This window comes from Rhodococcus jostii NBRC 16295 (assembly GCF_001894825.1).
In the GTDB taxonomy this organism is placed as follows: domain Bacteria; phylum Actinomycetota; class Actinomycetes; order Mycobacteriales; family Mycobacteriaceae; genus Rhodococcus_F; species Rhodococcus_F jostii.
Genome location: NZ_BCWY01000010.1, coordinates 1 through 115343, shown reverse-complemented (window position 1 = coordinate 115343; position 115343 = coordinate 1). Strand labels below are relative to the sequence as shown.

The 115343-nt window shown below is 67.8% G+C and carries 60 protein-coding genes and 2 pseudogenes (1 of these 62 running past the window's edge); 28 read left to right on the top strand and 34 right to left on the bottom strand.

What is annotated here, in order from left to right:
• Nucleotides 1-341, bottom strand: partial view of a nitroreductase/quinone reductase family protein gene (locus RJ1_RS09505; protein WP_240320096.1) — the 5' portion only. It extends 202 nt beyond the left edge of the window; 341 of the gene's 543 nt are visible here — the first part of the coding sequence; its start codon is at nucleotides 339-341; its stop codon lies off the left edge, out of view.
• 249 nt (nucleotides 342-590) lie between these two features.
• On the opposite strand from RJ1_RS09505, the gene RJ1_RS09500 reads away from it, so the two are divergent.
• Entirely contained in the window at nucleotides 591-917 is a 327-nt protein-coding gene (locus tag RJ1_RS09500; protein ID WP_240320098.1) for a MerR family transcriptional regulator, read from the top strand.
• 6 nt (nucleotides 918-923) lie between these two features.
• Here the strand turns inward: RJ1_RS09500 and RJ1_RS09495 are convergent, their stop codons facing one another.
• The 12 genes from RJ1_RS09495 to RJ1_RS09440 all read right to left on the bottom strand — a co-directional run bounded on the left by RJ1_RS09495 (nucleotide 924) and on the right by RJ1_RS09440 (nucleotide 11500).
• Nucleotides 924-1568, bottom strand: coding sequence for a dihydrofolate reductase family protein (locus tag RJ1_RS09495; RefSeq protein ID WP_073359703.1), 645 nt, complete (start codon nucleotides 1566-1568; stop codon nucleotides 924-926).
• 276 nt (nucleotides 1569-1844) lie between these two features.
• Nucleotides 1845-2186, bottom strand: a complete 342-nt coding sequence (locus tag RJ1_RS09490; RefSeq protein ID WP_073359702.1) for a YciI family protein — start codon at nucleotides 2184-2186, stop codon at nucleotides 1845-1847.
• A gap of 343 nt (nucleotides 2187-2529) precedes the next feature.
• Entirely contained in the window at nucleotides 2530-4032 is a 1503-nt protein-coding gene (locus tag RJ1_RS09485) for a carboxylesterase/lipase family protein (RefSeq protein ID WP_073359701.1), read from the bottom strand.
• Nucleotides 4033-4400: 368 nt separating this feature from the next.
• A complete protein-coding gene (locus RJ1_RS09480) occupies nucleotides 4401-4955 on the bottom strand; it encodes a TIGR03086 family metal-binding protein (RefSeq protein ID WP_073359700.1) in 555 nt (184 codons plus the stop codon).
• A gap of 300 nt (nucleotides 4956-5255) precedes the next feature.
• Nucleotides 5256-5762: a cupin domain-containing protein gene (locus RJ1_RS09475; protein WP_073359699.1), complete on the bottom strand. Its 507-nt coding sequence runs from the start codon at nucleotides 5760-5762 to the stop codon at nucleotides 5256-5258.
• 493 nt (nucleotides 5763-6255) lie between these two features.
• Complete coding sequence (locus RJ1_RS09470) at nucleotides 6256-6834, bottom strand: dihydrofolate reductase family protein (protein ID WP_143049028.1); 579 nt, start codon at nucleotides 6832-6834, stop codon at nucleotides 6256-6258.
• A 99-nt stretch (nucleotides 6835-6933) separates the two neighbouring features.
• A complete protein-coding gene (locus RJ1_RS09465; protein WP_073359697.1) occupies nucleotides 6934-7656 on the bottom strand; it encodes an SDR family NAD(P)-dependent oxidoreductase in 723 nt (240 codons plus the stop codon).
• 516 nt (nucleotides 7657-8172) lie between these two features.
• A complete protein-coding gene (locus RJ1_RS09460; protein ID WP_073359760.1) occupies nucleotides 8173-8520 on the bottom strand; it encodes a hypothetical protein in 348 nt (115 codons plus the stop codon).
• Nucleotides 8521-8789: 269 nt separating this feature from the next.
• Nucleotides 8790-8939 (bottom strand): hypothetical protein, encoded by a 150-nt coding sequence (locus tag RJ1_RS46700; protein ID WP_162850418.1) that lies wholly within the window; start codon nucleotides 8937-8939, stop codon nucleotides 8790-8792.
• Between the two features lie 853 nt (nucleotides 8940-9792).
• A complete protein-coding gene (locus tag RJ1_RS09450) occupies nucleotides 9793-10308 on the bottom strand; it encodes a hypothetical protein (protein WP_073359696.1) in 516 nt (171 codons plus the stop codon).
• Nucleotides 10308-11066: a ParA family protein gene (locus RJ1_RS09445; protein WP_073359695.1), complete on the bottom strand. Its 759-nt coding sequence runs from the start codon at nucleotides 11064-11066 to the stop codon at nucleotides 10308-10310. The genes RJ1_RS09450 and RJ1_RS09445 overlap by 1 nt, the downstream gene beginning before the upstream one ends.
• A 182-nt stretch (nucleotides 11067-11248) precedes the next feature.
• Complete coding sequence (locus RJ1_RS09440; protein ID WP_083400823.1) at nucleotides 11249-11500, bottom strand: hypothetical protein; 252 nt, start codon at nucleotides 11498-11500, stop codon at nucleotides 11249-11251.
• 369 nt (nucleotides 11501-11869) lie between these two features.
• On the opposite strand from RJ1_RS09440, the gene RJ1_RS09435 reads away from it, so the two are divergent.
• Complete coding sequence (locus RJ1_RS09435) at nucleotides 11870-12601, top strand: alpha/beta hydrolase (RefSeq protein ID WP_073359694.1); 732 nt, start codon at nucleotides 11870-11872, stop codon at nucleotides 12599-12601.
• 223 nt (nucleotides 12602-12824) lie between these two features.
• Here the strand turns inward: RJ1_RS09435 and RJ1_RS09430 are convergent, their stop codons facing one another.
• The 6 genes from RJ1_RS09430 to RJ1_RS09405 all read right to left on the bottom strand — a co-directional run bounded on the left by RJ1_RS09430 (nucleotide 12825) and on the right by RJ1_RS09405 (nucleotide 17855).
• Nucleotides 12825-13265 (bottom strand): VOC family protein, encoded by a 441-nt coding sequence (locus RJ1_RS09430; RefSeq protein ID WP_073359693.1) that lies wholly within the window; start codon nucleotides 13263-13265, stop codon nucleotides 12825-12827.
• A gap of 507 nt (nucleotides 13266-13772) precedes the next feature.
• Complete coding sequence (locus RJ1_RS09425; protein ID WP_073359692.1) at nucleotides 13773-15008, bottom strand: RNA polymerase sigma factor; 1236 nt, start codon at nucleotides 15006-15008, stop codon at nucleotides 13773-13775.
• The gene (locus RJ1_RS09420) at nucleotides 15005-15328 is read right to left on the bottom strand and encodes a YciI family protein (RefSeq protein WP_073359691.1); all 324 of its coding nucleotides are present in this window, start codon (nucleotides 15326-15328) and stop codon (nucleotides 15005-15007) included. Before RJ1_RS09420 ends, RJ1_RS09425 begins: the two co-directional genes overlap by 4 nt.
• 53 nt (nucleotides 15329-15381) lie before the next feature.
• Nucleotides 15382-15993 (bottom strand): dihydrofolate reductase family protein, encoded by a 612-nt coding sequence (locus tag RJ1_RS09415; RefSeq protein WP_073359690.1) that lies wholly within the window; start codon nucleotides 15991-15993, stop codon nucleotides 15382-15384.
• A gap of 511 nt (nucleotides 15994-16504) precedes the next feature.
• Nucleotides 16505-17104 (bottom strand): hypothetical protein, encoded by a 600-nt coding sequence (locus RJ1_RS09410; protein ID WP_073359689.1) that lies wholly within the window; start codon nucleotides 17102-17104, stop codon nucleotides 16505-16507.
• A 136-nt stretch (nucleotides 17105-17240) separates the two neighbouring features.
• Nucleotides 17241-17855: a hypothetical protein gene (locus RJ1_RS09405; protein WP_073359688.1), complete on the bottom strand. Its 615-nt coding sequence runs from the start codon at nucleotides 17853-17855 to the stop codon at nucleotides 17241-17243.
• Nucleotides 17856-18041: 186 nt separating this feature from the next.
• On the opposite strand from RJ1_RS09405, the gene RJ1_RS09400 reads away from it, so the two are divergent.
• Entirely contained in the window at nucleotides 18042-19028 is a 987-nt protein-coding gene (locus tag RJ1_RS09400) for a glycoside hydrolase family protein (protein ID WP_073359687.1), read from the top strand.
• A gap of 261 nt (nucleotides 19029-19289) precedes the next feature.
• Here the strand turns inward: RJ1_RS09400 and RJ1_RS09395 are convergent, their stop codons facing one another.
• Nucleotides 19290-19805, bottom strand: coding sequence for a putative immunity protein (locus tag RJ1_RS09395; protein ID WP_073359686.1), 516 nt, complete (start codon nucleotides 19803-19805; stop codon nucleotides 19290-19292).
• A gap of 249 nt (nucleotides 19806-20054) precedes the next feature.
• Here RJ1_RS09395 and RJ1_RS47565 point away from each other — a divergent pair, with 249 nt between their 5' ends.
• The 3 genes from RJ1_RS47565 to RJ1_RS09375 all read left to right on the top strand — a co-directional run bounded on the left by RJ1_RS47565 (nucleotide 20055) and on the right by RJ1_RS09375 (nucleotide 22700).
• On the top strand, nucleotides 20055-20186 hold the full coding sequence (locus RJ1_RS47565; RefSeq protein ID WP_255284872.1) for a hypothetical protein: 132 nt from the start codon (nucleotides 20055-20057) through the stop codon (nucleotides 20184-20186).
• 854 nt (nucleotides 20187-21040) lie between these two features.
• Nucleotides 21041-21899, top strand: a protein-coding gene (locus RJ1_RS09380) for an IS5 family transposase (protein WP_255284871.1) whose coding sequence is annotated in 2 segments (ribosomal slippage) — nucleotides 21041-21346 and nucleotides 21348-21899 — 858 coding nt in all. Because the reading frame shifts where the segments join, the coding sequence is not laid out codon by codon here.
• Nucleotides 21900-22055: 156 nt separating this feature from the next.
• Entirely contained in the window at nucleotides 22056-22700 is a 645-nt protein-coding gene (locus RJ1_RS09375) for a TetR/AcrR family transcriptional regulator (protein ID WP_205415430.1), read from the top strand.
• Here RJ1_RS09375 and RJ1_RS09370 read toward each other — a convergent pair.
• Nucleotides 22669-24093 carry an MFS transporter gene (locus tag RJ1_RS09370; protein ID WP_073359681.1) on the bottom strand — a complete coding sequence of 475 codons (1425 nt, stop codon included), beginning with the start codon at nucleotides 24091-24093 and terminating at the stop codon, nucleotides 22669-22671. The two genes, RJ1_RS09375 and RJ1_RS09370, sit on opposite strands and share 32 nt — an antisense overlap.
• Before the next feature lie 151 nt (nucleotides 24094-24244).
• Here RJ1_RS09370 and RJ1_RS09365 point away from each other — a divergent pair, with 151 nt between their 5' ends.
• The 3 genes from RJ1_RS09365 to RJ1_RS09350 all read left to right on the top strand — a co-directional run bounded on the left by RJ1_RS09365 (nucleotide 24245) and on the right by RJ1_RS09350 (nucleotide 27273).
• Entirely contained in the window at nucleotides 24245-25045 is an 801-nt protein-coding gene (locus RJ1_RS09365; protein ID WP_143049030.1) for a creatininase family protein, read from the top strand.
• A gap of 2 nt (nucleotides 25046-25047) precedes the next feature.
• Complete coding sequence (locus RJ1_RS09360; protein ID WP_073359679.1) at nucleotides 25048-25932, top strand: MBL fold metallo-hydrolase; 885 nt, start codon at nucleotides 25048-25050, stop codon at nucleotides 25930-25932.
• 810 nt (nucleotides 25933-26742) lie between these two features.
• Nucleotides 26743-27273 carry a DinB family protein gene (locus tag RJ1_RS09350; RefSeq protein ID WP_083400827.1) on the top strand — a complete coding sequence of 177 codons (531 nt, stop codon included), beginning with the start codon at nucleotides 26743-26745 and terminating at the stop codon, nucleotides 27271-27273.
• A 79-nt stretch (nucleotides 27274-27352) separates the two neighbouring features.
• Here the strand turns inward: RJ1_RS09350 and RJ1_RS09345 are convergent, their stop codons facing one another.
• Nucleotides 27353-27742 carry a DUF2716 domain-containing protein gene (locus RJ1_RS09345; protein WP_338049608.1) on the bottom strand — a complete coding sequence of 130 codons (390 nt, stop codon included), beginning with the start codon at nucleotides 27740-27742 and terminating at the stop codon, nucleotides 27353-27355.
• A gap of 324 nt (nucleotides 27743-28066) precedes the next feature.
• Between RJ1_RS09345 and pip the strand changes: the two are divergent.
• Nucleotides 28067-29025 (top strand): annotated as a pseudogene (gene pip, locus RJ1_RS09340) (prolyl aminopeptidase).
• A 62-nt stretch (nucleotides 29026-29087) separates the two neighbouring features.
• Complete coding sequence (locus RJ1_RS09335) at nucleotides 29088-29804, top strand: class I SAM-dependent methyltransferase (RefSeq protein ID WP_073359677.1); 717 nt, start codon at nucleotides 29088-29090, stop codon at nucleotides 29802-29804.
• A gap of 309 nt (nucleotides 29805-30113) precedes the next feature.
• On the opposite strand, the gene RJ1_RS09330 is transcribed toward RJ1_RS09335, so the two are convergent.
• From RJ1_RS09330 to RJ1_RS09315, 4 genes are all read right to left on the bottom strand, one after another.
• A complete protein-coding gene (locus RJ1_RS09330) occupies nucleotides 30114-31670 on the bottom strand; it encodes a glycosyltransferase family protein (protein ID WP_073359676.1) in 1557 nt (518 codons plus the stop codon).
• 268 nt (nucleotides 31671-31938) lie between these two features.
• Entirely contained in the window at nucleotides 31939-32223 is a 285-nt protein-coding gene (locus tag RJ1_RS09325; protein ID WP_073359675.1) for a YciI family protein, read from the bottom strand.
• Nucleotides 32224-32234: 11 nt separating this feature from the next.
• Nucleotides 32235-32663, bottom strand: coding sequence for a CBS domain-containing protein (locus tag RJ1_RS09320; protein ID WP_073359674.1), 429 nt, complete (start codon nucleotides 32661-32663; stop codon nucleotides 32235-32237).
• A gap of 348 nt (nucleotides 32664-33011) precedes the next feature.
• Nucleotides 33012-33359, bottom strand: a complete 348-nt coding sequence (locus tag RJ1_RS09315) for a DUF3099 domain-containing protein (RefSeq protein WP_083400828.1) — start codon at nucleotides 33357-33359, stop codon at nucleotides 33012-33014.
• Nucleotides 33360-33424: 65 nt separating this feature from the next.
• On the opposite strand from RJ1_RS09315, the gene RJ1_RS09310 reads away from it, so the two are divergent.
• Nucleotides 33425-34084, top strand: coding sequence for a response regulator (locus RJ1_RS09310; protein ID WP_073359673.1), 660 nt, complete (start codon nucleotides 33425-33427; stop codon nucleotides 34082-34084).
• 27 nt (nucleotides 34085-34111) lie between these two features.
• Here RJ1_RS09310 and RJ1_RS09305 read toward each other — a convergent pair whose 3' ends face one another.
• A complete protein-coding gene (locus RJ1_RS09305) occupies nucleotides 34112-34729 on the bottom strand; it encodes a hypothetical protein (protein ID WP_073359672.1) in 618 nt (205 codons plus the stop codon).
• A gap of 204 nt (nucleotides 34730-34933) precedes the next feature.
• Here RJ1_RS09305 and RJ1_RS09300 point away from each other — a divergent pair, with 204 nt between their 5' ends.
• The 5 genes from RJ1_RS09300 to RJ1_RS09280 all read left to right on the top strand — a co-directional run bounded on the left by RJ1_RS09300 (nucleotide 34934) and on the right by RJ1_RS09280 (nucleotide 70794).
• Nucleotides 34934-35455, top strand: coding sequence for an FxsA family protein (locus tag RJ1_RS09300; RefSeq protein WP_073359671.1), 522 nt, complete (start codon nucleotides 34934-34936; stop codon nucleotides 35453-35455).
• A 12-nt stretch (nucleotides 35456-35467) separates the two neighbouring features.
• Complete coding sequence (locus RJ1_RS09295) at nucleotides 35468-37072, top strand: amidohydrolase (protein WP_073359670.1); 1605 nt, start codon at nucleotides 35468-35470, stop codon at nucleotides 37070-37072.
• Nucleotides 37062-38765 carry an apolipoprotein N-acyltransferase gene (lnt, locus tag RJ1_RS09290; RefSeq protein WP_073359669.1) on the top strand — a complete coding sequence of 568 codons (1704 nt, stop codon included), beginning with the start codon at nucleotides 37062-37064 and terminating at the stop codon, nucleotides 38763-38765. Before RJ1_RS09295 ends, lnt begins: the two co-directional genes overlap by 11 nt.
• Nucleotides 38692-39474 carry a polyprenol monophosphomannose synthase gene (locus tag RJ1_RS09285; protein WP_073359668.1) on the top strand — a complete coding sequence of 261 codons (783 nt, stop codon included), beginning with the start codon at nucleotides 38692-38694 and terminating at the stop codon, nucleotides 39472-39474. The genes lnt and RJ1_RS09285 overlap by 74 nt, the downstream gene beginning before the upstream one ends.
• Nucleotides 39475-39744: 270 nt before the next feature.
• Nucleotides 39745-70794, top strand: coding sequence for a non-ribosomal peptide synthetase (locus RJ1_RS09280; protein ID WP_073359667.1), 31050 nt, complete (start codon nucleotides 39745-39747; stop codon nucleotides 70792-70794).
• 491 nt (nucleotides 70795-71285) lie between these two features.
• Here RJ1_RS09280 and RJ1_RS09275 read toward each other — a convergent pair whose 3' ends face one another.
• Entirely contained in the window at nucleotides 71286-71624 is a 339-nt protein-coding gene (locus RJ1_RS09275; protein WP_073359666.1) for an RNA polymerase-binding protein RbpA, read from the bottom strand.
• Between the two features lie 172 nt (nucleotides 71625-71796).
• Between RJ1_RS09275 and RJ1_RS09270 the strand changes: the two genes are divergently transcribed.
• From RJ1_RS09270 to RJ1_RS09240, 7 genes are all read left to right on the top strand, one after another.
• Nucleotides 71797-72129 (top strand): hypothetical protein, encoded by a 333-nt coding sequence (locus RJ1_RS09270; protein ID WP_073359665.1) that lies wholly within the window; start codon nucleotides 71797-71799, stop codon nucleotides 72127-72129.
• 224 nt (nucleotides 72130-72353) lie between these two features.
• Nucleotides 72354-99134: a non-ribosomal peptide synthase/polyketide synthase gene (locus RJ1_RS09265; RefSeq protein WP_073359664.1), complete on the top strand. Its 26781-nt coding sequence runs from the start codon at nucleotides 72354-72356 to the stop codon at nucleotides 99132-99134.
• Between the two features lie 116 nt (nucleotides 99135-99250).
• Nucleotides 99251-100471, top strand: a complete 1221-nt coding sequence (locus tag RJ1_RS09260) for a lipase family protein (RefSeq protein WP_073359663.1) — start codon at nucleotides 99251-99253, stop codon at nucleotides 100469-100471.
• 86 nt (nucleotides 100472-100557) lie between these two features.
• Nucleotides 100558-101244 (top strand): SDR family NAD(P)-dependent oxidoreductase, encoded by a 687-nt coding sequence (locus RJ1_RS09255; RefSeq protein WP_073359662.1) that lies wholly within the window; start codon nucleotides 100558-100560, stop codon nucleotides 101242-101244.
• A 140-nt stretch (nucleotides 101245-101384) separates the two neighbouring features.
• The gene (locus tag RJ1_RS09250) at nucleotides 101385-103706 is read left to right on the top strand and encodes an ATP-binding protein (protein WP_073359661.1); all 2322 of its coding nucleotides are present in this window, start codon (nucleotides 101385-101387) and stop codon (nucleotides 103704-103706) included.
• 192 nt (nucleotides 103707-103898) lie between these two features.
• The gene (locus RJ1_RS09245; protein WP_073359660.1) at nucleotides 103899-104288 is read left to right on the top strand and encodes a Zn-ribbon domain-containing OB-fold protein; all 390 of its coding nucleotides are present in this window, start codon (nucleotides 103899-103901) and stop codon (nucleotides 104286-104288) included.
• Nucleotides 104289-104293: 5 nt separating this feature from the next.
• Entirely contained in the window at nucleotides 104294-104614 is a 321-nt protein-coding gene (locus RJ1_RS09240) for a hypothetical protein (RefSeq protein ID WP_073359756.1), read from the top strand.
• A gap of 6 nt (nucleotides 104615-104620) precedes the next feature.
• On the opposite strand, the gene RJ1_RS09235 is transcribed toward RJ1_RS09240, so the two are convergent.
• From RJ1_RS09235 to RJ1_RS09220, 4 genes are all read right to left on the bottom strand, one after another.
• Nucleotides 104621-106717: a xanthine dehydrogenase family protein molybdopterin-binding subunit gene (locus RJ1_RS09235; protein WP_073359659.1), complete on the bottom strand. Its 2097-nt coding sequence runs from the start codon at nucleotides 106715-106717 to the stop codon at nucleotides 104621-104623.
• Entirely contained in the window at nucleotides 106714-107706 is a 993-nt protein-coding gene (locus tag RJ1_RS09230; RefSeq protein WP_073359658.1) for an FAD binding domain-containing protein, read from the bottom strand. The genes RJ1_RS09235 and RJ1_RS09230 overlap by 4 nt, the downstream gene beginning before the upstream one ends.
• A complete protein-coding gene (locus tag RJ1_RS09225) occupies nucleotides 107703-108239 on the bottom strand; it encodes a 2Fe-2S iron-sulfur cluster-binding protein (protein WP_073359657.1) in 537 nt (178 codons plus the stop codon). Before RJ1_RS09225 ends, RJ1_RS09230 begins: the two co-directional genes overlap by 4 nt.
• Before the next feature lie 77 nt (nucleotides 108240-108316).
• Nucleotides 108317-109189 (bottom strand): hypothetical protein, encoded by an 873-nt coding sequence (locus tag RJ1_RS09220; protein ID WP_073359656.1) that lies wholly within the window; start codon nucleotides 109187-109189, stop codon nucleotides 108317-108319.
• Between the two features lie 208 nt (nucleotides 109190-109397).
• Between RJ1_RS09220 and RJ1_RS09215 the strand changes: the two genes are divergently transcribed.
• The gene (locus RJ1_RS09215) at nucleotides 109398-110939 is read left to right on the top strand and encodes a GAF domain-containing sensor histidine kinase (protein ID WP_073359755.1); all 1542 of its coding nucleotides are present in this window, start codon (nucleotides 109398-109400) and stop codon (nucleotides 110937-110939) included.
• Nucleotides 110940-111010: 71 nt separating this feature from the next.
• Nucleotides 111011-111445: a LytR/AlgR family response regulator transcription factor gene (locus RJ1_RS09210; RefSeq protein WP_073359655.1), complete on the top strand. Its 435-nt coding sequence runs from the start codon at nucleotides 111011-111013 to the stop codon at nucleotides 111443-111445.
• Here the strand turns inward: RJ1_RS09210 and RJ1_RS09205 are convergent.
• Nucleotides 111423-112121 carry a response regulator gene (locus RJ1_RS09205; protein ID WP_143049032.1) on the bottom strand — a complete coding sequence of 233 codons (699 nt, stop codon included), beginning with the start codon at nucleotides 112119-112121 and terminating at the stop codon, nucleotides 111423-111425. The genes RJ1_RS09210 and RJ1_RS09205 overlap by 23 nt on opposite strands.
• Before the next feature lie 289 nt (nucleotides 112122-112410).
• Between RJ1_RS09205 and RJ1_RS09200 the strand changes: the two genes are divergently transcribed.
• Nucleotides 112411-112704 (top strand): hypothetical protein, encoded by a 294-nt coding sequence (locus RJ1_RS09200; protein ID WP_073359654.1) that lies wholly within the window; start codon nucleotides 112411-112413, stop codon nucleotides 112702-112704.
• Here the strand turns inward: RJ1_RS09200 and RJ1_RS09195 are convergent.
• Nucleotides 112701-114938 (bottom strand): serine/threonine-protein kinase, encoded by a 2238-nt coding sequence (locus tag RJ1_RS09195; RefSeq protein ID WP_073359653.1) that lies wholly within the window; start codon nucleotides 114936-114938, stop codon nucleotides 112701-112703. The genes RJ1_RS09200 and RJ1_RS09195 overlap by 4 nt on opposite strands.
• 237 nt (nucleotides 114939-115175) lie before the next feature.
• Here RJ1_RS09195 and RJ1_RS47560 point away from each other — a divergent pair.
• Nucleotides 115176-115343, top strand: a pseudogene (locus tag RJ1_RS47560) (MCE family protein); the annotation flags it as partial.

The following is a 115343-nucleotide window of genomic DNA, read 5'->3' as shown; positions in this document are numbered from 1 at the left end:
GTTCGGCGCCGCAGTCGAAGGTGAATGTTCGGGTTTCCCCGAATGTTCCACACCCAGGATGAGACGGCCAGGGGCCTCTCGATTGCCAATGCGGGAGGGCGGAGCATCACGACGTACACCTTGTCGTGGCGACGGATCGCTCGAACGTAGTTTCGGCGCTGCCTGCCGCTCTTGCGTCCGGTCGTCGTGAGCACCCCGTGACCATGGGGTGTGGAGATGGTGAAGACCCGGAGCATGATCGCGCTGAGGATGCGACCGCCCCTGGCCGATTGCAGCAGCCGTCTGTGCACCGGTGCTTCGCTGATAGCCGCGGCCCGAATCGCTTCGGCACGAATAGTCACCGCTTTGTCACCTGATGTGGAGCCATTGCCCGGGGCCTCCGTCATCTCCACCCTCTTCATGTCCTCCGCAGTCGTCTGATCAGCATCGCAGATCGTCTTGCCTCTCGCAGCGATGCCCGCACGGGACGGGGCGACTCACTGTCTGTGAACAGGCCCGGACGTCCATTGCAGATCCGTGACCGGATGGCAGCGGATTCCTTGCCGTTCGCGCTTGACCTTCGAGTCGACTCAAAGGTTTCCCGTCGTCTCATGGGCACTTATCGGATCTCGCAGCTGGCGGATATCTCCGAGGTTCCGGCCACGACCTTGCGGTTCTACGAGACCGCGGGCCTGTTGTCCGCCGAGCGAACCGCGTCGGGTTACCGGGTCTACGGCGACGGGGCGGTGGAACGGTTGGCGTTCATCTCCTCGGCCACGCATCTCGGCCTGCCGCTGGAGGAGATCGGGATCTGCTCGAGGTCTGGGATCAGCGAGTCTGTGCCTCGGTGCGTCAGCGGATGCTTCCGCTGGTCGCCGATCGGATCGCCGACGTCGACAACAGAGCTGTCCCGGAGGCGGATCTCCGACTGCCGATGAACCGGCTCAGTCGTGGCGGTTCTTGTTCCAGAACTGATGGGTAAGCCCGCTGGGGGAGGCGACGGTCTCGATTGTGAAGCGGTCTTCGATGCCGTTCAAGCCCTCCCAGAGGGATACGCCGCGCCCGAGGGTGATGGGCACGATCACCAGGTGCATGAAGTCGATCAGGTCGGCTTGCAGAAACTGCCGCACGGTCGAGGGTCCTCCGCCGATGCGGATGTCCTGACCGTTGGCAGCTTCCTGGGCCATGCGCAGCACCTCATGGGGTGGCGCGTCCACGAAGTGGAAGCTGGTTCCGTTGGGAAAGTCGATGCTCGGGTGTGGGTAGTGGCTCATGACGAACACTGGTGTGTGAAATGGCGGTTCGTCGCCCCACCATCCGCGCCACCCGTCGTCGGGCCAATCGCCGGTTTGGGGGCCGAACTTGCGACGGCCCATGATCTCCGCGCCGATGCCCTGGCTCCACAGGCTGGTTACGGCACGGTCCAGGGTGACTGGGGCGTCTACCCGGTCGACCCCGTGGATGACGCGTCCGTCGAACCGATCGAATAGCCGTTCGGCGCCGCCGATCGGGGCGTCGAAGGTCACGTGCTCGCCGGCGGCGTAACCGTCGAGGGAGATGTTCATGTTGTGGATCCGGGTGCGGGGCATGGGCGATTCCTCCGATGGTTGGATGGACCGGGTACTCATAGTTACTAACAGACAGACTGGAAGAGATGGCCGGACTCATCGCGGAACGTCGGAAATCGTGTTCCGTTGGCCGATCCTTCACCGGACGTCTCACTCGTCGAGCTGGCGCGGTGTTTCGGCCACCCACTCTCCCTCGGGAATGGGTTCTCGATCGATTGGCAGTTCGCTGCCGGTGAGCGCGCGAGAACGACTTGCCAGTGGAGGAGCTCCGCTTCGGCGGGTACGAGTTCGAAGCCGTCAGCTCGCGGGGTCGTACTGGAACGCACGCACCTCCTGCGCGCATCGGCAAGCGGCCGCGATCTTCGCGGCCCATCCCAGTGCCTCCTCGCGAGAGGGCAATTCCAGCACCGCGTAGCCGCCGTCGAGCTGTTCCGTCTGCGTGTAGGTGCCCTCGGTCACGGTCCCATCGCCATCGACCATGACGGGCGACACGCTCTCATCAATGCCGCCGCCGAACACCCAGACGCCGGCGTCCCTCGCCTCCTGCACGACCGCGTGCGTCGCATCCGAAACTGCCTGCAGATCCTCGTCGGGAAGAACCATGGCGGCACTCGGGAACGAGATTAGGTACTTCGTCATTGCGTCGACTCCTTGATCGCGCTGCGTGGATGGAATACATCCTTGCCAATGGGCACGCTACGCAACAGCCCCAGACCTCCCAGCCGATCGCTCGACGATCGACGATCCATCAGCTGATCGTGCGTACTTGCGCCCGCCTCAGAAGTACTTTCTGCGGCCGGGTCCGCCACCCAGGGAGAGGATTTCCCTGGCATCCTCGTGCCCGGACAGCCCGCCGGCGTCGCCGGCGCAGTCGCGAGTCGCCAGGGCCCGGGTGCAATGAACTACGCTGCCCAGCAGCGCAAGCTGCGCACCTCGTGCGACGGTCCTTATTCGTCAGGCGCCGAAATTGGGAGCGGGTTTCTCATGCTTGTCCGTGCGCGGAGCTTCGGGTTGTGGAGGTGGACGGCAGGTAATCGGCGCCGGTGTCGTGGGGAGCGGTGTCCTCGCAGACGTGGGGGCTGGCATCGAACCTCATCGCTTTTCTGGCGTCGTCGTAAGTGGGCCAGCCGGGATCTCCGTGGGTTGCGAAGTCGAGCCAGGTTTGGTGCATCGCGTGGGTGAGGGCGCCGGGTGCGGCGTCGCCGATGAGGCCGCGGCATGCCTGTGTGGTGTCGAAGACGAAGGGGACGTCGAGGCCGTGTGCGGCGCCGTGCAGTGGTGATCGCCACGCGAATTCATAGACGTATGTGGGGCCTGGGTGGCGGCGCGCGGTGCGGCGGCTCGGTGATCGGAACATCAGGTCCGTATAGGCGGATGTGAGTGCGTGCGCGGGGGTGACGGCCGGGTCGTGGAGGCCGTGCCGTTCGAGGAGCGCTTCGGCATCGGGGTAGGTGGCGGCCAGCTCGGCTACGGCGTCATGTGCGTCGAATGCGGCGAACTCGTCGGCACCGAAACCGAGGTTGGCTTCCTCGAGTGTTGTGCCGATCAACAGGTCGACACCGTGCGAGTGTGTGCTCGGGACTCCGACCGGGTCGGGGAGGACGTCGTCACCCGTGGTGGGGACGAACAGCGCACGACCGTGGCCCGGGTCGACACCGTTGTCGTCGCGCAGGTCTGAGCGGGGTTCGTTTCTGAGCAGAGCTCCCTGCGCGCGCACCAGGTCGGGGGCAGTGAATGCTCGGAATGCGTCTGAGGTCGGGGAGGTTCCAAGCCGCGCGGCGAGTGCCTTCGTGAGTTCTTCGGTGAGTTCGAGCCGGCGGGCCATCTCGTCGTGCCCGCTCTGGACGATCGCTCGCCGGAACAGTCCGGCGGCCAGTGGGGAGTGCAGCAGGAACGCGACCGAGGAGCCGCCGGCCGATTCGCCGAAGACGGTGACGTTGTCCGGGTTTCCGCCGAACCCGGCGATGTTGTCGCGAACCCAGCGCAGTGCTGCGATCTGATCGCGCAATCCAAGGTTCGTGATCTCACCGGGCAGTGCGAGGAAGCCCTCCGCCCCGAGTCGGTAGTTGACGGTGACCAGGACCACGCCGTCGCGCGCGAACGAGGTGCCGTCGAAGGCGGGGGCGGCGCCCGAGCCGATCATGAACCCGCCGCCGTGGACGTAAACCATCACCGGAAGCCCACTCGTGCCGGGGTCGGGTGTCCAGACGTTGAGATTGAGGTAGTCGCCGTCTCCGATGACCCATCCGGGCCCGATCAGCGGCGCCAGATTCGCGTGAGCGGGGTGCAATTGCGGCTGGGGTGCGGTAGCGCCGTAACCGGTGGCGTTCCTGGTCCCTGCCCATCGTTCGGCAGGGCGAGGGGGTGCGAATCGGCGTTCGCCCGCTGGAGCTGCCGCGTAGGGGATTCCCAGGAATCGGGCGACCCCGTCGGTGTGGTCACCGGAGAGTCGCCCTGCCTCGGTGTTCACGGTACGGACGGTCATCAGTGACGTCCCCTTTCGTATGTACGCATCACGCGGATGGGCGGGCCGAGAGTGGCCGTGTGAATCGGCACCCCACCCAGTCCAAGCCTGCCATGGGGGGCTTCGGTGTCGGGCCTGAGGTCGCCAGCGTCAGGTCGTGTTGTGGGTCGTGGTAGACCTCGCGGACGACGGTCCGCTCGAGGCAGCGCAAGACGTCGCGCATTGACCAGCGCGACAGGAGTTTGCCCGGCTTGACGGTTGCCATCTCCGAAGTTCGTCAGACGCGCTGCAGGTCTTCTGGGCATCGCAGCTCAAAACGCTCGGCTTGCCGTAGCGTCGTACTACGAAGACCCAAGATTCGGTGGGTCGTCCCCTGGCTTGGCGTTTCGCTAGGGCCGTCGTCCGAACCAGTCGAGGAGTCGGGTCTGCTGCGGAGCGTCGGGAGGCAATGTGTCACTCGGGCCCTCGCCGTACGCGCCGAAGGCGAGCATGTCGTCCAGATGTGGTGCGACCACACATGACAGCCCGGCGACCACAGGCGGGTCAAGAGTTTCATCGAGGCCCGCCGCGCGGAGGAGGTCCCACGCGTGGACCACAAGGTCGACGAGCCGGAAGCGCAGGAACGCCTCGGCGGGGACGCCGCCGTTGGGGCCTGGAACTGGCTGTTCCGGTGGTGCGGCGGCGAAGGCCTCGGCCTGGTGTCGTGACGATTCGGCCACCGCGGCGACCGGGTCGTCTCCGAGCTGGTCATCTGCGAGCATGTTCCGGGCTTGTTCACGCCCGACGCCGGCAAGCAGGAGCACAGTGAAGCGGTTGCCCACCACGACGTGCTCGACAAGATCGCGTACCGAAATCTGTGACGGTGTGGGCAGGTCCCATGAGTCCACCGGCAGTTGGCGCACCACGCGCTCGAATTCGGCCGAGGCAGAGAGAATAAGTTCCACCTTCGCACGGTAACGTGCACTGGCTTCGGATAGGTGCGTCGTGGCGGATGCCTTCTCGGGAACGCCTATCGGAGCACCGGATGACGATCAACGGGCGAGACGGCATTACCCGCCATACTGGTGGTTGACGACGCCCGGCATTGCCTCGCCCACACACGAATCCAACTGTTCGCCGGCACCGGGCGCCTCCAGGCGGCTGTGGCCGCCCCATTCTTCGAAGTTGTCTTCGGCTCACCGACTGGCCGAGCTCAGCAGCCCCGACCAGTGAACGACACCGCATGCGTCGAGGCTCGAGCGGGCTCACGACGGTGTCAGGGCGTATCGGGCGATCACGTCGGGCAACCAGTCGGGTTCGCCGAATTGCAGACCGTAGCGCTCGGCAACTGCGGCGATCTGGGTGACATCCGGTCCGCCGGCGGCGATCAGTTCGGACATTTCCAGGAAGCAATGTTCGAAGCCGGCCGGGCTGATGATCTCGATCATGCGCGCCGGGACGGTGCCGGCGTTCCACATGGCGTGCATCTCACCCCGGGGCTTTGTGATGTATCCGCCGGATTCGAGAACGGCCTCCCGGTCGCCGGAGCGAAATCCGATCACACCCTGAGTAACTATCGAGAATTCGTCCTCCCGCGTATGCAGATGCGGCGGCACCAGCGCACCGACCGGGAACGGGTGCTCGACGACCGACAACACCCCACCGGTGTCACGGCCCCAGAGCTTGAATTCGACCCCAATCGGGCCCAGGTCACCGGTCTGCCCGGTCCCCGGCGGCACGACAACGAGCGGTGGGGGATCGGTTGCGCTCACGCTTCTCACCTACTCGCCGACGTTGACAGATCGGGTCTCTGCTCAACTTTCCGCCGACGGCGGAGGCATTGTCAACGTTCCCGGGGCATAGCCGATCGATTGTCGGAACGTCGAGTTCTCGCCCTCCCGTAAGCGGCTCCTTGAACGGTGATGGGCACGAAACAACGCAGTCAATGCACCGCGCCTGGTCGCAGTTGTCCGCAACGGCGCAACCTTCCTCGAGGGCAAACCCCCGGAACGCCCCGCCGACACCACTCCCACGGAATCGGACCTGACCTGGAAAGTTCCCTCCGACCGGCATGCCGCGATCGGGCGACCAGATCCGAGCCCGACCACCGAGCCCTCACCGATCGCGCCCCAGGTCTCGTGGTGCGAGATGACGGTTTCTGCGATCGAGCGGCGGACCTGCTCGTCGGTGTGGGCTTGGTCAACCGTAGGTAGGGCGGCGGCCAAAGAGTTGGCTGCGTGACGGGGCGGGGGTGCATGGACGGACTCAGCCATGCAGGGTGGGCCGGTAGACGAGCTCTTGGATGTTGCCGTCGAGCGTCCGGCTCTCAATCAGCTCGAGGTCGAAGTCGGCCGCACCCCGGAAGATCGGGTCATCACCGGTCTGACCGGTGATGACCGGGAAGAGCGTCACCTGGAGGCGGTCGACCAGGCCGGCGGCCATCAGCGCCCGGTTCATCGACAGGCTGCCGTGCGAGCGCAACGGCACCTCGGACTCCTCCTTGAGCCGGGCGACGACGTCGACGGCGTCACCGCCCACGACGGTGGCGTCCGGCCAGTCGAGCGGTCCTTCCAGGGTGGTCGACACCACCGTGGCCGGCAGGTTCCTCATCCGGGTGACCCATGCGTCACGCACCGACTCCTCGGTGCCTGAGGCGAGCAGTTGCGTGAACGCCCGATAGGTGTTGGGCCCGAAGACCATCCGCTGCTCCGCCTCGTACAAGGCGAGGCGGTGGTCGAGCAGTTCGGGGCCTTGCTTACCCCAGTAGCCGCCCCAGTCTCCGCCGCTGACACCGCCGTAGCCGTCGAGGCTGGAAAAGACGTCGAAGGTGTAGGTGGCGGTCATGATGCTCTCCTGGGGTGCGGTTGAACGGGTCTGCAGATACAGACGCGAAAGCACGGCGAAACTCATCGGCGTTCGACTCCTGGAGTCCGGCCGCCCCGGTCAGTCGACGACAGCGCCCCCGGTGAGGTTGATCTCGGTCGCGGTCATCGTCGTGGCCCAGTCGGACGCGGCGAAGACGGCCGCGTTCGCGACATCGGCGTAGCTCGGGCGCCGTGGCAGCAGCAGGTGGGTGGCGTCAGGGTCGGGCTCGTCCAGTTTCGGGGAGCCTGGCGACAGTAGCCAGGCGACGCGGACACCCTGCGGCCCGAGCTCGGCGGCCAGCTGTCGGCACAGGCCGGCGAGTGCGGCCCACGCGACATGGGAGCCACCGAGGTTCGGGATCGCCTCCCGTCCGCCGGCCATGACGAGGATGACGCCGGTGCCGCGTCCGACCATGTGGCGCGCAGCGGCCGTGGCGACGACGAAGCTCGTCGTGACCGCCTTGGCGACCGGCTGCATCACGTCGCCGACCCGCATGTCGACGAGCGGCGTGCCTTGGATGTCGTCGTTGAAGGTGGCGTTGAAGCAGACGTCGATGCCGCCGCTCTCGTCTGCCACAGCCGCGGCATGCCGCTCAACCGCGTCCCGGTCCACCGCATCGAGAACAGCGATGTGCGCAATCCCGCCCTCGTCCCTGATGCGGTGAGCGACATCCTCGAGCGTGGCTCGAGTGCGTCCGGTGAGGTGCACCTCAGCGCCTTCCCGCGCGTACGCCCGCGCGACCGCGGATCCGACGGCGCCACTGCCCCCGTGGACGATCGTGATGCGGTTCTGCAGCAGCATTACTCATCCCCTTTCACCTCTCGCGTACCAGAGTAGGACCGCGCGATGTAGGACCGCGCGAGATTCCGGACTTCATCGGTACGAGCTCGAGTGGCATCGAACTGCAGCTAGGGCATCGCGTTCGGGGTCCCGGACTGGGACTTGCGATCCGGGCGGTTCACCCGAGCATCGGAATTACATGACGGACCCTTGAGGAGAACTACTGCCTGAGCGATTGTGCGCGAGAGAACTTGGTCACCGATGACCGAACCGACACCGGGACGATCGGCGGCGAGCGAAAGGCCGATGGCAAGCGGTGCCGGTCCCGAAGGCGGATCTCTGTTCGGTCAGATCTGTGCACGGTCGTTGCCGCCACAGAGCCCTCGCCCCTGTGATGCGGTGAAACCATGACGCGATCCCAACCGACTGACGACCAGGACTGCAAGCGCGCGCTTCCCCGTGGCTGGCGATGCCGAAGCCGGGGTGTAAATCGTCAACCAGATACACGGGTTCGGCGGGCACGCGGTCGCGTCCCTGCTACTGGCGATAGGCCTCCACATGGGCGTTGGTGATCACGCCGGCATCCAACGCGGGAGCACCCCAATTCGTGCTGCAAGCCCCCGTGGCCTGACCTGTCGGCACGAATGAGCGACTGGACTGGCTGAAGGGCCCGATCGCATAGAACGGAAAGGCGTTGGGGATGCCGTGGAGGCCCCAACAGTCGACGATCAGCGCGTACTCCCTACCAGGGGGCGCATCGGTGTCATGGCAGGTCGCCGTCGCGCTGAAGGCATCCCGCTGGATGACGCAGTCCCGGGGGTCCGCCTGGGCGGTGCCGGAGCCGAAGATCGCTGCGAAGGCCAGCCCCGATACGACGGCGGTCATGACGCGTGCCGCAGCGATAATTGTGCTTCTCACTGAGAGCCTTTCGGTAGCAGGACGTTTGGTGTCGGAAAGCCCGCTGGGCCCGTCCGATGACCGACGACCCGCTCGTCGTGCAAGGTGATAAACGTGTTCGGAAGTTCCCGGGACTCGGGTCGAGGAGCGGGCAGTCTGATCGGGGTGTCACCGACAATCGGCCTCGGCCGGGCTCAGCCCACGGAGGGACATTCTCTGGCAAGTACCGTAGCTACGTGGCCGAGCGTCTGGCGGGTTCAGATGACGATGGGTGCACCTGTGACGAGGTCCCAAAGTCCCAGGCCCAGGAACAGCACAGCACCCACTGCCGACTGCACCGGATTTCCGTTCAGAAAACCCTCAGCACCCCAGGCGACCAGATCAGTGAAGATGTCAGACGAACCCATAGTTCTCGCTCCTTGTTGTCGGTCTATAACCTTCACGCCTAGATCGTCCAGACCGACTGGTCTGTTACAGATTCACATCCCTCAACGAGCACGGGCGCGGAGTGCACACGTCGGCGAGCAGGTCGTAGGACTTCAGCCAGGATTCGGTGTTCTCGGCCTACGAGGCGATGCTCAGCTCGTCGGCCTGCGCGCGTTCGGCGAACTCGTCGAGGTACGCCTTGACCTCCCTGGCCGTGCCCTCCCCGGAGTATTCGCTGTGGCGTTCCTACCTCAGAATCGGAACATTCTCGAGCAGGACATTATGGACTTGTTCGAGACAGCAAATTGGTCTCGGGCCCCAGAGAGTGGCCGGTGTGAATGTGACGACCTGGACCACGGCTTTACCGAACACGGTTCCGTCGATGTCGTCGACCGGCTCCACCACGACCTTGCGCGCCACAGATTCACTACTTCTCCGTTGATGACCATGGAAGTACCAGGTAGTCCCGGGAGCTCAGCGGTTCTATGGGACCCCATGGGACCACGGAACTGTGGCCGCCGTCGCCGCGTGGCCTGATGTGGTGAAAGAGGGGCTGACAGTGGCCGGTTCACGGATGCGTTCGAGTGCGTCTTCGGGTGTGGAGTCGCGCTTGCGGAAGATTTCGTCGTCGTTGTTGATGAGGGCGAGGGTGAGGAGTTCGCCGACTGACGAGGCTGGAGGATCTTCGCCGTTGCGCCGACATGCGCGGGCTGTTGCGACGTTGCTTTCCCAGGCGCGCAGCTGCTGTTGCCGGTGGGCTGCGTCGGCGGCTTGGTCGACGAGGTGTTCGGAGACGCTGCCGGGTTCTGGTGTGGTGGGCTCCTCCTGGGCGAGCTAGTTGATGCGTGGTCTCCGGACGAGTTCGACGTTGCGCTGCGGGAAGGGTTCGCCATTGTTGTATTTGCGTTCGAGAACGGCGAGGTAGTGGGCGAGGGCTTCGTCGACGAGATTGGACCAACTGTTGGGGGCGCCGGCGATGTGGCTGATGGCGGCGACGGCATTCTTGCCATTTTCGACCTTGGCGCGGTTGATGTAGACGGATTCCTGCTTCTTGTCTGCGGGGACCCGTTTGGTGGTCTTCCTTTCCTCGCCGAGGGCCACCGGCCCCGGTTGGGATTCCGCGATGGTAGCTGCTTCTTGTGCGATGTCCACGCCCTGTTCGACGAGGTTCGGCAGTCGCGGCTTGCGGCGTTCGAGGGGGTTGTTGGCGAGTCCGGGTTTACGTGTCGCGCTCGTCAGGAGGTCCATGCGACGAGTTCTCGAGTATGTCCCCTCCTGGTGGGCGCCTGTGCGGGGCTGGCGGCGTTCGAGGGGGTTGTTGGCGAGTCCGGGTTTACGTGTCGCGGTCATCAGGAGGTCCTTTCGACGAGTTCTTGGGCGGCGTCACGGTAGGCGCGTGCTGCGGAGGAGGACGGTGCCCACCTGACGACGGGTTCTTCGGCGCTGTAACTTTCGCTGACTCGGACGGACTTCGGGATGATGGTGCGCATCGTCTGGTCGGGGTAGGTCTCGCGGAGCGCGGCGAGGACCTGCTGGTCGATGACCTGGCCGAGTTCGACGCGGCCGCACAGAATGTGATTGAGCCGTGCAGTGGGGTTGAGCAGCTCGACCTGCTGGGTGATGTAGTTCTCGATCCGCATGAGCGCTTCGAGTTCCATGGCTCCCGTCATGACAGCGGCGAGAACTTCGGTGCAGGCGACGAGTGCGCTGATGGTCAGGTGGTCGAAGTCTCCGGGACAGTCGAGGAGGTTGAAGTCGACGTCGGGGGCGCTGGCGAGGGTTTTGCGCAGGATGCCGTGTGCACCGGGCTTCTTGAGGAAGTAGGGGCCGACGGAATCGAGTTCCTTGGTGGCAGGGACGAGCTGGATTCCCGACGCGGTGATGGTGGTGGCTTCTTCGATGCTCGACACCAGCATGAGTACCGACAGGACGTCGTTGTCGACGGCTTCGGGCGTGGCGCCGAGCCAGGTGGTGGCGTTGCATTGTGGGTCGAGGTCGACGACGCGGACGGTGTAGCCGGCTTCGACGAGGGCTTGGGCGAGGTTGACCGTGCTCGTGGTTTTGGTGGAGCCGCCTTTATGGTTGACCACTGCGATGGTGCGGGTCATGTGGGCCTGTCCCTTCGTGTAAATATCGTGACGTGAAATGTACTGATCCGTTGGGGCGTTCGGTGTCGCGTTGAAGTTTCTCGTTCCGGCGGAGTCCTGAGATCATCTCTATCGGAGGACGATCTACTGTGACTCTCGCGACGAGCAACAGGTCGCCACACACTGCCCGGGCCGGTGATCCGTCACGGTCTTGATCTGCGGGGTTCCGCGGATTGGTGTGTGGCGGCCTGTTTCTCGTGAATCGATGCCATAAGCTCGGTCAGGCCGGTGTCGGCCGCGATAAGCGCCGCGATGTAGTCGTTTGCGGTCATGCCATGCGCCTTCGCGGCGCTGGCGGCTGCTTCTTTGAGCTCTGGTGGCACCAGAGCCTTGACTACAGCACGGGTTCCCTTGCTGGGCCGCCCTCGGCGGTTGGAAGCAACGATCTCGACCATGCCCGCAATTCTGGGACCAGAAAGTCGAACGACCTACCCGACACGCCGCGTGCGCATGATCGAGAATCGTGCGCTCGATTTTGTGGACCCTCGGGTCGTGACGTTCTCCATGTGTTGCTGAGTGCTTCGATGTCCAGGATCGTGCCGTCGCGGCCACTGTCGGGTAGGTGGGGCGGACCGGCCGGAACATCGCGCAAAAACCTGTTGGCCGAACACGGCGGCCACTGCTACTGTCCGGAGGCCGTGCGAGAGAACGAGGAGGTGGTACCCGTGAACGCAGTATCGACATGGGTGCTCCCCTCTGGGGTCACGGTCGGGCGATAGGTCGTCCGGGAGCGCCGTTCACGAGCACTCCCGAAAGGCACGATCATGCAATTCACCTCCGAGCAGCGCCTCGACGACGGCGTCCTCGAACGCGAATTCACCCTCGGCGAGATCCCTGGCATCCTGTGGACGCCCGGATCCGCATCCGCACCGGCACCGCTGATCCTGGTCGGCCACCCCGGCGGACTGCAGATGATGTACCCGCGACTGGTGGCCCGGGCCCGGCACGCCGCGGCGGAGGGATACGCCGCGGCCACCATCGAGCTCCCCGGGAGCGGTGACCGGCCCCGCTCCGCCGCCGCCGAGCAGGCCCGCGCCGACCTGCGCCGGGCGCTGGAGGCCGGTGAGCCGGTCGACGACGAGATCGTCGACCGGCTCGTCCTCCCGCTGGTCGACAAGGCGGTCCCGGAATGGCGGGCCGCCCTGGACGCCCTCCTTGCGCTGCCCGAGATCGGCGGCCCGGTCGGGTACTCGGGAGGGGTGATCGCCATCGGTACCCGGCTGGCAGTGGTCGAGCCGCGCATCTCGGCCGCCCTTCTGTTCGCCGGGAGTTTCGTGCCCCGCACCATGTTCGAGGAGGCCCGGCAGGTCACCATTCCGCTGCAGGTCCTGCTGCAGTGGGACGACGAAGGAAACGACCGGCAGCTGGCCCTCGACCTGTTCGACGCCTTCGGCTCCAAGGAGAAGACGCTGCACGCCAATATGGGTGGGCACACCGGCGTCCCGCCGTTCGAGGGGGACGCGGGGAACCGGTTCTTCGCCCGGCACCTGAAGTGAGGCCGGCCCGTCAGGCGGGCAGCAGACGATAGGAGCTGTCGGCCAGGATGCCGCTATCGAGGACGGGTCCGGCCCTCCTCGATAGCGGCGGCCAGCAGATGCACAACCGCACCGGATGACGATTGGCGTACGAGACGGCTACAGACGGGCAATCAGCAACGTTGTCGAGCTGCCGCCGCGTCCATGGCGACGGATTCACACAGGTGGGTAACGCGCACGCGCGTCAGCCGATCTGCTCGAACAGGGACACGATGATCCCTTCGGGCCCACGCACGTAGGCCATCCGCACGCTGTTCTCGTACTCGCCGATGCCGCCGATGAGCCCGTACCCGTCCGCAGCCACCGCGTCGACGGCCGCCTGGAGGTCGCCGACCTCGAAGGACACGTTGCGCAACCCAAGCTCGTTGGCCATCGCCATTGGCGATCCGGGCACGTGGTCGGGCGTGACGAAGGTCGCGAGCTCCAGCCGGGACCCTCCGTCGGGCGGCCGCAGCATTGCGATCTCACAGTGCGCGCCGGGGATGCCGCAGACGGTCTCCACGAATTCACCCTCCACGGATCCGGTGCCCTCTACCTCGAGACCCAGTCCGACGAAGAACGCAGTTGCCGAGTCGAGGTCCGCGACGGTGATGCCGATGTGGTCGAAACGCTTGACGTGTGCCATGGGATCCATCCTCCAATTGTCGTCTTGCCGATTCGATGCTGGGACGGAGCCGGAGCTGGGATCTCGACATGTTCTTGCCGCACAGCTGCGGCGACAACACCTGCGCCGAATCCGAGCCCCATCAGGAGCGTGATCAGCGGGCGTCGGCTGCCACGCCCATCACGCACCCAGGACCATCGAGAACCTGTCAATCCGTACCCGACAGCCGCGAGAACTACGGCCCCGAGCACGATCAGTGCGGCGGCCATCCAGGGCCACGTCGGTACCCAGGATGGGGACGATGGCTCGGCCGAGAATCTGGCAATCGCACGTACCGGGCCCGGCGGCCCGAATGTCGGCGGCCCGATCCACCTCCACGCCAACGACGCGAGCACTCCCAGGAAGGCGCCATAGATCGCCAACGACGAAACCGAACTCGAGCTATCGGCAGAACGGCTACGTGCAGTCACTTCGGTAGTTCACCAGACCCAGGCTCACGCCTGTATCCCGTTCGCCGATCCGTGAGCGCTACCGCAGTTGGTCGCGGCGGCGGGTCAGGTAGGCGGTCTCGGCGGTGTTGCCCGCCAGCCCGATGGCTTTGTCGTACGCCGCGCGCGACTGCTGACTCTGGCCCAGCCTGCGCAGCAGGTCGGCGCGGGTCGCGTGGTAGGCGTGATAGCCGGCCAACCTGTGCTCGAGACGGTCGACGGCCGCCAGTGCCACCTCCGGGCCGTCGAGCTCCGCGACGGCGATGGCCCGGTTGAGGGCGATGATCGGCGAGGGCTCGAGGCGGACGAGCTGGTCGTAGAGGGCGAGGACCTGCGACCAGTCGGTGTCGCGCACGTCGCGGGCGGAGGTGTGCACGGCGTTGATCGCCGCGAGAATCTGGTAGCGACCCGGAGCCACCCCGGCGGCGGCAGCGGTGAGGCGCTCGCGCACCAGCCGGTGACCCTCGGCGATCAGCGTCGCGTCCCAGGCGCCACGGTCCTGCTCGGCCAGGGGGACCAGTTCGCCGCTGGCCGAGACCCGGGCGGGGCGGCGGGCCTCGGTGAGGAGCATCAGTGCCAGCAGCCCGGCCGCCTCACCGTCGTCCGGCAGGAGGCCACGGATCAGGCGGGTGAGCCGGATCGCCTCGGCGGTCAGGTCGTGGCGTAGGGGATCGGTGTCGGGGCCGGTGGCCAGGTAGCCCTCGTTGAAGACGAGAAAGAGGACGGCGAGGACGCCGGAGACGCGTGCCGGGAGGTCCGCGGCGGCCGGCACGCGATAGGGGATGCGGGCCGCCTTGATCTTGGCCTTCGCGCGGGTGATCCGCTGCCCCATGGTGCTCTCGGCCACCAGGAAGGCGCGGGCGATCTCGGGCATGGTCAGACCGCCGACCATCCGCAGCGTCAGCGCCATCCGGGTCTCCATCGCCAGCGCCGGGTGACAGCAGGTGAAGATCAACCGGAGCCGGTCGTCGTCGATGGCGCCGAGAGGCTCGGGCGGGTCATCGTCGTACACCATCTGAGCCTCCTTGTGCTTGTCGTCGCGCTTGTTCTCGCGCCGGATCCGGTCGATGGCCTTGTGGTTGGCGGTGGTGGTCAGCCAGGCGCCGGGGTTGGGCGGTACGCCGTCGGCCGGCCACCGCTCGACGGCGGTCGTGAACGCCTCGGCCGCTGCCTCCTCGGCGATGTCGAGGTTACCGAAGCGCCTGGTCAGGGCGGCGACCACCCGGGCCCACTCCTCGTGGTGGGCCTGGGTGATCGCCTCCTCGACGTCGCTCACTGGAACGGCCGCACCTCGATCTTCCGATCGCAGACCTTCGACGCTTCGGTGGCGAGCTCGAGTGCCACATCCAGATCGGGGGCCTCCCACACCCAGACGCCGGCGAGGTACTCCTTCGACTCCACGAAAGGCCCGTCGCTGAACACCGCCTGCTCGCCTCGGTTGTCGATGACCGTGGCCGCGTCGGTGTCCGCGAGTCCGCCCGCGAAGACCCAGTAGCCCTCGGCGATCAGTCGTTTGTTGAACGCGCTGATGGCAGGCTCCCTGTCCGTGCTGCCGGGATTGCTCTTGTCGTCGATCACGGAAATCAGGTACTGCATCTGAAGATCATCTCCTGTGGTGTCAAGACATCGTGGTTCGGTGGTCAGGAACTTCAGGCCGTTGCATACCGCGGGCGCCCGGCCGGGCGGTAGACCTGGATCGTTACGCCCTTCGAGTCAACTCGCGACTCGACCGGGTCGAGCGCAAGATCCGGGCCGGTCTCCGGGTACAGTCTCGCGCCCTGGCCGAGGATCACCGGGATCACGATCAGCGTCATCTCGTCGACCAGATCGTGCTCCAGAAGCCACCGGGTCAGGGTGCCACTGCCGTGCACCTGCAGCTCGCCCCCGGGCTTGGCCTTCAGCTCGCTGATGGCCGCCGCGAGGTCACTGCGGAGAACGGTCGTGTCCTCCCATCGCGGTGCGGTGAGCGTGGTCGAGGCAACGTACTTGGGGGCCTCGTTCAAGGCCACGCCGATGGGATGTGCGCGCATCTGGTCGATTGATCCCCAGGAGCCGGCGAACAGCTCGTAGGTGCGCCGGCCGAACAGGAACGCCTCGGCGCGCTGGTAGGTCTGCGTGATGAACGTCCTGGTCTCGTCGTCACCCGCCCCCCGGGCCCATCCGCCGCGCTCGAATCCGTTCCTGCGGTCCTCATCCGACGCGCCGCCGTTTCCCTGCATCACTCCATCGATGGTGACCTGAGTCATGGTCGTCAGCTTCATGATCGCGGTTCCTCTGCCTTGGCGCCGCCCCTCGTGGGCGGCCTCACCCCTTCTACGAACACCACCGCCCCGATCCGACACCGCCTCCCGGATTTCTTCCGAGAACTTTTCGCTACGCGGTTGTCAGCGATCCGACACGGCATCCGCTACTCCCGCGGCGAGATCGCCATGCTGCGGCCACTGGACGGCGGCGCCGGTGCGGAGCTGTCGAGCTTCGTCGGACCCGAAGGGATCATCGTGGCGACAGCCGAGCGGATCGGCTGTCGCCACCGTCAACCGCAAGACCCGTCTGCTCATGCGGGTGCTGCCGAGGCTGTCTTCGATTGCCGGTTTTCGCTCGGCGGGCGTCCCGAATGCCGAACCACCAGCGAGACGGTCTGGCCGACAGCGCCGGCGGACAGGTGGTTCCGCGAGCGGATCCTCAGCCGGTCCTTCCCAATTCCATCCCCGCCGGCCTACATCTGTCGTGGGACTCGTCGACCGGAACAGGTATCACGACAGTGACTTCCACTCAGGAGTAGTACGGCGGTTCCCTAGCTGGATCATCCACGACGACGTCGACACGCGGGTCGGCCACGAGCCGATCGATCGCGTCCAGGCCGGCGCCGATCGACGCGCAATGAGGATCGATGTCGCAGGTCACGCACCATGCATGATCGGCCGGCCACACGAACGCGGGAGTAGGTGCGCCACCAATGTCGCCCAGGTCATCCAGCAGTGTCTTGATCTGGGCATCCCAATCGGCGAAGTCACCAAGGGTTCCGTGGAACAGGAAGTAGTCGCGGTTCGGGATCGAAACCTTCGGCGTCGGATCGTCGGAGGTGAAGCTCGGCCATCCGTCCCAGATGCAGAAGAAGCAATCATCAGGCGTACCGGTGCAGCGTGCGAGCTCGGCCAGGACAACTTCGAGTTGTTCGTTGTCGGACAGCCCCTCCGGGTCGCGTTGGGCATCGCCTTCCCTCTGCGCCGGATAGCTCGGGTCGGGGATGAACCGTAGACGCGCGTACTTGTCGAAGGCGACCGGCCCCCTGGCCGCCAGCCGCCGCCAGTCCTCCTCTCGTTGTTCGAGCCAGCGCGGAGCCGACAGATCGACACACCGTGTGATGCTCATTCGACCAGTGTGACCGCGCCGGCGTACGTGGTGTCACCGGCGACATCACGGAAGCATCGAGAACGTGCCGGATGACGATCCTCGACTGGTGAATTCACGCCTCGTGGATCTGCGTTCGATCCAGAGCGTTGGTGCGTCACAGTGCGGGTAGCTCGGCGACCAATCCTTCCAGCAGCTCGATGTCGTGGCGGTCGGGCCGCGGTGGTGCCAGTGTCGCAATGTCTAGCTCAGACGGGAACCCGTCGACTACGCGGCCCGGGTCGAGTCGATCCAGGACTGCGTACCATTCGGCCAGCGGATCGGAGAGTCGGGCATGCAAGTCGAGATGACCGCGCCGGCGGCTGCGGTCGCCATTGCGTTGCGTCACCAGTTGCTGCGGATCGGGGATCGACAACAGCACCACGTCGGCGAATCCGAGATGACGCCCCGTGAACATCTTCCGGACTGCGGCGAGCTCGTGCTCGAATCGCGTGACCGGTGCCGCACCCACCGCGGCCAGGCACCAGCTGTAATGCAGCTTCAGCGGGTCACTGTCGCATACCGCCACACCGCTGGCGCCCTCCAAGGTCAGCGCCTGTGTCCACCGGTGCGCGTTGACCTGCGCCCAGTAGGTCGCCTGCTCCGCCAGATCGGATCCGTCCGGTTCCTGCCCTGTCGGGGTGTATTCGGCAACGAACTGGCCGCCGGTTGCGCGGCACCACGTGGTTTTTCCTGCGGCACTGGGCCCTTCGACAGCGACGATCACTGGCACACCCTACCTATTCAGGGACACGGCGATCCGAGTCGACGGGCGCTCGATTGCCGGTAGCGGATCCGTCAAGGGGACGGGTCGCTGTCTATGTGTGGGGGTGCCCTCGCTCGTGTACGGCGTCACCCCACCGCCGTCGGTAACGATCCACTGCCTGCGGCCAAAGTTACGCATGGTGCGCCTGCTGTCATGGATACTGCAGCGGTGACGCTGACCAATCGAAACTGCTTTTCCGCCATATCGATGGTGATGCTCGCTGTCGCAGGCTTGCTGGTCGCGGCCCCGGGGAGCAGCGGCGCCGCACCGCCCGCCTGGCGATACACGATGGTGGCCTTCAGCAACGCCAGCGACCGCGACATGGATGTATACGAGTCTGGGGACGCCACTCGATACCAACCCGTCCGACAGTCGGCGTATCGGCCTCCGTCAGGGGTGGTGCGTGACCCGAGCATCTTCCGGCACACGGACGGGTTCTACTACCTCACCTACACGACAGTCGACGGGGCGAACATCGGCTTCGCGCGCAGTAGTGACCGCATCGACTGGACGTTCCTGGGGGCCTGGCCGGTCCCGTTCTGCTGCGCCTTCCTGCCGGGCACGGGAGACGGAACGGGCTCGGCGAGCCCGCCGGGCTCCTCGGGGTCGGCCGGGTTCAGCGACGGACCGTCGCTGTCGCCGTTCACCACGAAGGCCTGGGCGCCCGAATGGTTCGTGGACGGCGACCGCGTCAACGTCATCCTGTCGCTGTCGACCGGTGGGGGATTCGTGCCGTACCTGATGACGGCGCTGGAACCATCGCTCAGGTTGTGGAGCCCGCCAGTTCCGCTCGCCGGGATCGGCGCGGACCACATCGACACCACCGTGGTCAAGGTGGGATCGACCTATCATGCGTTTACCAAGAACGAGACGAAGAAGGTGATCGAGCATGCGGTCGCGTCGTCGGTGACGGGACCCTATTCATTCGTCCCGCCTGGAAATTGGGGCTCGCTGCTGGAGGGCCCAGCCCTGGTTCAGTTGCCGAACGACGCCTGGCGGATATATCTCGACGCCTATACCGAAGGAAAGTATCTCTATTCCGACAGCACGGATGGGCTGCGCACCTGGTCGCCCGTGCAAGAGCTTCCAGGCCTTTCCGGGAGGGTGCGCCATTTCGGCGTGATGAGCGAGCCGGCATAACGATAGTCCTAGTCGTCAGTCGGTTGGGATCTCGTGTCATGATTTCACGACCGTGCACAGGGCTGACCGAACGGGGATCGGCTAGCGGTCATCCGGGTGTGTCGGTGGTTCAGGCCGGGGTTGGCGGAGATTTCGGAGGATGAGAGTTCAGGGCGCGGAAACAACGAATCGAGAGCGGCCAGCGCCCTCTGCCGTGACACGCTCCAGACGATGTCCGGTCATGGATGGGCATGCGGGCGGCGCTGGCGCCCCGACGCGCCCTCAGCAGTCGAACACTGACCAGCAGATGTCGTTCCGCATCCGTTGGTCGTCGAGTACGAGCTCGAGAATCGCTTCAGGGAGTTGTTCACGCTGCCACTGGCACTCACGTAGTCCTGCTGCCTCGCCCTCACCCTCTGGCGCGGCGGCACGTGCGGCTTTGATCGCATAGGCGGCAGCACCGAGTTCGTGCGCTGCAACGTGCGCGACGGCTCCGGCCTGCCCCGCAGCGTATGCAGCGTGCCGTGCTGCTCCACGCAGGTCTCTGGCCGCGCCCATCGCATGGCCGCCCGCTGCGCGAGCCTGCATCATCTTGACCTCCCCGCGCGCCCAGGCGCGGGCATACTCGATCGCCTGACGCGGTCGTGGGTCCTCCGGCCGAGTCGACTCGAACAGCTGTAGGACGTGCTCCGCGCACGATGCCGCCCATAGGGCCAGAAGCTTGTGATCCGAGTCGGTGAGGGTCCCACCACGGCGGATCGTGACGAAGCGTGGGTCTCGGACCTTCGGGAGGATCATGGCTAGAACTTTTATCACTTGCATCCACCCACAACACCCAAGGGTTAGGCGCACGACCAGGCCACGCCCCAATCGAAGTCTGCGAACCCGGTGGGTGATCGGGGCGACCGGTCACCGATCAGCATCGACCGTCACCATAGGCGTGCCGCTCCCTCCTCCTGTTTTGGGCCGTCGGCCATCGGATGTCGATTATCGTGGCCTGTGCTCCCCGGCGACTTCGCCAGCCACTGCTCGCAGAAGGTGATTGAGATGGACAGCTTCATTCATCTGGCGGGAGACAGCTGGAACTTCTGGTCCCCATTTTTGCCTGCAGTAACTTCCTGGCTGATCGATGTAATGGGCCAGCTTTCGCGGGCGGGAATCATCCGCGGAGGCAGCTGAGGATCGAGCGATGCGGCACCCGCGGCCGCCGGCGTCTGGATCCGGTGGACATCACGGATCCGCAGTAAGCAAGATAGGCCGGCGCTGCACACCACGCACCCGTTGTATGCGTTTGCCGTTGCCGCTGACCGACCAAGATATTCAGCCTCCGCACCCTCCCCGCAAGCAGATCCTTGACCGGTCAGCGATCCCGAAGCGGGCCGCACTGGGGCGAGGCTGAAGCCTTCAGATTGCTCGTTGCGGTTCGTGGCGTGTCACGGGTTGCTGCACGCGCTGAAGAGTGACGTGCAGTGCACGAGGGCGAGCAGGCCAGCCATTGCCGAACCAACGATCAGCCCGAACACGGGTAGGACGACGAACTCTACCGGCGTGTCCAGCGCAATGCCTGGCGGGTAGACGCGGCCGGCAGGGCAACATAAGTCGGAAGCGCAACCTGATGGTGGGGGCAATTTTCGTGTGGCAGTGCATCAGCCGGGTCAGGCCCGGGATCAGAGCGTCGACCGTGCTGGATATGGGGCGGTGTTCCCGGTTGGCGAATATGCCGAGGTCGACTCTGTCGGGCTGGACACGTCCACTCTCGGGGTGGGGGACGGGCCCCTTCGCGGCGAAGGCCGCGCTCTCCAGGCTCGAGCCGTCCGTACTGCCGTACCGACGGGCCCTCTCCGTCATATTGTTGAAGTGCCGCAAGGGTAGTCGAATCCGCCATGGAGTCGGATTCGAGGGTGTTGTCGTTCGTTCAGGATGATCGGCTCTAGGGTGTGTCTCCCAATGATTTGTGGTGTTGTGCTGCAGACTCTTCGGTGTGGCAGACGTTGTTGATCGGTTTGAGGTGTTGACGGACAAAGCAGTGGGAGTTGCTCGAGCTGCTGTTGCCCAGTTCCGATGGGCTCCGGGGGCGGAAGTTCCGGAACAATCGTGTGGTGGTCGAGGGGATGCTGTATCGACTGCGGACCGGGGTGCCCTGGCGAGATCTCCCGTCGCATTTCGGGCCGTGGAAGACGGTGTGGAAGCGGCATCGCCGCTACGCCGGAGACGGAACCTGGGATCGGGTGCTGACGGCTCTGGTCGCGATGGCCGACGCCGGCGGGAACCTGGACTGGGCGGTATCGGTCGATTCCACAGTGGTCCGTGTCCATCAGCACGGTGCGAACGCCGCCCGCCACACAGGGGGATCTACCGAATTACACGAACCTGCGTGACGAGCCTGCCGATCACGGCATCGGCCGGTCGAGGGGCGGGTTGACCAGCAAGGCGCACCTGGCGTGCGACGGTCACGGGCGCCCACTGTCGGTGCTGGTCGGCCCCGGCCAAGCCGGTGACAGTCCGATGTTCGCCCACGTGCTGGAGGGCATCTGCGTGCCGCGGCTCGCCGGCGGAGCGCACCGCACGCGCCCCGACGAGGTCCGGGCCGACAAGGCGTACTCATCACGGGCAAACCGGGAACTGCTGCGCAGCAGAGGCATCAAGGCGGTGATCCCCGAAAAGACCGATCAGGCAGCGAACCGGGTGAACAAGGGCCGCTCGGGCGGGCGGCCACCGAACTTCGACCCGGAGTCCTACAAGGGACGCAACGTGGTCGAACGGGCCTTCAACAAGGCGAAACAGTGGCGTGCGGTGGCCACCCGCTACGACAAACTCGCCCTCACCTACCGCGCCGGATTCCTGCTCGCCGGCATCGTCGAGTGGCTCAAGTTATTAGGAGACATGCCCTAGCGCGACGACAAGGTCCAGCCCGTTGTCGAGGTCTGTCGACAATCACACGTTGCGACTGTCGAAATGCCATCACGTCTAGCTTGTACAGTACAGTCTACGAGAAGGGGCTTTTCGCGGGTTGAGAGGGTGGCAGATCGCATGAGACTGGAGGGTGGCGTGGCACATTTAGAAGGTGGCGTGGTGGTGTCCGAGTCCGAGACGACGGCCAAGATTCTCGACGCCGCGCAGGCGCTTTTCTTGCGGGACGGATACGCGGGGGTCAACCTCGATCGGATCGCGAAGTCGGCGGGAGTGGCACGCCAGACGTTGTACAACCGCTTCGGCAGCAAGGAATCCGTCTTCCGCTCGATGCTGGATCGGCACTGGTCGAAGTTGTTGCAGACCGGGCGCATCGACGACCTGGTGGACAGTGCGCCGCAGTCGGCGGAAGCAGTACTAAGACGCTTCGCCCAGGCGATCCTCGCGTTCGTGGCCGAGACCGACCAAGTGAGCTTCATCCGCCTGGTGGTGGCCGAATCTCGGCGACTGCCGTGGATAGCCGAGGAGTTTTACCGGGCCGGCAAGGAGCCTCTGCTGAAAGCGCTGGTCGGCCAACTCGACCGATTGGTCACCGACGGACACATCGAATGCCGCTCGACCGAGTTGGCCGCCTACCAGTTCTTCGGGCTACTCCAGGAAGTGACGTTGTGGCCTCAGGTCATGGGCATCGTCGAGTTCGCTACGGATCTCCCGCCCGCCGACGAGATCGTCGAGGAGTCTGTCGCCACGTTCATGGCCCGGTACGCGCCGGTCGCGGGTTGACCACTGCCGTCGGTGCGTCGCCGGGCGAGATCTCCTCGAGGGTCCGCCCGGTGGTGGCAACACCGAACCCCACGGTGACGACCGCAGCAACCGCCAGGGCTGCGGCCACGAGGGTGAATACCGCTCCGGCGCCGCTGTGTTCGAGCATAGGAATCAGATAGAGCGGCGCGGCGGCGGTCGACAGACGTCCCAGTGAATAGAGCCGGCCTGTGGCGGTGGTCCGGATGGCTGTCGGGTACTGCTCGAGCTGATACACATGGGTGACATTCGACATCAGGTTCGCGATCACCGTGAACGTGAAACCCCACAGCACGATCCACACCGGCGTGACCGCATTTCCGTAGGCCAGACCGAGCGCGGCCATCACGACCAGCGAGCCACCGAGAAGCCACTTCCGCTCGAACCTGTCCATGACGAGCATCGACAACAGCGAGCCGACCGGGTATCCGACGAAGGCGAGCGAGACATACAGCAGGGAATTGGTGACACTGATTCCCTTACCCGTCAATACGAGCGTCGCAACGCTACTGAATCCGTGGTACCCGACGACGGCCAGAATCCAGACGATCGCCATCGTGATGGTGCGGCGCAACAGCGGCTTCCGCAGCATCGCGGACGCGCTCACCGGTCCGGTGCTCACGGGAGAATTTGCCTCGTCCTCGGCCGGGGCGGCCCAGCCCTCCGTACGTGCGGCATCCTCGAGTTCGCGGGTGACGGCTTCGGCTTCGTCTGTCCGGCCCACGGATTCGAGCCAGCGCGGCGACTCGGGTAGGTGCCGCCGCAGGATGAAGGTGATCAGGGCGCCGAGCGCACCCAGGGCGAACATCCATCGCCAGCCGTCGATCCCGAGCGGGCTGGCATCGACCACGATCATGCCGACGAACCCGACGACGGGGACCGCGGTGTACGAGAGCGTGAAGGCCCACGCCACGAAGTAGCCGCGTCGTTTCGACGGCAGGATGTCACCGAGGAAGGAGTCGGTGACGGGCAGTTCGCCGCCGAGTCCGACGCCGGCGATGAAACGACACAGCACCAGCATCCACAGATCGGTGGAGAAGGCGGCCAATAGCGTGAACACCGAGTACAAGCCAAGGGTGATCATGTACGCGCGCCGGCGGCCGAGACGGTCGGCGATCCGGCCGATCAGGACGGCGCCGACGAAGGCGCCGACGAACGCCGAGGCCAGCACCAGCGACAGGTCGAAGCCGGTGAGCGCGAACTTGGTCTTCAAGGTGGCCGCCAGTACACCGGCGAGGAACAGTTCGTAGATCTCGAAGAAGTTGCCCAACGCAATGATGGCGATGATCTTCTTGTGCCGCCGGGTGACCGGGAGGCGATTCAGCCGGGCGGCGATGGTCAAGGGAACGCCGGGGCTAGGGGTATGTGTATCCATGGGGCTCCTCGATGGGGTTCGTGCGGAAACGTCAGCGAACTGGCTATTGCCGGCTTGGTGGGCTCTGGCGACCGCTACCGATAGGGGTGTACTGTACAGTCCAATCTAACTTTGGTCGAGGCTTGACAGCGTTATGGAGGACGAGGGCGACATGGAGTACTCCTGGGAGAAGATGACCGCGGAGCAATTGCGAGAGCGGGCGGGACTCGACGGTCTGGTACTGCTCCCGGTCGGATCGATCGAGCAACACGGCCCGCACCTGCCCACCGGGGTGGACGCGCTGCTCGCCACCGAGGCGGCGAACAGAGTCGCAGCCCAACTGGGGGAAAGCCTTTCCGTCGTCGTCGCACCGACACTGTGGTGGGGGCTGGCGGAACACCACATGCGTTTCGGCGGCACTCTGACGCTGAGTCTGCCCACCTACCACGCGGTGCTCCGGGACGTCTGCCGGTCGATCATGCGCGCCGGATTCACCCGGATCGCGATAGTGAACGGGCACGGCGGGAACATCTCGGCGCTCAATGCCATCGTCAACGAACTGACCGCGGAGCTGCCCGTCACTATCGCCGTGACGACGTACCTGACCGCGGCGGCGGACGACGTCGCGGACATCCTGGAGGGGCAGAGCGGTGTGATGCACGCGTGTGAGGGGGAGACGTCGATGATGCTCGCCGCGCACCCCGAGCTAGTGGTCCTGGGCCGCCTCTCCGACGCACACGGACCCGAATGCGGACTGCAATCCGACAACGTCCCCGTGTACCTCTGGCGCTCCTTCGAGGAGATCACCGAATCCGGTGTGGCCGGCGACGCACGACTCGCCACGGCCGACAAGGGCGAGAAACTGTTGGCGGTGTGCGCACACCGACTCGCTGACCTGCTCGCGGCGCCGGAAACCTGGCACCGAAACGCCACCATCGACCGCCAGGCCGCCGCAACGAGCGTAGGGAGCTGATCGTGTCCGGAACATCAGCGCACTGGACGATAGGGGACGCGTCCATCGGTCGCGTCGACGAAGTCGTACTCGAAGGGCAGGGCAGCTGGCTCCTGCCCGACGCCACAGCCGAACTTGTGGCCGGCCAACCGTGGCTGGACCCGTCGGCCACCGACGACGGCGGCGACATCCGCCTGTCGGTGCACAGCTTCGTCGTGGACATCGGCGGTACCCGCATCGTCATCGATACCGGTGTCGGAAACGGCAAGGTCCGGGACAACCCGGCGTGGAACAACCTCGACGGCGACTATCTGCCACGGCTGGGCGACGCCGGTTTCGATCCGGATTCGGTCGACCTCGTGATCAACACGCACATCCACCGCGATCACGTCGGGTGGAACATCACCTTGCGCGACGGGCAGTGGGAGCCGACCTTCCCGAATGCCCGCTACCTCGTCGCTCGCACCGAATGGGACTACTGGTCGGCGGCAGCGCTGACCGAAGACCAGCAGCGAATGTTCGCCGATTCGATCACCCCGGTCCGCCGGGCCGGTCAATATGAACTCGTCGCCGTCGAAACGCCTGTCGAGATCGCCGACGGAGTCGAACTGCTCCCCACTCCGGGCCACACCCCGGGGCACGTATCGGTCCGGATCAGCTCCGGCGGCGAGACCGCGCTAGTGACCGGGGACTTCCTCCACCACCCCATCCAGCTCGCCCACCCACGCCTGTGCTGCGGAGTGGACGTCGATCCGGCTGTGTCGGAACGCACACGAGAGACTACGCTGTCGAGCATCGCTGACACCGAAATCCTGCTGCTAGGAAGCCATTTCACTCACCCCACCGGCGGACGCGTGCGCAGGACCGCATCAGGTTTCGTGCTCGTCCCGACCGCCGCGAGCAGGTAGGAATCTCATCCCACAACGAAGGATCTCGCCATGACCACACACACCGAGATCGTAAACACGCCCCAGCCGTGGCGGCTACCGTCACCGGCATCCGCGGTGTCCTGAGCGCGCTGGACGACGTCGACAACGCGGATACTCCGCCGGCTGGACGCGTTGGAGATGGGGGTCTGGTCCCGCACCCGCGACGACCAGGATCTTTCGGCGCTGGTGCACCACTCGGACCGTGGCGTGCAAGGCGGATTCCAGCGGTCATCGCAACACGCATGGTTTTGGCAGAAGCATAGTGCAGCTCCGATTGAGGATCCGCTACCGGAAACCAAGCGAGCCGGTCCAATCTTCCTGCGATCCGCCGATGGCGAATGTGTCCGTCAAAATGACATGGCACGGTTCGACGGATTGCTCGGTTGTTCCGTGTCAGCGAGGGGGTTCTCGACTGAATTCCCGGAGCCTCTGCCGCTCTTTCTCTGCCTGATTTCGACTTCAGGGTGTGGGGCAGGCGGCATGAACGCAATCGACAGCCACCGACAACATCGTGGTGAAGGACCGTACGTCGACAACCGCCGCCACATCGGCACCAACGCCGACAGCGCACTCGGCAACTTCTGGTGGAGGCGAAGGAGTAGGAATCGAACTGCGCCTGTTCAGATCACCGATGGTGGAAGTCTCGACCCGAACCCGAACGTGTGATCCAGTGAAGAGTATGGATCTGAGGCATCAGGCCTGTGCGGACGGCGGGGTTGTCGGTTGGCCTGGCAAGCTACGCAGGATCGATCCAGCGTAGGCCGAGGATTCGAACGAGAAGGATGAAACATGACAGCTGCGCCCTTCATCGACAGCAGTAGAATCGTGCGAGAAAAACGTCCCACGCAAGCCAACGAGCGAACAAGCGTGCTGGCGTTTCTGCGGTGGCATCGAAACACATTGGAACTCAAGTGTGCCGGTCCCACCCCTGAGCAACTCGCGCTTCAGCCGCTGAGTCCTTCCTCACTGTCACTGTTAGGGCTTGTTCGGCACGCCGCCGAGTCCGAACGATTTTGGTTCCGCCAAGTAATGGCAGGTGAAGAAGCCTCCGCAGTTTTCTCATCTCCAGGCGACGAATTCGACGTGATAGGCGCAACCAATCAGACGGTCATCGCAGCATTTCAAGCGTGGCGAGCAGAGGTCGCATTCGCGGATCACTACGTCAACTCAGTGTCAGATATTGAGGTCACCGGGAACGAACCCGGCGAAGGACCGGTATCTCTGCGCTGGGTGCTGACGCATATGCTGGAGGAGTACGCCCGGCACAACGGCCACGCTGATTTACTGCGGGAACAGATTGATGGCGCTGTAGGACTCTAATGGGTTGGACAGCTCCAGTTTGCATCTGCTGGGGATCGATGAGCGGTCGCCGATAGTTACCCGATCGAGGACAGTCCGGTTATCCGTCTCGGTCGTACGGCTGACCATTGACACGCTTGTGTGGAAGCCACGTCGCCAAGGTTCGACCAAGGGTGTTGACGAGTCGTTCACCAAACACGCACAGCGTGGGCTCCCAGGGATGGCCGAATGTGCTGGCGGAGAAGTCTTCTCGCAGGAAGATGTAGTAGTCGCCGTTTGGATATACGGACACATGCCACTCCGAGTCCTCAGCAGCGACGTGCTCCGCGGCGTCGAACCAGTACCCGGGATGTTGCCAGTCGAGAACGACAAACCGCGGATCGTCGGCGAACTCGGCAACGAAGCACCGCAGCGCCTCGGCATTGACCGCATCGAACCGTGCCCGCCAGGAACCCACGGTGCCGGCCGTGTTGGTGAGATCGAAGGTCACTGAAGGCGCATGTCGCGTGGCCGTGGGGTGATAGCGGTGGATTCATGACCCCTCGACTCGTCGATGCCGTCGCGGTCTGGTCCGACAAAGGCCGCCAAAGAGTGATCGGCAGCCTTTGACAGCAATCCCGAATCGGGACGACGAACGGGTCAGTGTTTGACTGCTGAGGGCCCGTCGGGGCACCAGCGCCGTCCGAAGCCCATCGTCCACTGGTGAATCCGCTCTTGGCGGATCTGCGATCGATCCAGAGCGTTGGGTGTTAGTGCCTCACCGAGCGGGCAGCTCGTCGACCAGACCGGCTTCCTTCGTGAATAGGCTGAGCCGGTGGGTGATGCACTGTATCCGGCAGCGGAGCCGTACGAGTCCGGGCTTCTTGATGTCTCCGATGGTCACCGCGTGTACTGGGAAACCGTAGGGGTCCCGACTGGGATCCCGGTGGTGTATCTGCATGGTGGACCCGGCTCCGGGGCCAGCGTGGGAGCGCGGCGCTACTTCGACCCGTCCGCCTTCCGTGCGGTGCTGTTCGACCAGCGCGGGTGTGGTCGCAGCCGGCCCTTGGCAGAGAGCCCCGGCTACGACCTGGGAACGAACACGACTGATCATCTGGTCGACGACATCGAGTGTCTGCGGAAACATCTCGGATCGAACGGTGGATCGTCACGGGAGTGTCGTGGGGTGTGAGCCTGGGGTTGGTCTATGCACAGAAGTTTCCGGAGCGGGTGATCGCGGCGGTGTTCGGAGCGATCACGGCGGGAACCCGCACCGAGATCGACTGGATCACCCGTGCCATGGGACGGGTGTTCCCGCAGCAGTGGAAACAGTTTGTCGCGGCGGTGCCGGAGACCGAGCGGACGGGGAATCTCGCGGCCGCGTATGCACGTTTGCTGGCCGATCCGGATCCCGAAGTGCGGGAGATGGCGGGGTTGAGATGGTGTGAGTGGGAGGACACGCACGTCTCGCTGATGCCGGGGTGGCGTCCGAGCCCGCGCTATGCCGATCCGGCCTTCCGGAACGTGTTCGCAAGGTTGGTGACCCACTATTGGGCTCACGACTGCTTCCTCGCTCCGAACGAGATCCTCGGCGGGATGGGCCGCCTCGCCGGTATCCCCGCGATCTTGGTGCACGGCCGCTACGATGTATCCGGCCCGTTGGATACTGCGTGGAAGATCACCGAAGCCTGGCCCGGCAGTCAGCTGATTGTGCTCGACGACGCCGGCCACGGCGGAGAAGGATTCGCCGCCACAGTGACCGCCGCCGTGGACTCATTCAACGGGCGGGCCTGACGATTCTCAGCGAGGATCGCTGCTCGGCAAGCGGTCCCGCGGACGAAGTATCGTTTTTCAGCATGGACCATTGGGCGGCGTACGACGCGATGGGGCAGAGTTTCGACGATCATGCGGCTGGTGGGGCGTACAACGCACACTATGACCGGCCCGCGATGCTCGCCGCTGTGGGGAAGGTCGCGGGCCTGGATGTTTTGGATGCGGCGTGCGGTCCCGGTTTCTACCTTCAGGAGTTGATCGAGGGTGGGGCTCGGGTGCGGGCCTTCGATGGCAGCGAGGAAATGATCCGGCTCGCCCGCCATCGCGTGGGTGAGGGCGCGGAGATTCGGCAAGCCAGCCTCGACCAGCCCTTACCGTATTGCGATGGTTCGTTCGATATCGTCCTGTGTGCCTTGGCGATTCATTACGCTGCGGATCGTCGCGCGACCTACCGTGAGTTCTTTCGGATGCTGCGGCCGGGTGGTCGGTGTGTGATCTCGACGCAGCACCCGGCAACGGATTGGCTCCGTAAGGGCGGTTCGTATTTCGATGTGGTGCTGGAAACAGACACCTGGCGCCTCGATGGCGGCGAGCAGGAGGTGCAGTTCTGGCGCGAGCCGCTCAGCGAGACGTGCGCGGCAGCCACTGATGCCGGCTTCGTGATCCGGCAGGTCATCGAGCCACGTCCCGCAGAAAGCATGCGCGAGGCGTGGCCGGACGACTACGCGCAGCTGCTGCAGCGCCCCGGATTCTTGATGCTCGATCTCCTCCGGCTGCCTGAGGCGGGCATACCCGGCTGAGCCGGTGGGCTGTCCAGTCATCGGCTGCGCCATCGCACGGCGCCATCTCCTTGAGGGAAAGCTAACCGGCACCGTCCCGAAGGCCGGCCCTTGACCGGAACTCGGTGAGCTGCGCAATCCCGGTAGCCCTGTCCGGTGACGATCTTCATTCCGGGGGGGGCGCTGACCGGGACAGCTTCAGACGAGCTTCCGGCGACGGGCACGTCGAGTGACAGAAACCGACGAACCATTCCGGTGTTCTCCTACGGCCTGCCGCGAACCCGTCGGTTCGACACGAAGTCGCCGCGCCAAGAGAGCCGGAAGGCGTGGTCAGCCTATGAGCGGAACGAGGGTGAAGTGGCCGACGCCTCGCGCGGCGGAGAACACGTCCCACGACATGTGCCCACCGGGTCCGCTTCCCTCCTCGTACCGGAGATCGAACGCGGGGTTCACCGGTGCGAGGCGGTAGTCGAAGAAGGCGTAATTGCTCCGCAGCAGCGCGCGGGCCGGTTCGTTCGCCTCGGCCAGCCGGGGGACCAACCGGTCCTCGACCACCAATCCGCGGTCGGAGAACTCGTCGACGATGACACATTCACAGAAGTAGGCGAGGGTGCCGATCTCACCGGGCGATCTCACCGGCGCATCACCGACCAGGGCACCGACCGCGCGGCCGACCCGCTCGTAGTCGTGTGCGCTCGCCCAGTTGCCGAAGATGGGCGGCGCGGCCCAGGGGAGACCGCCCTCCACGTCGTAGTACACCGCGCCGACTCCCAGCACGGCGAGCAGAACGGCCAGCGCGCCGGCGCCGCCGCGATCCGACGTGCCGCGTGCGGTGGTCCAGTAGATACCGACCGTGAGGACCGCGAAGATCGCCAGCGTCGTCGCGGGCGCCACGTAGTACCAGTGGTACGGCACGGTGTCGAGGACGACGTAGGCGATGTAGTACAGGACGCCGGACAGTCCGAGCGCGAGCAGCGGCCCCGATACGGGGGCGGTTCGCTGCCACGACGGGGCGTACGAGGCGAGGGCGAGCACCACCAGCAGAACTGCGAGGGCGGCGGGCCCGAACGATGCCACGGTTCGCCACGGGTTCGACTCGAAATACATGATCGGGCCGGTGAGGTAGTTGAAGCCGCCCACGTCGGAGGCTTGGCCCTGCTTGATCAGAAAGGTGTCGGGCAGAGCCGAACCGAGGACGACCCAGCTGAACACGTACCAGGGGCCGGCTACCGCGGCGAAGCCGGCGGCGGTGCGGCGCAATTGCATGCGGATTGCAGGCGAGAACGCCGCGATGACGACGACGAAGACGAGCAGGTCCAGACGCACCAGCACCGCCGCGCCCGCGGCCGCACCGAACCACGCGGCCCTGCCGTCGAGGGCGAACCACACCATCACCACGACGGCGGCCGGTATCAGCAGCACCTCGAGCCCGACCGCGGACAACACGAACGGGTTGAACACCACCAGCGCACCGGCGAGCCACGCCCAGACACTTCCGAGCCCCAGCCGCTGACCGATCCGCGCCAGCACCCACCCCAGCAGGGCGGTGACCGCCACGTTGAGCATTCCGAGTGCGAGCAGGGGATCGGCCGGGCCCCACAGCCTGGTCAGGAATGTCAACGCGCCGAGCGCCAGCACGTTCAGCGGGGAGGTCGACGTGTTCGCGGTCAGCCCGTGGACGATCGCCCACTCGCCGTGGACAGCCAGGTTCCGGGCGGCCGACAAACTGATGTAGGCATCGTCGGTGAGGCTCGCGGAGACAACCCAGAACAGTAGGGCCGCCACCGCCGCGCCGGCCGCGGCAAGGATCGCCGGCTTCCGGAACGAGTGCGGTGTCGGCGACGGCGTCAGCCGATCGAGCGGCTCGTTCAGCAATCCTGTGGACACCGCGCACATCCTAGAGAGTGCGGGCGGGACCGCTGCTCGCAGCCGCCGTTTTCCGGGCGAACAGTGTGATGCCGTCGGGGCAACGGCATGCTGGGCGATTGCTGCGGACGATCAACGGTTTAACCGCGAAAGAAGACGGGAATTCGACGGCCCAGGGTCGGACGCGTCACCGGTGGCACACCCGATCCAGGTTCCGCGGGTTGAGCCCCCAGGCCGCGGGACCGCCGCCGTCACGGCTGTCGGCATCGCGACCGGTTGTGACGTCCGTCTACTCGCTGAACTCGCCCATCGCGGGCGTCCATTCGCGGATGTGCACCTTCGCGACGAGGTTTTCCTGGGCGAACGGATCCTGCGCGAACACACGTGCGAGGGAGTCCTCGTCCTCGGCGTCGACGATGAACAGCGCACCGTGGCCGTCGGCGAGCGGCCCGGTCGAACGCACGATCTTGCGGCGGACCAGTTCGGACACCCACCCTCGATGTTGTGTCCGGTGATCGTCACGAAGGGACGACGTCTCGGGTGTGTACGTGTATTCCACGACGAACAACGACATGCTTCCCCCGCTCAGCCGTGGTCGATGTACGACTCGAGTTGGTCGCGTTCGGTCTGAAGTTCACCGATCCGGCTCTTCACCACGTCGCCGATGCTGACGATTCCGACCAACTGCCCGTCGACGATCACCGGCAGGTGCCGGATCCGGCGTTCGGTCATGGTTTCGGCGAGACTGTCCACGGTGTCGGTCGGGATGCACGCGAACACCGACGTCGTCATGATGTCCCGGACCTGCCCGTTCAAGATGTCGGGGCCGCGCTCGTGGATGCGGCGCACCACGTCGCGTTCGGTGACGATTCCGACGACGGCGTCGTTCTCCATCACCACCAGGGCTCCGACGTTGTGCTTGGCGAGTTCGCCGATCAGCGTGCTGACCGACATCCCCGGATCCACCGTTACCACGGCCGGACCTTTGTTCCGCAACACATCCGCGATTCGCATCTGGACACCCCGATCTGTGGGCACTCCAACTAGCCGAGACCTCGATCATAGGGGTGCGCACCTTCGGCGAGCAATGATGTGACCGATGGTGCCTCGACGGAAGGACGGGCGGGCCGGAGCTCCGGTTGCGCGCCGGCGAGGGTGACACGACCTTCAGTTACGCAGCGCTGCCGTGTGATTGGAGCAGCAGGCATTGCGACGGCGCGGCGACGGGGGCAGTCCACCGGCGCCGAATTCTGCCGTGAGGCAACGATTCACCACTCGGGTGTCGCGGCAGGTGCCTCGGCTGTGGAGTCGAACCACTCGTCGCGGACACATCGGCTACCGGAACGCCCAATACGCTCGTGACTACGCCGATTTCGTGGAGTCCTGACGCGAAGACCCGGCCTTCTCCCACGGCGGCAGGTCGTCGACGAAAGGGCCGATGATCCACGGCAGCGGAAGCGACACCCCGAGGATCGCCACCGCCGCCCACGGATTGCCGGTCACGCCGTAGACCACTGCCGACAGCAGGAACGCGAGGGTTCGCAGCGACATCACGATCACGTACTTGCGCACCCGCACCCGCTGCTGTTCCTCGAGAGACACGGAGGCGGTGGTGATACTGATCGGGTGCCGGGCGGTGCCACTCGAGGTGGCGGCCCGCCGAGGGTTCGAGCCGGTGACGGCGGATCGCAGCGCGTGGGAAAAGCTCACGGCACAGGACTACCCGGTAACCGGTGGACCGAACCGTACGAGGCCTGCGGTGTTAGGTTGGCGCTGTGCCGATCACCGTGCTACTCGTCGACGACCAGGAACTGATGCGCATGGGCCTCACCATGGTGCTCGACGCCCAGGACGACATCACCGTCGTCGGTGAGGCGAGCGACGGCGCGGCCGCTGTCGCCGCGGTCCGCAAACTCGAACCCGATGTGGTGTTGATGGACGTCCGGATGCCGGTGGTGGACGGGGTGAGTGCGACCACGCAGATCCTGGAGTCGGGTGTCGCGAGCCGGGTGCTGGTGATGACGACCTTCGACCTCGACGAGCATGCGATGGGTGCGTTGCGGGCCGGGGCCAGCGGTTTCCTCCTCAAGGACACCCCGTCGGAAGACCTGGTGTCGGCCATTCGCAGTGTGGCCGCGGGTGACGCCGTCGTGTCTCCGAAGGTGACCCGCCGACTGCTGGCGCGGTTCCTCGACGACGGTCCGGCCCCGCGCCGTGACCCGGCGATCCTCGACGTGCTGACCGAGCGCGAACGGGAGGTACTGCAACTGGTGGCAACGGGGTTGTCGAACACGGAGATCGCCGCCCAGCTGTTCCTGTCGGAGTCGACCATCAAATCGCACGTGGGACGGATCCTCACCAAGTTGAACGTCCGGGACCGGGTGCAGGCCGTGGTGCTGGCCTACGAGACGGGCCTGGTGCGACCCGGCTCGTAGGCCGGCGGGTGGGGAAGCGGTCGGCAGTCAGACGGTGAAGGTCCCGACTGTCGGGACGACCGTGCACGTGACGGCGTCGGGGTATCCGACCGTGCCGAACACGGTCGCGAGGACAGTGCCCTTCCCGGTGTCGACGATCTTCGACAGGATCGGGGTATTGATGATCGGCAACTTGTCGTCGAGCTTGACGATTCCGCCCTGGAACGTGGAGAGGTTGATCCAGGCCACGCTGAGATCGGACGACTGCGGGATCGCGACATAGCCGGGGATGGCCTGGAAACGCAGCTGGTTCGCGGTGATCTGCGGGAAAAGATTCGGTCCGCCCTGGGCGCTCGCCAGAGTGACCGTCGCAGGGTTGTCTGCGACGCCGCACCCGAGGGTGGGGGACGGGTACATGAAGTCCTGCGGTGTGGTGAGTCCGACTTCGAGCACGTCCTTCGGGATGAACACGCTGGCTCCGAGCAGGGCGTCCACCGCGGCGGATGCGGCGGGGGAGACCTCGGTGGCGAGTGCCTGCAGTTCGGCGGCGCCCTTCGCGAAGTCGGCGACCGGTGCTGCGGAGGCCGGTCCCGACGACAGCATGCCGAAGGCTGCTGCGGCCGCGAGAACGATTGCGGCTCGGCGGAAGACGGTGGAACGAGTCATATCGGCTCCTCGTTGTGCGCGGGATCGGAAGACCCCCATCGCAGTGAACTGCACCATGCCCAGAGTCTCAATGTCAACTTGAGGGTTAGATCGTGAGCGCTTCGATATCAACGGTCGGGAGAAAATCGACGCCGTCGAACGTTGAACGATCAGACGGTTGACCCACAGACCCTCGATGAACCCGGCCGTCCGAAAGGGGGCGTCATGTACGCCGCACTGTTCCTGCTGTACGTAGTGGTGGAGATCGCCGCGCTCGTCCTGGTCGGTAATGCGATCGGCGCGCTGTGGACCGTGCTCCTCCTGCTCGGTGGAACGCTGGTCGGACTGCTGCTGATGCGTTCGCAGTGGCGTCGCGTGATGGAAGGCCTGCGCCGCGCCGCGGGCGGGGAGGGCTCGCCCGGCGCCGCGGTCGCCGACGGCGCGCTCGTCGCGCTGGGATCCGCCCTGATGTTCGTTCCCGGCCTGGTCACGTCGGTGCTCGGGCTGCTGTTCCTCATTCCCCCCACCCGCTGGCTGCTTCGGCCCGTCGTGGTTCTCCTGGCAGGTCGGCGCGCCGCAACCGTCGCGGCCGGCGCCGAGGCGTTCGCGCGGGCACCCCGCCGCGATCGCGGCGAGGTCATCGAAGGGGAGGTGGTCGACGAGGTCTTCGAGGGTGAGGTCTTCGAGGGTGAAGTGATCGACGAGGAGCCCCGAACCCCGACCCGTGATCCCCACGTTCTGCCCTAACAGGCAGACTGGTTGCCTGTGACTACACAACTGCTGGTCGGCGGCCGAATCTACAGTTCCTTTGCTCCAGACGCCACGTCGATGGCAGTGACCGACGGCATCGTGTCGTGGGTCGGCGACGATCGCGCTGCCCGCGCACTGCACCCCGACGCGGACGTCGTCGACCTCGGCGGCGCCTTCGTCACCCCCGCATTCGTCGACACCCACGTGCACGTCACGGCACTCGGCCTGAACATCGTGGGGCTCGACCTGGTCGGTGTCGGCTCGCTCCGCGAATGCCTCGACCGGCTCGCCTCATTCGCCCGCACCCACGCCGACGCCGTCATCTGGGGGCACGGCTGGGACGAGTCGAGGTGGCCGGAGGGAACCGGTCCGACCACCGCGCAGCTCGACGAGGCCGCGCCCGGGCGCACCGTGTATCTGTCGCGGATCGACGTCCACTCGGCCGTGTGCTCGACCGCGCTGCGCCGGTCGGTCCCGGATCTGAGCGACACGGCCGGTTTCTCCCCGGACGGGCCGCTGACGTTCGAGGCGCACCACGCCGCCCGAACCGTCGCACGGTCGCTGCTGACCGCCGAGCAGCGGTCCGCCGCCCGCGTCGCCGCCCTCGACACCATCGCCTCCCGCGGCATCGTCGCGGTGCACGAGTGCGGCGGGCCCGACATCGCCGGACTCGACGACTTCCGTGAACTCCTGTCCACCCCGCACGGCGTCGAGGTCCGCGGCTACTGGGGCGAAGCGGTGACCGACGCCGACGAGGCCCGGAAGCTGCTGAACGTCACCGGTGCCCACGCGCTGGGCGGCGACCTGTTCATCGACGGATCCCTCGGCTCCCACACCGCGTGGCTCAGCGAGCCCTATGCGGATCTGGATGGCGGCACCGGCAAGAGCTACCTCGGCGTCGACGAGATCGCCGCCCACATCCGAGCCTGCACGATCGCCGGAATCCAGGCCGGATTCCACGTCATCGGCGACGCCGCCGTCCGGGCCGCAGTCGACGCATTCGCCGTCGTCGCGGGCGAGCTGGGCGGTCCCGCGGTCGCGAAGGCCGGGCACCGGCTCGAACACGCCGAGATGATGACCGGCGACGACGCGGCGCGGCTGGCGCAGTGGGGTGTGATCGCCAGCGTCCAGCCCGCGTTCGACGCCCTTTGGGGTGGGACGGACGGGCTGTACGCGCAGCGCCTCGGAACCGAGCGCGCCCTCACTCTCAACCCGTTCGCCGGGGCCGCCTCCGCGGGGGTGTCGCTGGCCCTGAGCTCGGACGCGCCGGTCACCCCGGTCGAACCCTGGGCGATGCTGCGCGCGGCCGTCCACCACCGCACACCGGGCAGCGGGATCTCCCCGCGTGCGGCGTTCTCGGCTGCCACCCGCGGCGCGTGGCGGGCCGGCGGGGTGCGCGACGGCCTCGCCGGGACCCTCGATCCGGGCGCGCCGGCGTCCTACGCCGTGTGGGATGCGGGCGAACTCGTCGTCAGCGCTCCCAAGGATTCCGTGCAGCGGTGGTCGACCGACCCTCGGTCCCGGGTGCCGGCCCTGCCGCGGCTCGAGGACGATGCACCGACGCCGGTGCTGCTGCGTTCGGTGCACCGGGGGAGCGTCGTCCATGAGCGGTAGCGCCGTGACGCGGTGGTCCACCGGTAACCGGGGGGTGCTGGTGCGTTCCGTCCTGTCGGTGGCCGCGGGGTTCCTCGTGTTCGCCGGCTTTCCGCCGCGGCCACTGTGGTTTCTCGCACCCGTCGGCATTGCCCTGCTGACGCTGGTCCTGACCGGCGCCGGTGGCGCGGCACCCCGACTGCGCGCGGGTTTCGGCTACGGCTACCTCGCGGGACTCGGGTTCCTCGTGCCGCTGCTGCCGTGGATCGGGGTGTTCGTCGGGGCCCTTCCGTGGCTTGCGCTCGCGGCGGTCGAGTCTCTGTTCATCGGACTGTTCGGGCTGCTCGCCGTCCTCGTGTCCCGGCTGCGCTGGGCGCCGTTGTGGATCGCGGTGTGCTGGTCGCTCACGGAATGGCTCCGCGCCAGTGTGCCGTTCGGCGGCTTCCCGTGGGGGCGGCTCGCGTTCGGACAGTCGGAGGGCTGGTTCCTGCCGCTCGCGAGCATCGGCGGCTCGCCGCTGCTCAGCTTCGCGGTCGCGCTGACCGGCGCCGGGCTGGCGTCCGTGGCCGTGACGGTGAGGGCCCGGGCGCGCGGTGCCGAGAACTGGAAGCGTCCACTGGCCGGCGGCCTGGTCGCCGCCCTCGCCGCGACCCTCGTGTCGGTGGCGCTGTGGCCGACGCTGCCGGGCACGGACTCGGGCGACCGGACGATCACCGTCGCGGCGATCCAGGGCAGCGTCCCCAAACTCGGACTCGACTTCAACGACCAGCGCAAACGCGTTCTCGACAACCACGTGCACCGCACCCTCGAACTCGCGGCCGACGTCGTGTCGGGCGCGGCGCCGCAACCCGACCTCGTGATCTGGCCGGAGAACGCCTCCGACATCGATCCGCTGCGCAACGCCGATGCCGCCGCCGACATCACCCGGGCGTCCGAGGCGATCGGCGCACCCATCCTGGTGGGGACCGTGCTCGTCAACTCCGACCGCACCACCACCAATTCGGTGATCGTGTGGGACGGCGATGCGGGACCGCAGGAACGGCACGACAAGAAGATCATCCAGCCGTTCGGCGAGTACCTGCCGTATCGCGGGTTCTTCCGGCACTTCTCCTCGTACGCCGACCGCGCGGGCAACTTCGTTCCCGGCGACGGGGACGGCGTCGTCCACGCGAACGGCATCGCGGTGGGCGTCGCGACCTGTTACGAGGTGGCGTTCGACCGGGCGTTCGAGCAGTCGGTCCGCAGCGGCGCGGAACTGCTCGCCGTCCCCACCAACAACGCCACGTTCGGTGACACCGAGATGACCTACCAGCAGCTCGCGATGTCGAAGGTGCGGGCCGTGGAGCACGGGCGCGCCGTCGTCGTGGCCGCGACCAGCGGTGTGAGCGCGATCATCGCCCCCGACGGGTCCACGATGGGGGAAACCCCACTTTTCGTCCCCGCTGCCCTGGTGTCGCAGGTGCCGCTGCGCACCGGTACTACGCTGGCAAGTCGGCTCGGCCCGATTCCGGAGGTTCTCCTCTGCCTCGGGGCCGTCGCTGCCGTCGCGTTCGCCGTGGTGCGACGACGACGAGAAGTTCGCACACCGATTCAAGGCAGTACCGAGAAGGCGCCGGCAGTTGCCGGCAGGGAGGATCCTCATGGCATCGGAGACCGAATCCGGGCAGAGCGGGGCACCGAGCGCACGGACTCTGGTGATCATTCCGACGTATGACGAGCGGGAGAATCTCGGCCTGATCGTGGGGCGCCTGCACGCGGCCCTGCCCACGACGCACGTTCTCGTCGTCGACGACGGCAGCCCCGACGGTACCGGCGACGTCGCGGATGCCCTCGCGTCGAACGACGATGCCGGCCGCATCCACGTGATGCACCGCACGGAGAAGAACGGGCTCGGCGCCGCGTACATCGCGGGTTTCCGCTGGGGCCTCGAGCGCGACTACACCGTCCTCGTCGAGATGGACGCCGACGGCAGCCACGCGCCGGAACAACTGCACCGACTCCTCGATCAGGTCGATGCGGGCGCCGACCTGGTACTCGGATCCCGGTACGTGCCGGGCGGCACGGTGGTGAACTGGCCGAAGCATCGCGAGTGGCTCTCGCGCGGCGGCAACATCTACTCGCGTGTGGCGCTGGGTGTGAAGGTCAAGGACATCACCGGCGGATACCGGGCATACCGCCGGGAGGTGCTCGAGAAGCTCGACCTCGCCGCGGTGGAATCACACGGATACTGCTTCCAGGTGGACCTGGCATGGCGGGCCCTCCAGGAGGGCTTTACCCTCCGCGAGGTTCCCATTACATTCACGGAGCGAGAAATCGGTGAATCCAAGATGAGCGGCGGGATCGTCCGCGAAGCGCTTCTCAAGGTCACGCAGTGGGGGCTGCGCAACCGGATTGCCAAGATCAAGGGTGTGGCGGCCAGATAACACCAGGTACCAACCGCTGCCCCATTCCTTCTCCGGAAGTAGTGGGGCAGCGCTGGGTTAGGTGCATCGAAACGTGACACCCATGGGCAAAGATGCGGTCCGTCCACATTCTGAGACGCCCTGAAACGGTCTGAACCGTACGTCCGATAGGAACCTGAAGCGTACTCCCGGGTAAGGTTCTGTAAATTCCCAGGTTCGCAGGTCACTATCAGTTTCTTGGGTGGCCGGTGGGTGCCATGCCCACCGCCGGAGTGGGAAGAGGACGACAACGTGGTCGAAGCTGTGCCGAGTGGTGACGTGACCGCCGCGAGTCGTATTCCGGACGGTGCATTCCCACTCTCCACCGCTCAGCGGGGGATGTGGTTCGCCCAGCAGCTCGATCCCGACGTGCCCGTCACCATCGCGCAGTGCGTGGAACTGGTGGGTGTCCTCGACGTGGCGTTGCTGTCGGAGTCGTTGATCACCGCCGGCCGGGAACTCGGCTCCGCCTTCCTCCGCCTCGTCGAGGTCGACGGAGTTCCCTATCAGCTGGTCGATCCGACCCTGGACGCGTCGGTCAATTTCGTCGACCTGCAGCACGAGCCCGATCCGAGGGCGGCGGCCAAGGAGTGGATGCGGCAGGAGTACACCACTCCGCTCGATGTGTGCCGCGATCGGCTCGTCACGTCGGCGGTCCTGTGCACCGGGCCGGATCGTCATTACTGGTACAGCCGCGTTCACCACGTCGCGCTCGACGGCATGGGATCGATGACGCTCGTCGACCGGACCACCGAGCTGTACACCGCGGCCGTCGAGGGGCGTGCCGCCGCACCGTCCACGGCGGCCGCACTCACCGACGTCGCCCGGGTCGACGACGACTACCGGATCTCGCCGCGCTACCGCGTCGACCAGGAGTACTGGTCCGCGCGGGTGTCCACGATCGGTGAACCGCACAGCCTCGTCGACCGCTCCGCACCCGCGCGGGCACGAAGCCGGACAACGGGTGGGCAGATCCCCGGCGCCCTCGTCGACCACCTCGAGGCCGCGACGGACCGTCACGACTCGTCGACCGCGTTCGAGGTCATTGCCGCGTTCGCCGCGTACCTGTCCCGGATGACCGGACGTGAAGAGGTCGCGGTCAGCCTGCCCGTCACCGCCCGCACCACTGCGCTGCTCCGCCGCTCCGGCGGCATGGTCTCCAATGTCGTCCCGCTACGTCTGCACGTCCGCCCGGACATGACGAACGCGGAGCTGGTGGCGGCGGTCCGGCTGGAAGTCACCGCGGCGCTCCGCCACCAGCGCTACCCGCACATCGACATCCGGCGGGACGCGGCTACCGAGCTCCAGGGTTTCTACGGCCCCCTGATCAACGTCATGCTGTTCCACGACGAGATCACCCTCGGCAGCATCGTCGGCAAGCTCGAACTGCTGTCCACCGGTCCGATCGCCGACCTCGCGGTCAACGTCTATCACGGGGTCGCCGGCACCAGCCTCAACCTGGACCTCGAGGCCAACCCCGACCTGTACTCCGAAGACACCCTCCGCGCCCATCACACTCGCTTCACCCGGTTCCTCGGCGCGTTCCTCACCTCCGACACCGATGAACCTCGACGGGTCGGCGACCTCGGCATCCTCGACGACGACGAGAGCCGCACCCTCGTTCCCGCTTCCGGCCGCGCCGGATTCGCACCCGTCACTCTGCCCGACCTCCTCGCGGGTGCCGTCCTCGGCAACCCGGGCGGGGAGGCGCTCGTCGCACCCGGGCACGGAACCTCCGCCGACACCCTGAGTTACCGCGCCCTGGACGACACGTCGAACCGGCTGGCGCGGCTACTGATCGACCTCCAGGTCGGCCCGGAGGTCGTGGTGGCGTTGGCGTTGCCGCGGTCGCGGGAGTCGGTGTCGAGTGTGTGGGCGGTGGCGAAGGCGGGGGCGGCGTTCGTTCCGGTCGATCCGAGCTATCCGGCTGACCGCATCGCGTTCATGCTGGAGGATTGTGGTGCGCCGATCGGCATCACCACCGCCGCGTTGCGGGATGGGTTGCCGGAGTGCACGCACTGGATCATCGTGGACAACGACGAGTTTCGGGCGGCCGCGGCGTCGTATCCGCCGGATGCGGTCACGGACGCCGATCGGACGCGGGCGTTGTCGGTCGATCATCCGGCGTATGTGATCTACACCTCGGGGTCGACGGGCCGGCCGAAGGGTGTGGCGGTCACGCACCGGGGTGTGGTGAATCTGGCGGCGGACGAGCGGGACCGTCTGCTGGTGTCGTCGGGTTCGCGGGTGTTGCATTTCGCGTCGCCGAGTTTCGATGCGTCGGTGTTCGAGTTGGTGATGGCGGTGTGTGCGGGTGCGACCCTGGTGGTGGCGCCGACCACGATTTACGGTGGCACCGAGTTGGCCGAACTGATCGCCGAGCAGCGGGTGACGCATGCGTTTTGCACGCCGGCGGCATTGGCGTCGCTCGATCACCGCGGTCTCGATCATCTGAAAACAGTGGTGGTGGCGGGTGATGTGTGTCCGCCGGAGTTGGTGGCGCGGTGGGCGCCGGGCCGGCTCGTGGTCAATGCGTACGGTCCGAGTGAGACCACGATCATGTCGTCCGCTACCGGACCGATGGTGCCCGGGCGGCCGGTCACCATCGGGTCGCCGACCGTGGGTGTCGACCTCGTCGTCCTCGACCACCGGTTGCGTCCGGTCCCGGCCGGGGTGCGCGGCGAACTCTATGTCCTCGGCTCCAGCTTGGCTCGCGGGTATGTGCATCGGGCGGGGTTGACGGCGGAGCGGTTCGTGGCGAACCCGTTCGGCACCGGCGGGCGGATGTACCGCACGGGTGACGTGGTCCGCTGGGTGACCGTCCCGGACGGGCCTCCGGTTCTGGAGTTTCTGGGCCGCAGTGATTTTCAGGTGAAGATCCGGGGGTTCCGGATCGAATTGGGTGAGATCGACGCCGCGCTGGCCGCGCATCCGGTGGTGGAGTTCGCCCACACGGTCGGCTATGAGGACGGGAGCGGGAGCAGTCGCCTGGTCTCGTATGTGCTACCGGCGCCGGGAGCCGTCGTCGAGACCCGGGTGTTGTCGGCGTTCGTCGGGGAGCGTCTTCCCGGGTACATGGTGCCGTCGTCGATCATGGTGTTGGATTCGCTGCCGCTGACCCCGGCGGGCAAACTCGACCGTAACGCCCTGCCCGCACCGGTATTCGCCGCACGCTCGGCCGACATCGTGCGCCCGAGAACGGTCACCGAGGAGATCCTCCTCGGGATCTTCCGCGACGTCCTCGGTCTCCCCGAACTGAGTGCCGACACCAGTTTCTTCGAACTCGGCGGCAACTCGCTGATGGCCACCCAGGTCGTGTCCCGAGTGAATGCCGCCCTCGGTGTGCGGATCGGGGTCCGGGACCTGTTCCAGTCGCCGTCGGTGTCGCACCTGGCGGTCGCGGCGTCGAACGCCGGCCCGCAGGCCGACTCGCGGCCGGCGCTGGAAGCGCGGGAACGCCCCGCCCGCGTGCCCCTCTCCGTTGCGCAGCAACGGATGTGGTTCCTCAACCAGTTCGACACGGCCTCGGCCGCCTACAACCTGCCGATCGCCCTGCGGCTCACCGGCGCTCTCGAGCGGGAAGCTCTGCGAGCGGCGCTCGGCGATGTCCAGGAACGGCACGAGGCGCTGCGCACCGTGTTCCCCGACACCCCTGACGGACCCCACCAGCTGATCATGCCTGCCGTGAGCGTGCTGGCCGACACGGATCCGCTCGACGTCGACGCCCAGTCGCTCACCGCCGCGGTGGCGGCCCTCGGTGGTGCCGGGTTCGACCTCACCGCCGACACACCGCTGCGCGCCGGACTGTTCCGGGAGGCGCCCGACCGGCACGTCCTCGTCCTCGTGGTTCATCACATCGCCGCCGACGGCTGGTCCATGACGCCGCTGGCCGCCGACGTGATGGTCGCATACACGGCGCGCGTCGCCGGTCACGCGCCCACCTGGGTGCCCCTCCCGGTGCAGTACGCCGACTACACCCTCTGGCAGCGTGCACTACTGGGTTCGGAAGACGACGTGGACAGCGTGTCCGCGCGGCAGATCGCCCACTGGCAGTCGGTGCTCGCCGGTGCGTCCCAGATGCTCGAGCTGCCCACCGACAGGCCACGGCCCGCCGAGATGTCGCATCGGGGCGGTCGTGTCGAATTCACGATCCCGGCCGACGTCCACGGGCGTCTCGTCGATCTGGCACAGAGCACCGGCGCCACGCTGTTCATGGTCACCCACGCAGCCCTCGTGGTGTTGTTCCATCGCCTCGGCGCCGGAACGGACATCGTCATCGGCACCCCGGTCGCCGGACGCGGCGAGGAGGCGCTCGACGCCCTGGTGGGTATGTTCGTCAACACCCTGGTGCTTCGCGCGACCGCCGAGCCGGGCGACACGTTCGAGGAGGTTCTCGACCGGGTCCGCGACGCCGACGTTGCCGCGTTCTCCCACGCCGACGTCCCGTTCGAGCGACTCGTGGAGGTGCTCAGCCCCGACCGGTCCGCCGCGCGTCATCCGCTGTTCCAGGTCATGCTCTCGTTCCAGAACACCGCGCCGACCTCCGTAGAACTGCCAGGCCTCGAGGTCGCGGCGGCAGAAATCGATGTCCATGTTGCGAAATTCGACCTCCAGCTGACCGTCACCGAACGGTTCGGTGACGCGGGTACGCCGGGTGGTCTCGCGGCCGGCTTCGATTACGCCACCGATCTGTTCGACGAGTCGACCGTCGCGTCGATGGCCGAGCGATTCGTGAACCTGTTGCGCTCGGTCGCGGCATCCTCCGCGAAGGCGGTTGGTGATCTGCCCCTGCTCCACGCCGCCGAACGCGACCGCGTTCTCGGCACGTGGAACGACACCGGGCACCGCGTGCCTGCGATGTGTCTGCCCGAACTGTTCGACGCGCAGGTTGCCCGCACCCCGGATGCGGTGGCTGTGGTGTTCGGAGACGTCACGCTGTCGTATTCCCAACTCGATCGCCGCGCGAACAGTCTGGCGCGCCATCTCATCGACAGAGGGGTGGGACCCGAATCGCGTGTCGGGCTGGCGATGCGGCGCTCACCGGACCTGCTGGTGGGCATGTACGCGATCGTCAAGGCCGGCGGTGCCTACGTGCCGGTCGATCCCGATCACCCGACGGACCGGATCGGGTATGTGCTCGATTCCGCACAGCCCGTCTGCGTGCTCACGACCTCGGCCGACCGTGGCGCACTTCCCGCGGGTTCGTCATTCGTCGAGATCGATCGGATCGCGCTGGATTCCTGTTCGGGCGAACCCGTCACCGACTCCGACCGACTGGCACCGCTCCGCCCGGACAATCCCGCATACGTCATCTACACCTCGGGCTCCACCGGTCGGCCCAAGGGGGTGTCGGTGCCGCACCGCGGGATCGTCAATCAGCTCCTGTGGATGCAGTCGGAGTACGCGCTCACCGAACGGGACGTGCTGCTGCAGAAGACCGCAACCACTTTCGACGTGTCGCTGTGGGGCTACTTCTGGCCGCTGCACACGGGCGCCACGATGGTGCTGGCGACCCCGGACGGTCACCGCGACCCCGAGTACCTCGCCCGGGTCATCGACGAGCACGGTGTCACGGTCACCGACTTCGTGCCTTCGATGCTCGACGCCTTCGTCGCGTCCGTGCCCACCACCTCGTGCGCCACCCTGCGGCACGTCTTCGTGATCGGCGAGGCGCTGCCCCCCGAGACCGTCACGCGATTCCGGGCACTGTCCGATGCCGGACTGCACAACCTGTACGGGCCCACCGAGGCGGCAGTCTCGGTCACGTACTGGGACACTGCGGCCACGGTCACCGGCACGGTACCGATCGGAGTGCCCGAGTGGAACACCCAGGTCTACGTTCTCGACTCGCGCCTGCACCCGGTTCCCCCCGGCGTTGCCGGTGAGCTCTATCTGGCGGGCGAGCAGCTGGCCCGGGGATACCTCGGCCGCGTCGATCTCACCTCGGACCGGTTCGTGGCCAATCCGTTCACTGCCGGCCTGCGTATGTACCGCACCGGCGACCTCGTGCGATGGACATCGGCGGGCGCACTCGAATACATCGGGCGCACCGACTTCCAGGTCAAGTTCCGAGGCCAGCGCATCGAGCTCGGCGAGATCGAATTCGTCCTGCGGGCACACCCGTCGGTCACCAGCGCTGCCGTGCTGGTCCATTCCGATCCCGGCACCGGCGATCACCTCGTCGCGTACGTCGTGCCCGAGCCGGGACACGACCTCGATGTCACGCGACTTCGAGAATGCACGGCGGCGTCCCTGCCGGCGTACATGATTCCGGCAGCGCTGATGGTCGTCGACGAATTCCCGCTCAATACGAGTGGAAAGCTCGATCGCAAGGCGCTGCCCGCACCCGAATTCGGTGGCTCCGCCACGGAGTACGTGGCCCCGCGCACGTCCGTCGAGGCCAACCTCGCGGAGATCTTCGCCGAGGTTCTCGGTCTCGACCGTATCGGCGTCCGGGACAACTTCTTCGACGTCGGCGGTAACTCGCTCGTCGCCACCCGGGTCACCTCTCGTATTCGGGCCGAGCTGGGTGCGCCGCTCGCCCTGCGTGACCTGTTCGACGCCCCCACCGTCGGAGCGCTCGCCGAGCGTATCGAGGGAACAGTGCCGACGGCACCACGTGCCCCACTGGTCGCCGCCACGCGTGCCGGACGGATTCCGCTGTCCCCGGCGCAACGTCGCATGTGGTTCCTCAACCAGTTCGATACCGCATCCGCGGCCTACAACATGCCGTTCGCCCTGCGCCTGTCCGGCAAGCTCGACGGCGACGGACTGCGTTCGGCGATCCGCGACGTCCTCGGCCGTCACGAGTCCCTGCGTACCCTGTATCCGGACTCGACGGACGGCCCGCATCAGGTGATCGTCGGCGCCGACGAGGTGTCGCTCGATCTCGACGTGCAGCCGACTACCGAGGCCGAGCTGCCGGCACGACTCCTGACGCTCGCCACCGGGGGCTTCGACGTCACGTCCGCGGTGCCATTGCGCACGGCATTGCTGCGACTGTCCGTCGACGAACACGTGCTGGCCGTGGTGGTGCACCACATCTCCGCCGACGGATCGTCGATGGCCCCGCTCGCACGTGACATCCTGCTCGCCTACACGGCGCGTACGGCTGGGCGGGCACCGTCGTGGGCGCCGATGGACGTGCAGTACGCGGACTACAGCTACTGGCAGGCGGAGTTTCTCGGCGACGAGACCGACGGTCGGTCGCAGGCCGCCGAGCAGATCGAATTCTGGTCCGCGGCGCTCGACGGCATCCCCGACCTGCTGGAGCTGCCCGCTGATCGGCCCCGCCCGGCCGTGCCGACGAATTCGGGTGCGACGGTACCGTTCTCGGTCGACGCCGCCACGGCGAAAGCCGTCGCCGACCTCGCGGCCCGCTCCGCTGCCACGCCGTTCATGGTGTGGCACGCCGCGCTGTCGGTTCTGCTCTCACGGCTGTCGAACGCGGTGGACGTCACCGTCGGCACGCCCGTCGCCGGCCGTGCCGAACCCTCCCTGCAGGACCTCGTCGGCATGTTCGTCAACACTCTCACCCTGCGCGCGCGAGTTTCCGGCGACCTGTCATTCGCCGACGTGCTCGCACAGGTGCGGGATTTCGACCTCGCCGCGTTCGCGCACGCCGATCTGCCGTTCGAGCGTCTCGTGGAGGTACTCGAACCCGCCCGGTCCACAGCCCGTCACCCACTGTTCCAGGTGGGTCTGTCATACGAGAACTTCGAAGCGGGAGTGCTGGAACTGCCCAGGCTGACGGTGAGCGCCGTCGAGATGAATCCGGAGATCGCGAAATTCGATCTGAACGTGACGCTCACCGAGATCCGAGACGAGCGCGGCACCGTGTCCGGTCTCACCGGTGCGTTCACGTATGCGGTCGATCTGTTCGACCGTGACACGGTGGAGTCGTTCGCGGACCGTTTCGCGCGGATCGTGGCGGCGGCGCTGGCCGATCCGGGCACGGCGGTGGGGGACCTGCCGGTGCTGGATCAACGGGAACTCGTTCGCGTACTGCGCGAATGGAACGCCACGGACGTGGAGGTGAGCGAGCGGCCCTACCTCGCCCGCTACGACGAGCAGGCGGCACGGACACCTGATGCGGTGGCGGTGGTGTACCGCGACGTGTCTGTGACGTACCGGGAATTCAACTCGCGGGTCAACCGGTTGGCCCGCACACTCATCGCCGAAGGCGCCGGAACCGAAACCACTGTCGCGGTTGCGGCCCGCCGGTCGATCGAGTTTCTGATCGCCCTGCACGCCGTGCTGCGGACTGGCGCGGCGTACGTGCCACTCGACGTCGACCTTCCGGCGGAGCGAGCGGCCCACGTCATCGAGGCAGCCGACCCGGTTCTCGTCCTGACCGCAGTTCGAGGCGAGTTCGAGACAGACTCCGGAGTCCGGGTGCTCTCGATGGACGGTCTCGAACTCGACCGGTTCGACGATGCCCCGGTGACGGACCGCGACAGGCTGAGGCCTCTCGCGGCCGACAACCTCGCCTATGTCATCTTCACCTCGGGTTCGACCGGCCGACCCAAGGGAGTGGCCGTCTCGCACGCCGGTCTCGGAAGCCACTTCGGGTTCCTGGTGTCTCTCGGCGCGCTGGACGAGACCGATCGGGTTGCCGTCAAGACACCACAGTCGTTCGACGCATCGCTCTGGGAATTGTTGTGGCCCCTGGCTGTGGGAGCACGCGTCGTGATCGCGGAACCGGACGGACACAAGGATCCCGACTACCTCGCGGAACTGATCGACACCGAGCAGATCACGGCGATACATTTCGTCCCGTCGATGCTCGCCGTCTTCACCGACGTGATCGTGCCGTCCCGGTTCTCGTCGCTGCGTACCGTGTTCGTCGGCGGCGAGGCACTGTCCGTCACTGTGGCGCGGCGGTTCGCGGCCGTCTCCGACGCTGCCGTCCTCAACGCGTACGGTCCCGCGGAGGTCGCGCCCGCCTCCACCACCTCATGGGTGGACACCTCGAACTCGGGCATCGTCACCGTGGGTACACCGGTGTGGAACACCCGAGCCTACGTGCTGGACCAGCGGCTCCACCCCAGTCCTGCCGGAGTGACCGGCGAGTTGTACCTGGCCGGCACCCAGGTGTCTCGCGGATACGCGGGACGCCCCGACCTCACCGCCGAACGGTTCGTGGCCAACCCCTTCGACGCGCCAGGCACTCGGATGTACCGGACCGGTGACCGTCTTCGCTGGAACAGCCGCGGCGAATTGGAATACCTCGGCCGCAACGATTTCCAGGTGAAGCTGCGCGGACTGCGGATCGAGCTCGGTGAGATCGAGGCGGTACTCGAATCCGCGGACTCCGTTGCCCAGGCGGTCGTGACCGTGTACTCCGGAGCGGCGAGCGAACAATTGGTGGCCTATCTCGTCACACGTACGGGCACGACGGTCGACACAGAGGCACTGACGACGTATGCCGAGAGCCGGCTGCCTGAATACATGATTCCGGACGGGTTCGTCACGCTCGACGCCTTCCCGCTCAACGCGAGCGGCAAACTGGATCGCGCGGCGTTGCCTGCCCCGGCCGTCGGTGACGTCGCGGTCGCTCGAGTGGAGCCACGTACTCCGATGGAGGAAACACTCGCGGCCTTGTTCCGGGAGGCGCTCGGCGTCGACGACCTGGGGGTGAACGACTCGTTCTTCGCTCTCGGCGGCGACAGCATCGTGTCGATCCAGCTGGTGTCGCGAGCCAAGGCCGCGGGGATCGTATTCACCCCACGGGACGTGTTCGAGCGCAAGAGCATTGCCGCGCTCGCCGAAGTGGCTATCGTCGCGTCGGTGGACCCGCTCGCGCTCGCCGAACTGGCGGGTGGCGGCGTGGGGAACGTCGAGCTGACCCCGGTTGTCCGATCGCTGCTCGACCGGTCGGGTCCGGTGGGCCGGTATTCGCAGTCCGTGCTACTCACGCTGCCGACCGGGATCGAGCGATCGGACATCGTCGCGACGGTGCAGGCGGTGCTCGACAGGCACGACGCGCTGCGGTCCCGACTGCTCCGCGACGGTGCCGACGTGCGTCACTCGGTGTTGCCCGCCGGTGCCGTCGACGCCGATCGACTGGTCACGACGGTGCCGGTGGATCCCGACCTCGGCGACGAAGCCTTCGATGCGCTGATCGACCGCGAACTCTCCGCCGCGGCCGACCGGTTCGACTTCGAGACCCCGGTGCTCACGCAGTTCGTCTGGTTGGATCGCGGGGCGACCCGCCCCGGGCGGCTCCTCGTGGTTGCTCATCACCTGGTCGTCGACGGCGTGTCCTGGCGGATCCTCGTGCCGGACCTCGTTGCGGCGGGAGGTGCCGTCGCAGCTGGTCACGCTCCGAACCTGCCGGAGGTCGGCACGTCGTTGCGGCGGTGGTCGCACGGGTTGTCGGAGGCTGCCCGTCAGCCGTCCGCCCTCGCGCAGTTCGACTACTGGCGAAGCGTTGTCGACGCTCCGGACCCGCTCCTCGGCGACAGGGCTCTCGATCCGGTGCGGGACCGGACCTCGACCACGCAGGAGCTGCACGTCGAGCTGTCCACCGAGATCACGGGCACGCTGCTGGCCCGCGTGCCGGAGGCCTTCCGGTGCTCGGTCGGTGATTCGCTGCTTGCCGGCTTCGCGGTGGCCCTCACCGAGTGGCGCCGTGCGCGCGGGGTGCCCGCCGCCTCTGCATACGTCACCCTCGAGGGTCACGGCCGCGAGGAGTCGGTCGTGCCGGGCGCGGATCTGTCTCGAACCGTCGGCTGGTTCACCAGCGTGTATCCGGTTCGACTCGCCCTGGACGGGGTGGACACACAGGACGCACTCGTCGGCGGCGCGTCGGCCGGCGCCGCGATCAAGGCGGTGAAAGAGCAACTTCTGGCGGTCCCCGACCGGGGCGTCGGGTATGGGCTGCTGCGATACCTCAATCCGGCGACGGCCACCGTTCTCGCGAGATTCGACCCGCCCCAGGTCGTCTTCAATTACCTCGGAAAGACCGGGATGGGCGATCTGTCCCCGGAGATGCGTGAGGTCGGCTGGGTGCCGGATCTTGCGTCGTCGCGCGTCTTCTCGGGTGACACCGATCCGGAGATGAGCGCTTCCGCAGTGATCGAGATCAATGTCGGAGTGACGGATACCGATGCCGGACCGCGACTCGGTGCTTCAGTGCGGTTCGCCGGTGAACTGCTCGCAGCCGACGACGTTCGCGAACTCGTCGATCTGTGGCAGCAGGCGCTCGTCTCACAGATCGAGCACGTCGTCGCCGGATCCGGTGGGGGACTGACCCCGTCGGACGTCGGTACGGTGGCGCTCACCCAGTCCCAGATCGAGGTCTGGGAGCGGGCGTACCCGACCCTCGAGGATGTGTGGGCGCTGTCGCCGCTGCAGGCCGGTTTCCACTTCCATTCGCTGTTGGCCGCCGAGCACAGTGTCGATGTCTACCATTCTCAGCTGCGGATGACCATGCTCGGCGACGTGTCGGCGGATCGGATGCGGGCCGCCGCCGCTGCGCTCCTGGAGCGGTATTCCAACCTGCGGGTGGTGTTCGTGCAGGACGGCGACGTCACGGCGCAGATCCCCCTCCGCGGGGTGGAGGTCCCACTGACCGTGGTCGACCTGTCGGGCCGTGAGAGTGATTCCGGGGAAAGGGAACTCGAGGCGCTGGTCGCAGAGAACCGGACCGCCCCGTTCGACCTGTCCGACGCGCCGCTGCTGCGTCTGCTGCTCGTGCGCACGGGTGCAGGGCGGTACGAGTTGGCGATGACCAACCACCACATCCTCCTCGACGGATGGTCCATCCCGCTGATCGTCCAGGACCTGCTGGTGCTCTACGCGACCGCGGGCGATCAGTCCGCGCTCCCGGCGGTGCGGCCGTACCGGGAATACCTCGACTGGCTGGCCCGCCGAGACCCCTCCGCCTCGCGGGCCGCGTGGGCGCACGCGTTGGATGGCCTCGACGAGCCGACACTGCTCGCGCCTGCCCGCACCGGCGGCACCGTGACGGTGGACCCGGAGGAAGTTCCGATCCACTTTTCCGAGGCGGACACCGCCGAGCTGCTGGCGTTCGCCCGACAGCACGGCGTCACGCCGAACACGGTGATCCAGACTGCGTGGGCCCTGCTGCTCAGGCGACTTACCGGACGGGACGACGTCGTATTCGGCGCCACCGTCTCGGGCCGCCCCCCGCACATCCCCGGGATCGAATCGATGGTCGGACTCTTCATCAACACGGTCCCCGTCCGGGTACGAATCGACGCCGACGAGTCGGTGGCCGGGTTGCTGGCACGGGTGCAGGGGCAGCAGGCCGATTTGCTCGATCACCACTATCTCGGCCTGACGGAAATCCAGGCCGAGGCGGGGGTCGGGGTGCTGTTCGACACGCTCACCGTCTTCGAGTCGTACCCCGTGGATCAGGCGGCGCTGCAGGCGCAGACCGACATCGCCGGTATGCGCGTGGACTCGGTCGAGGTGCACAGTGTCACCCACTACCCATTGAGCCTGATGGCCCAGGTCGACGACACCCTGCGGCTCGGGGTGGCCTACCTGCCGGACACCTTCGAGAGCGACGAGGCGAAGCTGATTGCGGCGCGGCTCGATTCGGTCATCCGTGCGTTGATCGCAGAGCCCTCCGCCGCGGTAGCCGAGGTCACCGGATTCATCCCGGGCGAGTACGCGCGGGTGATGCACGACTGGAACGCCACCGACCACCACGTGCCGGAGTCGACGCTGCTGACGTCGTTCGAGGCGCAGGCGGCGCGTACACCCGATGCTGTTGCCGTCGATTTCGACGGTGACGTACTGACGTACGCAGCCCTCGATGCGCGCGCGAACCAGCTTGCCCGGCATCTGATCGCACTGGGTGTGGCCCCCGAAACCCGAGTGGCCGTGGTGATGCGGCGGTCGCTGGAACTGGTCGTCGGAATCTACGCCGTACTCAAGGCCGGTGGTGCATACGTGCCGGTCGATCCCGATCACCCGGCAGAGCGAACGAGTTACGTGCTCGGGTCGGCACAGCCGGTGTGCGTGCTGACCACCTCGGCCGACCGACCGGACCTGCCGAACGGGATCCCCGTGTCGGACCTCGACACTCTCGACCTTTCGGGTGTCTCCGCGGCGCCGTTGACCGACGCCGAACGTATCGAACCGTTGCGGCCTGCACACCCTGCGTACGTCATCTACACGTCCGGCTCCACCGGCAGGCCCAAGGGAGTCGCGGTACCGCATGCGGCCATCGTGAATCAACTGCTCTGGATGCAGTCGGAGTACACACTCACCGATCGGGATGTGTGGTTGCAGAAGACCGCAACCACGTTCGACGTGTCGTTGTGGGGTTACTTCTGGCCCCTGCAGGTGGGTGCCACGATGGTGCTGGCCACTCCGGACGGGCATCGAGAGCCTGCCTATCTGACTCGGGTCATCGACGAGCGTTCGGTGACGGTCACCGATTTCGTGCCGTCCATGCTCGACGTGTTCGTCGCTGCCGCCGCCGTGGGGTCGTGCCGTTCGCTGCGGCATGTGTTCGTCATCGGCGAAGCGCTGCCGCCCGCGACCGTCCTGCGTTTCCGGGAACTCTCCGCGGCCGGACTGCACAACCTGTACGGGCCCACCGAGGCCGCAGTGTCGGTGACGTACTGGAAGACCGGTGAAGCCGACACCACGAACGTGCCGATCGGTGTGCCGGAATGGAACACCCAGGCCTACGTGCTCGATTCCCGGCTGCACCCGGTTCCCGTCGGTGTTCCGGGGGAGCTCTACCTCGGCGGTGCTCAGCTCGCACGCGGATACCTCGGCCGCGTCGATCTCACGTCCGATCGATTCGTCGCGAACCCGTTCGGACGCACGGGTGAGCGCATGTACCGCACCGGCGACCTCGTGCGATGGACGTCGGCGGGAGCGCTCGTCTACATCGGGCGTACCGACTTCCAGGTGAAGTTCCGTGGTCAGCGCATCGAACTCGGCGAGATCGAGACAGTGCTCCGGTCGCACCCGGCGGTCACCGGTGCCGTCGTGTCGGTGTACTCCGACACCACCGTCGGCGATCATCTGGTCGCGTACGTCGTCGGTACATCCGGAGGCGAGCTGGACGGTGTGGAGCTTCGCCGACAGGCTTCGGAATCCCTGCCGTCGTACATGGTGCCGTCCGCGATCACAGTGCTCGACGAGTTCCCGCTGAACACCAGCGGGAAGCTCGATCGCAAGGAGTTGCCCGCCCCTGAATTCCACGTTGCCACCGAGTACATCGCGCCGCGAAGTGAGGCCGAGCGCACGGTCGCGGCAGTGTTCGCGGACGTGCTGGGTTCGGGCCGGGTGGGTGCGCACGACAACTTCTTCGACCTCGGCGGCAACTCGCTCTCCGTCACACGAGTGGCGGCACGGCTCGGTGAGTCGTCGGGCACCGGACTGTCTGTGCGCGATGTGTTCACCGCGCCCACGGTCGCGGAGTTGGCTCTTCGCCTTGCCGAGCCCACGGCCGCAAGAGGCGCGCGCCCGGTGCTGTCCGCGATGCAGCGACCGGCCCGGATACCGCTGTCACCGGCGCAGCAGCGGATGTGGTTCATCAACCAGTTCGACCCGGCCTCGCCCGCGTACAACCTGCCGCTCGCGGTCCGCATGTCCGGTGCTCTCGATGTCGCAGCGCTGTCGCAGGCACTCGACGACGTCGTCGGACGTCACGAGTCGCTTCGTACCGTTTTCCCCGACACGGAGGACGGACCCGCTCAGGTCGTCGTGTCCGCGGCGGATCTCTCGATGCCCCTCGAGGTCGTGGACGTACCGGAGGGCGAACTCGATTCCCGGATGATCGCATTCGCGTCGCGCGGGTTCGACGTGTCCGAGGAATTGCCGGTACGGGCCACGCTGTTCCGTACCGGTCCCGGCGACCATGTCCTGGCGATCACGCTGCATCACATCGCCGCGGACGGTTGGTCGTTCGGACCTCTCGGCGGGGATGTCATGACCGCGTACGCGGCCCGAGCAGAGTCCCGAAGCCCGGAGTGGATTCCGCTCGCGGTCCAATATGCCGACTACAGTCTGTGGCACAGGGCGGTTCTCGGCAGCGAGGACGAGCCGGAGTCCCTCGTCCGACGCCAACTCGAGTACTGGACGCGGACGCTCGACGGTCTCCCGGACGAGCTGAAACTCCCCTTCGACCGCCAACGCCGGACCGAGCAGTCCTACGCCGGGGGATCCGTGGGGTTCACCATCACCCCCGAGATCCACAGCGGCATCGAGCGGTTGGCGCGTGGACACGGAGCCACGGTCTTCATGGTGGCGCACGCCGCCTTCGCGCTCCTGTTGGCCCGCTTGTCCGCGTCGGACGATATCGCCATCGGAGCGCCGATCGCCGGACGTGGTGAACGCGCTCTCGACAACCTGGTCGGAATGTTCGTCAATACGCTCGTGCTCCGCACGCGCATCGAGGGTGCTGAGACGTTCGCGGAGTTGCTGACGCGGGTACGCGACGGCGACATCGGGGCATTCGGCCACGCGGACCTCCCCTTCGAGCGTCTCGTCGACGTTCTCGACCCCGTGCGGACGTCCGCGCATCACCCGCTCATCCAGACTGCGCTGTCGATGCAGCCGACGGCACTCGACGACATCGAACTCCCCGGACTCCGGGTGCGTGTCGAGGACATCGACGCGCGCGTCGCGAAATTCGACCTGCAGCTGACATTGGGCGAGACCATCGACCCCGCGGGCGTTCCGTCGGGTATTCGCGCCGAGTTCACCTACGCCGCAGACTTGTTCGACGACGTTACTGTGCGCAGGTACGCGGTGCAGCTCGTGAGAATCCTCGAAACAGTGATCGCGGACCCCACCACGGTGGTCGGCGACGTGAATCTCCTCGACGACGCCGAGAGGGCCCGCCTGGCACCGGTTCGCGGGGCTCCGAGTCGACCTACTCGACTGCTGCCCGAAGTCCTGGCCGAGTCGGCGGCCGACCCGTCCGCGACTGCGCTCGTCTTCGGCGGCCGTTCGATGACCTACGGAGAACTGGACCGGAGATCCAACCTCTGGGCGCGCGAATTGATCGAGGCCGGAGCCGGCCCCGAGACGTTCGTGGCCGTCGCGCTGGCCCGCTCGATCGAATCGGTGCTCGCCGTCTGGGCCGTTGCCAAGACAGGTGCCGCGTTCGTGCCGGTGGACCCGAGCTACCCGGCCGAACGGATCGCACACATGCTCGGCGATTCGGGAGCCGCGCTCGGCCTCACGACGGTCGAGTTCCGAGGCGGATTGCCCGACTCGACACGGTGGCTCGTGATGGACGATCCCGACCACGCTGCGCTGGTGGAGTCCCATTCCCCGGCGGCGGTGACAGCGGCCGATCGCCTCGGACGGATGCACGCGGACCAACTCGCCTACCTCATCTACACGTCCGGATCCACTGGACTGCCCAAGGGCGTCGCCGTCACACATTCGGGGCTCGCGAACCTCCTGACCGAGCTGGCCGACGAGTACGAACTCACCGCCGACGCCCGTACCCTGCACTTCGCATCACCCAGTTTCGACGCCTCCGTGTTCGAGTATCTGATGGCCTTCTGCAGGGGCGCGACGATGGTGGTCGTTCCCCACTCGGTGTACGGCGGTACGGAGCTCGCCGAACTCCTGGGCGAGCAGAGAGTCACGCACGCCTTCATCACCCCGGCCGCGTTGGCGTCCGTCGACCCCACGGGACTCGATGAACTCGCCGTCATCGTCGTCGGCGGAGAGGCCTGGGGTGCCGACCTCGCCGAGCGTTGGGTACCGGGGCGGGCAGTGTTCAACGGATACGGGCCGACCGAGTCCTCGATGATGGTGACGCAGAGTGGACCGCTGATGCTCGGCGAGCGGATGACCATCGGCGGCCCTGTGCGCGGTGTCGAGGCGTTCGTCCTCGATGCGCGGATGCATCCCGTGCCCCCCGGTGTGCCGGGGGAGCTGTACGTGTCGGGACCAGCGCTTGCCCGCGGCTACCACCAGCGCCTCGGTCTCACCGCGGAGCGTTTCGTCGCGAACCCCCACGGCGCACCCGGCCGGCGGATGTACCGCACCGGCGACCTCGTCCGGTGGGTCGAGTCCCGCACCGGGACGTACGTCATCGAATACGTCGGGCGCAGCGACTTCCAGGTGAAGATTCGTGGATTCCGTGTGGAGCTCGGTGAGATCGACTCCGTGTTCCGAGCGCATTCTGCGGTCGGGTTCGCCGCGACCGTCGCGCACGACACCGAATCCGGCGTCACAGCGCTGGTCACCTATGTCTGTGCTGCGTCGGGGAACGACGTCGACGTCGACGACCTGACCGCATTCGTCGGCGGGGCGTTGCCTGCGCACATGGTCCCCGGTTCGATCATGGTTCTCGACTCGATCCCGCTGACACCGGCGGGCAAGCTCGACCGCCGCGCCCTCCCCGAGCCCGTGTTCGCGAGCCACACCCGATTCACCGCACCCGCAACGGCGGACGAGCTCGCCGTCGCCGCAGCGTTCGCGGATGTGCTGGGCGAATCACGTATCGGTGTGGACGACAACTTCTTCGCTCTCGGTGGCAACTCGTTGTCCGCCACCCAGGTGGTTTCCCGGGTCGGTTCGGCGTTCGGCACCCGTGTCTCCGTCCGCACACTGTTCGACAATCCCACTGTGCGTCAGCTGGTGTCCGCAGTGGCCACGTCGGGGCCGGACGCGTCCTCGGGGCGGCCCGCGCTGACGCGGCGCGAGCGTCCGGGACGGATCCCGTTGTCGCTGGCGCAGCAGCGGATCTGGTTCCTCAACCAGTTCGATCCTTCGTCGTCTGCGTACAACATCCCACTCGCACTGCGGATGTCGGGCCGGATCGACGTCCCGGCCTTGCGTGCTGCGCTCGGTGACGTTCTCGAACGTCACGAGTCGTTGCGGACCGTGTATCCGGGTTCGGCGGACGGTGCGCATCAGGAGGTCCTGCCGGCCGCCGCGGCAGAGTTCGATCTCACACCGATCCGAACCGCGCCGGACCAGCTGATGCTCCGGATCGCCGAGTACGCGGCCGCAGGTTTCGATGTGACCGGGGAGATCCCGTTCCGAATCCACCTGTTCCGGGAGAACCGTTCCGAACATGTGCTGCTGCTCGTCGCGCACCACATCGCTGCAGACGGATGGTCGTTCGGTCCGCTCGCCGCCGACGTGATGGCCGCATACGCATCCCGAGTGGAAGGGCTGGCGCCGTCCTGGGAGCCGCTACCCGTCCAGTACGCCGACTACAGTGTCTGGCAGCGGGAACTGCTCGGCGCCGAGGACGATCCGGACAGTCTGTCCGCCAAGCAGATCGAGCGTTGGCGTGCGGCTCTGGACGGTGCACCCGAGGCAATCGATCTGCCTACGGACCACCCTCGTCCCGCGGTAGCGTCGCACCGCGGCGAACGGGTGGACTTCGTGATCGATGCCGGCACCCACCGGGGGCTTGTCGAGCGCGCCCAGAAGGGCGGCACCACGCTGTTCATGGTCGTTCATGCTGCGTTCGCGACGCTCCTGCACAGACTCAGCGGCAGCACGGACATCGTGATCGGCACACCCGTCGCCGGCCGCGGCGACGAGGGACTCGACCCGCTCGTCGGAATGTTCGTGAACACCCTCGCCTTGCGCACACGGATTCACCCCGGCGAGAGTTTCGGCGCTCTCCTGGAACAGGTGCGCGATGTCGATCTCACGGCGTTCCAGGACACAGAGGTTCCCTTCGACCGGCTCGTCGAGATCCTGCGTCCCACCCGGTCGTCCGATCGGCACCCGCTGTTCCAGGTGATGTTCGCCTTCCAGAACCTGCGACGGGTGACGCTGGAACTGCCGCAGTTGGTGGTGGAGGCCGTCGACTTCGATCCCCACATCGCGAAGTTCGATCTGGATCTGGCGCTCGCCGAAACCGTGGACGACGCCGGACACCACCACGGGATCTCCGGTGCCTTCACGTTCGCATCGGAACTCTTCGAACGCGCCACGGTCGCGGGATTCGCGGACCGATTCCTGCGGATCCTCGAGGCGGTCGCTGCCGCCGACGACATCGCCGTCGGCGATATCGCCATCCTGGGTGCCGCTGAGCAACGGTCCCTCGCACCGGTGTGGGGCGGGCCGCCTCTCGCGAACGCCACTCTGCCCGAGCTGCTCGTCGCGACGGCGGAACGGTATCCGGACTCGACTGCGCTCGTGTTCGACGGTGTGTCGATCGACTACCGCGAGCTGGACCGGCGATCGACGCAGCTGGCACGCGCACTCATCGGGATGGGCGTCGGCCCGGAAACCTACGTCGCAGTGGCCTTGCCGCGCTCCGTCGAATCGGTGCTGTGCGTGTGGGCCGCTGCCAAGACCGGTGCGGCCTATGTTCCGATCGACCCCGCGCATCCGGTGGACCGCATCGCGCACATTCTGCGGGATTCGGGAGTCGTCGTCGGTGTCACCCGCGCCGAGTTCGCCGAACACCTCCCGGGTGTGACCGACTGGCTCGTACTCGACGACCCGGAGGTGCTCCGCGAATTGTCCTCGGCGAGCACGGAGCCGGTCGGGGACGCGGACCGCACAGCCGCTCTGCACGTCGATCATCCCGCCTATCTCATCTACACGTCGGGTTCGACAGGACTGCCCAAGGGAGTGGTGGTCTCCCACCGCGGACTTGCGAATCTCGCCGGCTCGTATACCACCGCGGTGCGGACCACCGCGGAGTCCCGGGTCGCGCACCTCGCGTCCCCGACATTCGACCTGTCCGTCCTCGAACTGCTCCTGGCCCACACTTCCGGGGCCGCGCTGGTGGTCTGTCCGCCCGGTGTGTACGGCGGCACAGAGCTGCACGAGGTGCTGCAGTCCGAGCGCGTCACGCACATGACCATCACGAATGCCGCTCTGGCGTCGGTCGACCCGGAGGGACTGGACGACCTACGCTCGATCGTCGTCGGCGGCGACGCCTGCCCACCGGAGACGGTGGCGCGGTGGGCCGACCGGATCGAACTCGTCAACGGGTACGGTCCCACCGAAGTGACGGTGGGCGCCACATTCAGCTCGGTGCTCGGCCCGGGCAGAGACATCACCATCGGCGGGCCACTGCCCGGCGTCGCCGCCGTGGTTCTCGATTCGAGGCTGCGGCCCGTGCCGGTCGGTGTCGTGGGAGAGCTGTATCTGCTGGGACCGGCTCTGGCACGCGGGTACCACGAGCGTGCCGCGCTCACGGCAGACCGCTTCGTGGCCAGTCCGTTCGAGGCGGCCGGTGCCCGGATGTACCGCACCGGTGACATAGTGCGCTGGCGCGCAGTGCATTCCGGTGTGACCGGCAGCATGACCGACGGCACACTCCCCGGACATGCGATCGAATACCTCGGCCGCTCCGACCATCAGGTCAAGGTTCGTGGCCTTCGTATCGAACTCGGCGAGATCGATGCCGCCCTCAACGCGCATCCCGACGTCGAATTCGCTGCCACCCTGGGCTACGAGTCGCCCTCGGAAACACGACTGGCATCGCACGTGCTCGTCGGTGCGGGCGCCGACCGTGATCCGGCAGCTCTGCTCGCGTTCCTGCGTCAGACATTGCCGGGGTACATGGTTCCGTCGGCGCTGGTGTTCCTGGACACCATCCCGCTGACGCCGAATGGCAAACTCGACCGGGGCGCCCTGCCCGCGCCCGACTTCGGCGCGGCAGCCAAGGAGATCGCGTACCGGGCGCCGCGGAACGCACTGGAGCGGTCGATCGCGGATGCGTTTGCCGAAGTGCTGGGCGGTACGGACATCGGTCTCGACACGGATTTCTTCGAAGCAGGCGGTAACTCGCTCTCCGCGACGCGGGTGACCGCCCGGGTGGGCGCCCTCCTCGACATCCGGGTCACGGTGCGTGACGTCTTCGAAGCCCCGACCGTCCTCGCGCTGGCAGATTCGCTGGCGCCGCGGATGTCCGGGTCCGGCGACGGCATTTCCGCCGGACCGGCCCTGGTGCCGCAGCCGCGTCCCGACCGGATCCCGCTGTCACTCGCACAGCAACGGATGTGGTTCCTCAACCAATTCGACACCTCGTCGGCGACGTACAACCTGCCCGCGGCCGTCCGCCTGACCGGATCGCTCGACCGTGCGGCGCTGACGTCGGCGATCGACGATCTGATCAGCAGGCACGAATCGCTGCGGACCGTCTTCCCCGATACGCGCGGCGGTCCCCACCAGGTGATCCTCGAACCCGGGGAGGTCACCCTCGACGTCGCACCGCTCCGCGTGAGCGAAGCCGCACTGCACGCGGACCTCCAGGAGTTCCTCCTGGCCGGGTTCGACGTCTCCCAGGCCGTGCCACTGCGGGTGAAGGTGTATTCGCTCGGCGACACCGAGCACGTCGTCGCCCTCGTCGTCCACCACATCTCGGCCGACGGCGCGTCGATGGAACCGCTGATCCGGGACCTGATGATCGCCTACGCGAGCCGCGCCGCGGGCCGGGCGCCCGACTGGGCGCCGCTGCCGGTGCAGTACGCCGACTACGCGCTGTGGCAGCGGACGGTGCTCGGCGACGAGTCCGATCCGGCCAGCCTCGCCGCCGCGCAACGGGAGTACTGGACCCGGTCGCTCGCCGGCGTCCCGGACCAGCTGTTCCTGCCGGGTGACCGGGGCAGGCCCGCCGTCCCGTCCCATCACGGTGCGGCAACGCGGTTCACCCTCGACGCCGACACGCACCGGGCCCTGGTCGAGCTCGCCCGGGCGCACGGCGCCAGCCTCTTCATGGTCGCCCACGCCGCCCTCGCCGTGCTGCTGGGTCGCCTCAGCACCACCTCCGACATCACCATCGGTACGGCCGTCGGCGGGCGTGGCCGGGCGGAACTCGACGACCTCATCGGGATGTTCGTCAATACCCTCGCCCTGCGCACGACGGTGGACCCGGGAGCGTCGTTCGTGGCGCTGCTCGAGCAGGCCCGGGACGTCGACCTCGAGGCCTTCGCCCACTCCGACCTGCCGTTCGAGCGGCTGGTCGAAGTCCTGAGCCCCGTCCGCTCCACCTCGCACCATCCGCTGTTCCAGGTGGCGCTCGGCGTGGACGCGGTGTCTGCCGACCGACTCGAACTGGACGGACTGTCCGTGGAACCGGTCGCCGCCCCGGTGAGCATCGCGAAGTTCGACCTGCACTTCACGCTCACCGAGCGGCTGGGCGACGGGGCCGAGGCCGCCGGGATCGACGCTGAAATCGTCTACGCCACGGACATGTTCGATGCATCCACCGCGTCCGAGTACGCGGCACGTCTGCGCCGGATCTTCGAGGCGGTGGTTGCCGACCCGCACCGGCCGATCGGCGACATCCCCGTCCTCGGCGACGAGGAATATGCTGCGCTCACCCCGGTGCGCGGCGCCGACGCCCGGCCGGTGCAGTTGCTGCCCGAGATCCTGGCCGGCGCCGTCGCCGCGGCACCCGAGGGTCCGGCGGTCGTCTTCGGGGGCGAGAGCCTGTCGTACCGGGATCTCGACGAACAGTCGAACCAGTTGGCCCGGTTGCTCGTCGACCGGGGAGTGGGGCCCGAGACCCGGGTCGTGCTGGCGCTGCCGCGGTCGTTCGAATCCGTGGTGGCCGTGTGGGCGGTGGCGAAGTCCGGCGCCGCCTTCGTTCCCGTCGACCCCGGGTATCCCGCCGACCGCGTCCTGCACATGGTGCAGGACTCCGGGGCGATGGTCGGGATCACCGTGTCCGCGAAACAGGGGCTCCTCCCGGACTCGATCCGGTGGATGGTGCTGGACGACCCGGCGCTCGAGGTGCGCTGCACCCACGAATCCCGGCTGCCGCTCACCAACCGCGACCGCATGCGGCCGATCCTGTCCGATCAGGTGGCCTATGTCATCTACACGTCGGGATCCACCGGCCGGCCCAAGGGCGTCGCGGTCACGCACCGCGGCCTGATGAACCTGGTGACCGACGAGCGTGAGCTCCTCGGTGTGACGTCCCGTTCGCGGACACTGCATTTCGCCTCCCCGAGTTTCGACGCGTCCGTCTTCGAGATGCTGATGGCGCTCGCCGCGGGAGCGACGATGGTCATCGCGCCGCCCACCATCTACGGCGGATCGGAACTCGCGGAACTCCTCGCCGCCGAACACGTCACCCACGCGTTCTCCACGCCGGCGGCGCTGGCGTCGGTGGACCATCACGGGCTCGACGACCTGGCCGTGGTTGTGGTCGCGGGTGACGTGTGCCCACCGGAACTGGTCGCCCGCTGGGCGCCCGGGCGACGCATGGTCAACGCATACGGTCCCAGTGAGGCGACGATCATGTCGTCCATCACCGACCCGCTGCGGGCCGGTGAACCGGTCACCATCGGCGGCCCGAGCCGCGGAGTGCGGGCCCTCGTCCTGGACGCGCGGCTGCGTCCGGTGCCGGTGGGTGTGCCGGGCGAACTGTACGTCGGGGGACCGAGCCTCGCCCGCGGCTACCTCGGACGACCGGGTCTGACCGCCGAACGCTTCGTCGCCGATCCGTTCGGGGAGCCCGGCGAACTCATGTACCGCACCGGCGACCTCGTCCGGTGGCGGGAGAACCGGGTGCTCGATTTCGTCGGCCGCACCGACCACCAGGTGAAGATCCGCGGGTTCCGCATCGAACTCGGCGAGATCGACGCCGCGCTCACCGCGCACCCGCAGATCGAGTACGCCACCACGATCGGGTACGAGCACCCGAACGGGGAGACCTCCCTCGTCGCGTACGTGCTGCCGTTCACCGGCGAGGACGTGGACCGGGTCGAGGTCGCGAACTTCGTCGGCCGGACCCTGCCCGCCTACATGGTTCCCGCGTCCGTCACCCTCCTCGACGCCCTGCCGCTCACCCCCGCGGGCAAACTCGACCGGGCCGCGCTGCCCCAGCCGGTCTTCGCGGCGGCGGCGCGGGTCTTCGAGGCGCCGCGGAACCCGATGGAACTGATCGTCGCCGGCATCTTCTCGGACATTCTCGCCTTGCCCGAGATCGGCATCCACGACAGCTTTTTCGACCTCGGCGGCAACTCGCTGCTCGCCACCCAGGTGGTGTCGCGGATCAACGCCGCCGTCGACGTCCACGTCGGCGTGCGCGAGGTGTTCGAATCGCCGACCGTCGCGGCCCTCGCGGCGCGGATCACCGAAACCACCACCCACGGTGTGCGCCGCCCCGCGCTGACGGCGCAGCCCCGGCCCGACCGCATTCCGCTGTCGCCGGCGCAGCGGCGAATGTGGTTCATCAACCAGTTCGACACCGCATCACCCGCCTACAACCTCCCCGTCGCGCTCCGGCTGTCGGGCGAGGTGGACGTGCGCGCCATGCAGATCGCGATCGCCGACCTCGTCGGCCGGCACGAGGCACTGCGTACCGTCTACCCCGATTCCGCCGACGGACCGCACCAGGTGATCGTGCCCGCCGGTGACGCGGTGCCCGACCTCACCCCGGTCCCGGCGCACCCCGACGACATCCTCGAGCGGGTGACGGCGCTCGTGACGACCGGTTTCGACGTGACCGCGGACGTGCCGCTGCGCGCGCGGATGTACCGCGTCGGCGCCGACGACTACGTCCTCGTGATGGTGGCCCACCACATCTCCGGTGACGGCTGGTCGCTCGCCCCGCTGGCCCGCGACGTCATGCTCGCGTACACCGCCCGCGCCGAGGGCCACGTTCCCCGCTGGACACCGCTGCCGGTGCAGTACGCCGATTACAGCCTGTGGCAGCGGGACCTGCTCGGCGACGAGGCCGATCCCGAATCGGTGGCCACCGCCCAGATCGGGTACTGGACCCGCACGCTGGAGGGCCTGCCGGATCGGCTCGCCCTGCCGGCGGATCGTCCCCGGCCCGCGGTCGCCTCCCACCGGGGCGGGCACGTGCCGTTCACCATCGACGCCGGCACCCACCGCGCACTGCTGGCGCTCGCCCGGGACCGGAATGCGTCGCTGTTCATGGTGATGCACACCGCGCTCGCGGTGCTGCTCGCACGACTGAGCAACGAGTCCGACATCGCCATCGGCGCCCCCATCGCCGGCCGCGGCGAGGAATCCCTCGACGAACTCGTCGGCATGTTCGTGAACACCCTGGTCCTGCGCACCCCGATCGACCCCGCGAGTTCGTTCGCGGACAGCCTGAACGTCGCCCGGTCGACCGACCTGAGCGCGTTCGCGCACTCCGACATTCCGTTCGAACGCCTCGTCGACGTGCTGAACCCGGCCCGCTCCCGCTCGCACCACCCGCTGTTCCAGGTGGCGTTCTCGTTCCAGAACCTCGCCGCCACGACCCTCGAGCTGCCGGGCCTGCACGTCGAGGGGCTCGACGTGCCGAACGCGATCTCCAACTTCGATCTGCATCTGACGCTGTCGGAGAAGCATGACGTCGACGGATCCCCGGACGTGATCGAGGCCCAGTTCACCTACGCCGCCGACCTCTTCGACGAATCGACCGTGCGAACGTTCGCGGAACGCTTCGCCCGCATCCTCGCGTCGGTCGTCCGGAATCCGGACATCGCGGTCGGTGCCATCGACCTCCTGGATGGCAGCGAACGGCACTCCGTCCTCGCCGAGTTCAACGACACCACCGTCGATCTGCCGCCGACGACGCTCACCGAACTGTTCTCCGCCCAGGCGGCGCGCACACCCGATGCGGTCGCGGTCTCGTTCGACGGCACCGAACTCACGTACGCGGAGTTCGGCCGCCGAGTCGACGCGCTCGCCCACCGGCTGATCGATCGCGGCGTGGGACCGGAATCCGTGGTGGGACTGGCGATGAACCGGTCGATCGAACTGCTGGTCGGAATGTACGCGGTGCTGCGGGCCGGTGGGGCGTACCTGCCGATCGACCTCACCCATCCTGCCGAGCGCCTCGCCTACGTACTCGACACGGCGCGACCGGTGTGCATCCTCACGACGTCCTCGGACGGGTTCACCGCCGAGCACGTTCCCGTGATCGAGATCGACACCCTCGATCTGACCGGGTGCCCGCACGAGCCGGTGACCGACGCGCACCGGACGGCTCCGCTGCGGCCGGAGAACACGGTGTATCTGATCTTCACATCCGGCTCCACCGGACGACCCAAGGGTGTCGCGGTGTCGCATGCCGCCATCGCGAACCAATTGCGCTGGAAACAACACGAATACCCGCTCGACACGACGGATGCCGTGCTGCAGAAGACACCGGCCACGTTCGACCTGTCGGTGTGGGAACTGTTCTGGCCGCTCACCGCCGGAGCCCGCCTCGTCGTCGCCCGCCCGGACGGTCACCGCGACCCGGCGTACCTGGCGGACCTGATGCGTGAGCAGCGGGTCACGACAGCGCATTTCGTGCCGTCGCTGCTGGAAGCCTTCGTGGCGACCCCGGGCGCGGGGGAGCAGCCCGCCCTGCGCCGGGTGCTGTGCATCGGCGAGGCGCTGCCCGCCGACACCGCGGCCCGCTTCGGCCGCCTGTTCGGCGCGGTCGCGCTGCACAACCTGTACGGGCCCACCGAGGCCGCCGTGTCCGTGACCGCCTGGACCCACACCGCCACCGAGACCGACAGCATTCCGATCGGCGGCCCCGAGTGGAACACACAGGTGTTCGTGCTGGACGCCCGGCTGAATCCGGTTCCCGTCGGGGTCGCGGGCGAACTGTACCTGGCCGGTGAGCAACTGGCCCGCGGGTACGTGGGTCGCACCGACCTGACAGCCGAGCGCTTCGTCGCCAACCCCTTCGGTGCGCCCGGTGCGCGGCTGTACCGCACCGGTGACGTGGTCCGCTGGCGCATCCGGGAGGGACGGGGCGTCCTCGAGTACCTCGAACGCTCCGACTTCCAGGTGAAGGTCCGCGGTTTCCGCATCGAACTCGGCGAGATCGAGGCTGCGCTGGTGGCGAGCACGGGTGTGGGACAGGCCGTCGTGATCGCCCACGAGGATCCGCACACCGGGACCGCCCTGGTCGGGTACGTCGTCGCCGAGGACGGCGTCACTGTCGACCCGGCCGCGGTGCTGGCCGAGGTCGGCAACGCCGTGCCGAGCTACATGGTGCCCGCATCGCTCGTCGTGCTCGCGGCACTGCCGCTGACCACGAACGGCAAACTCGACCGCAAGGCCCTGCCTGCCCCCGACTTCGTCTCGGCGACAGTGGAATACCGTGCCCCCGCGACACCCACCGAGGAGATCGTCGCCGGGGCGTTCGCCGACGTGCTCGGCGTGGAACAGGTCGGGGCGGCCGCGAACTTCTTCGACCTGGGCGGCAACTCCCTCGTCGCCACCCGGGTGGTCGCCCGGCTGTCGGAGGGGCTCGGGCGCCGCGTGGAGATCCGCTCCCTGTTCGAGGCCCCCACGGTCTCCGCCCTTGCGTCGCTGCTGGATTCGCTCGACGCGACCGCAGCCGCGAGACCGGCACTCGCGCCCGCGGTGCGCCCCGAACACATACCGCTCTCGTCGGCGCAGCACCGAATGTGGTTCCTCAACAGGTTCGACCCGGACTCCGCCGTGCACAACATCCCGGTGGCCGTCCGGCTGTCGGGCGCACTGGACGTCGACGCACTGCAGCGCGCGGTCACCGACGTGGTCGGCAGGCACGAGTCGCTGCGCACGGTGTACCCGGACTCGGCCGACGGCCCGCGCCAGGTGATCCTGCCCGTCGGTCGGGTGGGGACCGAGTTGCCGGTCGTCACGACCGAGGAATCGGCGCTACCCGCCCTGATCGTCGACCTCGTGACCACCGGTTTCGACGTCACCACCGAAGTTCCGGTGCGGGTCCGGATCTTCCGGATCTCGGCGAACGAACACGTGCTGGTGTTGGTGGTGCATCACATCTCCGGCGACGGCTGGTCGATGGCGCCGATGGTCCGCGACGTGATGACGGCGTACGCGGCACGGTCGGCGGGCGCCGCGCCGGGCTGGGAGCCGCTGCCGGTGCAGTACGCCGACTACGCACTGTGGCAGCGGGCACTGCTCGGGGACGAGACCGATCCCGACTCGGTGGCCGCACGGCAACTCGCGTTCTGGACGCGCACCCTCACGGGCACGCCCGGTCAGCTGGAACTGCCGACCGACCGGCCGCGTCCCGCGGTCGCGTCGTATCGAGGCGGCACCGTCGACTTCACCGTGCCGTCCGATCTGCACCACGGCCTGCTCGGTGCGGCGCGGGACGCGAACGCCACCCTGTTCATGGTCGTGCACTCGGCGCTGGCGGTGCTGCTGAGCCGCCTCGCGGGTGCGGGTGACATCGCGATCGGCACTCCGGTCGCGGGACGCGGTGAACGCGAACTCGACGACCTGATCGGCATGTTCGTCAACACGCTGGTGCTGCGACAGCAGGTCGACAGCAGCCGGACCTTCGCCGAACTCGTCGCCGATGTCCGGGAGACCGATCTGGCCGCCTTCTCCCATGCGGACGTCCCGTTCGAGCGTCTGGTGGAGGTGATCAACCCCGAGCGTTCCACCGGGCGGCACCCGCTGTTCCAGGTGATGCTCGCGTTCCAGAACCTGGAACAGGCCACCCTGGAACTGGGCGACCTGTCGGTGAGCGGCGCCGACTTCGACGTGGACATCGCCACATTCGATCTGCAACTCACCCTGATGGAGCAGTTCGATTCCGACGGCCGCCCGGACGGGATGGCGGCCCGCCTCACGTATGCCTCCGACCTGTACGACGAGCCGTCCATGCACGTGTTCGGGCAACGGTTCCTGCAGGTGCTGCGGGCGGCCACCGACAGCCCGGGCGCCGCCGTCGGCGACATCGACGTCCTCGGCAGCGGTGAGCGGAAGCAGATCGCCGGCACCAACGCCACGTCGCACGATGTCCTCGCCGGCACCCTGACCTCGCTGTTCGATGCACGAGTCGCCGCGGACCCTGACCTGCTCGCGGTGGTCTTCGACAGGGACGAGCTGACCTACACCGAGTTCGACGCCCGCGTGAACAGGCTGGCGCGCCGCCTGATCGAGCAGGGCGTCGGCCCCGAGGCGGTGGTGGCGGTGGCGATGCGCCGCTCGACCGATCTGCTGGTGTCGATCTATGCGGTGGCGAAGGCCGGCGGCGCCTACCTGCCGGTCGACCCCGACCATCCGGCCGAGCGCACTGCGCATATCGTCGACACCGCGCGGCCGGCATGTGTGCTGGTCAGCGGTGACGGCGCCCGCCCCGGTGGGGGAAGGATCCCCGTCATCGACGTCGCAGCCGAAGACCTGTCCGGCTACGACAGCACACCCGTCACCGACATGGACCGACTGTGGCCGTTGACCGCGGCGAACACGGCGTACGTCATCTTCACGTCCGGTTCGACGGGCCGGCCGAAGGGTGTCGCGGTCAGCCACGGGGCGATCGTGAACCGCCTGCTGTGGATGCAGCACGAATACGGGCTGACCAGCGAGGATGTCGTGGTGCAGAAGACGCCGGTGACGTTCGACGTGTCGGTGTGGGAGCTGTTCTGGCCGCTGCAGGTGGGTGCCACCGTGGTGGTCGCCGCACCCGACGGTCACCGCGATCCGCGGTACCTGACGGGGCTCGTGCAGGAACGTCACGTGACGACCATGCACTTCGTGCCGTCGATGCTGTCGGAATTCACCGCGGAACCTGCTGCGGCGCAGTGTGAGTCGTTGCGGATGGTGTTCTGTTCGGGTGAGGCGTTGACGTCGGAGCAGGTGTCGCGGTTCCGGTCGGTCAGTGGTGCGGATCTACACAACTTGTACGGTCCGACGGAGGCGGCGGTCGACGTCACGTACTGGGAGACGGGTCCGGCGGACACGCACACGGTGCCGATCGGGCGTCCGGTGTGGAACACGCAGTTGCATGTGCTCGATGCCCGCTTGCATCCGGTGCCGAACGGGGTGGCGGGGGAGTTGTATCTGGCGGGGGATCAGCTGGCGCGGGGATATCTGAACCGGGCGGATCTGTCGGCGGAGCGGTTCGTGGCGAACCCGAGCCTGGTGGGCGGGCGGATGTACCGCACGGGTGATCTGGTGCGGCGCCGCACCGACGGTGCGCTGGAGTATCTGGGTCGGACGGATTTCCAGGTGAAGTTGCGCGGCCAGCGGATCGAGTTGGGAGAGATCGAGACCGCGCTCGAGACTCATCCGGCGGTGACGCAGGCCGTCGTGGCGGTGCTCCGCGACGACCGCGGCGAGGAAGCCCTCGTGGCGTATCTGGTGGGACGGAGCGCGGCCGACTGGACCGACGTGCGTGCGCACCTGGCTGCCCGGGTTCCGTCGTACATGATTCCGGCGCACGTGGTGCACCTCGACGGCCTGCCGCTGTCCGTCAACGGCAAACTCGACCGTGGGGCGCTACCCGTGCCGGTCCGTTCCGCAGCCGCCGAGTACCAGGCGCCGCGAACGGCGGCCGAGCGTGCCGTCGTCGCGGTGTTCGAGGACGTGCTCGGCGTCGACCGTGTCGGAGTCGAAGACAGCTTCTTCGACCTCGGCGGCAACTCGCTGATCGCCACCCGGGTCGCGTCCGCGCTCGGCGTCGAGCTCGGAATCGACTTCCCGCTGCAATGGATGTTCACCGACCCGACTCCGCAGTCGCTGGGGCGCCGCATCCAGCGCTGGACACCCGACGGTGCGGGGGACAGCGGTGCGTCGCTCGACGTACTTCTCCCGATCCGCACGAGGGGGGCGGCGGACCCCCTGTTCTGCGTGCACCCGTTCATCGGGCTCGCCTGGAGTTACGCGGGCTTGAGCCGCGAGCTGACCCAGGACCGGCCGATCTACGGCCTGCAGTCGCCGACTCTCACCGAGGACGGTGCGGTTCCGGAGACGATCACCGACTTCGCGGCCCGCTACGTGCGGGAGATCCGGTCCATCCAGCCGCACGGCCCGTACCACCTGCTGGGCTGGTCGCTCGGCGGCGTCATCGCCCACGAGATGGCGGTGCAGTTGCAGGGCGTCGGCGAAGAGGTGCGTCTCCTCGGTCTGCTCGACAGCTACGTCGGACTCGACCGGAGCGTGGAGAACTCCGTGACCACCGCGGACCTTCTCGGCGGTGTCGGCCTCGACCTTCCGGACCCGGGTGTTCTCGACGAACTCGCGCCGGACGGGCAGTTCGACGCCGAGCGGGCCGCGGCGCTGCTGCGCGTCGTCGGCGGCCCGCTGGCGGAGCTGACCGCGCCGCAACTCGACCGGATCTACGCAAATGCACTGCGCGCCCCGGACCTGATCGACGGTCACCGGCCGCGGGAGTTCGACGGAGATCTGGTGTTCTTCACCGCCGCCCTCGACGACGGATTCCACGTCGACCCGGTGACCTGCTGGGGCAACTTCGTGCGCGGGACCATCGCCGAACATCCGGTCGATGCGACGCACTGGACGATGACGACCCCCGACGCGCTCGCCGCGATCGCACCGCATCTCGAGACGTCGCGTCGCCGTCCGAGGCACGCCGCACCCGACACGGGAAGGGACACCGATCCCGACGACAGCGAGAACCGGCCGCATTCGGTGCGCTGACGGACCCCGGGCGGCGCCCGACAGACCGAAAGGTTTGGTTTGGGCCCCGTTGGGGGAATACCACGTCCAGTGGGCGGTTGTAATCAGAATGGGCGGTTGATCACCCGGAATGTCGTGGACGTCCGACCGGGCGAGGGTTCAGGGTGCCGATTTCATACCCCAGGTGTGAGATCTGTACGAAGAGAAGACCAAACCCTTGACTCCGCGGTACCGAATAGTAGATTGAGAGCGGTCATGTGACCTACCTCTCACACGGTACGGAAGCCCGGGAGGTCGGTCATACGTGGTTTCTTCGACTGCGTGTTCGGGGCGTGACGCTCGGTGCTTGGTGTGCTCGGAATGTAACGCGCCCGCGTTCAGCAGATCGGAGTACGTGGATGAGTCCTGGCGAGACGGTGACCACCCCAGTGATCTACGGCGGCCTGCCCCGGATACGGCGAACGCCGCCCCGGCAGAGCCGAGACGGCGTTCGTACGGTTCGGTGGCCTGTGTCAGGCTCCGCGGCGCTTCGCCTTCAGCAGGTCGAGGCGCTCCTTCAGCAGCTCTTCCAGTTCCTCCTTGGAACGACGCTCGAGCAGCATGTCCCAGTGGGTACGCGGCGGCTTGACCTTCTTGGCCTCGGGCGCCGTGCCCTCGACCAGGGTTCCCTCCAGACCGTTGCGGCACAGCCACGTGCCGGGGATCTCGGCTTCGTCGGCGAACGGAATGTCGAAGACCTCACCGTTGTCGCACCGGTACTTGGCCATCCGACGGGGCGCGAGGTCGTGGTCACGGTCGGTCTCGTAGCTCACCGCTCCGAGTCGACTCCCTCGAAGTACGCGATCTGCCATGGTGGTGTCCTCTCCTCGATCGTCTCCGCGCGAGCACGCCTGGACCAGAACCAAGCGTTCACACTCATCTACAACGCCACGGCCTCCCGATTGGTTCCCGCACGCCGCGCAGATGCAACCTCGACATCTTACCGGGCGGGCCGAGGGGCGCCGCGCAGTAAGGTGGTCGACCATGACCGGCGCTTCCCGCAGACCCGATTCCTGTGTGTGGTGCGGGCGGGAAGTGGCCGAGTCGGGGATGGGGCGGCGCCGCCGATACTGCCGCCAGTCCTGCCGGCAGCGAGCCTACGAGCAGCGCAACCAGGTCAAGGGCACGAGCATCCCCGCCGACGCGGTGGTCCTCACCTCGGAGGAAGCGTCCGCCATGGTCGACCGAATCTTCCAGGTTCGATGTGCCGCCGAGGACGTGGCGACAGCCGTTGCCGAAGGTGCGGCGGCCCATGAGGTGGAGTCCCTGTGCGCAGACCTCGTGCAACTCGCACGTGAGGCCGAACGCTTCCGCTGAGCCTCGGATAGAGGCAGCGGAGCGTGGGACGCACTCTGCTCGACCGGTCCGAACGGGACCGCCGTCCCGGATCGACGGCGATTCCGAAACGAACATCACGAATCGACGCACGCCGAGCCCGCACGTACAGCACGATCAGTACAGCGTGGGAGACCGGCGTCGGTTGGTCCGTCTCACGCGCAAGACTTGCGCATCCAAGGTCTTCTACCCGCTGGGGGAACGAGATGACGAGTGTGAATTCGCCGCAGCCGAATAACGGCGCCGAAGATGTGAGCGTTCCCGAAGGGGCCTTCCCGCTCTCCTCGGTGCAACGGAGCATGTGGTTCGCGCAGCAGTTGAGCCCCACGGTTCCCAAGTTCATCGCGCAGTACGTCGAGTTGCGGGGCGACATCGACCTGGACCTGTTGAGCGAAGCGGCGGTGCGGGCCGGACAGGAATTCCAGTCGCCGTTCCTGCGGCTGCTCGACGTCGACGGGGAGCCGTATCAGGCGGTCGATTTCACGATCGATCCGTCGATCGGATATCTCGACTTCCGCGGCGAAGCCGACCCGATGGTGGCGGCGCAGGCGTGGATCGACGTGGACTACGCGACCCCGCTCCGGCTGACCCGGGACCGCCTCGTCCAGATGAACATCCTGCAGGTCGGTGAGCAGCACTACCTGTGGTACACCAGGATTCACCACGTCGCGCTCGACGGGTACAGCGGTATGACCATGGTGAACCGGATCGCGGCGCTGTACACGGCGGCGGTCGAGGGCACCGAAGCGGGACCCAACCGTGCGCTGGATCTGCGCGAGCTATACGAACTGGACCAGAAGTACCGGGCGTCCAGCCGTTTCGAGAACGACCGGAAGTACTGGGCCGAACGCATCGTCGGCATCGAGCACGGGTCGACGCTCGCCACCCACGACGCTCCCGCGGCGGCGCAGAGCCGACTCGAGAGCGCGAAGATCTCGGAGGACGCGCTCGCCTTCCTCGGCGAGTCGGACCAGCGGGTCGGCGCCACGTCGGCGGCCGTTCTGGTCGCCGGGTTCGCGTGCTATCTGTCCCGCATGACCGGCAAGAGGGACGTGCTCATCAACCTGCCCGTGTCGGCGCGCACCACCGCGCCGCTGCAGCGGTCCGGCGGCATGCTCGTCAACGTCGCCCCGCTGCGGATCACGGTCCGCCGCGACGACACCGTGGCCGAGCTCGTGCAGCGGGTGCAGCTCGAACTGATGGGCGCGCTCCGCCACCAGCGGTGCAGTCTCGAGGACATCCGCCGCGACGCCGGACTCGCCGGCACCGCGGAGGGCCTGGCCGGGCCGATGGTGAACGTCATGCTGTTCCACCAGGCGTTCACGCTCGGCTCGGTCACCGGCGAGTACCACATCGTCACTTCGGGTCCGGTCGACGATCTGCTGGTCAACATCTACCAGGGCGGTGAAGGTCAGACCCTGCTCGACTTCCGCGGCAACCCCAACCGGTACGGGTCGGAGGAGCTGCGCGCCCACCACCGCAGGTTCGTCGAGCTGATCGAGGAATTCGTCGCCGCCGATCCGCAGACGCGGACCACGGACATCCACGCCGAGAGCGCCCGACTCGGCGCCCGGTTCCTCGAACGGGAATCCCAGCTCGAGTTCTGGACCCGGGAGCTCGCCGGCCTGCCGGAAGTGACGGCGCTGCCGCTCGACCGGCCGCGCCCCGCCGAGCGGGTCGGAGCCGGCGAGGTCGTCGGGTTCGCCGTCGACGCGGAGGTGCAACGCCGCGCGGCACTGCTGGCGGAGGAGGCGGGAACCGGGATCTTCACCACCCTGCACGCCGCGCTGGCCGTCCTGCTGGGCCGGCTGGGTGACACCGACGACGTCGTGATCGGCACCCCGATCGTCGGGCGCGACCCGAGGGACTCCGACGACCCGGATGCCGGCACCTTCTTCAACAAGGCCGTCCTGCGGTCGCAGGTGGACGGCGCGTCTTCGTTCGCCGACCATCTGAGCCGGGTCCGGGACGCCGACCGGGCTGCATTCGCGCGGGCGGCGCTGCCGTTCGACGAACTCGTCGCCGCCCTCGTCACCGAACCCGACCCGTCGCACGCGCCGCTGTTCCAGGTGATGCTCGAGTTCACCGACGGCGGGCACCCGCACGACTCGTCCGGGAACATCACGGTCAGCCCGATCCAGCGCGAACACCGCGCCCTGGGACTCGATCTCGTGTTCTCCCTCACCGAATCGGAGACGGGCGGCATCAACGGCAGGCTCCGATTCGCCACGGACGTGTGGGACCGCGATAGCGCGGAGGCGCTCGCCGCACGGTTCGTCCGCATCCTGCAGTCGGTGACGGCGGATCCCACCGCCCCGATCGGGGACGTCGACATCCTCGAACAGCCCGAATGCGCGGCACTCACGCCGGTCCGGGACGACCCGCCGGTGGAGACCCGCACGCTTCCCGAACTGCTCCGCCGGGCGGTCGAGGCGGGCGGCGAGGGAGACGCCCTCGCCTTCGAGGGACGCACCCTGACCTACCCGGAACTCGACGCGCAGTCGGACCGTCTCGCCCGCTTGCTGATCGGTCACGGGGTGGGCCCGGGTTCGGTTGTGGCGCTGGCCATTGCCCGCTCGATCGAATCGGTGCTGGCCACCTGGGCGGTCGCGAAATCCGGTGCCGCGTTCGTGCCGGTCGACCCCAACTATCCGGCCGACCGCATCGAGCACATGCTGACCGACTCCGGCGCGGTCGTCGGTCTCACCGTCGCGGCGCACCGGACTTCGCTGCCGGATACCACCCCGTGGCTCGTGATGGACGACACGGCCTTCGGACAGGACCTGGCGAAGCACACGGCGGGTACCGTCACCGACGCCGACCGTCTCCGGCCGCTGCGGACCGAGGATCCGGCATACCTGATCTACACGTCCGGCTCCACCGGCACCCCCAAGGGTGTCGTCGTCACGCATGTCGGTCTCGCGAATTTCGCCGAGGACGAGCGGCAGCGGTTCGACGTCACTGCAGGGTCGCGCACCCTGCATTTCTCGTCGCCCAGTTTCGACGCGTCCATCCTGGAACTGCTTCTCGCAGTGGGCGCCGGCGCCACGATGGTCGTGGCCCCGTCGACCGTGTACGGCGGCACCGAACTCGCGGACCTTTTGCATCGCGAACGGGTGACGCACGCGTTCGTCACCCCGGCGGCACTGGCGTCCGTCGACCCCACCGGGCTCGGCCACATCCGGTGCGTCGTCACCGGCGGTGAGAGCTGTCCTCCTGCGCTGGTGGCGCAGTGGGCACCCGGTCGTGTCATGTTCAACGCGTACGGTCCGACGGAGGCCACCGTCGTGGCGAGCGTCGCCGGGCCGTTGACGGTCGGCGAACCGGTGACGATCGGCCGCCCGTCCCGCGGTTGCGGTCTGCTGGTGCTCGATTCGCGGTTGCACCCCGTCCCGACCGGGGTGCCGGGCGAGCTGTACATCACCGGTGAGGGTGTGGCACGCGGGTACCACAACCGGTCGGTCCCGACGGCGGAACGGTTCGTCGCCGACCCCCACGGGGAGCCCGGCGAGCGGATGTACCGGACCGGCGACCTGGCCCGGTGGAATGCCGCCGGTCAGCTGGAATACCTCGGCCGCACCGACTTCCAGGTGAAGATCCGCGGCTTCCGCATCGAACTCGGTGAGATCGACGCCGTCGTCCGCTCGCATCCGAGCGTGGCGTTCGCGACCACGGTCGGACGGACCGCACCGTCCGGGGACACGGCGCTCGTGACGTACGTGCTGCCGGAGAACGAAGCGCAGATCGCGGTCGGCGACATCCTCGAACACGCGGCGGCCGCACTGCCCGCGCACATGGTGCCCGCCCGGGTGATGGTGCTCCTCGAGGTCCCGTTGACCCCCGCGGGCAAGCTCGACCGGAAGGCGTTGCCGGAGCCTCAGTTCGAGGCCACCTCGACCGTCTACCGGGCACCGGTGACCCCGACCGAGATGCAGATCGCCGAGGTCTTCGCGACGCTCCTGGGAGTCGACCGCGTCGGCGTCGACGACAGCTTCTTCGACCTGGGCGGCGACTCCCTCGTCGCGACCCGCGTCGTGTCCCGGGTCAACACTGCCCTGAGCACGGAAATCGGGGTGCTGGATCTGTTCGAGGCGCCGAGTGTCGCGTTGCTCAGTGCCCGCGTGGACGCCCTCGGCCCCCGGATCTCGGCCCGCCCGGTCCTCGCTCCGCGGGCCGGTTCCGGCCCGGTGCAGGTGTCGCTGGCGCAGCAGCGGATGTGGTTCATCAACCAACTCGACACCGCCTCGCCCGCCTACAACATTCCCGTCGGCATCCGGTTGCGCGGCACGCTGGACGTGGACGCGCTGCGGACGGCCGTCAGTGACGTCCTCACCCGCCACGAGTCGCTCCGGACGGTGTTCCCCAACACCCCCAACGGTCCCATCCAGGTGGTTCTGCCCGTCGCCGAGGTGAGCCCGCGTCTCGACGCGATCGAGGTCGCCGAGAACGAACTCGAATCCCGCCTGATCGACGATGCCGCCACGGGTTTCGACGTCACCGTCGAGCCGCCGATCCGGGCCGAGCTCTACCGGACCGCGACCGACGATCACGTGCTGGTGTTCGTGGTCCACCACATCGCCGCCGACGGCCTGTCGATGACCCCGCTGACCCGGGACGTCATGGTGGCCTACCACGCCCGCGCCGCCGGAGACGCCCCGCAGTGGGCGCCGCTCGAGGTGCAGTACGCCGATTTCGCGGTGTGGCAGCGTGAACTGCTCGGTTCCCCCGACGACCCCACCAGCCTCCTCGCCCGGCAGTTGGCGTTCTGGGCACGCACCCTCGACGGCGCACCGGAGGTCATGGACCTGCCGACCGACCGTCCCCGCCCGGCCCGGCAGTCGATGATCGGCGCGACCGCCGACTTCACGATCCCGGCGCGCATCCACACCGCGCTGCTCGAGATCGCCGGCGCCCACGACGCCAGCCTGTTCATGGTGGTGCACGCGGCGCTCGCGGTGCTGCTGTCCCGGTCGAGCGGATCGTCCGACGTGTCGATCGGCTCCCCGGTCTCCGGCCGCGGCGAACGGCAACTCGACGACGTCGTCGGCATGTTCGTCAACACCGTGGTGCTGCGCACCACCGTCGACCCGGACCGCAGCTTCCCCGAGATCCTCTCACACACACGCTCCGTGGATCTCGAGGCGTTCAGCAACACCGATCTGCCGTACGAGCGGCTCGTCGACGAGCTGAAACCGACTCGCTCCGAGGCGCATTCACCGCTGTTCCAGGTGATGCTGGTGCTGCAGGGGTTCGCGAACACGCGGCTCGAGCTGCCCGGACTCGACGTGGAGGTCGAGGCCCTCGAGACCGGCGCCGCCAAGTTCGATCTCCAGGTCATCCTCACCGAGCACACCGAGGACTCCGGTGCGCCGGGTGCGATCGACGTCCAGTTCTCCTACGCCTCGGAACTGTTCGACCCGCCGACGATGACGGCGCTGGCCGAACGGTTCGTCACCCTGCTGGAGACGATCACCGCCCGGTCGAACGTGAAGATCGGCGACATCGACCTGATCGGTGTCGCCGAGACCCAGCGGATGCTCGAGCAGTGGATCGACACCGACGTCGACGTTCCCGCGTCGGCGACCCTCGTCGACCTGTTCGAGGCGCAGGTGGCGCGGACACCGGACGCCGTGGCCATCGTGTTCGCCGAGGAAGAACTGCTGTACGCGGAATTCGACGCCCGGGCCAACCGGCTGGCACGCGAACTCCTCGCCCGCGGTGTCGGACCCGAATCGCGGGTCGCCGTCGCCCTGCGCCGTTCGCTCGAACTGATGATCGCGATCTACGCGGTGGAGAAGACCGGCGCGGCGTACGTTCCACTCGACCCCGACCACCCGGCTTCGCGGATCGCGTATGTGATCGAGAGCGCCGAACCCGCATGCGTTCTCACCGCCTCCCGAGACCGGTGCGAAGGGGTCGACGGCGCCGACGCCCCCGTGGTCGAGATCGACACCCTCAACCTGTCGCGGCGCGCGAGCACCCCGATCACCGACGCCGAGCGGGGCGGACGAATCCACCCCGATTCGACCGCGTACGTGATCTACACGTCCGGATCGACGGGCAGGCCGAAGGGCGTCGCCGTCAGCCACCGGGCGATCGCGAACCGGTTGCTGTGGATGCAGGACACGTACCGGCTGGATCACACGGACGTCGTGCTGCAGAAGACCCCCGTGACGTTCGACGTGTCGGTGTGGGAACTGTTCTGGCCGCTCGAGGTCGGGGCGCGCCTCGTCGTCGCCGCGCCGGACGGTCACCGCGACCCCACCTACCTGTCGCACATCATCGCCGACCACCAGGTCACCACCATGCACTTCGTGCCGTCGATGCTGGCGGTGTTCACGGCGGGCGCCGAACCCGAACTGTGCGGTTCGCTGCGCCAGGTGTTCTGCAGTGGTGAGGCACTCCCGCCCGCCACCGCAGACGCGTTCCGGGAATTCGGTTCCGCGGCACTGCACAACCTGTACGGACCGACGGAGGCGGCGGTCGACGTCACCTACTGGGAGTGCACCGAAGGCGACCGGGCGTCGGTGCCGATCGGCGCTCCCGTGTGGAACACCCAGGTCTACGTCCTCGACTCCCGCCTGCATCCGGTGCCGGTCGGGGTGCACGGAGAGCTGTACCTCGCCGGTGTGCAGCTGGCCCGCGGCTACGTCGGCCGCAGCGATCTGACGTCGGACCGGTTCGTGGCGAACCCGTTCGGTGCGCCGGGGCAGCGGATGTACCGCACCGGTGACGTCGTCCGCTGGCGTGCCGACGGCAACATCGAGTACATCGGCCGCCGCGACTTCCAGGTCAAGCTCCGCGGCCAGCGCATCGAACTCGGCGAGGTCGAGGCGGCGGTGCTGGCGCACCCGTCGGTGGCGCAGGCCGTGGTGACGGTGCATCGCAGCGAGGCCACCGGCGAGAGCCTCGTCGGGTACGTGATCCCCGTGGCTGGGGCCGACATCGACACCGCCGTCGTGCGCGACGCGGCGGCGGAGGCGCTGCCCGCGTACATGGTGCCGACCCGCATCATCGTGCTCGACCGGTTCCCGCTCGGGGCCACCGGCAAGCTGGACCGGGGCGCTCTGCCCGAGCCCGAGTTCCTCAGCCCGTCCGCCGAATTCGTGACGCCGCGCAACCCGATCGAGGAGATTCTCGCGTCCATCTTCGCGGATCTGCTCGACGCACCCCGAATCGGCGTGTACGACAGCTTCTTCGACCTCGGCGGCAACTCGCTGGTGGCCACCCGGCTGGTGGCGCGGGTCAATGCAGCGTTGGGCAGCCGAATCGGTGTCCGCGAGATCTTCGACGCCCCGACCGTCGCCACGCTCGCCGCCCGGATCGAGTCCGAGGCCGTCCACAACGCCGAACGCCCGCCGCTGGTCGCCGGGGTGCGCCCCGACCGTCTGCCGGTGTCGCTGGCGCAGAAGCGCATGTGGTTCATCAACCAGTTCGACCTCGATTCCCCGGCCTACAACATCGCGCTCGCGGTGCGGTTGACCGGAGACCTCGACGAGGACGCGATGCAGGACGCCGTCGCCGACGTGATGGACCGGCACGAGTCGCTGCGCACCCGGTTCCCGATGGTGGAGGGCGAACCGCTCCAGGTAATTCTGCCGACCGAGGACGTGGTGCCGGACCTGTCGCCGATCGACACGACGGAAGCAGAACTGCCCGAACATATCTCGCTTCTCGCGGGCGCAGGGTTCGACGTCACCGTGTCGGTGCCGGTGCGCGCCGCCCTGTTCCGCACCGATCCCGGCGAGCACGTGCTCGTCATCGTCGTGCACCACATCAGCGCGGACGGTTTCTCCATGGCCCCGCTGGCCCGGGACGTGATGACCGCCTACGCGGCCCGCACCGGGGGACAGGCACCGGACTGGACGGCCCTGCCCGTGCAGTACGCCGACTTCGCCCTGTGGCAGCACCGGGTGCTCGGCAACGCCGACGACCCCGACAGCCTGCTCGCCGCCCAACTCGACTACTGGACGCACACCCTCGCCGGGCTTCCGGAACTGCTGGCGCTGCCGACGGACCACCCCCGCCCGACGCAGCAGTCGATGCGCGGAGGCATCCACTCGTTCACCATCGACCCGCAGATCCACAGCCGGTTGATCACGACGGCCCGCGAACACAATTCGAGCGTGTTCATGGCCGTGCACGCCGCGCTGGCCGTGCTGCTGGCCCGGTTGGGCGACACCGACGACGTCGCAGTGGGCACGCCCATCGCCGGCCGCGGTGACGCCGCCCTCGACGACATGGTCGGCATGTTCGTCAACACCCTGGTGCTGCGCACCCCGGTGGAACCGGCCGGCACGTTCACCGAACTGCTGTCCACGGTCCGCGACACCGACCTGAACGCCTTCCACCACGCGGATCTGCCGTTCGAGCGGTTGGTAGACGCGATCTCACCAGAGCGTGCGACCTCGCATTCGCCGCTGTTCCAGGTGGTGCTCGAGTTCCGCAACAACGAGCGGCCGCGGCTGGAGCTGCCCGGACTGACCGTCACAGGTCTCGACCTGGCCACGGACATCTCCAACTTCGACCTGCAGCTCACCCTCACCGAGGAATTCGGGGTGTCGGGGGAGCCGGCGGGGATCTCCGCGGCCTTCACCTACGCGTCGAGTCTGTTCGACGCGCCCACGATCGCCGGTTTCGCGGACTACCTGCAACGGATCTTCGACGCGGTGACGTCCGAGCCGGGGATGGCGGTCGGCGACATCGACCTGATGGTGGCGTCCGAACGCGCGGCCCTCACCCCGGTGATGGACGGGCCGGACGCCGAACCGCGGACCCTGCCCGAACTGCTCGCGGCCGCGGCGTCCGTCGATCCCAAGGCGGCGGCCCTGTCGTACGAGGGCCGGGAAATGACCTACCGGGAACTCGACGAGCGGTCGAACCGTCTCGCAAGGCTGCTGATCGGGCGCGGAATCGGCCCCGAGTCGGTGGTCGCGCTGGCCATGGCACGCTCGCCCGAATCGGTGCTGTCGCTGTGGGCGGTGGCCAAGACCGGTGCCGCGTTCGTCCCCGTCGACCCCAACTATCCGACCGACCGCATCGTCCACATGCTCAGCGACTCCGGTGCCGCCCTCGCGCTCACCGTCGCCGAATTCCGTCCCACGCTTCCGGAATGCACCTCCTACGTGGTGGTCGACGCACCCGGATTCGACAACGAGGTGAGCGCACACTCCGCCGCCGTCGTCACCGACGCCGACCGGACACACCCGCTCGCGCTGGAGAACCCGGCCTACCTGATCTACACGTCCGGGTCCACCGGCACACCGAAGGGCGTCGTCGTCACCCACCGCGGGCTGGCGAACTTCGCCACCGACGAACGCGTGCGGTTCGGCGTCACCCCGCGGTCGCGCACCCTGCACTTCTCGTCGCCGAGTTTCGACGCGTCGATCCTCGAACTGCTGCTCGCGGTCGGATCCGGGGCGACCATGGTGATCGCCCCGGCGTCCGTCATCGGTGGCACCGAACTCGCTGACGTGCTGCGCGAGGGCCGGGTGACGCACGCGTTCATCACCCCGGCCGCGATGGCGTCCGTCGATCCCGCGGGCCTCGACCTGCTCGAGTGCGTCGCCACCGGCGGCGACGTGTGCCCACCGGAGCTGGTGGCGCAGTGGGTGACCGGCGGCAGGCGGATGTTCAACGCCTACGGCCCTACCGAGGCGACCGTGGTGTCGAGCGTGACGGGACCGATGCTGCCCGGTGAGGGAGTCACCATCGGCCGCCCTCCGATGGGAACCGGGGAGATGGTGCTCGATTCACGCCTGCACCCGGTGCCCAACGGGGTGACCGGCGAACTGTACGTCACCGGTTCAGGCCTGGCCCGCGGCTACAAGGACCGCGCCGGCACCACCGCGGAACGGTTCGTCGCCAACCCGTACGGCGGCCTCGGCGCCCGCATGTACCGGACCGGCGACCTGGCCCGGTGGAACGGCGCCGGTCAGCTGGAGTACCTGGGCCGCAGCGACTTCCAGGTCAAGATCCGCGGTTTCCGCATCGAGCTCGGCGAGATCGAGACGGCCCTCACCCGGTACCCGGGCGTCGCCCGGTCGGTGGTGTCGGCGCATCAGGGCAGCACCGGCGCCAACCGCCTCGTCGGCTACCTCGTCCCCACGGCGGGTGCCGAACTGGACCCGGAGGCCGTCCTCGACTTCGTCGGCGGATTCCTCGCCCCGTACATGGTGCCGTCCGCGCTGATCGTCCTCGACGAACTGCCGCTGACCCCGGCGGGCAAGCTGGACCGCCGCGCGCTGCCCGAGCCCGACTTCGGGGCCCGGGTGTCGACGGGCCGCGCGCCGGTCTCGGAGATGGAAGCGGTGCTGGCCGGACTGTTCGCCGAGGTCCTCGGACTCGAATCCGCCGGTGTGGAGGATTCGTTCTTCGCGCTCGGCGGCGACAGCATCATGTCGATCCAGCTGGTGGCCCGCGCGAAGGCCGCGGGTGTGGTGCTCACCCCGCGGGACGTGTTCGAGGCCAAGACCGTTGCCGGTCTCGCCGCGGTCGCGTCCTGGGTGGGCGCCGCCGACATCGTGGTGCTCGACGAACTGCCCGGCGGCGGGGTCGGCGACATGCCGACCACGCCGATCACGAAGTGGCTGCTCGAGCGCGGCGGCGAGTTCAACCGGATGTCGCAGTCGGCGCTGCTGACGGCACCGCCGAACCTCCGTGAACTCGAACCCCTGATCGGCACGTTCCAGGCCGTCCTCGACCGGCACGACATGCTGCGCGCGCAGTTGATGGTGTCCGCGGAGGAATCGCACCTCGCGGTCCGGCCCATCGGTTCGGTGGAGGCACAGGACCTGATCCGCCGGGTCGCAGTGTCCGCGGCCCCGGGAACCCCCGCGTTCGCGGCTGCCGTCATCGCGGACCTCGACGCCGCGCTGGACCGGCTCGATCCCGCCGCCGGCGTGATGGTGCAGGTGGTCTGGTTCGACGCCGGGGAGGCCGGCGGCCGCCTGCTGGTGGTGGCGCACCACCTCGTCGTCGACGGTGTGTCGTGGCGCATCCTCGTGCCCGACCTCGCGACCGCGTGGGCGCAGATCTCCGCGGGTCAGGAGCCGGTCCTCGAACAGGTCGGCACCTCCATGCGCCGGTGGGCGCACGGACTGGTCGACGAGGCGACGAACCGGGCAGGCGAACTCGACCTGTGGCAACGCATCCTCGACTGCGAAGACCCGCTGGTCGGCAGTCGCCCGCTCGACCCCGACGTCGACGTCAACGCCACGGTCGGACGCGTCACCGTGCAACTCCCCGCCGAGGTGAGCGAGGCTGTCCTCACCGCCCTGCCGGAGGCGATTCACGGCAGCGTGAACGACGGACTGCTCACCGCGCTGGCGATGGCGGTCACCCAGTGGCGGCGCACCCGCGGCCACACCCTGCACGGCAGGCCCGTCGACGGGACGCTGGTCAGCCTAGAGGGCCACGGCCGCGAAGACCAGGTCGTGCCCGGCGCCGATCTGGGCCGCACGGTCGGCTGGTTCACGGCCATGTTCCCGGTGCGTCTCGACCTGTCGGGCATCGACCTCGACGACGCCTTCGACGGCGGCAAGGGCGCCGGCTCCGCGATCAAGGCGATCAAGGAACAGTTGCTCGCGATCCCGGACCACGGCATGGGTTACGGCATGCTGCGCTACCTCAATGCCGACACCGCACCACTGCTCGCGGCCCGCTCCCTGCCGCAGATCAGCTTCAACTACCTCGGACGCTTCGCCGCCGACCTGTCGGAGGCGGCGACCCGGGCGGGGTGGACGCCGACCGGTGAAGTCGACATGGACCGCGCGCAGGACCTCGACACCCCGGTGACCTCGGCCATCGACGTCAACGCCGTCACCACCGAGGTGGAGGACCGGCCCCAGCTCCGCGCCACGTGGGCCTATGCGGCCGGTGTTCTCACCGTCGTCGAGGTGCGCGAACTCGCCGAACTGTGGGTGCAGGCGCTGACCGCGCTCACGACGTACGCGGCCCGCCCCGACGCCGGCGGTGTGACCCCGTCCGACCTCGAACTGGTGACCCTGGACCAGGACGCCATCGACCGCATCGAGTCGCGCTTCCCGGCGCTGGCCGACATCTGGTCGCTGTCGCCGCTGCAGTCGGGACTGCTCTTCCATGCACTGCTGGCCGACCAGTCGATCGACTCGTACACCGTGCAGATGACGCTCGAACTGAGCGGGGCCGTGGCGTCGCGACTGCGGGTGGCCGGGCAGGCGCTGCTCGACCGGCACGCGAACCTGCGGGCGTCGTTCGTCTACGACGAGGGCGGCACCCCCGTCCAGGCGATCCACCGGTACGCGGAACTGCCGTGGACGGAGATCGACCTGTCGGGTCTGGGCGAGGAGGCTCGCGAAGCCGAGATCGCGCGGCTCGTCGATGCCGACCGGCGCCGCGGATTCGACATGGCCACTCCGCCGCTGCTGCGATTCATGCTGATCCAGCTCGGTGGGGACGCACAGCGCCTGATCGTCACCAATCACCACATCCTGCTCGACGGCTGGTCGATGCCGCTGCTCATCCGCGACCTCCTGACCCTATACGCCACGGAGGGTGATGCCTCGGCGTTGCCGCGGGTGCACCCGTACCGCGACTACCTCACCTGGATGTCGCATCGCAGCACCGAAGACTCTCTGGGTGTGTGGCAGCGTGCCCTCGCCGGGGTGGAGGAGCCGACGCTCCTCGCGCCGGCCGACGCGTCCGTCCAGAGCGACACACAGTCGAGTGAACTGATCGTCGAACTCGATGTGGACCGCACCGATCAGCTCAGTGTGCTCGCACGCGAGCACGGGCTGACCCTCAGCACCCTGATCCGCACCGCGTGGGGAATCGTGCTGGGCGGCTTGGTCGGTCGCTCCGACGTGGTGTTCGGTGGGACGGTGTCGGGTCGGCCCCCGCAGATCGCGGGCATCGAGTCGATGGTGGGTCTGTTCATCAACACGCTGCCGGTGCGGGTGACCCTCGACCCCCGGGAAACGTTGGGGGAGTTGCTCGAACGGGTGCAGGGTGAGCAGGCTGCGTTGCTCGATCACCATTACGTGGGAATGACCGACATCCAGTCGGTGGCAGGTGCCGGCGCCGGGTTCGACACGTTGACCGTCTTCGAGTCCTACCCTGTCGATCGGGAAGGGCTGACCGAGCAGACCGACATCGCCGGCATGCACGTCCTCGACGTGAACGACAGTGCCAACGCCGCCCACTACCCGCTCGCGCTGATCGCGTCCGCGCACGAGAATCTGCAGCTGAAGCTCGAATTCATCGAGGAGCTGTTCGACCGCGAGAGTGTCGAGCGGATCGGCGACCGGATGATCCGCGCGCTGATCGCGCTCGCTGAACACCCCGGGATGAGACTCGCGCAGCTGCGCCTGCTCACCGACGAAGAGGAAGCAGAACTGGTTCCGGCCCGCGGCCGGCCCGGCCACTCGGTGCGGACACTGCCGCAGATGTTCACCGAGACCGCCGCCGCGGCGGGCGACGCCACGGCGCTCGTGTTCGGCGACCGCCGGATGTCCTACCGGGAACTCGACGAACGTTCCAACCAGCTTGCGCGCCTGCTCATCGACCGCGGCGTCGGCCCGGAAGACATCGTGGCCCTGGGTATTTCCCGGTCCATCGAATCGGTCCTCGCCGTCTGGTCGATCACCAAGACGGGCGCGGCGTTCGTTCCCGTCGACCCGAACTACCCGCGTGACCGGGTCGAGCACATGATCACGGATTCGGGCTGCACGTTCGGTCTCCGCCTGGAGGCCGGTCGCGGTCGGCTCCCCGACGCGATCACCTGGCTCACACTCGACGAGGCCGAGACCGACGCCGCCACGCAGACGATGCCGACCGGCACCGTCACCGACGACGAACGCGTCGCACCCCTGCGCTTCGCGCATCCGGCCTACGTGATCTACACGTCCGGCTCCACCGGCAAGCCGAAGGGTGTGGTGGTCAGCCACCGCGGTCTCGACAACTTCGCCGAGGAGCAGCGCACCCGCTACGCGACGGATTCGTCGTCACGGGCCCTGCACTTCTCGTCGCCGAGCTTCGACGCTTCGGTCCTCGAGTATCTGCTGGTGTTCGCCGTGGGCGCGACGATGGTGATCGTGCCGCCGTCCGTGTACGGCGGCGAGGAACTCGCGGACCTGATCCGGTCCGAGGGTGTCACCCACGGGTTCGTCACCCCCGCTGCGCTGGCGTCCGTGGACCCCGAGGGCCTCGACGTCTTCCAGAACGTGGTCGCGGGCGGCGAGGCCGTCCCTCCGGAACTGGTGACCCGCTGGGCACCGGGCCGCACGATGTACAACGGCTACGGGCCCACCGAGACCACCATCATGAGCAACCTCAGCGACCACCTCGTGGCGGGGGAGACGGTCACCATCGGTGCCCCCGTCCGGGGCGTCTCCGAGGTGATTCTCGACGGCCGGCTGCAGCCGGTCTCCGTCGGGGTCGCCGGCGAGCTCTACATCTCCGGTGAGGGTCTGGCCCGCGGCTACCACGCGCGCCTCGGCCTGACCAGTGAGCGCTTCGTCGCCAACCCGTACGGCGATCCGGGCGACCGGATGTACCGCACCGGCGACCTCGCCCGGTGGCGGCCCGACCACACGGTGGAGTACCTGGGCCGCACCGACTTCCAGGTGAAGATCCGCGGCTTCCGCATCGAACTCGGCGACATCGACAGCGCACTCGCCGGGCACCCGGCCGTCGCATTCGCCGTCACACTCGGGCGGCCCGGTCCCGCCGGCGACACCGTCCTGGTGTCCTACGTGCTGCCGGAGGCGGGCTCGGCGCTCGAACCGCCGGAACTCAAGGAGTGGGCGGGCACCCTGCTGCCCGCGCACATGGTGCCGTCGAGCATCATGATCCTCGACGAGATCCCGCTCACCCCGGTCGGCAAGCTCGATCGGGCGGCACTGCCCGAACCGCAGTTCCTCCCCACGTCGGACGACTTCCGGCCGCCGTCGACGGTGCTCGAACACACCATCGCCGACGTCATCACCACGGTCCTCGGCATCGAACGAGTCGGCATCGACGACAACTTCTTCGACATCGGCGGAAACTCGCTCATCGCCACCCGTGTCGCCGCGCGCCTGAGCGCGGAACTGGACACCGACATCGGCGTCCGCACCCTGTTCGAGGCTCCCACGATCCACGGCCTCGCCCGGCTGATCGAGTCGACGGCATTCGCCCCGGCCCAGGACGGCGCCCACGTCCGGCTCCCGCTCGGTCCGATGCCGCGGCCCGGCCACGTGCCGGTGTCGCTGGCGCAGAAGCGGATGTGGTTCCTCAACCAGTTCGACACGTCCTCGGCGGCCTACAACATCCCCCTGGCCGTGCGGCTGACCGGACACCTTGACGTCGAGTCGCTGCGCGCGGCGGTGACGGATGTCTTCGTCCGCCACGAATCGTTGCGGACCGTGTTCCCGTCCCACGACGGCGAACCGACCCAGGTGGTGCTCTCACCCGGGCAGTGGACGCCGAACCTCGAGATCGCCGAGGTGTCCGAAAACGAACTGCGGGAGCACATCGCCGGTCTCGCGACCGCCGGTTTCGACGTGACGGCCGACGTGCCGATGCGGTCCGCGCTGTTCGCGCTCGCCCCCGACGATCACGTGCTGGTCATCGTGGTGCACCACATCTGCGCCGACGGGTTCTCGCTCACCCCGCTCGCCCGGGACGTCATGACCGCGTACGCCGCCCGCATCGCGGGCAGCGCCCCGCAGTGGAACCCGCTGTCGGTGCAGTACGCCGACTACACGCTCTGGCAGCTCGAACAGCTGGGCAGCGAGAGCGACAGCGAATCGCTGATCTCCCAGCAGCTCCGGTACTGGACGGATCAGCTGGCGGATCTGCCCGAACTGCTGCAGCTGCCGGCCGACCGGGCGCGGCCCGTCCAGCAGTCGTTCCGCGGCGCGCAGGTCGACTTCACGGTTCCCGCCGACGTGCACCGGGCACTGGCGGCGTTGGCGCGCAAGCACAACTCCACCATGTTCATGGCCGTACACGCAGCCCTGTCGGTGCTGCTGTCGGCGCTGTCGTCCACCGAGGACATCGCCGTCGGCACCCCGATCGCCGGCCGCGGTGACGCCGCCCTCGACGACATGGTCGGCATGTTCGTCAACACCCTCGTGCTGCGGAGCGTCGTGGATCCCGCGGAGGGTTTCGGCGCCCTGATCGATCAGGTGCGGGCCACCGACCTCGCCGCGTTCCACCATTCGGATCTGCCGTTCGAGCGGCTCGTCGACGTCCTCGCACCGGAGCGTTCCACCGCGCACTCGCCGCTGTTCCAGGCGCTGCTCGAGTTCCGGAACAACGAGACTCCGCGGCTCGAGCTTCCGGAACTCACGGCGGCCGCCGTCGATTTCGACCTCGAGGTCGCCAAGTTCGACCTGCAGCTCAGCGTCGAGGAAGGATTCGACGCGGACGGGGTGGCGTCGGGTATCACCGCCTCGTTCATCTTCGCCACCGATCTGTTCGACGCCGGCACCGTCCGCACGTTCGCCGACCGGTTCCTGCGGATCCTCGGCGCGGTCACCACCGACCCGCAAGCTCCGGTCGGTGACATCGTGATCACCGATGCCGCCGAGCGGTCGGCGATGGCAACCGAATGGAACACTGCCGGTGTCGACGCCGGAACCGACACCCTCGCGGACCGGTTCGCGCAGAGTGTCGCCCGGTTCCCGGACGACACCGCGGTGACGTCGGAGGACGTGGCACTGACGTACGCCGAACTCGACGCCCGGTCGAACCGGCTGGCCCGCCTGCTCATCTCCCAGGGAGTGGGCCCGGAAACGCTGGTGGCCGTGGCACTCCCACGCACCTGCGACCTGATCATCGCCCTGCTCGCGGTGATCAAGTCCGGCGGCGGCTACCTGCCCGTCGACATCACCTACCCGGCGGACCGGCTGGCGTTCGTGTTCGAGGACGCGGCACCGAACTGCGTCATCACCACCACCGGGGACGTCTCCGCGCTGCCCGATTCGGAGACACCGGCGGTGCTCCTCGACGATCCGGAGACCACCGCGGACCTCGCGCAGCAGTCGCCGGCGCCGATCACCGACGCGGACCGGGTGGCCCCGCTCGACGCGTCGTCGGTGGCCTACGTCATCTACACCTCCGGCTCGACGGGCCGCCCCAAGGGCGTGGTCGTCTCGCACCGGAACGTGCTGACGCTGTTCGCGAACACCCAGCCGCTCTACGGGTTCGACGAGAACGACGTGTGGACGATGTTCCACTCGTATGCGTTCGACTTCTCCGTGTGGGAACTGTGGGGACCGCTGCTGTACGGCGGGCGACTCGTCGTCGTCGACTTCTACACGGCGCGGTCGCCGGAGATGTTCCACGAACTGCTCCGCAACGAGCAGGTCACCGTTCTCAACCAGACCCCGACGGCGTTCTACCAACTCGCCGAGACCGACCGCATCGTCTCGGAGATCGACGTGAACGCCGCGGCACTGGCGTTGCGGTACGTGATCTTCGGCGGTGAGGCGCTCGACCTCGGTCAGCTCGGCCGCTGGTACTCACGGCACGACGACTCCGCCCCGACCCTGGTGAACATGTACGGCATCACCGAGACCACGGTCCACGTCAGCTACCTGGCGCTCGACCGCGAATTCGCGGAGTCCGCGTCGGCCAGTGTGATCGGCCGCGGAATCGCCGGCCTGCACGTGCACGTCCTGGACCGCCGCCTGCACCCGGTGCCCCCGGGAACGATCGGGGAGATGTACGTCTCGGGTGCCCAGGTGACCCGCGGCTATCTGGGCCGGGCCGCCCTCAGCTCCACGCGATTCGTGGCCGACCCGCTCCGCCCCGGCGTACGGATGTACCGCACGGGTGACCTCGCCCGGTGGAACACCGAAGGTCAGCTGGAGTACCTGGGCCGCAGCGACTTCCAGGTGAAGATCCGCGGCTTCCGTATCGAACTCGGCGAGATCGAATCCGCGCTGCTCCGGTACCGCGGCATCGCCCAGGCCGTCGTCCTCACCCGCGACGACGGGCACGGCGGACATCGGCTGATCGGTTATGTGGTCCCGGAATCCGGCGCCACCGTCGAGGTGTCCTCGGCGCTCGAATTCGTCGGCACCCAGCTGACCTCGTACATGGTGCCCGCGACCCTCGTGGTGCTCGACGCCCTGCCGCTGACGAGCAACGGCAAACTCGACCGCCGCGCGCTGCCGGAGCCCGACTTCGGGGCCCGGGTCTCGGCGGGCCGCGCCCCGGCGACGGAGATGGAAACCGTCCTCGCCGGACTGTTCGCGGAGGTCCTCGGACTCGACTCGGTGGGTGTGGAGGATTCGTTCTTCGCGCTCGGCGGCGACAGCATCATGTCGATCCAGTTGGTGGCCCGCGCGAAGGCCGCGGGTGTGGTGCTCACCCCGCGGGACGTGTTCGAGGCCAAGACCGTCGCCTCCCTCGCCGAGGCCGCATCGTGGGCGGGTGCCGCCGACGTGGTGGTGCTCGAAGAATTGCCGGGCGGCGGGATCGGCGAGATGCCGGTCACCCCGATCACCGCGTGGCTGCTCGAACGCGGCGGCGACTTCCGCCGCTACACGCAGACCGCGCTGCTCTCCCTGCCCGCGGCGGCCGACGAGACACTGCTGAAGCGCACGATCGCGGCCGTCGTCGATCGCCACGACATGCTGCGGGCGCGTCTGCTCGGTGCCGCACCGCAGTGGCGGATCGAGGTGCAGGCATCGGGAGCGGTCGACGTGGACGACGTGCTGCACCGTGTCGAGGTTCCGTCGGTGGTGGGGGCCGCGTTCGCGGAGATCGCCACGCGCGAACTCGATGCGGCCGCAGGAAGACTGGACCCCGAGGCCGGGGTGATGGTGCAGATGGTGTGGTTCGACGCCGGCGCCGAGGGCGGCCGGCTGCTGGTCGTGGCCCATCACCTGGTGGTCGACGGTGTGTCGTGGCGGATCCTGGTCCCCGACCTGGCGACCGCCTGGGCGCAGGTCTCCGCCGGTCAGGAACCGGCACTCGAGCCGGTCGGCACGTCGATGCGGCGCTGGTCGCACGGACTCGTCGACGCGACCCGCGCACGGGGTAACGAGATCGAACTGTGGCGGCGAGTGCTCGAGGCCGACGACCCGCTCATCGGATCGCGTCCCCTCGACGCCGAGATCGACGTGGCGGGCACGGTCGAGAAGGTCACCGTGGAGGTGCCCGCCGACGTCACCGAGGCGCTGCTGACCCGGGTTCCCGAGGCGTTCCACGGCGGCGTCAACGACGGCCTGCTCACCGCGCTGGCCCTGGCGCTGGCGCAGTGGCGGCGCGGCCACGGAAACTTCACCCGCGAGTCGCTGGTCAGCCTCGAGGGTCACGGCCGCGAGGACCAGGTGCTGCCGGGCGCCGATCTGGGCCGCACCGTCGGCTGGTTCACGGCCATGTTCCCGGTACGCCTGGACCTGTCCGGCGTCGACCTCGACGACGCGTTCGCCGGTGGTGCGGCCGCCGGTGCCGCGATCAAGGCGATCAAGGAACAACTGCTCGCCATCCCCGATCACGGCATCGGCTACGGCATGCTCCGCTATTTGGACCCCGACAGTGCCGATCAGCTGCGGGCGCTGGCGAAACCGCAGGTCACGTTCAATTACCTGGGCCGGCTGGGCGGCGCGACGTCCACCGACGTCCACGGTCACGCCTGGGTTCCGGTGACGGACACCAAACTCGACGACATCCCCGCGTCCGACATCCCGGTGGCGTCGGCGCTCGACATCAACGCCGTCACCGGCACCGGAGTCGACGGCAACCGGTTGCGGGCCACGTGGGCGTTCCCGACCGGGGTCCTCACCGAGTCCGAGGTGCGCACGCTCGCCGAGCTGTGGGTGCAGGCGCTCACCGCGCTGACCACCCACGTCGCTCGGCCCGACGCCGGCGGCGTCACCCCGTCCGACCTGGACCTGGTCACCCTCGACCAGGACGCGATCGACCGGCTGGAGGCCCGATTCCCGGCGCTGACGGACATCTGGTCGCTGTCCCCGCTGCAGTCGGGGCTGCTGTTCCATGCCCAGTTCTCCGACGCGTCCGTCGACCCGTACCTGGTGCAGCTGGCGCTGAAACTGCGCGGCGCCGTGAACCCGGACCGGTTCCGCCGGGCCGGGCAGGCGCTGCTGGACCGGCACCCGAACCTGCGGGCCGCCTTCGTCCACGACAGTGCGGGCGCCTCCGCCCAGATCATCCAGCAGCACGTCGAACTGCGGTGGTCGGAGTTCGACCTCTCCGGCCTCGACGCCGAATCGACCGCCCGCGAGTACGACAGCATCATGGCGCGGGACCGGTCCGTGAAGTTCGACATGGCGAACGCGCCGCTGCTGCGTCTCGCCCTGGTCCGGCTCACCGAACAGGACTACCGGCTGATCCTGACCAACCATCACATCCTGCTCGACGGCTGGTCGACTCCGCTGGTCATCCGCGACCTGCTGACGCTCTACGCGATCGATGCCGACGGCAGCCTGCTGCCCCGGGTGCACTCCTACCGCGACTACCTGTCGTGGATGAAGCGCCACGACACCACCGACTCCCTCGAGGCTTGGCGCACCGCGCTCGACGGCGTCGAGGAGCCGACCCTGCTGGCCCCGCTGGAGCGGGGCGAGGCGCACTCCGCCGTCGCGGAGGAAACCTCCTTCACCCTGTCCGAGGAACAGACCACCCGGCTGCGGGACCTGACCCGGGAACGTGGTCTCACCCTCAACACCGTCGTCCAGGCGGCGTGGGGAATCGTGCTGGGCGGCTTGGTCGGTCGCTCCGACGTGGTCTTCGGTGGAACGGTGTCGGGCCGGCCCCCGCAGATCGCGGGGATCGAGTCGATGGTGGGTCTGTTCATCAACACCCTGCCGGTGCGGGTGACCCTCGACCCGTGGGAGACGCTGGGCGAGTTGCTCGAGCGGGTACAGGGCGAGCAGGCCACGTTGCTCGATCACCACTACGTCGGCCTGACCGACATCCAGTCGGCGGTCGGCGGCGGCGCCGCCTTCGACACGCTGACCGTCTTCGAGTCGTACCCGGTGGACGAGGCGGGGCTGACGGAACAGACCGACATCGCCGGCATGTTCGTCACCGGCATCGACGGCAAGGACTCCGCGCACTACCCTCTCGCCGTCGTTGCGTCCGGTGACGCCCGGCTGAACTTCAAGTTCGAATACCTCCCCGAGGTCCTCGAGGTGAGCGCGGTCGACGAGATCGCGGATCGGCTGCAGCGGGTGCTCGACGCCCTCGCCGACCGGCCCGAGATTCCGCTGGCACACATGCAACTGCTCACCGAGGCCGAACTCGCCGAGTTCGCTCCGGTGCGCGGCCGCCCCGGGTTCTCCGTCCGCACACTGCCGCAGATCTTCGAGGACGCCGCCGCGCTGGATCCGAACCGTACGGCACTGACGTTCGAGGGCCGCAACGTCTCCTACCGGGAACTCAACGAGCGGTCCAACCAGCTCGCCCGGGTCCTCATCTCCCGGGGCGCCGGCCCGGAGACGTTCGTGGCGCTCGGCATTCCCCGGTCGATCGAGTCGGTCCTCGCGGTGTGGGCCGTGGCCAAGACGGGCGCCGCGTTCGTTCCCGTGGATCCGAACTACCCGATGGACCGCATCGAGCACATGCTCACCGACTCGGGTGCCACCATCGGACTGACGATGGCCGCGTACGAGAAGGCGCTGCCCGACTCGGTGCCGTGGCTGCAGCTCGACTCTCCCAAGTTCGAGAAGGCGTGCCAGGCGAAACCGGCTCTGCCGGTGGCTGATTCGGATCGCCGTTCGCCGATAAGCCTCGACAACGCGGCCTACATCGTCTACACGTCGGGTTCGACGGGCAAGCCGAAGGGCGTCGTGGTCACCCACGAGGGCCTCGACAACTTCGCCGAAGACCAGCGGCAGCGGTTCGCGGCCGCGCAGACGTCCCGGACCCTGCACTTCTCGACGCCCAGCTTCGACGGGTCGGTGTTCGAGTACCTGCAGGCGTTCGGGGTCGGCGCCACGATGGTGATCGCGCCGCCCACCGTGTACGGCGGCGCGGAACTGGCCGAACTGATCCGTTCGGAACACGTCACCCACGCCTTCGTGACCACCGCTGCGCTGTCCACCGTCGACCCGGAGGGCCTCGACGAGTTCCAGCACGTCGTGTTCGGCGGCGAGGCCTGCCCACCGGAGCTGGTGACCCGCTGGGCACCCGGCCGGCAACTGTCCAACGCGTACGGTCCCACCGAGACCACGGTGATGGCCAACATCAGCGACCCGATGACGGTCGGCGACCCCATCACCCTCGGCGGCCCGATCCGCGGAGTCGGCGAACTCGTGCTCGATACACGACTCCAGCCGGTACCCGTCGGTGTTCCCGGCGAGCTGTACATCACCGGCGCAGGTCTGGCCCGCGGTTACCATCGCCGTCCTGAGCTGAGCAGTCAGCGGTTCGTCGCCAACCCGTTCGGGGAGGCGGGGGAGCGGATGTACCGCACCGGCGACATCGTCCGGTGGCGCGCCGATCACACCGTCGAGTACGTGGGCCGCAGCGACTTCCAGGTGAAGATCCGCGGGTTCCGCATCGAACTCGGCGAGATCGACAACGAGATCGCCACGTTCCCCGGGGTCAGCTTCGCTGCGACCCTCGGTGTTCCCGGACCGTCCGGCGATACGGTGCTGGCGACCTACCTGCTGCCCAACACGGCCGGTGGCGTCGACCCCGCAGAGCTGACCGCGTACCTGTCGACCCGGCTCCCCGCGCACATGGTGCCCACGAGCATCATGTTCCTCGACGAGATCCCGTTGACCCCGGTGGGCAAACTGGACCGGTCTGCGCTGCCCGCGCCCGAGTTCCACGTCAGCACCACCGAGTTCCAGCCGCCGACCAACGAACTCGAACGCAAGATCGTCGAGATCTTCGCGGACGTCCTCGGGATCGAACGGATCGGCATCGACGACAACTTCTTCGATCTCGGCGGAAACTCACTGGTCGCCACCCGCGTCACGGCACGGTTGCGGGACGCGCTCGACACCGACATCGGTGTGCGCGCCCTGTTCGAGGCCCCCGACGTGCGGTCGCTGGCCGAACGCGTCGGCGACAGCGTCAGCGGCGGCGCCCGCCCCGCGCTCGCACCGGTCGAACGCCCCGACCGGATCCCACTGTCGCTGGCGCAGAAGCGGATGTGGTTCCTCAACCAGTTCGACACGTCCTCACCCGCCTACAACATTCCGTTGGCTGTCCGGCTGACCGGAACGCTGGACGAGGCCGCCCTGCGGCTGGCCATGGCCGACGTCCTCGAACGCCACGAAACGCTGCGCACCGTCTTCCCGACGGTCGACAACGAACCGACCCAGCGGATCCTGGCCGCCGCCGACGCGCAACCGGACGTCGACACCGTCCCGGCGTCGGCGGACGACCTGCCGCGGCACATCATGGAACTGGTGTCGCGCGGATTCGACGTCAGCACCGACGTCCCGGTCCGGGCGGCCCTGTTCCGGATCGCACCCGACCAGCACGTGCTGACGATCGTGGTGCACCACATCAGCGCGGACGGGTTCTCCCTGGCGCCGCTCGCCCGCGACGTGATGGTGGCCTACACGTCCCGGCTCGGCGGCGACGGCCCGCAGTGGGAGCCGCTGGACGTCCAGTACGCGGACTACACGCTGTGGCAGCACGCCGGTCTCGGCTCGGAGAACGACCCCGAGTCGATGATCAACCGGCAGTTGCGGTTCTGGTCGGAGACGCTGGCCGGGTTGCCGGACGTCATCCAGTTGCCGACCGACCGGCCCCGCCCGATCCAGCAGACGTTCGAGGGCGATCGGGTCGAGTTCGCGATCGACGCCGACCTCCACCAGAGGCTGACGGCGCTGGCCCGGTCCAACAACGCCACCATGTTCATGGCCGTCCATGCCGCGCTGGCCGTGCTGCTCGCGCGGCTCGGCAGCACCGACGACGTGGTCATCGGCACCCCCGTCGCCGGGCGCGGTGAAGCCGCACTCGACGACATGGTCGGGATGTTCGTCAACACACTGGTCCTGCGGAACCGGATCGATCCGGCCATGACGTTCACCGAACTGGTACAGCGGATCCGGGAAACCGACCTGGCCGCGTTCCAGCACTCGGACCTGCCGTTCGAGCGGCTCGTCGAGGAGCTCAACCCGACCCGGTCCACGTCGTACTCACCGCTGTTCCAGGTGGCCCTCGAATTCCAGAACAACGAGAACCCGACGCTGGAACTGCCGGACCTGCGGGTCGAGAACGTGGACCTCGAAACCAAGGTGGTGAAGGAAGATCTCGAGGTGATCCTGGCCGAGCGGTTCGACGAGGACGGCGCGCCCGCGGGCGTCGCCGGCGGACTCGACTTCGCGGTCTCCCTCTTCGACCCCGACACGGCACGCTCGATCGCGGACCGCTTCGTCCGGATCCTCGCGGCCGTCACCGCCGACCCGAACCGGCCGATCGGCACCCTTCCGCTGCTCGACGACGCGGAGATCGAGGAGATGGTCCCCGCCCGCGGCAAGCCCGACGTGCGCCCCGAGGTGTGGCCGGACCTGCTGACGGCGGCCGCCGCCCTCGACCCCGACTCGGTGGCCCTGTCGTTCGAGGACCGGCAGGTCACCTACCGCGAACTCGACGAGTGGTCCAACCGGCTGGCACGGGTCCTGTGCGCGCAGGGCGTCGGTCCGGAAACGTTCGTGGCCATAGGAATGCCGCGGTCCATCGAGGAAGTGGTGTCGATCTGGTCGGTGGCCAAGTCAGGCGCCGCGTTCGTGCCCGTCGACCCCACCTACCCGCGGGACCGCATCGACTACATGCTCACCGACTGCCGGGCCTCAGTCGGTCTGACCGTCGCCGATCGCCGCGACAACCTGCCCGACACGGTGCCGTGGCTGGTGCTCGACGACGACGCGTTCGCCGAGCAGGTCGCCGGAGTGTCCTCGGCTCCGGTCACCGACGCCGACCGCACCACCCCGCTCCACCTCGCGCATCCGGCGTACCTGATCTACACGTCCGGATCTACCGGAAAACCGAAGGGTGTCATCGTCACCCACCGCGGTATGGCCAACCTCACCGCGGAGGAGCACGAACGGTTCCAGGTCACGCACGACTCCCGGGTCTCGCACCTCGCGTCCCCGAGCTTCGATGCGTCGATCTTCGAGCTGATGATGGCGTTCGGCGCGTCGGCCCGGGTCGTGATCGTGCCGCCCACCGTCTTCGGCGGCGCCGAGTTGGCGGACCTGTTCCGCCGCAACGCCGTCACGCACGCGTTCATCACGCCCACCGCGCTGTCGTCGATCGAGGATGTGGGGCTCGAATCGCTCCGGGTGCTCGCGGTGGCCGGCGAGGCCTGCCCGCCGGAACTGGTGGAGATCTGGGGCAAGCACCGCAACATGCACAACGGGTACGGGCCCACCGAGACGACCATCCAGGCGAGCGTCAGCGCGCCGATGCGTCCGGGTGGGGTCGTGAACATCGGCGCACCCGCGCTGGGGTTCGGTTCGCTGGTCCTCGACGAGCGTCTGCAGCCCGTCCCGGCCGGTGTGCCCGGCGAGCTGTACATCACCGGACCGGGACTGGCACGCGGGTACCACAATCGGTCGGCCCTCACATCGGAACGGTTCGTCGCCTGCCCGTACGGGGAGCCCGGCCGCCGCATGTACCGCACCGGGGACGTCGTGCGCTGGCGCGGCGACCACACCATCGAGTACATCGGCCGCACCGACTTCCAGGTGAAGGTCCGCGGGTTCCGCATCGAGCTCGGTGAGATCGACGCCGTCCTCGCCCGCCACCCCGCGGTCGCGTTCGCTGCCACCATCGGACACACCGGGCCGTCCGGCGACACGCTCCTCGCGTCGTACGTGCGGGCAGCCGACGGGCACGATCTCGAGCCGGCGGAGTTGCGTACCCACGCGTCGGACCGCCTGCCCGCCCACATGGTGCCGTCCGCGGTGGTGATCCTCGATCAGATCCCGATGACCCCGGTCGGCAAACTCGACCGCAAGGCGTTGCCGGCGCCCGAGTTCGGCACCACCGGTGCCGCGTTCCGGGCTCCGACGACGGCGACCGAACGGATCATCGTCGAGGCCTTCGCCGAGGTGCTCGGGGTCGACCGGGTCGGCACCGCCGACAGCTTCTTCGACCTCGGCGGCAATTCGATCGTCGCCACCCGGGTGATCACCGTGCTGCAGGACCGGCTCGGACGGCAGATTCCGTTGCAGTCGATGTTCCTGGACCCGACGCCCGCGGGGCTGGCTCTGCGGGTGGAGGCGGAGGACCAGGCCGGGTCGCCGGTCGACGAGGCGCTCGGCACGGTCATCCCCCTGCGTCCGACGGGAGAGAAGCCGCCGCTGTTCTGCATCCATCCCGGGATCGGCCTGTCGTGGGGGTACGCGGGACTGCTGCAGCACCTCTCGCAGGACCGTCCGGCGTTCGGCCTGCAGTTGCCGATCATCAGCGGCGGCCCGACGTTCGACTCGATCGAGCAGCTCGCGCACCAGTACGTGCTGGAGATGCGCAAGGTGCAGAGCCACGGGCCGTACCACCTGCTGGGCTGGTCGCTCGGCGGCGTCATCGCGCACGCCATGGCCGTCGAGCTGCGGCGGGAGGGCGAGACCGTGGCGACGCTGGCCGTCATGGACAGCTACGTGACGAACGGGGCCGACCAGGGCCCCGACACCCTCACGGTGTCCGAGTTGCTCCACGGTCTGGGACTCGACCTGGAGTCCTCCGGCGAGGAACTCACCTACGAGCGGGCCGTGGAGTTGCTGGACGACGCGTTCGGGCAGAAGACCGGACTGACCCCGAAGCACCTCGAGCGGATCAGTGCCGGATTCACGAACTCCTCGCGGATCATGAACAACTTCCGGCCCCAGGTGTTCGACGGCGATCTGCTGTTCTTCACCGCGGCCGGATCGGCGTCCGCGGACGAGCATTCGCCCGAGGAATGGCGGAGTTCCGTCACCGGAGACATCCGGGAAGTCAAGATCGAATGCGAACACAACCAGATGATCGAACCCGAGGTCCTGGCCGTGGTGGGGCCGGTTCTGGAGGATTATCTGCGGACGCACTGACCCCCCTTTGGTTGCGGAGGGCCCGCCTTGCATTTCATTGCCGTAACGGGCGGGCCCGAATCCCGATATCTCCTGCGAACTCGGTAACAATCGATCTACGCAACCTAGGAGGCGGCATGAAGCGCTCTCGGATCACGAGCCTCTCCGCGAGTGCCATATGTGCCGCATTATTCGCCTGTACCGCGGTCGCGAACGCGGGTGTCGCGGCCGCCGCCCCGATCTATCCGGCGTCCGAGACCGAACCGTTCTACATCCAGCCGCAGAATCTGAGCGCCGTCGCGGACGGCGAGCCGATCGCGACCCGTCCGATGCCTCCGCTGCTCGCCTTCCCCGACACCGATGTGTGGCAGGTGAAATACCGCACCACCAATTCGGAGGACCACCCGATCTCGTCGGTGACCACGGTGCTGGTACCCCGCAACCGGGTCGCGAACGGTCCGCTGCTGTCCTATCAGCACATCATCAACGCACTCGGACCGCGGTGCGCACCGTCGCGGACCCTGTATTCGAACGACCCCGACCTCCAGATCAAGGAGGCGCCCGCACTGAACCTCGCACTGCAGAAGGGCTGGACGGTCGCGCTGCCCGACCACCTCGGCCCGAACAGCGCTTACGGCGCCGCGAGACTCGGGGGAACCATCACCCTCGACGGCATCCGCGCCGTCCAGCGGGTACCGGAACTGAACGTGGCGGAGAGCCCCGTCGCGCTGGCCGGGTACTCCGGCGGTGGGATGGCGTCGGCCTGGGCCGCGGCCCTCGCGCCGACGTACGCGCCGGAACTGAACATCGTCGGTGTCGCCGAGGGCGGGGTGCCGATGAACATCGGCAAGATGGCCAACGGTCTCGGAATGCAACCGCACCCCGCGTTCGGTCTCGCGATGGCGGCGGCGCTCGGCCTCGAACGCGAATACCCGGACCGGCTTCCGATCAGCGAGCAGCTCAACGACCGCGGCCTGGAGATGCGTAACGAAATGGCCAACGCGTGCACCAACGGCATCCTCGCCGCCGGCGCCGGCCACAGTGCGACGGAGGTCGCGAAGACCACCGACCTCATGAGCAGCCCGCAGGCCTGGGAGGTGCTGAACGAGAACAGCGTCGAGCTGTATCCGGGCGTGCCGACGGCACCGATCTTCGAATGGCACAGCCCGACAGACGTCCTCATCCCGGTCGATTCGATCGAGGCGACCATCGCCCGGTACTGCGCGGCCGGCGCGAAGGTGCAGTCCGACCTCTTCCCGAGTCCCGATCACCTGACGACCGCCGTGCTGGGACTGCCGACCGCCCTGGACTATCTCGACGCCCGGTTCCGGGGCGATCCGGCGCCGTCCAACTGCTGATCGGTGCGCCGCCGGATTGTGTTCTGCCCGTACACAGTCCGAAAGTTGAGCGTTTGAGCAGATCTACCAGGGGGTATTCCGACTACATGCACCCCAGCACACGCACCGCAGTCGTGACGGGATCGGACTCGCCGATGGGCCGGGCCGTTGCACTGGCCCTCGCGGACGACGGCTTCGACGTCGGCCTCGCCTACGCCGCGGACCGGGACAGCGCCGAATCCACTGCCGCCGACGTCCGGACCAGATCGGTCCGCGCGGCCGTGCAGCGCATGGATCTGGCGGACCTGCCCGACTCCGCCGCCGCCGTCGACGAGTTCGCCCGCGAACTGGGTGGAATCGGTGTTCTCGTCAGCTGCCCCGGGAGTACTGCCGTCGAGTGCATCCAACGCGCCGTGCGCTACATGATCGCGAGCGGTGGGGGCGGCCGGATCGTCAACATCACCACCGCGTCCTCCGGACTCGGCGGGCTCACCGGTCTGCTCGCCGCCGAGTTGGCGCGGTATTCGATCACCGTCAACTCGGTCGTGGTACCCGCAGCCGAACCGGACTTCGCATGTCCCGGCCGCGACGATGGGGAAGTCGCCGCCGTCGCGTCGTACCTGACCGCGCCGGCCGGAATGTTCGTCACCGGAGCCGCCTACGTGGTCGACGGCGCCAGGATCGCCATGATCCCGCACAGCCTGACCGAGACCGGCACCCGGCGGCCGCCCCACCGCGCGAACCGCATCCGCTCCTACACCGGTCGCTGGGCACCCACCCGCTGGACACGGTGACCCGTCCCGGACCCTCGAGACTTGCGACCCTCGAGACCTGCGACACCGAAACTCGCGGACCCGCAGCCGAAAGCGTCGTTCCCGCCGCGCACCGGGAGTACCGTGTGCGCAGGGGGTCATGAGTCGAGAGTGACGGTGTGATGCCGCCGGCAGTCAAGGGCACCGTGGGTAACCTGCCCCACGAATTGACGAGTTTCGTCGGCCGTCGCCGTGAGGTGACCGAGGCGCGACGCCTGCTGTCCGTGGCGCGTCTGGTGACACTCGCCGGGATCGGCGGTGTGGGGAAGACACGGCTGGCGTTGCGGGTGGCGGCCGACGCAAGTCGCGCATTCGACGACGGCGTGTGGCTGGTCGAGCTGGGGGAGTTGGACGACGACACGGCCATCGTCGACGCCGTGTCGGCGGCACTGCGACTTCGCGAGCAGCGCACCGGGAATCCGGAGGTGCTGTTGACCGAGTACCTTGCCTCCCGGCAACTGCTGTTGGTGCTCGACAACTGCGAGCACGTGGTCGCCGCGGCCGCCGCGTTGTCGGAGACGTTGTTGCGGAGTTGCCCCGAGTTGCGGATCCTCACGACGAGCCGCGAACCGTTGGGCATCGGCGGCGAGGCGGTACTGAGGGTGCCGCCGTTGACGGTGCCGGAACCGGACCGGACGTCACTGCAGGGCTTGCCGCAGTACGAGGCGGTGACGCTGTTCGTCGAGCGGGCGGCCACCGCGGTACCCGAGTTCGAACTCACCGAGGACAACCATGTGGCCGTCGCCCGGATCTGCCGGCAGCTGGACGGATTGCCGTTGGCGATCGAGTTGGCGGCGGTGCGGCTGCGGGTGATGTCCGCCGAACAGATCCTCCACCGGTTGACCGACCGCTACCGGTTGCTGACGGTCGGGTCGCGCGGGGCGCCGAGCCGGCAGCAGACCCTGCGCTTGTGCGTCGACTGGAGTCACGAGCTGTGCACCGACGAGGAACGGGAGCTGTGGGCGAGGCTGTCGGTGTTCGCGGGCGGCTTCGAACTGGACGCGGTAGAGGGAATCTGCGCCGGCGACCTGCCGGTGGAGAACGTCCTCGACGTGGTGGCGTCCTTGATCGACAAGTCGATCCTGATCCGGGAGGAGTCGGGGCCGGCGGTGCGGTACCACCTGCTCGAGACGGTGCGGGACTACGGCCGCGAGAAGCTGCAGGAGACCGGCGAGTATGTGACGCTGCGACGACGGCATCGCGACTGGTACGAGCAGTTGGTCGTGCAGTGCGAAGCCGAGTGGATCGGACCCCGGCAGGTGATGTGGATCAACCGGCTCGATGCGGAGAAGCTGAACGTGCGCGCAGCGCTCCACTTCTGTCTGATCGAGCCCGGGGAGGCCGGGTCGGGGCTGCGGATCGCCGCAGCGCTGTACCCGTACTGGCGTGCGCGGGGGTTGCTCCGGGAAGGGCGCCGCTGGCTCGGCCAGCTCCTGGGCAGGCACGAGGGCGGCGCGACCCGGGAGCGAATCGAGGCACTGTACGTCGACAGCGTGCTCGCCGGGATGCACGGCGACCGCGAGGCCGCGAAGGCGCTGGTCGACGAGGGCGCCGTACTCGCGGATCGACACGGTGACACGCTGATGCGTGCCCTGGTGATCCATGCAGCCGGGTGCTGCGCCATGTTCGCCGGGGACCTTCCGCGCGCGCGGGTGTGCTTCGAAGAGGCGCTCGCCGAGTTTCGCGACAAGGGAAACCTGCTCCAATTGACGTGGGGGCTGCTCGGGTTGGCACTGGTCAGCGGCATGCAGGGCGACGGGGCCGTGGCGAAGATGTGCGGATCCGAGATCTTCGCGCTCACCGAGGCCCACGGCGAGTCCGTCTACCGCGGCTGGTCGCTGTGGGCAGCGGGTATGGCGGCGTGGCAACGCGGGCACCTCGCACTCGCCGACGACTACGTGAAGCAGGGACTGCGGCTGTCCCACCTGGTCGACGACCAGATCAGCGCCTGCGGCGCACTCGAGGTGCTGGCCTGGATCGCCGTCGGCTCCGACCGGCCGCAGCACGCCGCCGAACTGATGGGCGCCGCGGAGGCGCTCGCGCAAGCCGTCGGCAACCCGAGCACCGTCTACCCCAACCTGCTCGTCCACCACGCGGAATGCGAGCAGCAGGCGCGCGCCGTGATCGGGGACCGCGCGTTCGACACCGCGTTCGACCACGGCATGCACACGTCCTTCGACGACGCCGTCGCGTACGCGCTCGACGAGCGGCGTCCCGACACGGTGGCGGCCTCGAACGGCACGACGAACCTGACCCGACGCGAATGGCAGGTCGCCGAACTCGTCGCCGACGGGTTGACCAACAAGGCGATCGCCGCCCGTCTGGTGATCTCGCAGCGCACCGCGCAGGGGCACGTCGAGCACATTCTCGCGAAACTGGGCTTCAACTCGCGCACCCAGATCGCGGCATGGATCGTCGAACACGCGCAGGACCCGCACCCCTGACCGGGCACCTGCCCGGGCGAAACAGGTATGTCCCCGGGTCGTTCAGCCGCTGTACTTCTGCGCTGCGAGCGGGATGCTCATACGCGTCCCCCCATCCGGCTCCAGACCGAGGCCCCCGATGTCCACTGAACCCCGAATCCACCGAAAGCCCGACCCCCGAATGGGGTCCCCGGTCGCCGCGGAGGTGGGGTCGTGACCGCGGGCGGCGTCACCCGCCTGCAGGAACTCGCCCAAAAATGTGAGTTGATGATCCAACGGTGCCTGAACTGCACGACACTGCTCGCCCCACTGATGGCGACGTGTTCCTCGTGCCAGGGTTCGGAACTCGAGCGGGTCCCGTCCTGCGGCATCGGGTCGATCGTGTCGTCGAAGGTGGTGCACCGCGAAGCGACCGGCATCGACCGGGGCCTCGTGCCCTGCACGATCGCGATCGTCGAACTCGACGAGGGCCCGTGGGTGTACACCTGGATCGACGGAGAGGTCCCGGCGCCCTCCGACTGCCCGGTTCGCGTGGAGTTCCGGCCGGCGTCGACGGCGGAGCAGTTGCCCGTGTTCTCGGTCCGCGCAGCCCGGCAGCGGTGAGTCTCGTGGAAACCCAGACCGCGGACGAACCGGAGGAAGCGTTCGGCACCGAATGGCTGCGTCTTGCGCTGCGTCGGTGCGATCTGCTCGAGCAGATGCACTCCGTCAGCTCGGATGCGCGGTGGATGATCAGCTTCGCGATCCAATGGGCGCCGTTCGGTGGGGCCGGCGCAGCGGAACTGCTCGAGCGATTCGGCGTCAACCGGAGGCGATTCATGGAACTCGTCCTCGACGGACTCGCGCCGAAGGCCACCGACGTCCAGAAGCTCCGGGCGATGAAGAGTTATCTGCGCACCTCCCTCGCGGAGGCGTGGGACGTGCACTAGCACAGATCAGTCGGGCAGCAGATCGTCCAGGTGGATCGGCACCTTCCGGACCCGGATCCCGGTGGCGTGACGAACGGCGTTCGTCACCGCGGCCGCGGCCCCGACGATCCCGATCTCACCGGCGCCCTTCGACCCCATGGCGTTGGCGTGCTCGTCGACGTCGTCGAGGCACACCGCGTCCAGGTAGCGGATGTCGGCGTGAGTGCTGACGTGATAGGAGGCGAGATCCTGGGTCACGACGTGGCCGAACCGGGGGTCGTTCACACTGCTCTCGTGCAGCGCCATCGACACGCCCATCGTCATGCCGCCGAGGAGCTGCGACCGCACCGTGCGGGCGTTGATCACCCGCCCGATCGCGAACACCCCGAGCATGCGTTCGACGCGGATCTCGCAGGAATCACGGTGGACGTGGGCCTCCACGAAGTGGGCGCCGAACGAATGCAGCGCGAAGTTCTCGGCGTCGGGGTTCTCGGGTGTTCCGGCACTCGCCTCTGCTCCCGACTGCGGGGACGTGCCGTGCTCGTCCCGGAACGCGCGGGCGGCCGCGACGATCGCGCTGCCCCACGAACTGGTTCCGGTGGAGCCGCCCGCGACCGTCGCCGACGGATAGTCGGTGTCCCCGATGTGCAGGTCGATGGCGTCGAGGGGGCTCCTCAGTGCGTCGGCGGCGATCTGCGTCAGTGCGGTCCACGCGCCGGTTCCGATGTCGACCGATCCGATCTGCACGGTGTACCTGCCGTCGGATCGGTACACGATGCGCGCGACGGATCCCGGCATGGTGCCGGCGGGATACGTCGAGGAGGCGACCCCCATCCCCACCAGCCAGTCCGAGTCCGACCGTGCCGCCGCGGTCGCGTCCCGGGCCCCCCACCCGAAGCGCCGGGCACCCTCGCGCAGGCAGTCGGCGAGCCGTCGCCCCGACCAGGGTCTCCCCGTGCTCGGGTCGACGGCCGGTTCGTTGCGGATCCGGAGTTCGATCGGGTCGAGTCCGCAGGCCCCGGCGAGTTCGTCCATCGCCACCTCGGCCGCGAACATGCCCGGTGTCTCACCGGGGGCGCGCATCCAGGACGGAGCGGGCACGTCCAGGGCCGCGAGGCGGTGGGTGGTGTAACGGGTGGGGCTGGAGTACATCATCCGCGACGGGACGGCCGCCTGTTCCGCGAACTCCTTGATCTTCGCGGACTGTGTGATCACCTCGTGGGACAGCGCGGTGAGCCGGCCGTCGGTGTCGGCGCCGAGCCGGATGTGCTGCACGGTCGGGGCGCGATACGCGGAGAGGGCGAACATCTGCTGCCGGGTGAGTGCGAACTTCACCGGCCGTCCTCCCGCTCTCTGCGCGGCCATCACGGCGAGCACGTTGTGCGCGTGCGGCAGCCCTTTCGAGCCGAACCCACCGCCCACGTACGGGGCGATCACCCGTACCTGCTCGATTTCGAGTCCGAACAGCGGTGCCAGCGTGCCACGGACGGAATGGACACCCTGCGTCGAATCGTGCAGTGTCAGTACCGGTCCGGCGCCGCCCGGTGTCCACCGTGCGACGGTGGCGTGCGGTTCCATCGGATTGTTGTGTTCCATCGCGGTCGAATAGATCTCATCGACCGTGACCGCGGCAGCGGCGAGTGCGGCGTCGACGTCGCCGTCCTCGGTGTCGGTCGGGAAGCCGGCATTGACCTCCTCGGGGGCATACAGATCGTCTCTGCCGGAACGGAACTCGGCGTCGTGGAGGAGTTCCTCGTAGTCCACGCGCACGAGGCCGGCGCCGTGGCGGGCGACTTCCGGTGACTCCGCGACCACCGCGCCCAGGAACTGACCACGGAAGTGGACTTCGGGGTCCTGCAGGATGGCGAGCTCTGCGTCCGAGGTGTCGCTGAGGCGGGGCGCATCGAACACCGTGAGGACCGCGACGACCCCGTCCAGCGCCTCCGCGTCCGCCGTGTGCATGGCCGTGACGCGACCCCGTCCGATCGTCGACAGCACCGGGTACAGATACGTCGGATCGTCCACCGGATGCTCGAACGCGTACAACGCCGTTCCGGTGACCTTGTCGTGGGCGTCGACGCGTTCGGTGGGGGTTCCGATCACCTTCGGTTCGACGAGGGTCATCGGGGCGCCTCCTCGGCGAGTGAACGGAGTACCGACACGAGCACCCGCCGGGTCAGGGCAACCTTGAACTCGTTGCCCGGGAGAGGCTGGGCCGCCGCAAGTTCGGCCGCCGCGGCCTCGGCGAACGTGTCGTCGGTCGGCGCCGCGCCGACGAGCACCTCCTCGGCGCGGGCTGCGCGCCAGGGCCGGTGCGCGACACCGCCGAGTGCGATCCGCGCGGAGCTGATCGACCCGTCCGTGACCGTCAGTTCGGCGGCCACGGATATCACCGCGAAGGCGAATGAGGCGCGGTCGCGCACCTTGCGGTAGGCCGACCGGTTCCCGGCCGGCGGCGGGGGAAGTTCCACGGCGGTCACGAGATCACCGTGCGCGAGGACGGTGTCGAGGTCGGGCCGGTCGCCGGGGAGCCGGTAGAACTCGCTCAGCGGGATGCGCCGCTCACCGCTGGTGTCGCGGACGACCACCACACCGTCGAGGGCCGTCATCGCGACCGCCATGTCGGACGGATGCACCGCGACGCAGTGTTCGGAGGCGCCGAGGATGGCGTGGTAACGGACGTAACCGCCGATTGCGGAACAACCGGTGCCGGGTTCCCGTTTGTTGCACGGCGTCGTGACGTCCTGGAAGTACACGCACCGCGTGCGTTGCAGCAGATTTCCCGCGGTGGTCGCGAGGTTGCGCAGCTGCCCCGACGCACCGGAGAGGAGCGCCCGGGACAGCATCGGATAGCGGGCGCGGACCACGTCGTGCGCGGCGAGGTCGCTGTTGCGGACCGCGGCCCCGATCCGGAGCCCTCCGCCGGGAAGGTCGTCGACGTCGCCGAGGGGGAGTCGGCTCACGTCGACGAGAAGACGCGGCTCGGCAACCCCGAGCTTCATGTGGTCGACGAGGTTGGTGCCGCCGGCGAGGAAGGATGCCCGCGGATCACCCGTGACTGTGGCCACGGCGCCGTCGACGTCGGTGGCCCGCTCGTAGTCGAAGGGAATCACGCCTCCGCCGCCTGCCTGATGGCCGCGAGGATGTTCGGGTAGGCGCCGCACCGGCACAGGTTGCCGCTCATCCGTTCCCGTATCTCGTCGTCGGTCAGCTCCGGTGGCGCGCCGAGATTCTCGGTGACGGCACTCGGGTGCAGTGACACGAATTCGTCGAGCATCCCGATCGCCGAACAGATCTGGCCAGGGGTGCAGTAGCCGCACTGCAGCCCGTCCTGCTCGACGAATGCTTGCTGAACGGAATGCAGCACCTCACCGTCGGCCAGTCCGTGCGCGGTGGTGATGCGCTCACCGTCGTGGGCGACGGCGAACGTGAGGCAGGACGTGGCCCGCCTGCCGTCGAGGAGCACCGTGCAGGAGCCGCACTGGCCGTGGTCGCACCCCTTTTTCGGCGCTGTCACCCCGAGGTGGTCACGGAGCGCGTCGAGCAGGGTCGTGCGGGTGTCCACTTCCAGGGTCCGTTCCTCACCGTCGACGGTGAGGACGATCTTCCGGTACCGAGGACCGGTACGACTGTCCGGGACATTCATGCGGGGAGGTTACCCACGTCCGGAGACCACGAATCAGGGCAGCGCCGCCACAGTTGCGGTGCGTCAGCCGTCAGCCGTCAGTCGTCAGTCGGCAGAAAGCGCCGGATCGCACGGATCGTGACGGCCGGGCGTGCCTGGTGCCACACCTCGCGATCGGCGTGGGACCAGGCATACGTCGGGTTGCCGTCGCATATGCAGTCGAGGAGTTGTGGCTCGCCGAGTTCTCCCGCCGACCATTCGTAGAGCTGTTGCAGCCGCGGCCCGATGAGACCGTAGTCGAGCATCTCACCGATGTTGTGCTCGGCGGCGACGTAGGCCGCGACGTCGTCTCCGAGGGGGTATCGGTCGGGGAGGACCCGCGAGAGGGAGAGGAAGATCCCGGTCATCGACAGGCGAGGATCGCCGAGGAGGGGGCCGAGCGCGGCGAGCCGGCCGAGCGCCAGTCGTGGCGCGGCGACCAGCGCGTGGGCGTAGAGCACGCGGAGCAGCACGACATTGAGGAAGAAGCGCTCGGGTCGGCTCTCGGCGTCGGCAAGGTCGCGATGGTCCAGGTAGGCGGCGGCGATGCTCGCATTGTGAGCCCGATACCACGTGCGTGCGGTGGGATCGGCGACGAAGCACATCCACAGTTCGATGGTGTGCGAGGAGGGCGTCCCGCCTCTTCCGCCGCTCCGCGCGACGGCCTCGCAGCCGTCGCGCAACAGCCGTTCGTTGACCGCGCGCCACCACGGACTACCGGGCGGCGCAGCCGCGAGCGGCGCCAGCACACCTCGGCCGAGTTGCCAGCGCATGAACGACAACGCCGACCGGCGGAACGGCAAATGCCGGGGTGCACTGCCGACGGGACCGTGATAGGTACGGGCGCTCAGCTCGAGGCGGGCCGCGGGATCGTCACGCACGGCGTGGACCTGACCGAGTGCCCACTCGGCGGCAGAACTTCGAGAGCTCACGCTCCCATTATCGGACCTGGGCACAGCCGATTCGCAGGATATGAGACCCGGCAGAGACCTCGATATGATGCACATCGAGGTCCGTCCGAGTACTGCACGACTGATCCGAGCATGCACGATGACGCAAAAGTGGTCACGGTCGTCGATGGGAGCGCCGTCGCGGCGCGCCGCGGCGTCCCCGTGGGCTCTCGATGCGGGTTCGCGGCGGATGCCTGCGCGTGTGATATCGCTCCTGGTGCGTCCGACCACGCCTCCGTTGTGGCTCGGGGTGGTGGTCGCGGCGACCGTGATCGCCGTGGAAACCGTTGTGGTGCACCAGCTCGACAAGGTCGCACCGCACAACGCATTCGGAGCGGTGTTCCTGCTCGGAGTTCTGGTGGTTTCGGCTCGGTGGGGATTCGCGCTGTCGGTGATGACGACAGTGGTGAGCGCACTCGTCTACGTCTACTTTCACCTTCAGGTGGAGGGAACCCTGCTACCCACCAAAGCCGGCGACTGGGTGGCCGTCGTGGTCTTTCTTCCCGTCGCGCTGGTGGCCAACCTCATGGCCGGCCAGGCCAGATTGCGAACCGCCGAGGCCGTTCTGCGCCGCCGGGAGGCCGAGGCGAGCCGGGACGAACTTGCGATCCTCGCCGAACACCAGGCCGCACTGCGCCGGGTGGCGACACTGGCGGCGCGCGGGGCGAGCCCTCCGGAGGTGTTCACGGCGGTGGCCGAAGAGTTGGCGCTCTGGCTGCACGTGGTCAACGCCGTGCTGCTTCGCTACGAGGGGGACGGCACGGGGACGTTGGTCGCCGTGCGTTACGAGTCGGGGATAACGCGGATGCCCGTCACCGGTGACAGGATTCCGACGGCAGGCGACGACGTCGGGGCGATCGTCTCCCGCACCGGCCGTACCGCCAGGATCGACAACCACGCACAGGTCGGTGGGGCAATCGCCACGCGCATTCGTGCCGAGGGGTTCGGATCGATCGTGGGAGTTCCGATCGTCGTGGACACAGGGGTGTGGGGCGCGGCGATCGTCGGCTCGCGGCGCACGGAGCCGCTGCCGGCGGACACGGAGGCGCGACTCGGTGACTTCGCCGATCTGGTCGCGACCGCGATCGCGAATGCTGCGACCCGCGCCGAATTGATCGCGTCGCGCGCGAGGATTGTCGCGGCGGCCGACGAGGCCCGTCGTCGACTGGAGCGCGATCTGCACGACGGGGCCCAGCAGCGGCTGGTGTCGCTGGGCCTCGAGGTGCGGTTGGCAGAGGCATCGGTGCCGGTCGACTGGGGAGACGTGAAGGAGCAGCTGTCCGCGATTGCATCGGGGTTTGCCGGCGTGTCGGAGGATCTGCGTGAACTCTCGCACGGGATCCATCCGGCCATCCTGTCGAAGGGAGGGCTGGGGTCGGCGGTCCGGACGCTGGCTCGACGCTCGGCAGTGCCCGTGACTGTCGATGCGGGTGTCGAGCGCCGCTTCCCGGAATCGGTCGAGGTCGCCGCCTATTACGTGGTGGCCGAGGCGCTCACCAATGCCGCCAAGCACGCTCGGGCGTCCGAGGTGAGCGTGTCCATGGGCGTGGAGGCGGACACACTCCATCTCGTGATCCGAGACGACGGCGTCGGGGGTGCGTCGTCCGGTGCGGGCTCCGGGCTCGTCGGGCTGCAGGACCGCGTCGAGGCACTCGGCGGCCACATGCGGATCACGAGTCCGCTGGGTCAGGGGACCACGCTGGACATCGCCATTCCGGTCGCCGGTGAGTGAGTGACCGAAGGGAACGTGCCGCGGCATCTTCCTGCTAGCGGGAATGTTTTCCGGGGAGTACCAGGTCGACCATGGAAGTCATGGTGCCGCAACCCGGTCATCCACGATGCTTGATCGTCGATGACAGCCCAACCTTTCTGGATGCCGCTCGGAGATTGCTCGAGCAGCAGGGAGTCGTGGTCGTCGACACGGTGTCGAACACCGCCGACGCGATACGGACGGTCGCGGAGTTGCAGCCCGACGTCATCCTGGTGGACGTCGAACTCGGCCCGGAGAGCGGATTCGAACTCGCGGAGCGACTCGACGACGAGGCGCACCCACCAGCGGTGATCCTGATTTCCACACACGCAGAGCAGGACCTGACCGAACTGATCTCGGTGAGCCCCGCCGTCGGGTTCGTGTCGAAGACCGAGCTGTCGGCCGGTGCAATCCGGGAACTGCTGCGCGATCGTGACGGAAACGAAGGCGATCACGCGGCCGCGGTCAGCGAGCCTCGAGGAAGGTGACGACTGCGAGAACTCGTCGGTGATCGTCACCGGTCTCCGGGAGGTGCAACTTGGTGAGGATGCTGCGTACATGCTTCTCGACGGTCCCCTCGGTGACCCACAGCCGGCGGGCGATGCCGGCGTTGGAACGTCCTTCCGCCATGAGGCCGAGAACCTCCCGCTCCCGCACGCTGAGCGCGGCGAGCGGGTCGTTGCGCCGGCGGGCCGAGACCAACTCCTGAACCAGCGCCGGGTCGACGACGGAGGCTCCCGCGGCGATGCGCTGGAGGGTGTCGAGGAAATCGTCCACGTCGGTGATGCGGCTCTTGAGCAGGTAACCGATTCCCCGGCCGCTGGCCAGAAGCTCCATCGCGTGCTCGACATCGGCGTGCGCCGACAGGACCAGGATGCCGATCTCCGGGAACGCGTCGCGGATCGCGCGGGCGGCGTCGAGCCCCTCAGTGGTGTGTGTCGGTGGCATCCGGATATCGACCACCACCAGGTCGGGCGCGCGTTCCGCGACCAGTTCGAGGAGTGTGGTTGCGTCGCCGGTCTGTTCCAGGACATCGAAGCCGGAGCGTATGAGCAGGCTCGCGACGCCCTCGCGCAGCAGGACATCGTCCTCGGCCAGTATCACCCGCACCCGCGGCGTCACCGGGACGCTCTCGGAACGCCCCCGCTCACCGAAACCGGCCATCGTCGACCCCGAGTTTCCCCGTCCGTGGAACGCCGATCACCGTCGATGTGATCGACTTCGAGAGTACTTCATCGCCGCCCTGCGGCGGGGTCTCGCAGACACCGCACCGCCATCGGATTGCAGCTACCTGGAAGGCCGAGAGTGAGGCTGGCGGTACCCGAAAGGTCGTGCTGGCGGTGGCGACGCCGGGCCCCGTTTGCGTGACGATTGACATCAATGGTCGTTCGATCATCAACCCGCCACACGCCACGCACAAGTAGGCGCAACACAGAAATTGAAGGTGAGAACAATGAACAGGATCGCAATCCGAGCGGCGGTTGCCGCGGCCACGATCGCACCCCTGCTCGCCCTCGGAGCCGGAACGGCCTCCGCAGCAACGGCTCTCGATGGGGTTGCCACACCCGCCGCCCGAATCGTCCCGGATGAGGGGCCATCGACGGATGTGCCGCATTCGGATGTTCCCTGGGGCTGGCCGGGGTGGACGGGGCCTTTCGGACCCGGACGACCGGAGGTGAGCCCATTTCCCGGGGGCTTCGGCGGTTTCGGTGGTTTCGGCCACTTCGGTGGCCACGGCGCGTTCTAGACGCGGACATCGGAGACCGCGCCACAGACCCGTTCGAGCGCGCGTACGTCGGCATCCAGTTTCCTGAACAACCAGTAGACGGCGACGAACGCGAGCCCGGACGCCGCGCACAACCCCAGGACCGAATCGCGCACGAGCGGAAGCTCCGCTGGTTCGAGGGCGGTGAATCCGGCGAGCACCCCCACCAGCGGCACCGACGCCGTCACCGCGAGATAGATCGTGGTCCTTCGACGCAGCGCACGAAGAACGGCGGAATCGTGAGCCGTCGTACGGCCGTGACGCAGATAGATGGGATAGACACAGCGAACGACGTAGAACGTCGAGAGGAAGAACGTGTACGCAACGGAGATGGTGCCCGCCACCAGAACGGTCGTTCCCGCGTGGACCATCAGCCGGGCCGGAAGGTCGGTGAACCAGCGCAGCAGCATCACCCCCGCCACGGTCGCACAGACCGCGAACACGAAAGTGTTCAGCGCGCACAGGTCGCCCCAGAACAGGGTCCGCGATCGCACCCGCGCGAGGGCGTCCTCGTCGTAGCGCCTGCCCCTGCGCAACCCCCGAGGAACCGCGAGAAGGTCACGCGACATGTATGCGTAGATGACGATGGCCAGCGGCCAGGCGACGAGGTTGAACACGATGGTGCTCGTGTAGAGCCGCGAATAGGTGGCATCGGACAGGCGCACGTCGAGCAGCGACTGGAGGTGCACGGCCAGGTAGATCGTGGCCAGGCCGATGCCGACGAGCGAAGACGACCACAGGACGGGGGTGGGTAACCGCGACAGTCGTGCCCGCCAGCTCTTCGGGGGCGGATAGACCAGGTCGCGGGCCCTCTCCTCGAGGCACAGGTCGAGTTGCTGGGCCAACTCCGAACCGCACGGGTAGCGGTCTTCGCGGTCGGGCGACAGACACTTCAGCAGCACACGGCGCAGCGCCATCGGGCAGTCGGGTGGAAGCTCCGTCAGAAACTTCGGCTCGACGGGCCTGCGCCGCAGTTCGAGCATGCGGGCCAGTGAGGTCTCCGACTCGCCCGCGCACGTTTCGTCCGCGAACGGTCGGTGTCCGGTGAGCAACTCCCACAGCATGACGCCGAGGGCGAAGATGTCGCTTCGAGTGTCGAGGTCGGCGGCGGTCGCCGGCAGGTCCGGATGGCAGGCCTCGAGTTGCTCGGGCGACATGTACGCCAGAGACCCGCCGAAGTACGCCAGGGGGCTGGTGCCCTTGATGCGTTTGCTGGAGCTGACGTTGAAGTCGGCGAGCTTCGGAATTCCCTCGGCGCTGAGCAGCACGTTCGCCGGTTTGATGTCTCGGTGCAGCACCCCGCGCTCGGAGGCGTGCTGAAGAGCGTCCGCGAGCCGGCGGCCCAGCCAGGCGACGGTCTCCGGCCACGTCAGTTCTGCGGTCCGTGTTCGAACCGCAGATTCGGCGGGCCGCACCTCGCCCTTGTCGGCCAGGACCCCGTCGACGGCATCGAGCAGCAGTTGCCCACTGCGGTGTTCCGCGGGCGTCGCGCGCAGCAAGTGCACCACGTCGAGCAGTGTTCCGCCCGGTAGGTACTGCATGTAGAGCAGTTTCAGCTCGCCGTCGGCGATGAGTCGCTGGTCGAAGATGCGCACGATGTAGTCGTGGTCCAACTGGGCGAGGGTCTGCGGCTCGATGCCGTGGTTGTGGGAAATCTTGACCGCGACCAGCCGCTGCATCGATTGCTGCCGGGCGAGATACACCTGGGCGAAGGCGCCCGCCCCGATTTTCATCAGAAGGTCGAAGTCGTCGACGTGGTCGCCGACGTCGATGGCGTCGAGAACGACCTGGGCCTCAGGACGAGCAATCAGGGTGCTGCGGTAGTCGCTCGTGAATTCCGGGAGTTCGGGTGCACCGGCCATGGTGGCGACCTCGGTCGCCGGGGCGGCCGCATCGGCCGTGTGCGGACTGCGGCGCAGGGCGTGGAATTCCTCGTAGACCAGGTCGGCGGGAAGCGGCCCCTCTTGCAGCTCGGCAAATTCCGCGTGGTACTCGGTCAGTCGTTTGGGGAAGTGATAGTGAAGCCAACGGTATTCGAGGTCGATCTTGATCAATTCGATCAGGATCGAACGTCGCTCGGCCGGTTCGCGGGGCAAGTACGCCGACAGGTCAGGTGGTAACCCGGACCCCCAGGCGGTGGAAAACCGTGCGACGACGGTGGCCAGCGCTGTGCGGGTTCGTTCGGCTGAATCGACCAGATCGGTCGGCTCGTGCATCGGTCGCTCGGAGTGCAGCCCCGGGCGATCACACGGTGGCTACGCGCGATGCGGCCCTGGATCGTTGTTGCCCCACGTTGTGTCCTTTCCGCCAAATCTCCCTGTCCAGGGTATCGCGCCGATACAGCGCCGCGGCCACCCCGTGCGAGGCAGGATGGACCGGGAGGTTGGCAATGCTGACACAACCGGGAAACCGCTCCGAGGCCCGTCGCCGAGCACGATCGTGAGGGTGACCGGATGAGCAACACGACATCTGTTGTGGGCCGACGGGTGCTGGGGCTTGTGTTCTTCCTGGTCCTCGCGCTGTTCCTGGCTCTCACCGTCGGCCTGTTCGACAAGACGTTCACCAAGGTTGTCAAGGTCGACCTGATCACCGATACCGCAGGAAATGCTCTGCCGCCCAAT

Bases quoted from the DNA above. Each gene is read 5' to 3' on its own strand.
- RJ1_RS09400 (WP_073359687.1), top strand. From the start codon at position 18,042: ATGGATACTGCAGCGGTGACGCTGACCAATCGAAACTGCTTTTCCGCC.
- RJ1_RS09350 (WP_083400827.1), top strand. From the start codon at position 26,743: ATGACAGCTGCGCCCTTCATCGACAGCAGTAGAATCGTGCGAGAAAAA.
- RJ1_RS46700 (WP_162850418.1), bottom strand. From the start codon at position 8,939: ATGGGTTCGTCTGACATCTTCACTGATCTGGTCGCCTGGGGTGCTGAG.
- RJ1_RS09325 (WP_073359675.1), bottom strand. From the start codon at position 32,223: ATGTCGTTGTTCGTCGTGGAATACACGTACACACCCGAGACGTCGTCC.
- RJ1_RS09270 (WP_073359665.1), top strand. From the start codon at position 71,797: ATGACCGGCGCTTCCCGCAGACCCGATTCCTGTGTGTGGTGCGGGCGG.
- RJ1_RS09205 (WP_143049032.1), bottom strand. From the start codon at position 112,121: ATGGCCGGTTTCGGTGAGCGGGGGCGTTCCGAGAGCGTCCCGGTGACG.
- RJ1_RS09435 (WP_073359694.1), top strand. From the start codon at position 11,870: ATGCAATTCACCTCCGAGCAGCGCCTCGACGACGGCGTCCTCGAACGC.
- RJ1_RS09235 (WP_073359659.1), bottom strand. From the start codon at position 106,717: ATGACCCTCGTCGAACCGAAGGTGATCGGAACCCCCACCGAACGCGTC.
- RJ1_RS09395 (WP_073359686.1), bottom strand. From the start codon at position 19,805: ATGATCCTCCCGAAGGTCCGAGACCCACGCTTCGTCACGATCCGCCGT.
- RJ1_RS09200 (WP_073359654.1), top strand. From the start codon at position 112,411: ATGAACAGGATCGCAATCCGAGCGGCGGTTGCCGCGGCCACGATCGCA.
- RJ1_RS09450 (WP_073359696.1), bottom strand. From the start codon at position 10,308: ATGACCGCGACACGTAAACCCGGACTCGCCAACAACCCCCTCGAACGC.
- RJ1_RS09460 (WP_073359760.1), bottom strand. From the start codon at position 8,520: ATGACCGCCGTCGTATCGGGGCTGGCCTTCGCAGCGATCTTCGGCTCC.
- RJ1_RS09500 (WP_240320098.1), top strand. From the start codon at position 591: ATGGGCACTTATCGGATCTCGCAGCTGGCGGATATCTCCGAGGTTCCG.
- RJ1_RS09420 (WP_073359691.1), bottom strand. From the start codon at position 15,328: ATGCAGTACCTGATTTCCGTGATCGACGACAAGAGCAATCCCGGCAGC.
- RJ1_RS09225 (WP_073359657.1), bottom strand. From the start codon at position 108,239: ATGAATGTCCCGGACAGTCGTACCGGTCCTCGGTACCGGAAGATCGTC.
- RJ1_RS09415 (WP_073359690.1), bottom strand. From the start codon at position 15,993: ATGAAGCTGACGACCATGACTCAGGTCACCATCGATGGAGTGATGCAG.
- RJ1_RS09470 (WP_143049028.1), bottom strand. From the start codon at position 6,834: ATGACCGCCACCTACACCTTCGACGTCTTTTCCAGCCTCGACGGCTAC.
- RJ1_RS09305 (WP_073359672.1), bottom strand. From the start codon at position 34,729: ATGACTCGTTCCACCGTCTTCCGCCGAGCCGCAATCGTTCTCGCGGCC.
- RJ1_RS09485 (WP_073359701.1), bottom strand. From the start codon at position 4,032: ATGACCGTCCGTACCGTGAACACCGAGGCAGGGCGACTCTCCGGTGAC.
- RJ1_RS09370 (WP_073359681.1), bottom strand. From the start codon at position 24,093: ATGGATACACATACCCCTAGCCCCGGCGTTCCCTTGACCATCGCCGCC.
- RJ1_RS09260 (WP_073359663.1), top strand. From the start codon at position 99,251: ATGAAGCGCTCTCGGATCACGAGCCTCTCCGCGAGTGCCATATGTGCC.
- RJ1_RS09250 (WP_073359661.1), top strand. From the start codon at position 101,385: ATGCCGCCGGCAGTCAAGGGCACCGTGGGTAACCTGCCCCACGAATTG.
- RJ1_RS09275 (WP_073359666.1), bottom strand. From the start codon at position 71,624: ATGGCAGATCGCGTACTTCGAGGGAGTCGACTCGGAGCGGTGAGCTAC.
- RJ1_RS09445 (WP_073359695.1), bottom strand. From the start codon at position 11,066: ATGACCCGCACCATCGCAGTGGTCAACCATAAAGGCGGCTCCACCAAA.
- RJ1_RS09495 (WP_073359703.1), bottom strand. From the start codon at position 1,568: ATGCCCCGCACCCGGATCCACAACATGAACATCTCCCTCGACGGTTAC.
- RJ1_RS09255 (WP_073359662.1), top strand. From the start codon at position 100,558: ATGCACCCCAGCACACGCACCGCAGTCGTGACGGGATCGGACTCGCCG.
- RJ1_RS09210 (WP_073359655.1), top strand. From the start codon at position 111,011: ATGGAAGTCATGGTGCCGCAACCCGGTCATCCACGATGCTTGATCGTC.
- RJ1_RS09465 (WP_073359697.1), bottom strand. From the start codon at position 7,656: ATGCTGCTGCAGAACCGCATCACGATCGTCCACGGGGGCAGTGGCGCC.
- RJ1_RS09335 (WP_073359677.1), top strand. From the start codon at position 29,088: ATGGACCATTGGGCGGCGTACGACGCGATGGGGCAGAGTTTCGACGAT.
- RJ1_RS09300 (WP_073359671.1), top strand. From the start codon at position 34,934: ATGTACGCCGCACTGTTCCTGCTGTACGTAGTGGTGGAGATCGCCGCG.
- RJ1_RS09410 (WP_073359689.1), bottom strand. From the start codon at position 17,104: ATGAGCATCACACGGTGTGTCGATCTGTCGGCTCCGCGCTGGCTCGAA.
- RJ1_RS09285 (WP_073359668.1), top strand. From the start codon at position 38,692: ATGGCATCGGAGACCGAATCCGGGCAGAGCGGGGCACCGAGCGCACGG.
- RJ1_RS09430 (WP_073359693.1), bottom strand. From the start codon at position 13,265: ATGGCACACGTCAAGCGTTTCGACCACATCGGCATCACCGTCGCGGAC.
- RJ1_RS09215 (WP_073359755.1), top strand. From the start codon at position 109,398: ATGCCTGCGCGTGTGATATCGCTCCTGGTGCGTCCGACCACGCCTCCG.
- RJ1_RS09265 (WP_073359664.1), top strand. From the start codon at position 72,354: ATGACGAGTGTGAATTCGCCGCAGCCGAATAACGGCGCCGAAGATGTG.
- RJ1_RS09440 (WP_083400823.1), bottom strand. From the start codon at position 11,500: ATGGTCGAGATCGTTGCTTCCAACCGCCGAGGGCGGCCCAGCAAGGGA.
- RJ1_RS47565 (WP_255284872.1), top strand. From the start codon at position 20,055: ATGGACAGCTTCATTCATCTGGCGGGAGACAGCTGGAACTTCTGGTCC.
- lnt (WP_073359669.1), top strand. From the start codon at position 37,062: ATGAGCGGTAGCGCCGTGACGCGGTGGTCCACCGGTAACCGGGGGGTG.
- RJ1_RS09320 (WP_073359674.1), bottom strand. From the start codon at position 32,663: ATGCGAATCGCGGATGTGTTGCGGAACAAAGGTCCGGCCGTGGTAACG.
- RJ1_RS09195 (WP_073359653.1), bottom strand. From the start codon at position 114,938: ATGCACGAGCCGACCGATCTGGTCGATTCAGCCGAACGAACCCGCACA.
- RJ1_RS09490 (WP_073359702.1), bottom strand. From the start codon at position 2,186: ATGACGAAGTACCTAATCTCGTTCCCGAGTGCCGCCATGGTTCTTCCC.
- RJ1_RS09365 (WP_143049030.1), top strand. From the start codon at position 24,245: ATGGAGTACTCCTGGGAGAAGATGACCGCGGAGCAATTGCGAGAGCGG.